General features: G+C 63.6%; 102 protein-coding genes and 1 riboswitch (1 of these 103 only partly in view). Of the genes, 41 read left to right on the top strand and 61 right to left on the bottom strand.

Translation table 11 applies throughout. The features are described 5' to 3' along the window. A protein-coding gene (ligD, locus tag SB764_RS08545) for a DNA ligase D (RefSeq protein ID WP_410863226.1) crosses the window boundary here: on the top strand, positions 1–1,241 show its 3' end. Its footprint begins 1,402 nt before the window's first position; the window shows 1,241 of its 2,643 coding nt (coding positions 1,403–2,643); its start codon lies off the left edge, out of view; its stop codon occupies positions 1,239–1,241. Between the two features lie 31 nt (positions 1,242–1,272). Here the strand turns inward: ligD and SB764_RS08540 are convergent, their stop codons facing one another. Continuing rightward, positions 1,273–1,749 carry a surface-adhesin E family protein gene (locus SB764_RS08540; RefSeq protein ID WP_183716788.1) on the bottom strand — a complete coding sequence of 159 codons (477 nt, stop codon included), beginning with the start codon at positions 1,747–1,749 and terminating at the stop codon, positions 1,273–1,275. A 203-nt stretch (positions 1,750–1,952) separates the two neighbouring features. Here SB764_RS08540 and SB764_RS08535 point away from each other — a divergent pair, with 203 nt between their 5' ends. Then, positions 1,953–3,107, top strand: a complete 1,155-nt coding sequence (locus tag SB764_RS08535; RefSeq protein ID WP_110328647.1) for an aminotransferase class V-fold PLP-dependent enzyme — start codon at positions 1,953–1,955, stop codon at positions 3,105–3,107. A gap of 56 nt (positions 3,108–3,163) precedes the next feature. Here the strand turns inward: SB764_RS08535 and tkt are convergent, their stop codons facing one another. Further along, positions 3,164–5,209 carry a transketolase gene (gene tkt / locus SB764_RS08530; RefSeq protein WP_410863224.1) on the bottom strand — a complete coding sequence of 682 codons (2,046 nt, stop codon included), beginning with the start codon at positions 5,207–5,209 and terminating at the stop codon, positions 3,164–3,166. A gap of 192 nt (positions 5,210–5,401) precedes the next feature. On the opposite strand from tkt, the gene SB764_RS08525 reads away from it, so the two are divergent. After that, positions 5,402–5,704, top strand: a complete 303-nt coding sequence (locus SB764_RS08525; RefSeq protein WP_410863222.1) for a hypothetical protein — start codon at positions 5,402–5,404, stop codon at positions 5,702–5,704. Positions 5,705–5,755: 51 nt separating this feature from the next. Here the strand turns inward: SB764_RS08525 and SB764_RS08520 are convergent, their stop codons facing one another. Next, a complete protein-coding gene (locus SB764_RS08520; RefSeq protein ID WP_321902556.1) occupies positions 5,756–6,652 on the bottom strand; it encodes a LysR family transcriptional regulator in 897 nt (298 codons plus the stop codon). Positions 6,653–6,898: 246 nt separating this feature from the next. Here SB764_RS08520 and SB764_RS08515 point away from each other — a divergent pair, with 246 nt between their 5' ends. The 7 genes from SB764_RS08515 (at position 6,899) to SB764_RS08485 (ending at position 16,250) form a co-directional block, all read left to right on the top strand. Further along, positions 6,899–9,220, top strand: coding sequence for a TonB-dependent siderophore receptor (locus SB764_RS08515; RefSeq protein WP_410863220.1), 2,322 nt, complete (start codon positions 6,899–6,901; stop codon positions 9,218–9,220). 40 nt (positions 9,221–9,260) lie between these two features. Further along, on the top strand, positions 9,261–10,205 hold the full coding sequence (locus tag SB764_RS08510; RefSeq protein ID WP_410863218.1) for an ABC transporter substrate-binding protein: 945 nt from the start codon (positions 9,261–9,263) through the stop codon (positions 10,203–10,205). A gap of 51 nt (positions 10,206–10,256) precedes the next feature. Continuing rightward, entirely contained in the window at positions 10,257–10,883 is a 627-nt protein-coding gene (gene pnuC / locus SB764_RS08505; protein WP_410863216.1) for a nicotinamide riboside transporter PnuC, read from the top strand. 30 nt (positions 10,884–10,913) lie between these two features. Beyond that, positions 10,914–12,137 carry a phosphotransferase enzyme family protein gene (locus SB764_RS08500; protein ID WP_410863214.1) on the top strand — a complete coding sequence of 408 codons (1,224 nt, stop codon included), beginning with the start codon at positions 10,914–10,916 and terminating at the stop codon, positions 12,135–12,137. Next, positions 12,134–13,024 (top strand): sulfurtransferase, encoded by an 891-nt coding sequence (locus tag SB764_RS08495; RefSeq protein ID WP_410863212.1) that lies wholly within the window; start codon positions 12,134–12,136, stop codon positions 13,022–13,024. The genes SB764_RS08500 and SB764_RS08495 overlap by 4 nt, the downstream gene beginning before the upstream one ends. A gap of 335 nt (positions 13,025–13,359) precedes the next feature. Further along, on the top strand, positions 13,360–14,490 hold the full coding sequence (locus SB764_RS08490) for an extracellular solute-binding protein (protein ID WP_410863210.1): 1,131 nt from the start codon (positions 13,360–13,362) through the stop codon (positions 14,488–14,490). Further along, positions 14,487–16,250: a sensor domain-containing diguanylate cyclase gene (locus SB764_RS08485; RefSeq protein WP_183716792.1), complete on the top strand. Its 1,764-nt coding sequence runs from the start codon at positions 14,487–14,489 to the stop codon at positions 16,248–16,250. Before SB764_RS08490 ends, SB764_RS08485 begins: the two co-directional genes overlap by 4 nt. A gap of 306 nt (positions 16,251–16,556) precedes the next feature. On the opposite strand, the gene SB764_RS08480 is transcribed toward SB764_RS08485, so the two are convergent. Further along, entirely contained in the window at positions 16,557–17,501 is a 945-nt protein-coding gene (locus SB764_RS08480; protein ID WP_065060574.1) for a class I SAM-dependent methyltransferase, read from the bottom strand. 162 nt (positions 17,502–17,663) lie between these two features. Further along, positions 17,664–18,317: an ASCH domain-containing protein gene (locus tag SB764_RS08475; RefSeq protein ID WP_410863207.1), complete on the bottom strand. Its 654-nt coding sequence runs from the start codon at positions 18,315–18,317 to the stop codon at positions 17,664–17,666. A gap of 237 nt (positions 18,318–18,554) precedes the next feature. Between SB764_RS08475 and SB764_RS08470 the strand changes: the two genes are divergently transcribed. Next, on the top strand, positions 18,555–19,682 hold the full coding sequence (locus tag SB764_RS08470; protein ID WP_065060576.1) for a branched-chain amino acid aminotransferase: 1,128 nt from the start codon (positions 18,555–18,557) through the stop codon (positions 19,680–19,682). A 91-nt stretch (positions 19,683–19,773) separates the two neighbouring features. Here the strand turns inward: SB764_RS08470 and SB764_RS08465 are convergent, their stop codons facing one another. Then, positions 19,774–20,550, bottom strand: coding sequence for an SDR family NAD(P)-dependent oxidoreductase (locus tag SB764_RS08465; RefSeq protein ID WP_065060577.1), 777 nt, complete (start codon positions 20,548–20,550; stop codon positions 19,774–19,776). Between the two features lie 158 nt (positions 20,551–20,708). Between SB764_RS08465 and SB764_RS08460 the strand changes: the two genes are divergently transcribed. The 5 genes from SB764_RS08460 to SB764_RS08440 all read left to right on the top strand — a co-directional run bounded on the left by SB764_RS08460 (position 20,709) and on the right by SB764_RS08440 (position 24,978). Next, positions 20,709–21,605, top strand: coding sequence for an AraC family transcriptional regulator (locus SB764_RS08460; RefSeq protein ID WP_110328640.1), 897 nt, complete (start codon positions 20,709–20,711; stop codon positions 21,603–21,605). Between the two features lie 73 nt (positions 21,606–21,678). Then, positions 21,679–21,891 carry a ParD-like family protein gene (locus tag SB764_RS08455; RefSeq protein WP_410863204.1) on the top strand — a complete coding sequence of 71 codons (213 nt, stop codon included), beginning with the start codon at positions 21,679–21,681 and terminating at the stop codon, positions 21,889–21,891. After that, positions 21,888–22,655 carry a type I methionyl aminopeptidase gene (gene map / locus SB764_RS08450; protein WP_074986227.1) on the top strand — a complete coding sequence of 256 codons (768 nt, stop codon included), beginning with the start codon at positions 21,888–21,890 and terminating at the stop codon, positions 22,653–22,655. The genes SB764_RS08455 and map overlap by 4 nt, the downstream gene beginning before the upstream one ends. A 330-nt stretch (positions 22,656–22,985) precedes the next feature. Further along, positions 22,986–23,726, top strand: a complete 741-nt coding sequence (locus tag SB764_RS08445) for a DUF2325 domain-containing protein (RefSeq protein WP_237181561.1) — start codon at positions 22,986–22,988, stop codon at positions 23,724–23,726. A gap of 187 nt (positions 23,727–23,913) precedes the next feature. After that, positions 23,914–24,978: a fatty acid desaturase gene (locus SB764_RS08440; protein WP_065060580.1), complete on the top strand. Its 1,065-nt coding sequence runs from the start codon at positions 23,914–23,916 to the stop codon at positions 24,976–24,978. An 84-nt stretch (positions 24,979–25,062) separates the two neighbouring features. Here the strand turns inward: SB764_RS08440 and SB764_RS08435 are convergent, their stop codons facing one another. The 5 genes from SB764_RS08435 to SB764_RS08415 form a co-directional block, all read right to left on the bottom strand. Then, entirely contained in the window at positions 25,063–26,373 is a 1,311-nt protein-coding gene (locus tag SB764_RS08435) for an Nramp family divalent metal transporter (protein WP_183716793.1), read from the bottom strand. A gap of 46 nt (positions 26,374–26,419) precedes the next feature. Continuing rightward, a complete protein-coding gene (locus SB764_RS08430; protein ID WP_183716794.1) occupies positions 26,420–27,043 on the bottom strand; it encodes a superoxide dismutase in 624 nt (207 codons plus the stop codon). Positions 27,044–27,098: 55 nt separating this feature from the next. Further along, on the bottom strand, positions 27,099–27,572 hold the full coding sequence (locus tag SB764_RS08425; protein WP_082991948.1) for a DUF2753 family protein: 474 nt from the start codon (positions 27,570–27,572) through the stop codon (positions 27,099–27,101). A gap of 232 nt (positions 27,573–27,804) precedes the next feature. Beyond that, entirely contained in the window at positions 27,805–28,512 is a 708-nt protein-coding gene (locus tag SB764_RS08420; protein WP_183716795.1) for a cation transporter, read from the bottom strand. A gap of 174 nt (positions 28,513–28,686) precedes the next feature. Then, complete coding sequence (locus SB764_RS08415; protein ID WP_065060584.1) at positions 28,687–29,577, bottom strand: LysR family transcriptional regulator; 891 nt, start codon at positions 29,575–29,577, stop codon at positions 28,687–28,689. 113 nt (positions 29,578–29,690) lie between these two features. On the opposite strand from SB764_RS08415, the gene SB764_RS08410 reads away from it, so the two are divergent. Continuing rightward, positions 29,691–30,686 (top strand): zinc-binding dehydrogenase, encoded by a 996-nt coding sequence (locus SB764_RS08410; protein ID WP_183716796.1) that lies wholly within the window; start codon positions 29,691–29,693, stop codon positions 30,684–30,686. Positions 30,687–31,750: 1,064 nt separating this feature from the next. Then, complete coding sequence (locus SB764_RS08405) at positions 31,751–33,151, top strand: MFS transporter (protein WP_237181565.1); 1,401 nt, start codon at positions 31,751–31,753, stop codon at positions 33,149–33,151. A gap of 52 nt (positions 33,152–33,203) precedes the next feature. Here the strand turns inward: SB764_RS08405 and SB764_RS08400 are convergent, their stop codons facing one another. The 6 genes from SB764_RS08400 to SB764_RS08375 form a co-directional block, all read right to left on the bottom strand. After that, on the bottom strand, positions 33,204–33,425 hold the full coding sequence (locus SB764_RS08400; RefSeq protein WP_065060586.1) for a hypothetical protein: 222 nt from the start codon (positions 33,423–33,425) through the stop codon (positions 33,204–33,206). 188 nt (positions 33,426–33,613) lie between these two features. Then, positions 33,614–34,192, bottom strand: a complete 579-nt coding sequence (locus tag SB764_RS08395; protein ID WP_321857026.1) for a plasmid fertility inhibition factor family protein — start codon at positions 34,190–34,192, stop codon at positions 33,614–33,616. Positions 34,193–34,232: 40 nt separating this feature from the next. After that, positions 34,233–35,477 carry a serine hydroxymethyltransferase gene (glyA, locus tag SB764_RS08390; protein WP_183039614.1) on the bottom strand — a complete coding sequence of 415 codons (1,245 nt, stop codon included), beginning with the start codon at positions 35,475–35,477 and terminating at the stop codon, positions 34,233–34,235. Positions 35,478–35,635: 158 nt separating this feature from the next. After that, positions 35,636–36,670: a GlxA family transcriptional regulator gene (locus tag SB764_RS08385; RefSeq protein ID WP_074987741.1), complete on the bottom strand. Its 1,035-nt coding sequence runs from the start codon at positions 36,668–36,670 to the stop codon at positions 35,636–35,638. 26 nt (positions 36,671–36,696) lie between these two features. After that, the gene (locus SB764_RS08380; RefSeq protein ID WP_410863199.1) at positions 36,697–38,088 is read right to left on the bottom strand and encodes a purine-cytosine permease family protein; all 1,392 of its coding nucleotides are present in this window, start codon (positions 38,086–38,088) and stop codon (positions 36,697–36,699) included. 150 nt (positions 38,089–38,238) lie between these two features. Continuing rightward, positions 38,239–39,018, bottom strand: a complete 780-nt coding sequence (locus SB764_RS08375) for an SDR family NAD(P)-dependent oxidoreductase (protein WP_410863198.1) — start codon at positions 39,016–39,018, stop codon at positions 38,239–38,241. 203 nt (positions 39,019–39,221) lie between these two features. On the opposite strand from SB764_RS08375, the gene SB764_RS08370 reads away from it, so the two are divergent. Beyond that, a complete protein-coding gene (locus tag SB764_RS08370; RefSeq protein WP_234774619.1) occupies positions 39,222–40,247 on the top strand; it encodes a helix-turn-helix domain-containing protein in 1,026 nt (341 codons plus the stop codon). A gap of 54 nt (positions 40,248–40,301) precedes the next feature. Here the strand turns inward: SB764_RS08370 and SB764_RS08365 are convergent, their stop codons facing one another. The 6 genes from SB764_RS08365 to SB764_RS08340 form a co-directional block, all read right to left on the bottom strand. Beyond that, complete coding sequence (locus SB764_RS08365) at positions 40,302–41,027, bottom strand: GntR family transcriptional regulator (RefSeq protein WP_074987744.1); 726 nt, start codon at positions 41,025–41,027, stop codon at positions 40,302–40,304. 101 nt (positions 41,028–41,128) lie between these two features. Continuing rightward, entirely contained in the window at positions 41,129–42,085 is a 957-nt protein-coding gene (gene yddG, locus SB764_RS08360) for an aromatic amino acid DMT transporter YddG (RefSeq protein ID WP_183707197.1), read from the bottom strand. Between the two features lie 123 nt (positions 42,086–42,208). Further along, complete coding sequence (locus tag SB764_RS08355) at positions 42,209–43,702, bottom strand: aldehyde dehydrogenase (RefSeq protein WP_410863196.1); 1,494 nt, start codon at positions 43,700–43,702, stop codon at positions 42,209–42,211. Then, the gene (locus tag SB764_RS08350) at positions 43,702–44,610 is read right to left on the bottom strand and encodes a dihydrodipicolinate synthase family protein (RefSeq protein WP_410863195.1); all 909 of its coding nucleotides are present in this window, start codon (positions 44,608–44,610) and stop codon (positions 43,702–43,704) included. Before SB764_RS08350 ends, SB764_RS08355 begins: the two co-directional genes overlap by 1 nt. A gap of 50 nt (positions 44,611–44,660) precedes the next feature. Further along, the gene (locus SB764_RS08345) at positions 44,661–45,992 is read right to left on the bottom strand and encodes an MFS transporter (RefSeq protein ID WP_074987748.1); all 1,332 of its coding nucleotides are present in this window, start codon (positions 45,990–45,992) and stop codon (positions 44,661–44,663) included. 153 nt (positions 45,993–46,145) lie between these two features. Then, positions 46,146–47,465 (bottom strand): NAD(P)/FAD-dependent oxidoreductase, encoded by a 1,320-nt coding sequence (locus tag SB764_RS08340; RefSeq protein ID WP_074987749.1) that lies wholly within the window; start codon positions 47,463–47,465, stop codon positions 46,146–46,148. Positions 47,466–48,066: 601 nt separating this feature from the next. Here SB764_RS08340 and SB764_RS08335 point away from each other — a divergent pair. Next, a complete protein-coding gene (locus tag SB764_RS08335; protein ID WP_234774658.1) occupies positions 48,067–49,362 on the top strand; it encodes an amino acid permease in 1,296 nt (431 codons plus the stop codon). Positions 49,363–49,438: 76 nt separating this feature from the next. Here the strand turns inward: SB764_RS08335 and SB764_RS08330 are convergent, their stop codons facing one another. Together SB764_RS08330 and SB764_RS08325 are read right to left on the bottom strand one after the other, a co-directional pair. Continuing rightward, positions 49,439–50,497 (bottom strand): HoxN/HupN/NixA family nickel/cobalt transporter, encoded by a 1,059-nt coding sequence (locus tag SB764_RS08330; RefSeq protein WP_410863193.1) that lies wholly within the window; start codon positions 50,495–50,497, stop codon positions 49,439–49,441. 89 nt (positions 50,498–50,586) lie between these two features. Then, positions 50,587–50,784: riboswitch (cobalamin riboswitch) on the bottom strand. A gap of 106 nt (positions 50,785–50,890) precedes the next feature. Beyond that, positions 50,891–51,820: a LysR substrate-binding domain-containing protein gene (locus tag SB764_RS08325; protein WP_110330008.1), complete on the bottom strand. Its 930-nt coding sequence runs from the start codon at positions 51,818–51,820 to the stop codon at positions 50,891–50,893. A 228-nt stretch (positions 51,821–52,048) separates the two neighbouring features. Between SB764_RS08325 and SB764_RS08320 the strand changes: the two genes are divergently transcribed. From SB764_RS08320 to SB764_RS08300, 5 genes are all read left to right on the top strand, one after another. Continuing rightward, positions 52,049–52,777, top strand: coding sequence for a sulfite exporter TauE/SafE family protein (locus SB764_RS08320; protein WP_110330007.1), 729 nt, complete (start codon positions 52,049–52,051; stop codon positions 52,775–52,777). Positions 52,778–52,956: 179 nt separating this feature from the next. Further along, positions 52,957–53,307 carry a VOC family protein gene (locus SB764_RS08315; RefSeq protein WP_183039619.1) on the top strand — a complete coding sequence of 117 codons (351 nt, stop codon included), beginning with the start codon at positions 52,957–52,959 and terminating at the stop codon, positions 53,305–53,307. A 292-nt stretch (positions 53,308–53,599) separates the two neighbouring features. Beyond that, positions 53,600–54,346: an SDR family oxidoreductase gene (locus tag SB764_RS08310; RefSeq protein ID WP_410863483.1), complete on the top strand. Its 747-nt coding sequence runs from the start codon at positions 53,600–53,602 to the stop codon at positions 54,344–54,346. Between the two features lie 141 nt (positions 54,347–54,487). Next, a complete protein-coding gene (locus SB764_RS08305; protein ID WP_321871380.1) occupies positions 54,488–55,342 on the top strand; it encodes a DJ-1/PfpI family protein in 855 nt (284 codons plus the stop codon). Between the two features lie 64 nt (positions 55,343–55,406). Next, positions 55,407–55,889, top strand: a complete 483-nt coding sequence (locus tag SB764_RS08300; protein ID WP_410863191.1) for a YybH family protein — start codon at positions 55,407–55,409, stop codon at positions 55,887–55,889. A gap of 31 nt (positions 55,890–55,920) precedes the next feature. Here the strand turns inward: SB764_RS08300 and SB764_RS08295 are convergent, their stop codons facing one another. The 4 genes from SB764_RS08295 to SB764_RS08280 form a co-directional block, all read right to left on the bottom strand. Beyond that, positions 55,921–56,868, bottom strand: coding sequence for a GlxA family transcriptional regulator (locus tag SB764_RS08295; protein WP_176079920.1), 948 nt, complete (start codon positions 56,866–56,868; stop codon positions 55,921–55,923). A 113-nt stretch (positions 56,869–56,981) separates the two neighbouring features. Next, the gene (locus SB764_RS08290) at positions 56,982–58,340 is read right to left on the bottom strand and encodes a DUF3443 family protein (RefSeq protein ID WP_183717614.1); all 1,359 of its coding nucleotides are present in this window, start codon (positions 58,338–58,340) and stop codon (positions 56,982–56,984) included. A 120-nt stretch (positions 58,341–58,460) separates the two neighbouring features. Further along, entirely contained in the window at positions 58,461–58,946 is a 486-nt protein-coding gene (locus tag SB764_RS08285; RefSeq protein WP_176079922.1) for a DUF2844 domain-containing protein, read from the bottom strand. A gap of 56 nt (positions 58,947–59,002) precedes the next feature. Continuing rightward, on the bottom strand, positions 59,003–59,170 hold the full coding sequence (locus tag SB764_RS08280; RefSeq protein ID WP_161495577.1) for a hypothetical protein: 168 nt from the start codon (positions 59,168–59,170) through the stop codon (positions 59,003–59,005). Positions 59,171–59,370: 200 nt separating this feature from the next. On the opposite strand from SB764_RS08280, the gene SB764_RS08275 reads away from it, so the two are divergent. Further along, on the top strand, positions 59,371–60,375 hold the full coding sequence (locus SB764_RS08275) for a diguanylate cyclase domain-containing protein (RefSeq protein WP_410863189.1): 1,005 nt from the start codon (positions 59,371–59,373) through the stop codon (positions 60,373–60,375). Positions 60,376–60,453: 78 nt separating this feature from the next. Here SB764_RS08275 and SB764_RS08270 read toward each other — a convergent pair whose 3' ends face one another. The 10 genes from SB764_RS08270 to SB764_RS08225 form a co-directional block, all read right to left on the bottom strand. After that, complete coding sequence (locus tag SB764_RS08270) at positions 60,454–61,617, bottom strand: porin (RefSeq protein ID WP_074987759.1); 1,164 nt, start codon at positions 61,615–61,617, stop codon at positions 60,454–60,456. 363 nt (positions 61,618–61,980) lie between these two features. Further along, positions 61,981–62,919, bottom strand: coding sequence for a 2-hydroxyacid dehydrogenase (locus SB764_RS08265; protein WP_410863187.1), 939 nt, complete (start codon positions 62,917–62,919; stop codon positions 61,981–61,983). Positions 62,920–63,005: 86 nt separating this feature from the next. Next, positions 63,006–64,298 (bottom strand): 4-aminobutyrate--2-oxoglutarate transaminase, encoded by a 1,293-nt coding sequence (gabT, locus tag SB764_RS08260; RefSeq protein ID WP_410863185.1) that lies wholly within the window; start codon positions 64,296–64,298, stop codon positions 63,006–63,008. 66 nt (positions 64,299–64,364) lie between these two features. Beyond that, positions 64,365–67,370, bottom strand: a complete 3,006-nt coding sequence (locus tag SB764_RS08255) for an FAD-binding and (Fe-S)-binding domain-containing protein (RefSeq protein ID WP_410863183.1) — start codon at positions 67,368–67,370, stop codon at positions 64,365–64,367. Positions 67,371–67,560: 190 nt separating this feature from the next. Continuing rightward, the gene (locus tag SB764_RS08250; protein ID WP_176079928.1) at positions 67,561–69,042 is read right to left on the bottom strand and encodes an NAD-dependent succinate-semialdehyde dehydrogenase; all 1,482 of its coding nucleotides are present in this window, start codon (positions 69,040–69,042) and stop codon (positions 67,561–67,563) included. 54 nt (positions 69,043–69,096) lie between these two features. After that, complete coding sequence (locus tag SB764_RS08245) at positions 69,097–70,788, bottom strand: ABC transporter ATP-binding protein (RefSeq protein ID WP_410863181.1); 1,692 nt, start codon at positions 70,786–70,788, stop codon at positions 69,097–69,099. After that, a complete protein-coding gene (locus SB764_RS08240) occupies positions 70,789–71,784 on the bottom strand; it encodes an ABC transporter permease (RefSeq protein ID WP_183717545.1) in 996 nt (331 codons plus the stop codon). It lies immediately after the preceding gene. A 36-nt stretch (positions 71,785–71,820) separates the two neighbouring features. Continuing rightward, complete coding sequence (locus SB764_RS08235; RefSeq protein ID WP_074987636.1) at positions 71,821–72,777, bottom strand: ABC transporter permease; 957 nt, start codon at positions 72,775–72,777, stop codon at positions 71,821–71,823. A gap of 73 nt (positions 72,778–72,850) precedes the next feature. Beyond that, entirely contained in the window at positions 72,851–74,470 is a 1,620-nt protein-coding gene (locus SB764_RS08230; RefSeq protein ID WP_110329878.1) for an ABC transporter substrate-binding protein, read from the bottom strand. A 59-nt stretch (positions 74,471–74,529) separates the two neighbouring features. Then, positions 74,530–75,822 (bottom strand): NAD(P)/FAD-dependent oxidoreductase, encoded by a 1,293-nt coding sequence (locus SB764_RS08225; RefSeq protein ID WP_110329879.1) that lies wholly within the window; start codon positions 75,820–75,822, stop codon positions 74,530–74,532. Between the two features lie 404 nt (positions 75,823–76,226). Between SB764_RS08225 and SB764_RS08220 the strand changes: the two genes are divergently transcribed. Continuing rightward, entirely contained in the window at positions 76,227–77,120 is an 894-nt protein-coding gene (locus tag SB764_RS08220) for a hypothetical protein (protein ID WP_074987633.1), read from the top strand. Between the two features lie 33 nt (positions 77,121–77,153). Further along, entirely contained in the window at positions 77,154–77,648 is a 495-nt protein-coding gene (locus SB764_RS08215) for an Lrp/AsnC family transcriptional regulator (RefSeq protein ID WP_065065067.1), read from the top strand. An 85-nt stretch (positions 77,649–77,733) separates the two neighbouring features. Here the strand turns inward: SB764_RS08215 and SB764_RS08210 are convergent, their stop codons facing one another. The 4 genes from SB764_RS08210 to SB764_RS08195 all read right to left on the bottom strand — a co-directional run bounded on the left by SB764_RS08210 (position 77,734) and on the right by SB764_RS08195 (position 80,355). Further along, complete coding sequence (locus tag SB764_RS08210) at positions 77,734–78,090, bottom strand: cupin domain-containing protein (protein ID WP_110329899.1); 357 nt, start codon at positions 78,088–78,090, stop codon at positions 77,734–77,736. Between the two features lie 19 nt (positions 78,091–78,109). Beyond that, complete coding sequence (locus tag SB764_RS08205; protein WP_074987631.1) at positions 78,110–78,808, bottom strand: HAD family hydrolase; 699 nt, start codon at positions 78,806–78,808, stop codon at positions 78,110–78,112. Beyond that, a complete protein-coding gene (locus SB764_RS08200) occupies positions 78,805–79,224 on the bottom strand; it encodes a helix-turn-helix domain-containing protein (protein WP_074987630.1) in 420 nt (139 codons plus the stop codon). The genes SB764_RS08205 and SB764_RS08200 overlap by 4 nt, the downstream gene beginning before the upstream one ends. Before the next feature lie 171 nt (positions 79,225–79,395). Further along, positions 79,396–80,355: a LysR family transcriptional regulator gene (locus tag SB764_RS08195; RefSeq protein WP_074987629.1), complete on the bottom strand. Its 960-nt coding sequence runs from the start codon at positions 80,353–80,355 to the stop codon at positions 79,396–79,398. Between the two features lie 99 nt (positions 80,356–80,454). On the opposite strand from SB764_RS08195, the gene SB764_RS08190 reads away from it, so the two are divergent. The 6 genes from SB764_RS08190 to SB764_RS08165 all read left to right on the top strand — a co-directional run bounded on the left by SB764_RS08190 (position 80,455) and on the right by SB764_RS08165 (position 86,838). After that, entirely contained in the window at positions 80,455–81,531 is a 1,077-nt protein-coding gene (locus tag SB764_RS08190) for an ABC transporter ATP-binding protein (protein WP_065065063.1), read from the top strand. 66 nt (positions 81,532–81,597) lie between these two features. After that, on the top strand, positions 81,598–82,308 hold the full coding sequence (locus SB764_RS08185; RefSeq protein WP_065065062.1) for an HAD-IA family hydrolase: 711 nt from the start codon (positions 81,598–81,600) through the stop codon (positions 82,306–82,308). A gap of 2 nt (positions 82,309–82,310) precedes the next feature. Next, complete coding sequence (locus SB764_RS08180; RefSeq protein ID WP_183717553.1) at positions 82,311–83,645, top strand: NAD(P)/FAD-dependent oxidoreductase; 1,335 nt, start codon at positions 82,311–82,313, stop codon at positions 83,643–83,645. Between the two features lie 44 nt (positions 83,646–83,689). Further along, the gene (locus tag SB764_RS08175) at positions 83,690–84,559 is read left to right on the top strand and encodes an ABC transporter permease (RefSeq protein WP_260414837.1); all 870 of its coding nucleotides are present in this window, start codon (positions 83,690–83,692) and stop codon (positions 84,557–84,559) included. After that, positions 84,556–85,365 (top strand): ABC transporter permease, encoded by an 810-nt coding sequence (locus SB764_RS08170; protein ID WP_065065059.1) that lies wholly within the window; start codon positions 84,556–84,558, stop codon positions 85,363–85,365. The genes SB764_RS08175 and SB764_RS08170 overlap by 4 nt, the downstream gene beginning before the upstream one ends. 42 nt (positions 85,366–85,407) lie before the next feature. Continuing rightward, on the top strand, positions 85,408–86,838 hold the full coding sequence (locus SB764_RS08165) for an aldehyde dehydrogenase family protein (RefSeq protein WP_410863176.1): 1,431 nt from the start codon (positions 85,408–85,410) through the stop codon (positions 86,836–86,838). A gap of 90 nt (positions 86,839–86,928) precedes the next feature. Here the strand turns inward: SB764_RS08165 and SB764_RS08160 are convergent, their stop codons facing one another. The 3 genes from SB764_RS08160 to SB764_RS08150 all read right to left on the bottom strand — a co-directional run bounded on the left by SB764_RS08160 (position 86,929) and on the right by SB764_RS08150 (position 90,676). Then, positions 86,929–88,599 carry a GMC family oxidoreductase gene (locus tag SB764_RS08160; protein ID WP_410863174.1) on the bottom strand — a complete coding sequence of 557 codons (1,671 nt, stop codon included), beginning with the start codon at positions 88,597–88,599 and terminating at the stop codon, positions 86,929–86,931. Positions 88,600–88,690: 91 nt separating this feature from the next. Further along, a complete protein-coding gene (locus SB764_RS08155; protein ID WP_176080093.1) occupies positions 88,691–89,710 on the bottom strand; it encodes an ABC transporter substrate-binding protein in 1,020 nt (339 codons plus the stop codon). Positions 89,711–90,049: 339 nt separating this feature from the next. Further along, complete coding sequence (locus tag SB764_RS08150) at positions 90,050–90,676, bottom strand: TetR/AcrR family transcriptional regulator (RefSeq protein WP_065065055.1); 627 nt, start codon at positions 90,674–90,676, stop codon at positions 90,050–90,052. 201 nt (positions 90,677–90,877) lie between these two features. On the opposite strand from SB764_RS08150, the gene SB764_RS08145 reads away from it, so the two are divergent. Further along, entirely contained in the window at positions 90,878–91,237 is a 360-nt protein-coding gene (locus tag SB764_RS08145; RefSeq protein ID WP_065065054.1) for an H-NS family nucleoid-associated regulatory protein, read from the top strand. A gap of 162 nt (positions 91,238–91,399) precedes the next feature. Here the strand turns inward: SB764_RS08145 and SB764_RS08140 are convergent, their stop codons facing one another. The 10 genes from SB764_RS08140 to SB764_RS08095 all read right to left on the bottom strand — a co-directional run bounded on the left by SB764_RS08140 (position 91,400) and on the right by SB764_RS08095 (position 100,074). Next, a complete protein-coding gene (locus tag SB764_RS08140) occupies positions 91,400–93,064 on the bottom strand; it encodes an ABC-F family ATP-binding cassette domain-containing protein (RefSeq protein WP_065065053.1) in 1,665 nt (554 codons plus the stop codon). Positions 93,065–93,178: 114 nt separating this feature from the next. After that, the gene (locus SB764_RS08135; RefSeq protein ID WP_074987621.1) at positions 93,179–93,511 is read right to left on the bottom strand and encodes a hypothetical protein; all 333 of its coding nucleotides are present in this window, start codon (positions 93,509–93,511) and stop codon (positions 93,179–93,181) included. A 188-nt stretch (positions 93,512–93,699) separates the two neighbouring features. Next, a complete protein-coding gene (locus SB764_RS08130; protein ID WP_065065052.1) occupies positions 93,700–93,924 on the bottom strand; it encodes a hypothetical protein in 225 nt (74 codons plus the stop codon). A 274-nt stretch (positions 93,925–94,198) separates the two neighbouring features. Continuing rightward, the gene (locus SB764_RS08125; protein ID WP_065065051.1) at positions 94,199–94,402 is read right to left on the bottom strand and encodes a cold-shock protein; all 204 of its coding nucleotides are present in this window, start codon (positions 94,400–94,402) and stop codon (positions 94,199–94,201) included. 259 nt (positions 94,403–94,661) lie between these two features. Beyond that, on the bottom strand, positions 94,662–94,874 hold the full coding sequence (gene rpsU, locus SB764_RS08120; protein WP_065065050.1) for a 30S ribosomal protein S21: 213 nt from the start codon (positions 94,872–94,874) through the stop codon (positions 94,662–94,664). A gap of 209 nt (positions 94,875–95,083) precedes the next feature. Continuing rightward, complete coding sequence (locus SB764_RS08115; protein ID WP_183717561.1) at positions 95,084–96,130, bottom strand: AI-2E family transporter; 1,047 nt, start codon at positions 96,128–96,130, stop codon at positions 95,084–95,086. A gap of 60 nt (positions 96,131–96,190) precedes the next feature. Beyond that, positions 96,191–97,381 (bottom strand): arginine deiminase, encoded by a 1,191-nt coding sequence (locus SB764_RS08110; RefSeq protein WP_208490370.1) that lies wholly within the window; start codon positions 97,379–97,381, stop codon positions 96,191–96,193. A 111-nt stretch (positions 97,382–97,492) separates the two neighbouring features. Next, positions 97,493–98,917 carry a basic amino acid/polyamine antiporter gene (locus SB764_RS08105; RefSeq protein ID WP_065065047.1) on the bottom strand — a complete coding sequence of 475 codons (1,425 nt, stop codon included), beginning with the start codon at positions 98,915–98,917 and terminating at the stop codon, positions 97,493–97,495. 126 nt (positions 98,918–99,043) lie between these two features. Beyond that, entirely contained in the window at positions 99,044–99,481 is a 438-nt protein-coding gene (locus SB764_RS08100; protein WP_074987639.1) for a hypothetical protein, read from the bottom strand. A 272-nt stretch (positions 99,482–99,753) separates the two neighbouring features. Further along, complete coding sequence (locus tag SB764_RS08095; RefSeq protein ID WP_321871369.1) at positions 99,754–100,074, bottom strand: hypothetical protein; 321 nt, start codon at positions 100,072–100,074, stop codon at positions 99,754–99,756. Between the two features lie 88 nt (positions 100,075–100,162). Between SB764_RS08095 and SB764_RS08090 the strand changes: the two genes are divergently transcribed. Further along, a complete protein-coding gene (locus SB764_RS08090; protein ID WP_234774623.1) occupies positions 100,163–101,350 on the top strand; it encodes a phospholipase A in 1,188 nt (395 codons plus the stop codon). 82 nt (positions 101,351–101,432) lie between these two features. Next, a complete protein-coding gene (locus SB764_RS08085; protein ID WP_074987616.1) occupies positions 101,433–102,905 on the top strand; it encodes a Na+/H+ antiporter NhaC family protein in 1,473 nt (490 codons plus the stop codon). Positions 102,906–102,926: 21 nt separating this feature from the next. Here SB764_RS08085 and SB764_RS08080 read toward each other — a convergent pair whose 3' ends face one another. Then, positions 102,927–104,117 carry a porin gene (locus tag SB764_RS08080; RefSeq protein ID WP_410863169.1) on the bottom strand — a complete coding sequence of 397 codons (1,191 nt, stop codon included), beginning with the start codon at positions 104,115–104,117 and terminating at the stop codon, positions 102,927–102,929. Positions 104,118–104,369: 252 nt separating this feature from the next. Next, positions 104,370–105,326, bottom strand: coding sequence for a cation diffusion facilitator family transporter (locus tag SB764_RS08075; RefSeq protein ID WP_410863167.1), 957 nt, complete (start codon positions 105,324–105,326; stop codon positions 104,370–104,372). Between the two features lie 544 nt (positions 105,327–105,870). On the opposite strand from SB764_RS08075, the gene SB764_RS08070 reads away from it, so the two are divergent. From SB764_RS08070 to SB764_RS08060, 3 genes are read left to right on the top strand one after another with little or no spacing between them, the layout of a single operon-like run. Further along, positions 105,871–106,836 carry an efflux RND transporter periplasmic adaptor subunit gene (locus SB764_RS08070; RefSeq protein WP_410863165.1) on the top strand — a complete coding sequence of 322 codons (966 nt, stop codon included), beginning with the start codon at positions 105,871–105,873 and terminating at the stop codon, positions 106,834–106,836. Next, positions 106,833–109,904: an efflux RND transporter permease subunit gene (locus tag SB764_RS08065; protein ID WP_410863163.1), complete on the top strand. Its 3,072-nt coding sequence runs from the start codon at positions 106,833–106,835 to the stop codon at positions 109,902–109,904. The genes SB764_RS08070 and SB764_RS08065 overlap by 4 nt, the downstream gene beginning before the upstream one ends. Beyond that, positions 109,828–111,399 (top strand): efflux transporter outer membrane subunit, encoded by a 1,572-nt coding sequence (locus tag SB764_RS08060; RefSeq protein ID WP_410863161.1) that lies wholly within the window; start codon positions 109,828–109,830, stop codon positions 111,397–111,399. The genes SB764_RS08065 and SB764_RS08060 overlap by 77 nt, the downstream gene beginning before the upstream one ends. Before the next feature lie 24 nt (positions 111,400–111,423). Here the strand turns inward: SB764_RS08060 and SB764_RS08055 are convergent, their stop codons facing one another. Both SB764_RS08055 and SB764_RS08050 read right to left on the bottom strand, forming a co-directional pair. Continuing rightward, a complete protein-coding gene (locus tag SB764_RS08055; RefSeq protein WP_065065844.1) occupies positions 111,424–111,807 on the bottom strand; it encodes a cupin domain-containing protein in 384 nt (127 codons plus the stop codon). A gap of 2 nt (positions 111,808–111,809) precedes the next feature. Continuing rightward, entirely contained in the window at positions 111,810–112,400 is a 591-nt protein-coding gene (locus tag SB764_RS08050) for a LysE family translocator (RefSeq protein WP_065065843.1), read from the bottom strand. 101 nt (positions 112,401–112,501) lie between these two features. Here SB764_RS08050 and SB764_RS08045 point away from each other — a divergent pair, with 101 nt between their 5' ends. Then, positions 112,502–113,392, top strand: coding sequence for a LysR substrate-binding domain-containing protein (locus tag SB764_RS08045; protein ID WP_110329895.1), 891 nt, complete (start codon positions 112,502–112,504; stop codon positions 113,390–113,392). A 179-nt stretch (positions 113,393–113,571) separates the two neighbouring features. On the opposite strand, the gene SB764_RS08040 is transcribed toward SB764_RS08045, so the two are convergent. Continuing rightward, complete coding sequence (locus tag SB764_RS08040; protein WP_176079945.1) at positions 113,572–113,886, bottom strand: hypothetical protein; 315 nt, start codon at positions 113,884–113,886, stop codon at positions 113,572–113,574. Between the last annotated feature and the right edge of the window lie 177 nt (positions 113,887–114,063).

Here is a 114,063-nt window from a genome sequence, read left to right as displayed (position 1 = left end):
ACGAAGCGGGCGAGTTGCACTATGCGGGTCGCGTCGGCACCGGTTTCGATACGGCCTTGCTGGAAAAACTCGCGCGCGAGTTGAAAACGCGGACGCGCAAGACCACGCCGTTTGCCGAGGTGCCCGCGGCCGAGCGGCGCACGCATGTGCATTGGGTGAAACCGGAACTCGTGGCCGAAGTGCGTTTCAAGACCTGGACGAGCGCGGGCGTGGTGCGTCAGGCGTCGTTCGTCGGTCTGCGTCGCGACAAGGCGGCGGCATCGATCGTTCGGGAGCCGCAGTCCCAGCCTGTGAAAGTGAAGGCGCGTGCATCGTCGCCTGCACACGCCATCGACAAGGAAGACAACGTGGAAGACGAAGTTTCAGGCGTGCGCATCACGCATCCCGAGCGCGTGATCGACGAACGCAGCGGCACGCGCAAGATCGACCTAGTGCGGTATTTTGCGTGGATCGCGCCGCATTTGCTGCCGGGTTTGCGCAATCGCCCGGTCGCGCTGGTGCGTGCGCCGAAGGGCGTCGACGGCGAACTGTTTTTCCAGAAGCACGCGAACAAGTTGCAGATTCCGCATGCGACGCAGCATGCCGATCTCGATCCCGGACACGCGCCGCTGCTCACGCTCGACAGTCTCGAGGCGCTGATCGGCGCCGCGCAAATGGACACGATCGAGCTGCATACGTGGAACGCGCTCGCGAGCCATATCGAAAAGCCCGACCGTCTGATTTTCGACCTCGATCCCGATCCGTCGCTCGACTGGGCGCGCATGCGCGAAGCGGCGCAACTCACGCGCGAATTGCTCGAGGCGCTCGGTCTGCGTGCGTGGTGCAAGACGAGCGGCGGCAAGGGGCTGCACGTTGTGGTGCCGATCACGCGCCACAGCAGCTGGGACGAAGCGAAGGACTTCGCGCAGGCCGTGGCGAGGCATATGGCCGCGACCTTACCCGATCGCTTCAGCGCGAAGATGGGGCCGCAGAATCGCAAGGGCCGTATTTTCGTGGACTATCTGCGCAACGGGCGCGGCGCGACCGCGATCGAGGCTTACGCGCCGCGCGCGCGTCCCGGCTTGGGCGTCTCGACGCCGATCGCCTGGGACGAGCTGCCGCGCGTGACGAGCGGCGATCAGTGGAACGTTTCGAACCTGCGTGAGCGCCTCGACGCGCTGCGCACCGATCCGTGGCACGAATACGCCGATGCGAAGCAGCGCATCACGGCGGCCATGTGGACGTTGCTCAAGGGCGAATGACGCCCTTGTCGGCGATGCATTTCATGTGCGCTCAATGCGCACACACGGCGGTGAGTGCGTTGTCCCACTCGGTGTCGGGATCGACGTCGAAGAACTTGCCTGCGCCGACCGTGGGCATCATGTCCACGCGATCGATCAACTGGCCTTGCGCGTCGTAGCTCAGGCGCGTCATCAGCGACGCCTGGTGTTTCGTGCAATTGAAGGCCACCCGTTGCTTGAGCAACGAGGCAGGCGCAACGCCATGCGCAACGGCCGTGGGCCGGTCGTAGCGGATCTGCACCCACGCGCGGCGAATCGCGCCTTCGCGCACGATGGACGACGTATCCACCGATTCGGTCCACGTATTGGGCACCGAGCCGACCGGGGTCCAGGTTGCGGCGTGGGCCACGGGCGCGGCCACGGCCAGCATCAGGCCGGTCAAGCAGGTCAGGCAGGTCAGCAATGGTTGCGCGGAGCGGGGCAACAGGGCGCGCGTGGGACGACGTGAGGTGGACGCTTCGGTACTCATAGGGTCTCTGCGGATAAGTCGGCTTGCCGGGCGGCGACGAGCGATCGCCATTGTAAGCGCCTGTGGCAGAGGCAAGCGGTTTCGCTTGCCGCGCGCGGAAATCCGCACGCCGGATCTGCTGCGTCGCACCATCCCCACGCATCGCCGGCTTTCGCTAGAATCGATCTTCGTCACGGCATGATCGAAGCGAGCATGCTGCTCTCATGGTTCATCCTTTAACGGAGGCGAGCGTGCCTGGTTTACTTCCCAATGTCGACCGCGAAGGGCTTCTCGAGTACTCGGTGGTGTACACCGATCGCTCGCTCAATCACATGTCGCAGCGCTTTCAGGGCGTCATGCGCGATCTCTCCGCGAGCCTGAAAAAGGTCTATCACGCGAAGGCCGTCGCGATCGTCCCGGGTAGCGGAACGTTCGGCATGGAAGCCGTTGCGAGGCAGTTCGCCACGGACAAAAAATGTCTGGTGATCCGCAACGGCTGGTTCAGCTATCGCTGGACGCAGATCTTCGACATGGGGCGCATCCCGTCGGAGTCGGTGGTGTTGAAGGCGCGTCCGGTCGAGGCGGGCCACCAGGCCGCGTTTGCGCCGCCGCCCATCGACGAAGTGGTTGCCGCCATCAAGGAACACAAGCCCGATCTCGTTTTCGCGCCGCATGTGGAAACCGCGTCCGGCATGCTGTTGCCCGATGCGTATCTGCGCGCGGTGGCCGACGCCGTGCATGCCGAGGGCGGGATGTTCGTGCTCGACTGCATCGCGTCGGGAACGGTGTGGGTCGATATGGAGGCGAGCGGCGTCGACATCCTGATCAGCGCGCCGCAAAAGGGCTGGAGCGCGCCGCCGTGCTGCGCATTGGTCATGTTGAGCCCGCTCGCGCGCGAACGTATCGACTCGACCACCAGCACGAGTTTCGCGTGCGATCTGCGCAAATGGCTGCAGATCATGGAAGCCTACGAGGGCGGCGCTTTTGCATATCACGCCACGATGCCCACGGACAGCCTCGCGATACTGCGCGACGTGATGAAGGAAACCGAGAGCTACGGCTTTGCGAAAGTGCAGGCCGAGCAACTCGAACTCGGCGCGCGCATTCGCGCATTGCTCGCGGAGCACGGTTTCCGGAGCGTGGCCGCCGAAGGTTTCGAAGCGCCGGGCGTGGTGGTTTGCTATACCGATGACGACGGCATACGCTCAGGCAAGAAGTTCGCCGACGCGGGTTTGCAGATCGCCGCCGGCGTGCCGCTGCAATGCGACGAACCGGCCGATTTCAAAACCTTCCGTATCGGTTTGTTCGGGCTCGACAAGCTGCACGACATCGAAGGCGCGGTCGCGCGTTTCGCGAAGGCGTTGAAGACGATCGACTGAGTTCGTGTTTCACACGATGTTTGAAGGGGCAGGCGTGCGCGCCTGCCCCTTTTACGTTACGACGACGCGAGTGACTCGCGCGCCGCTTTCACGACCGCATCGGTCGTAATGCCGAACTTGGCGTACACGTCCTGAATCTTGCCGGACTCGCCGAAGCTATGCATGCCGACGAAGCGCCCCTCGGGTCCGATATAGCGATCCCAGCCCAGCTCGACGGCGGCTTCCACCGCCACTCGCGCGGGCGATTCGCCCAGCACGGCGCGTCGATATTCGCGATCCTGTTCTTCGAATAGCAGACGGCAAGGCATCGACACCACGGCGGTCGGCACGCCTTCGCTTTGCAGAATCTCGCGCGCCGCCACGGCCAGTTGCAGCTCCGACCCGGTGCCGATCAACGTGAGCTTGCGCGGTCCGCCTTCGGCTTCGTGCAGCACATATGCACCGCGCGCCGAGCGGTTCTTGCCGCTCGCATCCTTGCGCAGCAGCGGCACCGGCTGGCGCGACAGCGCGATCAGCGCGGCGCGGCGCGGAGTGTCCAGAATCAGCTCCCAGCATTCCGCCGTTTCGACCGGATCGGCGGGGCGGTACACGGCCAGTTGCGGGATCGCGCGCAGCGCCGCGAGGTGTTCGACCGGCTGATGCGTCGGGCCGTCTTCGCCGAGACCGATCGAATCGTGCGTCATCACGAAGACCGAGCGGATGCGCATCATCGCGCTCAGGCGGATCGCCGGGCGGCAATAGTCCGAGAAGCACATGAACGTGCCGCCGTAGGGAATCAGGCCGCCATGCAGCGCGATGCCGTTCATGGCCGCGGCCATGCCGTGCTCGCGCACGCCGTAGTGAACGTACGAGCCCGCATATTGCCCGGGCTTGATCTCGACCTGATGCTTCGTTTTCGTGTTGTTCGACGGCGTGAGGTCGGCGGAACCGCCGAGCAGTTCGGGGATGGCGTCGAAGAGCTTGTCGAGCACGTCGCCGCTGGCCTTGCGCGTGGCGATCGCGTCGCCTTTTTCGACGAAGGCCTGGCGGGCCGCGGCGATGGCCGATTTCCAGTCCGGCGGCAAACGGTGTTCGTTGCGGCGCGTGAATTCGTCGCGCAACGCGGGCGGCGCCTGCTTGACGCGTTCATTCCACGCGAGCCGCGCCTCGCTTCCGCGCGCGCCGATTGCGCGCCACTCGCGCAACAGATCGTCGGGGATCTCGAACGGCGGCGACGGCCAGTCGAGAATCTTGCGCGCGCCCGCGATTTCTTCTTCGCCGGGCGCGTCGCTATGCGCTTTCTGCGTGCCCGCCTTGGTCGGAAAGCCGAAGCCGATGATCGTCCGGCACGCGATCAGCGTCGGGCGGTCTTGCGTCGCGCGCGCGGTGGTGATGGCGTCGCGGATCGCGTCGGTGTCATGGCCGTCGATCTCGAGCACCTGCCAGCCGGAGGCGTGGAAGCGCTCGATTTCGTTATCGGAAACCGCGAGACTCGTCGCGCCGTCGATCGAAATCGAGTTGTTGTCCCAGAAGGCGATCAGGCGTCCGAGCTTCAGATGGCCGGCGAGCGAGATCGCTTCCTGGCTCACGCCTTCCATCAGGCAGCCGTCGCCGAGAAAGACGTAGGTGTGGTGATCGACGAGTTCGTCGCCGAAACTGGCGTTCAGGATGCGCTCGGCCAGCGCCATGCCGACCGAATTCGCGATGCCCTGGCCGAGCGGCCCGGTCGTGGTTTCGATCCCGGCGGCGTGCGAATACTCGGGATGCCCGGCGGTCTTGCTGCCGACCTGACGAAAACGCTTCAATTCGTCGATCGTGATGTCCTTGTAGCCGGTCAGATAAAAGAGGCTGTAAAGCAGCATCGACGCGTGGCCGTTCGAGAGGATGAAGCGGTCGCGATCGAGCCAGTGCGGCTCGGCGGCGTCGAAGCGCAGGAAGTCGCGGAACAGCACGGTCGCGACATCGGCCAGACCCATCGGCGCGCCGGGGTGGCCGCTGTTCGCTTTCTGGACTGCATCCATCGACAGAAAGCGGATGCAGTTCGCCATCGCGCGCAGATGCGGGTCCCGGGGCGATGGAATGGCGTGCGCGGGCGCGCTGCCGCTGGCGGTCTGGTCGGTCATGGGAGGTCCTCTTTCGGATGGCGGATTGGCGAATGACGAATAGGCGGTCGCGCAAGTTGCGTGCCGGTGCGGCGGGTGTCGAGGGTGCTGAGCGGGGTAACAAGCACTGACGATACGCCGCTTCGGCGCACGGCGACGGGAACGTGTCATGCGGCGATGAGCTTACGTTTTGCCACAGGAGGGCAACGCATCATGGAACCGGATACCCAGTCGGATACCCCGTCGGCGCCCCACGAGGAAGCGGGCGCGCATTCGACGCGCGCGACGAATGCGCGCGATCAGCAACCCGCGAAACCCGACAATCCCGAGAAGCCCGCGCGCGGCGCGCCGGGCAGCTTCGATCAGCCCGAACCGAATCCCGACGTGATGCCGCGCGAAGGCGGCCCGCACCCCGAGCAGACGGCCGAAGTGCCGCTGGGATCGGGCGACGAAGGGCTGCCGTCCGGCGCGCGCGGCCACAACAGCCCGCCGGTCAGAAGGAACCCTGGCGCGTGAGACGGCACGACAGCGGCGATACCGGCAACCCCGGAAGCTCGGTCCGCCGCCTCAGCTTTCCTGTAAGATCCACGCCTTCGCATCGGCTTCCGGAAGCAGGGCCACGAAGTTCTCGACGATCGAATCGGCACCCGTGTCGCGCCATGTAAGACCGACGTCCCAGCGGGCGTCGGCATCTTCGATCGGCAGGCACACGACCTTGTCGCCGGGCGAATGCAAGGCCGACTCGTGCATGATCGACACGCCGAGCCCCGCGCCGACCAGCGAAAGGATCGTCAGCGACTCGTTCGCGTGCTGCACGGAGTGCGGCTCGAAGCGGCGCGACGCGCAGAATCGGACGATGTGGTCGTGCAGACCCGGCGCACGCGCGCGTTGCAGCATCAGGAACGGCAGCGTGCGCAGCGCCTCGACGTCGAAACCGGCGATGGTGTGCGCGAGCGTGCGCGGCACGACGAGCGCGAGCCGGTCGGAAAGAATGCGCCGGTGCGCGAGACCGGCCTGCACGGGCAGACGCACGAACCCCGCCTGAAGGCTGCCTTCGAGCAGCCGTTCCATCTGTTCCGCCGAAGACAGATCGTGCAGCGTGACGTCGACGTCGGGAAACCGCGCGCGAAAACGCGGCAACACGCGCGACACGGTGTCCACCGTCGAGAAGCTGTAGCCGATCGCGAGGCGGCCGACTTCGCCGCGCGCGGCGCGCTTGCCCTGCGAGAACACGCGTTCGGCCTGCTCGACCAGCGGCCGCGCTTCGCCGAGAAAGTAGCGGCCCAGTTCGGTGAGCGCCGTGCCGTGACGGTCGCGATGGAACAGCGGCGCACCTAGATCGTCTTCGAGCCGCTTGATCTGTTTGGTGAGCGCGGGCTGCGAGAGATTGAGCGTTTGCGAGGCGGTGCCGAAGTGCAGCGAGTTCGCGAGCGTGACGAAGGATTTGAGTAAATGGAAGTTCATATCCGCGAGTTATCACCGCCGGTTATCACCACAACGACAACAAGTCATTGGACCGCGCGGCGCGGCTATGTTCGAATGCCGTTTCGCGCAGTATAGCGGGCACATTTGAGTCGGAGTGCCATGCAATTCATATATTGCAAACGGTGATTTCGTTATTCCGCAAATCCCTATGCGAATACGGCTTTATGCGTGTCAACGCAATCGCGCCGTAATTCGTTCAAGGGCGGAACCATCAGCAGGAAATACATGAAACGATATTCGGGGAGATCACGCGCGGCATCCGTACCGCGCGTCGTGGCGCGGCGATTCGCGGGGCCTGTGCGTCTGGGCGTCGGCGTTGGTGTCGGTCTGAGCGTGAGTCTGATGGCGGCGAATGTGATCGCGGCCACCGCAGCGCTAGCCGATCAGACGGATCAGGCACAAGCGGCAACACCGACAACACCGGCTGATAAGGCCGCGCCGCCCGTGGCCGCATCGGCCAGTAACGCGGTGTTGCCGACCGTCACGGTCAACGGCGCGAGCGGCAACGCATGGCGCGCCCGCACGGCGTCGGTCGCGGGCTACGACAATGCGTCGCTGCAGAATACGCCCGCGTCGATCACGGTCGTCACGCGCGCGCAGCTTGACGATCAGCAGGCCAAACGTCTGAGCGACGTGGTGCGCAACGATGCTTCGGTGAACAAGGATTACGCGCCGGTCGGCTACTACGAGGGCTTTTCGATTCGCGGCTTCGCGCTCGATCCGGCGAGCGCCTATCGGCTCGACGGTCTCACGCTGTCCGGCGAGCAGCAGGTGGCGCTCGAAAACAAGGAGCGCGTCGAGATCCTCAAGGGTCTCGCAGGCATCGACAGCGGCGTGATTTCGCCGGGCGGCGTGGTCAACTACGTGAGCAAGCGCCCCGAGAATGTGGCGAGCGTGACGGCCGGCGTGGACAGCCGCGGCTCGACATCGGCGGCCGTGGATCTCGGGCGGCGCTTCGGTCCCGACGATCAGTTCGGCCTGCGCGTGAATGCCGCGAAAGAGAACATGCATTCGTACATCGACGGCACGAACGGACGGCGCACCTTCGGCTCGATCGCGGCGGACTGGAACATCGATCCGCGCGCGAGCCTGCAATTGAACGCGGAATTCCAGCAGTGGATTCAGCGTTCGGCGTCGGGCTATCAATTGCTGGGCGGCACGGTGGTGCCGTCGGCGGTGTCGTCGTCGAAACTGCTGGGCGCGCAGTCGTGGGCCAAACCCGTGACCACCGACGCGCTCAACATCAACGGCCGCTTCGACTACGCGTTCAACGACAACTGGCGCGCGTATGTGGCAGCCGGCCGCAGCCGCACGATGATCGACGATAACGTTGCGTTCGCGTATGGCTGTTATTACGTGTCGAGTTGCGGCGCGGGCGGCACGTCGCCGTACTTCTTCAGCTCGAACGGCGACTACGATGTCTACGACTATCGCAGCCCCGGCGAATATCGCCGCAACGACGAAATACGCGTGGCCGTCGACGGCAAATTCACGACCGGTCCGCTGCGCCACGACGTGCTGTTCGGCACGAGCGCGCTGCATCGCGTGGTGCATCTGTCCGATGCGGTCTACGACTACGTGGGCAGCGAAAACATCTATGGCGACGATGTCGACTTCGCGCCGTCGCCGAATTCGCCGAGCGTGTCGTATCCGCAACTCGACGCGTGGCAGTATTCGTTGTTCGCCACCGACCGCGTGAGTCTCGGCGAGCATTGGGAAGTACTGGCGGGCGGCCGCGCCGTGTTCCTGCGCCAGAAAGCGTGGACGAGCCAGGACGGCCCGGAGACCGGCACCGACAAATCGGCGTTGCTGCCGCAGATCGCGCTGGTCTACAAGCCGGTTGCGCCGCTCTCGCTCTATGCGTCGTACAGCAAGGATCTGTCGCTCGGCGATCAGGCGCCCGTGCGTGCGAGCAATGCTTATGAGTTCCTGCCGCCCGTCGAGTCGCATCAGTATGAAATCGGCGCAAAGTACGACTGGGCGAATCGCCTGAGTCTCACGGCGGCGGTGTTTTCGATCAGCAAGCCGTTCCAGTATGCCGAGCCCGATGCGTCCGAGGCCGGTTATACCTTCGTGCAGCGCGGCACGGAACGTCACGACGGTATCGAGCTGTCGGCGTCGGGACGCGTGACGGAGCGCGTGTCGGTGACAGCGAGCGTCGCGGCGATTCGCGCGCGCGCCTACGATTCGGGCACGCCCGCGTACGAAGGACATCAGGTCATCAACGTGCCGGCCTTGCGCGCGGCGCTCAACGCGGACTGGTCGGTGCCGGGCCTCGCGGGATTCGATCTGCTCGGCGGCATCGAATACAGTTCGAGCCGCAACGCCAACGAGGAAGGCACGGCGCGCGTGCCGGGCTGGATCGTGTTCAACGCGGGCGCGCGCTACACGACGAAGCTCGCGGGCCATCGCACGGTGGTGCGCCTGTGGGTCGACAATCTCTTCAACCGCTACTACTGGAGCGATGCGGGCGAGCAGCAGGGCGACGCGTATCTGTTCCTCGGCGCGCCGCGCACGGCGCGTCTGTCCGTGACTTACGACTTCTGATGACTTCCGTTCGCGTGGCCGTGGCCGCTGGAGAAATTGCATGACCCGAATGACCCTGATGCTCGAGTACTTCCATCCGTGGACGAATGCGGCGGGCTTCTATGTGGCGCGAGACGAAGGCTGGTTCGCCGAGGCGGGACTCGACGTCGAAATCGTCGTGCCCGACCCGGCGCGCGGCGACGCGCTCGCGCATCTCGCGCGCCACGACGTGGACTTTGGCGTGTTCCCGAGCAATCGCCTGTTCGTGCAGCGCGAGGCGGGCCATCCGCTCGTCGGCATCGCGGCGATCAACCATCGCGCGCTGGAGACGATCCAGACCGTCGCGGCCACCGGCATCGAACGGCCGCGCGATCTGGCGGGACGGCGTCTCGCGCTGAACCCGACGCCGCGCGGCATGGCGATGGTGCGCCATCTCGTGGCGCACGACGGCGGCGATCCGGACGCGATCACCATCGTCGATAGCGGCGTGCGCGAGCTGCCACCCGAAAGCTTTCTCGACGGCGAGGCCGATGCCTCTTTCGGCAGCTACTGGGCATGGGACACGCTGTTCGCCTCGCGCGTGCCGGACGACGAGCGGCGCATCTGGCCGGTCGATGAAATCGGCGCGCCCGCCTATCATAGCTATCTGCTCGGCGCGCACGAGGACACGCTGGAAACGCGCGGCGAACTCGTGCGCGGGTTTCTGGCGGCGGCGCGACGCGGCTATCTGGCGGTCGCGCAGGAGCCCGAGCGGGCGTTGCCGTCGCTGGAGCGCGTGATTCCGTATTTCCCGCGCGCGTTGCTCAAGCGCTCGCTGCCGCTGATCGCGCCCACGTGGACGCACGACGGCACGTGGGGCGTGCAGCGCGAGGCGCTCGTGCATCCTTACGCGCAATGGCTTGGCCGGCATGGCGTGCTGCGCGACGCCTCGCAGAGTCCGCACGCATTTACCAACGCCTTTCTGCCCGACGATACGCGGCAGTCAGGCACGTATAAGTCAGCATAAGCAAGCATCAGCACGTACGACTGCTATCCGGCAAGGAACCTTCTACACATCATGTCCGCACTCGAAATCATCGGCGTTATCGTCAGCGCGCTCGCCATCTGGCTCACGGCGCGCCGCAAGATGCTGTGCTGGCCGATCGGGCTGGCCTCGGTGGCGCTGTATGGCTGGATCTTCTTCGACGCGCGGCTCTATTCCGATGCGCTCCTGCAAGGCGCATTCGCCGTGCTGCAACTCTACGGCTGGCACCGCTGGCTCGCGCAACAGCGCGGCGGCGCGCAGCAGGCGAGCGACGATGCGCAGCCGGTCGTGCCGGTCGGCGGATTGACGCTCGCGCGTCTCGCGCCCGATCTGTTCGCGGCGGTGATCGGCAGCGTGCTGCTCGGCGCGGCGATGGCGCATTTCACCGATGCGGCGCTGCCTTGGGTCGATGCCTCGCTCACGGCGTTCAGTCTGGTCGCGCAATACTGGACCGCGCGGCGCTACATCGCGTCGTGGACCTTGTGGATCGTGGTCGATGTGATCTACGTGGGCGTGTTCATCTATAAGGGCTTGTATCTCACGTCGGGGCTGTACGCGCTGTTTCTGCTGCTGGCGGCGCTCGGCTGGCGCGACTGGTCGCGTGCGTTGCGTGCCGATGCCGAGCAGGCCGCGTATGCGGCGTCGGGCAGCCGGGTTTGATGCGGCCACGCCAACGAGATCATCGACATCATGAAGCACGAACAAGATAACGATAACGACCACGATATCGACCCCGCCGCGAAAGCCGACACGCACGACGCCGCCGCGCGCGCCGCGCCGCAATTCACAGTCGACGGAGAGAAGGCCGAGCGCGACTGGCCGCTCATCACGCGTGACGAAGTCGAGCGCCTGCTCGCCGGTTTTGCCGATCTCGCGCCGCTCGCGAAGATCGCGTGGCACAGCCCGCGGCCGTTTTCATCGGCGGTGCTCGCGCATACGCTCGATGGCCGCGCGTGGTTCGTGAAGCGTCATCACGCGCGTTTGCGCAGCGTTGCGGGCCTCGCGGAAGAACACGGCTTCATCGCGCATCTGCGCAGTCGCGGCGTGCCGGTCGCGGAGGTGCTCGCCGATCGCGCGGGGCGCACGGCCATCGCGCAGGACGGCTGGACCTGGGAGGTGCACGCGGCCGCGCCGGGACTCGACGCGTATCGCGGCGTGATGTCGTGGAAGCCGTTTTTTCACGCGAGCCACGCGTGGTCGGCGGGCCGCACGCTGGCGCGTCTGCATCTGGCCGCCGCCGATTACGACGCGCCTGCGCGCGCGTTTCAGCCGTTGCTGTCGAGCTTTCGCGTGCTGAGTTCGCCGACGCTCGAACCGACGCTCGACGCCTGGGTGCAGGCGCAGCCCGGCCTCGCGCGCTCGCTGGCGAAACACAACTGGCGCGCCGATATCGCCGAGGTCATCGCGCCCGCTCACGCGCGGCTCGTGCCGTGGCTGCCGGCGCTTCGCTCTCAGTGGACGCACGGCGACTGGCACGCGTCGAACCTGTTGTGGACCGATGCCGCGCCGGGCGCGCAGGTGCGCACGGTGCTCGACTTCGGTCTCGCGGATCGCACCTGTGCGGTCTACGATCTCGCGCTTGCCATCGAGCGCAATACGATCGACTGGCTCGCCGCGCCCGCAACGCGCACGGTGCAGTACGAGCAGATCGCCGCGCTGCTCGACGGCTACGCGTCGCTCGCGCCGTTGAGCGAGGCCGAACACGAAGCGCTGCTCGCGCTGCTGCCAATCGTGCACACCGAATTCGCGCTGCTCGAAGTCGAATATTTCGACGATATCCTCGGCGATGAAACGGGCGTGAACGCTGCGTACGATGGCTATCTGATCGGGCACGCGCGCTGGTTCGAGAGCGAGGACGGCATGCGTCTGCTTGCGTGGTTACGAAATCGGTATCGTCAGGATAACCAAGCATGAGTAATGAGCGGACATATGATGCACGACGCGCCGACGTGCTGGTCGAAGCGGCGGCGCTCGCTCGCGAGTTGGGCGAGCCGGATCTCGTGGTGCTCGACGCGCATGTGGAATTGCCGTCGCCGCGTTTCGACGGCGATTACCGCGTGGCGAGCGGTTACGACGGCTGGCTCGCGCAACGTGTGCCGGGCGCGCGTCATGCCGATCTGAGCGCCGTGTTGAGTGCGCCGCATGAAACGCTGTCGTTCATGCGGCCTGCGCCGTCCGCGCTCGCGCACGGCCTTGAAACGCTGGGCGTGAGCAACGGGTCGCGCGTGGTGATCTACGATCGCGCCGATGGATTCTGGGCCGCCAGGCTTTGGTGGATGCTGCGCTGGATCGGCATCGATGCGCGTGTGCTCGATGGCGGCTGGCGCGCCTGGCGGGCGGCGGATCTGCCGGTCGAAAGCGGGCCGGGAAGGGCGGTGGCGCGCGGGCATATCGAGGTGCGCGAGCGCGCAGGGATGTGGGCCGACCGCGCGGATGTCGAAGCGATCGTGGCGGGTGCGGTTCGCAGCACGCTGGTGTGCGCGTTGTCGGCTGAGGTGTTTTCGGGTGTTTCGGCGAGCCGCTATGCGCGGCGCGGGCATATTCCGGGCAGTGTGAATGTGCCCGCACGCGGGCTGTTCGATGAAAGCGGGCGGTACGCGGCGGTTCCCGCTTTGCACGCGGCGATGGGCGCGCTCGATCGCGCACAGCCGGTTTGCGTGTATTGCGGTGGCGGAATTTCAGCCGCCGTGGATGCACTCGCACTGACCTTGACGGGCCGCGACGATGTCTCGATCTACGATGGATCGTTGCAGGAATGGGCAGCGGACCCGGCGCTTGCGATGGTGGCGATAGCGAGGTGAAGTCGAATCGATGAGCGGCGCGCGGTGTAGTCATCGCCAATTCAATGACTTCTTCATTACGCCGCCATTCCATCCACGAAACAGCAATCCGCACTACACGAATCGCCCATTTAAAACGACCGTTTTTCTCCAGTGTGGATAAAAACCCGAAACGCATATTCTCATTTTCTTTCTTCGATAGAATATGCGTCGGGAATCCGGCACGTGTGATATTCGATATCGTCGATATCGGCTTCCCGCTTTGAATCGGGGGCGAGCGAAGCCATGTCTTCGTTCTGTCAAAAAGGGGACCGTGCGACGCGGAACCTTAAAACGGCATCGAATAAGTTGGCGACATGTGGCGACGCTTCACTACCGTCGTTGGCAGGGTCATTCCGGGTGCGGGCAGTCGTTGCCGCAAGAGTGGATGGGTGACGCCCGTCACCGTTGTCATTCTCGGCTTGAGCTTTCTCTGGACCGGCACCCTTGCGGACTCCAACACGCCGCGCCAGTCGGTGTTGCGCGTGCTCGCGTGGCCCGGCTATGCCGACGACGACTGGGTCCAGGCGTTCGAAAAGCGCTTTCACGCCAAGGTCGAAGTCACCATCGTCGATTCCGATGAAGCGCTGTGGGCGCAGATGCATAGCGCCGTGCCGCCGCCCTTCGACGTGCTCGCGGCCAATACCGCCGAGATCGCGCGCTACGCGCAGGCGGGCATGCTGAGCCCGCTCGACCTGACGAAAATTCCCAACCGCCGCTGGCAGCAGCCGTTTTTTCAGCGCCTCTCCGACATTCGCGGACTCGTGAATGCCGGTCACGCATACGCCATTCCGTTCACCTGGTCGTCGATGGGACTCATCTACGACCGCAAGCAGTTTGCGGTCGCGCCGAGTTCGATGCGGGTGATGTGGGATCCGCGCTATCGCGGCAAGGTGCTCGATTTCAATAGCGCGCAGCACAACTTCTCGTTCGCGGCGCTCGCGCTGGGCTATCCCGATCCGTTTCATCTGACGCCCGGGCAGATGCGCGATGTCGCGCGCGAGCTCGTGAATTTGCGGCGCAATCTTCTGACCTATTACACACTGCCCGAAGAGGCCACGGCGCTGTTCGTGCAGCATCACGCGGCGCTGATGTTCGGCAATTACGGTACGCAGCAGGTCGAGCAGTTGCGCAAGGCGGGCGTCGACGTGGGCTACGTGATGCCCGACGAAGGCGCGCTCGCCTGGCTCGATTGCTGGGCGATCACGCGCAACGCCAGCAATCTGGACCTCGCGCACCAATGGCTCGACTATATGCAGGAGCCGGAGATCGGCAAGCAGTTGACGCAGCGCGAAGGGCTTGCGAACACGATGATGCCGGTGCCCGGCGGCGCGTCCGATGCAGGGCCGAAGCTCGTCTGGCTGCAACTCGTCGAGAACATCGGCCAGCGCGAGGCGCTCTGGCAGCGCATCGAATCGGGTGATCGCTTGAGGACCTTCCCGCAATGATCAAGCTCGGGTTGACGGCGAGGCTCTCGATCCTGCTGGTGTGCATCGGCGTGCTGGCGTCGGGCGCGACCGGCTATTCGACGTATCAGGCCAATCGCCGGCTGCTCATGCGCGAAGCGGAGCGCAGCCTGCTGACCTCGACGCAGCTCCTCGGCCAGCGTTTCACCGCCGCGCTCGGCGACGTCGCCGCCGACGCGCTCGTGCTCGCAACGCTGCCGTCGTCGGTGCAGGTTGCGCTCGGCGAAGCGTCCGGGCTCGGCAGCACGCGGCTCAAGCAGGTTTTCGTCGGCTTCATGCTGCAACATCCCGAGTATCGGCAGATCCGTCTGATTTCGCGTTCGAATTTCGGCCTCGAACGCGTGCGCGTTGCGCGCGGCGAGCACGGCATCACGGTCGTGCCCGACGACGAACTGCAGGAGAAAGGCCAGTTTCCCTATGTGTTCGATACGCTGACCGCGAATGCGGGGCACGTCTATCTTTCGCAGATCGGACTCGAGGGCGGCGGGGCGTCCGACCCGGATCAGCCGGTGGTGCGCATCGGCACGCCCGTCGCGGACACGAGCGGCAGCAACATCGGCGTGCTCGTGATCGACGTGGATCTGACGCGCGTGTTCGAGCGGATCGAACGCGATTTGCCGTCCGATTACGCGGTGTACATGGCGAACGAGTGGGGCGATTTTCTCGTGCATCCGGACCCGTCGCAGACCTTCGGTTTCGCGCGCGGGCGCCGTGTGCTGATGCAGAAAACTTTCCCGCTCACCGCGGCGCTCTTCGACGGCAACCAGTCGAACGTGACCTTTAACGGTTTCGCGCACGCGCATGAACCGCCCGCCGAGGTCTTCGCGTTCGCGCGCCTGCCATATGGCGTCGTGGACGACCGGCACTTCGTCACGCTCGGGCTCGCGCGGCCGCTCAGCGACGTGCTCGAACCCGCCAACGCGCTGGGTGCGCAGATCGTGTGGCTCGCGCTGATATCGAGCGTCATCGCGATCGTGCTGGCGATCCTGTTCGCGCGTGCGCTGGTGCGTCCGCTGCGCACGCTGGCCCATGCGGTGACGCACATCTTCGACGACGCGGCGATTCAACGTCTGCCGGTTGCGCGTTCGGATGAAATTGGCGTGCTCGCGCGCTGTTTCGAGCGCATGCGCAGCGAGATCCGCTCGCAGGTGCACGCACTGCACGCGCGTCAGGAAGAGTTGACGCATCTCGCGGGGCACGACGCGCTGACCGGTTTGCCGAACCGCATGCGTTTCATGGATCAGCTCGAATTCGCGATCGGTCGCGCTGCGCTGGGCGGCGAAAAACTGGCGGTGTTGTTCGTCGACCTGAACGGCTTCAAGCAGATCAACGATCACTTCGGTCATTCCGCCGGCGACGCCGCGCTCGTGGTGGTGGCGCAGCGTCTGCGCGCGGCGCTGCGAGAGACGGATATCGTCGCGCGTTTCGGTGGCGACGAGTTCGTGATCCTCGCGGGCGACGTGCATTCGCCCGATGCGATCGACTCGACGGCGGCGCGCATTCAGGCCGCAATGCGCCAGGCCGTGCCCGTTGGCTCGCATTCGGTCGATGTGGGCGTGAGCATTGGCGTGAGCGAGTTTCCCGCCGATGGCGACCATGCCGGAGAATTGCTGGCGAAGGCCGATACCGCGATGTATATCGCCAAGACGTCGCCGGGTGCCGATTACGTTCGCTATCGGGAACGCATGAGTGCGTCCAGCGACACGCCCGATCAACAACGTGTGATTCGCGACGGCGAATAAGACAACCGTTCGTTCGAATTATTCGTATCGATTGAATCGACCGCGCTTCGTCTGATGTTTATTCACGCGAGTTACAAAACAAATTTGGGGAGTCATGGATTTTTTGGAGCGTCGCGATTACACTGCGTGTCTGATTTGTACCGAACAGTTAATTCGGTTCACTGATTTCCCCGCCGTGTTTGCTTCCCCGGCAAGATCGGCTTGTGCCAGCGACTGCTGGCACTTTTTATTTCGTCCGCCCGGCGCTCGCCGTATGGGGACATTGGCATGTCGAATGCGCGGGCGTCTTGCCCGCGCACCTCGCCGTTATTTACCCGCCGAGACTAAATACGTGAGCGTTGCGCCGCTGTCCCAGTAGCATTGGGCATCGATCAACGCGCGCAATTCGCTTTGGCTTTCGGCGCGTTTTGCGTGGATGCCGGCCACGAACGCCTGTGCTTCGACGTCATGCAACGCCGCGACCCAGCCATCGACCTGACTCTCCCACAATGCCGCGCGAGCGTCGTCATGCGCCGCATTCAATTCAGCCAGATTCACGCGCGTTTCGTGATCGTCGTAAGGCGGCAGGATTGGCGCGGCTTTATCCGAGAGCCAGGTTTGAATGCCGGTGAATCCGGCGAGCTGAAACACACGCGGCAAGCGATCGCCGAGCGATAACACGCCTTCTCCGGCCGCGCGCTTGCCGCGCTCGCACAGCAGCGCATAACGAAACGCATCACAAAGCTCGTCGATCGACAGGTCGGTGGTTGTCGCGTTCGCGAGGGCGGCCTGCACCAGATTGCAGGGTTCGGCGCAGATCACGATGCCGCCGGGCCGCACGACGCGGCGCATTTCGCGCAAGGCGGCGAGCGGGTCGGCAAGGTGGATCAGTACGGTCTGGCAGGTCACGACGTCGAAGCTGTCGTCGGCGAACGGTAACGCCTGGGCGTCGCCTTGCCGAAACGCGACGCTCGCGCCGAAAGCCGCGAATGCCGATGCAATCGCAGCGTCGCCCGCAGCCCATTTGACATCGCGATCGAGCGCGCTCACGTGCACGCCTCGCGCCATGCGCGGCGCGAGCAAGCGACTCCAGTGACATTGTCCGCAGCCGATATCGAGCAGACTGTGGCGATCCGCGAGTCGCCAGCGTTGGGCCATCAGGTCGAGAAAATCGGCGTTCCACCAGTAGTCGCGATAAGCGCCGAACCATTCTTCGGAATGGGCGAGTTGCGGCGAGGGCGCGAGCGCGCCCGTGTCCGGATTGAATTCCATGGATCAATTCCCTGTTCGTGCAAAACCGGCCGCACCCGTGAGGGTTGCGGCGACATGAGGTAGTGCGGGACGAGCAGGGATTTACATGGGATCGGGGCGGGTTAGCGATCGTTAGTGGGAATAGGGATTGGTCGAGATTAGCCGAGATTAGCCGCTAACAATTCATTGCGTGGGCGTCAGCGCCCGAAGCACTTCAAAGCGCTCGCATACGACCGGCATGGTCTTTTCCGCCACACGGCCGATTCGCCTGCATTCTTCGCTGAAGAAGCGCCAATGTTCGTTTCGCCAGTACGCGAGCGAAAGATCGCCTTCTCCTTCGCCGGCCGCGAAATCCGCGGCCACGCAATCGAACGGCGTGATGTCGACTTGCGTGGTCCGGCGGATCAAGGCGGGCGCGCCCTGCCAGTCGAGAACGATTTTGACGTCGCCCGTCCTGGGTGGCGTCTCGTTGTCGAAGTGCCACGACCAGAGCAGGCTGGACGTTGCGCGCTTCGCGCCGGCAACGATCAGATCGATCAGCGAATTCGAAAGCGCTGCGGAGTCGCCGAAGCCACCGAGGCGAATATCGCCGTCCGGCAACTGAATGCCGCGTGCATTCAACTCAGCGATGATTTTCCTTACATTTTCCTTCACGCAATGCTCCTGGCGAGAGCGCATCGTATCCCGACAAATTAAGCGTGGGTGATCTGGAAAGGCCCGGGTGTCGACTTCTTGCCGAGGCGATTTTCCTGGTAATCCTGAGTAATGGGCGGATCGGCGGAAATTGTTTGCGGAGCGGATTGCCGTCGCCCAAGGTTCCGCCCGGAAGCGCCGCAAGGCGCGAGCGCAGATCGGTCATTCTTCCGGCACAGATGGCGACTCATGGCGACTCGCAGCCGTCGCCAGCCGTCGCTCCACCGTCCACCCGCGCTTGACGAAAGCAGGCTGCGACGTCGAAACCGCCGTTACTGCACTGCACAAATAAGCGGGTTCGCTGGCGCGTCCGCGACGAAATTGCCATACTGGAGGGCCGCCGACCATTACGGGCGCATTTTTCCAGCTTTTTTACACGCCATGAACAAGACTGCCACTCCCCAGCCCGAGTTTACCCTCGAACGCCACCCGCAGCCGACGCCCGCCGCCGCCATCACCGCGTCGTTAGCTGACCCCGTATTCGGCAAGGTGTTTACGGACCACATGGTCACGATCCGCTGGAAGGAAGGCCTCGGCTGGCATGACGCCAAAGTTGGTCCCCGCCGCGCTTTTGAAATCGATCCGGCCTGCGCGGTGCTGCACTACGCCCAGGAAATCTTCGAAGGCATGAAGGCTTACCGTCGTGAAAACGGCGAGATTTCGCTGTTCCGCCCGCAGGAAAACGCCAAGCGCTTCCGCGCCTCGGCAAGCCGCATGTCGATGCCCGAACTGCCGGAAGCGTTGTTCGTCGGCGCGGTGGAAGCGCTCGTCGACATCGATCGCGCCTGGGTGCCGGGCGGCGAAGGCAGCAGCCTGTATCTGCGTCCGTTCATGTTCGCCATCGAGAACTATCTGGGCGTGCGCGCGGCTTCGGAGTTCCTCTTCTGCGTGATCGCGTGTCCGGTCGGCCCCTATTTCAAGTCGGGCAAGTCGGCCGTCACGGTGTGGGCGTCGGATCACTACACGCGCGCCGCGCCGGGCGGCACGGGCGCGGCCAAGTGCGGTGGCAACTACGCGGCCAGCCTGATCGCGCAAACGGAAGCCTCGTCGCACGGCTGCGACCAGGTGGTGTTCCTGGACGCCGCCTCGCATCGCTGGATCGAGGAACTCGGCGGTATGAACATCTTCTTCGTCATGGACGACAATTCGCTGCGCACGCCGCCGCTGTCGGGCACGATCCTGCCCGGCATCACGCGCGCGTCGATCATCGAACTGGCGCGCGCCGAGGGCTTCACGGTCAATGAAGCGCCGTATGCGTTCGACGAATGGCAAGCCGATGCGGCGTCGGGCCGTGTCAAGGAAACCTTCGCCTGCGGCACCGCGGCGGTCGTCACGGCGATCGGCGCCGTGCGTCACGCCGGCGGCGAGTTCAAGATCGGCGACGGCGGCGAGGGTGCGGTCACGCGCCAGCTGCGCACGCTGCTCACCGACATCCAGCGCGGCAAGGCGCCGGACACGCGCGGCTGGGTGCGCACGGTCGAAGCCCAGCCCGTGACCGCTGCGCAGTAAGAGCGCGCAGTAGGACCGCTGATTCAGGGCGGTCAAATAAAGCGGCGCTCCCGGAGCGCCGCTTTTGCGTTGACGCGCGGCAAACCGCGCGTCAGATATGCATCCCGCCCGCGACTTCGATCCGCTGGGCGTTCACCCAGCCGAAATCGTTCGACAGCAGCCCGGCGATCACCGGTCCGACGTCCTGCGGCAGTCCGGCCCGGCCGAGCGCCGTGTGATCGGCGACCGCCTTGTTGACTTCCGGATTGTCGCGGACCATGCCGCCGCTGAAATCGGTGGCGATCGCGCCGGGCGCGACCACGTTGACCGCGATGCGGCGCGGCCCCAGTTCGAGCGCCATATAGCGCGTGAGCGCTTCCACGGCCGCCTTCATCGGCCCGTAGACGGCGCGATTCGGAAACGCGAAGCGCGCCAGCCCGGACGAGATATTGACGATGCGCCCGCCGTCGTTCATCAGCGGCAGCAGCTTCTGCGTCAGCAGGAACACGCCCTTGAAATGGACGGCGAATTGCGCGTCGAGTTCGGCTTCCGTCGCGGAGGCAAGGCTCGCGGCGGACGACGTGCCCGCGTTGTTGACCAGATAGTCGAAGCGCTGCGCGCCCATCGCGCCGAGCGTGTCGCGCACCTGCGCGGCGAACGCCTCGAACCCGGCGGCAACACCGGTGTCCAGCCGAAGCGCCACGCCGGGCGCGCCGGCTTCCTTCGTCAGCGCGATCACGGCCTGCGCTTCCTGCTCGTTCGAGCGGTAGGTGAAGATCGAGCGAACGCCGCGCGCCGCGAGGCGCAACACGGTATCGCGGCCGATGCCGCGGCTGCCGCCGGTGACGATCGCGATCGGGCCGGAAAGGGGTTGAGTCGTCTGTGACATGGTTTTCCTCTCTCATTCAATCAGTGGGTACCGCGATTTTATGAACGCGAGAGGGGGCGCTTGAATGCCGAAACGCGCCTGATTTCTGCCTGATTGTGCTCGGGCGGAGTATGCTCGGCGCACGTCGTCCGCCCACTTTCTTCGTCATTGTCCCGATCATGTCCGCTCCGCTCGCCGCGGCGATGCTGCGCTACACGCAGCGTCAGACCGCGCAAAGTCCCTACGCCACGGCCATCGACGGCGTGCTCATTCTTCGCTCCGATCACCCGACGCCGCCGTCCTACCGGCTCGCGAGTCCGGCGATGTGCATCGTCGCGCAGGGTGCGAAATGGGCGACGTTCGGCGGCAGCCAGCTCGAATACCGCGCGGGCCAGGCCTTGGTGGTCGGCGTGGAAGCGCCGTCGCTCGGCCGCGTGTTCGAAGCGCGGCCCGACGAGCCTTGCCTCGTGCTGATCGTCGAACTCGATCTGGGCGAACTGCGCAGCGTGGTCGAGCAGATGCCGCGCCCGCCCGTGGCCGCCTCGCAGCGCGCGCGGGGCGTGCTGGTGACCGATTTCGACGGCCCGCTCGCCGACTGCGCGCTGCGCCTCGTGCGCCTGCTCGACACGCCCGAGGCGGTTGCGACCATCGCGCCGCTGATCCGGCGCGAGATGAGCTACTGGCTGCTGGCCGGGCCGCACGGCGGCGAGGTGGCGCGCTTCGCGCTCGCGGACAGCCCCTCGCAACGCGTGATGAACGCGATCCGTTCGCTGCGCCAGCGCTACGCCGCGCCGATTCACGTCGACGAACTCGCCTCGGTCGCGCAACTGAGCCGCTCGGCGTTTCATCGGCAATTCAAGGCGCTGACGTCGCTGACGCCGGTTCAATATCAGAAGCAGTTGCGCTTGCTCGAGGCGCGCCGGCTGATGCTGTCGCAGGCGATCGGCGTCGAGGCGGCGGCGTTCGCGGTCGGCTACGAGAGCGCGTCGCAGTTCAGCCGCGAGTACGCGCGCATGTTCGGCGCGCCGCCCAGCCGCGACACGAAGCAGTTGCGCCCCGCGCTCGAAGCGGGCTGAGCCAGATATCGCTTGCACGACTTGCGGCATCGTATATATGATTCGTATATGGATCATATATACGGAGCAGCAAGTGGGCATTGTTAATATCGACGACGATCTGCACGATCAGATCCGCAAGGCGAGCGGCGTGTCGTGCCGCTCGATCAACGCGCAGGCAGCGTTCTGGATCAAGGTCGGCATGTTGTGCGAAATGAATCCGACGACGCCGTTCAACGAGATCGTCAAGCGCGAACTGCGCGCCGCGGGCGTGGCGGCGGAAGCGCTCAAGGTGGCGTCGGCGTGACGAAGCGGCCAGAGGAAATCGCGCTGATGGCGGAGTCGGGCAAATTGCTCGCGGACGTGTTCGCGCGTCTGGACCGGCTGAGCCTGATCGGCATGTCGACGATGGCGGTGAACGATCTCGTCGACGGTCTCATCGTCAACGAACTCAAGGCGCGGCCGGCCAGCAAGGGGCAGTACGGCTACGCCTATGCGCTCAATGCGTCGCGCAATCATGTGGTGTGCCACGGCGTGCCGTCCGCGAGCGAGATCCTGCAAAGCGGCGACATCGTCAACTTCGACATCACGCTGGAGAAGAACGGCTATATCGCCGATTCCAGCAAGACCTATCTGGTCGGCGAAGTGTCGCCGCTCGCGAAACGCCTCGTGGATGTGACTTACGAGGCGATGTGGAAGGGCATTCGCGCGGTGCGTCCCGGCGCCACGCTCGGCGACGTGGGGCATGCGATCGAGCGGCACGCGCGGCGCAATGGCTATGCGGTCGTGCGGGAGTATTGCGGGCACGGCATCGGCCGCGAAATGCACGAAGATCCGCAGGTGCTGCACTGGGGCCGACCGCGCACGGGGCTGACGCTGCGCGAAGGGATGGTCTTTACCATCGAGCCGATGCTCAATCAGGGCCGCGCCGCCGTCGAGACCGAGGACGACGGCTGGACGGTCGTCACGCGCGACGGAAAACTGTCCGCGCAGTTCGAGCACACGGTCGCGGTGACGCGCAACGGCGTGCGCGTGCTGACGTTGCGGCCGGGCGAGCGCGTGGTCAATTGAGTCGCGACTGAGGAGTCGCGACTGCGCGGGCGTTTCTTCGCGTTCCGCGCCATTTAAATCTTTCGTGCTGTTACCTGCTTCATCCCGCCGCGGCGTCTCGCCGCGCGCCGCACGCTCGACTCCATCCGCCGCAAACGCCGACGCCACTGGCCGAAGGCAAGGCCGCACTCGTCCTCGAAGACCCATCCCCAGCGCATTGTCGCTCGCGCATCGCGCCGCGCATTCCCCCCAGCGTCGGGAGGGAGACTTCTAGTAAATGAGAATCATTGCTATTATGGTGGGGATCAAAACGAGCAATTCGGACGCGAATGCCTGCGAGGGTGAATGAACATGACGGCGACTGATCTGAACTGGGTGCGCCTGTGCGACGAGCACGGCAGGGTGGTTCGGGAGTTGGGGCGGGCGCAACGGCGCGCGTCGGCCGTTATCGACGCGCAGGCGCAGAGAATCGCGGCGCTCGAAGCCCAGGCGATGCGACTGCGGGCCGCCGTGGTGATCCGCGAAACCGCGCTCGCGTGGACGCGCGACGAATTGCACGACGTGAAAACGGCGATTGCGGGGCTGCCGAAGCGCCTCGCGCTCGCCCAGCAGGTGCGCGTGCTCGAAGCAAGAGTGCACGCGCTGATGCGCCGCTCTCCCGAAGCGAAGCGCGCGCCGGTCGCCGCCTCGAACGCTTCAAGCGCTTCGAACGCCTCAAACGCCTCAAACGCCGCGAGCGAGCCGAGAACGGCTGCGCCGCCGACCGAGCGCAGGCGCGTCGTCATGTGGATCGCGCAGGACCGCGAAACCGCCCAGCACGCCGACGAAACCGCGCGCACCGAACGGGCGCTCGCGGAGAGCGGCGTGCGCCTCGTGCGCACGAACGCGGCCAGTGCGGAACAGCTCAAAGCGGGTCTTGCCGACGCTGATCTCGTCATCTGTCAGGCCGGCTGCGTGAGTCACGGCGACTGGTGGCGCGTGAAGGATTACTGCGCCCGAACGGGCAAGCAATGCATTCTGGTCGAGCACCCCGACGCGCTTGAACGCGTGACGGCATCCAGAAATACGGCATCGGTCGATAGCGCCGACTAGCCACTTTCAAAAACTTGATCTCTATCAATACGGCCCTCGGGATACTGATTAAAGGTTCCGGGTGCGCGGCGCGCCGCCCGAAAGGGCCGCGCCGCAAACGCATGATTGCCGCCCGCGCGTTTCGCACGCGCTCACGCGCCTGGCGTTGGCGGCCTGCTTCTTATCAATCATCGAGGTAATTCGAACTATGACTGCACCTGTCCAGCCTATACCGCCAGGTGACCCGCTGCCGCACCGCAAGATCCTGCGCTCGTGGCTGGTTTCGCTCTCGGGACGCACGACGGTCTATCCCATCGTCCTCCTGCTGATCGACTATGCGATCTTTGCCGCGCTGATCGCGCTCGTGGTGTTCGCGCGCAGCCTCTGGCTCAAGTTCGCCGGCGCGCTGCTTTCGGGCTTCGTGATCGGCCGTCTGTTCATCATCGGACACGACGCGTGCCATCAGAGCCTCACGCCGCGCCGCACGCTCAACAAATGGCTCGGCCGCATCGCGTTCCTGCCGTCGCTTACGCCGTACAGCCTCTGGGAAGTCGGGCACAACGTCGTGCATCACGGCTATACGAACCTCAAGGGTTTCGATTTCATCTGGGCGCCGCTGAGCCTCGCGGAATTCCGTGCGCTGTCGGCACCGCGCCGCATGATGGAGCGCATCTATCGTAGCGGCTGGGGGCCCGGGCTCTACTACATGATCGAGATCTGGTGGCGCCGCATGTTCTTCCCGACCAAGGCCGCCATGCCGACGCGCCGTCCGGTGTTCTTCCGCGACTGCTGCCTCGTTGCCGTGTACGCGGTGTTCTGGCTGGGCGGCCTGGTCGCGGCGGCGCTCGCGACGGGGCAATCGGTGTTCGTGCTGCTGGTGTTCGGCTTCGCGGTGCCGTTCCTGTTCTGGTGCTCGATGATCGGCTTCGTCGTCTACGTGCACCACACGCACGCGCGCGTGCGCTGGTACGACGACCGCACGGCGTGGGCGAACGCGCAGCCGTTCATCTCGACCACCGTGCATCTGACGTTCAAATGGCGTTTCGGCGCGCTGATGCATCACATCATGGAGCACACCGCGCACCATCTCGACATGAGCATTCCGCTGTACCGGCTCGAAGAGGCGCAATCGACGCTCGAAACGTTGCTGCCCGAGCGCATCGTGATCCAGCCGTTTTCGTGGCGCTGGTATTTTTCGACGGCGCAGCACTGCAAGCTCTACGATTTCAGCACGCAGCAGTGGACGGATTACCAGGGCCGCGCGTATTCGTGATGTGAGATCCAGGTAGCGCCAAACACAAAGCGGCGCGCGCCATCGAGGCGCGCGCCGCTTTTTTTGCATCGATGCCAACTGCGTTTACGCGCTGCTCAGTCCCGGCAGTGCAATGCCCAGAGTCTGCAGCAGCAACACCGCGTTGAGCACCAGAACGACGCCCGTGGCGGCGATGGCCGCGATATCGGTGAAGCGTCCGTTGGCGAATTCGCCCATGATGTCGCGGCGGCGCGTGAAGCACACCAGCGCGATCATCGGCACCGGCAGCGCGAACGACAGCACGACCTGGCTGACGATCAGCGCCTGCGTCGCGTTCACGCCGAGCGCGACGACCACGAACGCGGGCAACATCGTCACGAGTCGACGCAGCCAGACCGGAATGCGAAAGCCGACGAAGCCCTGCATGATCATCTGCCCGGCCATCGTGCCGACGACCGAACTGGACACGCCCGAGCACAGCAGCGAGACGAGAAACAGCGACGCGGCGCCCGCGCCGAGCAGCGGCGTGAGCGTGCGATAGGCCGTGCCGATTTCCGCAATGTCGCTGTGGCTGCCATGAAACGCGGCGCTCGCCATGACCACCATCGCCATGTTGACGAGTCCGGCCACCGACAGCGCGATGATTACTTCCAGATTCGAAAAGCGCACCAGCAAGCGCCGCTCGCGCGCATCGCCGCCGACGACGCGGTTCTGTGTCAGCCCCGAGTGCAGATAGATCGCGTGCGGCATCACCGTCGCGCCGACGATCCCCGCCGAAAGAATCAGCGCGCCGCCGCCGGGCATCGACGGAATCAGCGCATGGCGCGCGACTTCGCTCCACGCAACGGGCGCGATGAACATCTCGACGAGATAGCACAGGCCGATCACGGCAACGAGCGCGCCGATGGCGATTTCCATCGGACGGAAGCCGTTTTTCTCGAACAGGAGGATGGCGTAAGTGACGACGGCGGTGATCGCCATGCCGGCGATCAGCGGGAGATTGCAGAGCAGGGCGAGCGCGATTGCGCCGCCGAGGAATTCGGCGAGGTCGGTCGCCATGGCGGCCACTTCGCTCACGACCCACATCGCGTAGACGGCCGGACGCGAGAACTGCTCGCGGCACAGCTCCGCGAGATTGCGGCCGGTGACGATGCCGAGTTTCGCGGACAGCCCCTGAAACAGCATCGCCACGAGATTGGCCGCGAGCACGACCCACAGCAGCGAGTAGCCGAAGCCCGCGCCTGCCTGAATGTTCGTCGCGAAGTTGCCCGGGTCCATGTACGCGATCGACGCGATCACGGCCGGGCCTGCGAACAGCAGCATCGAACGCGGTCCGCGTGGGCCGCCCTCAAGCACTTCGCGGATCGCCGTGGTGGCACGCCCGGTGAGCGTGCAGCTGTCTGTCGCCGTGTTCATCGAGCCTCCCGCATGACGCCGGGCGCCATGCGCGTGTTGCGTGTCGTTATGCGCGTGCGGCGGCGTATCGGCGAGCGACTTCCGCCCAGTCGATGACGTTGTAGAAGGCGCCGATATATTCGGGACGCCGGTTCTGGTACTTCAGGTAGTAGGCGTGTTCCCAGACGTCGAGGCCGAGAATCGGCGTGTTGCCCGACATCAGCCCGGCCATCAGCGGACTGTCCTGGTTGCCCGTGCTTTCCACCACGAGCTTGCCTTGCGCGTTCACGCTGAGCCACGCCCAGCCGCTGCCGAAGCGCGTGAGCGCGGCCTTCGTGAAGGCGTCCTTGAACGCCGCGAAGCCGCCCAGATCGGCGTCGATCGCGGCGGCCAGCGCGCCATCGGGCTCGCCGCCGCCGCGCGGCGACATCACGGTCCAGAACAGGCTGTGATTGGCGTGGCCGCCGCCGTTGTTGCGCACCGCCGGACGCAGCGCTTCGGGCAGCGACTCGACGCGCGCGACCAGCGCTTCGACCGGCAGATCCTGAAACTCGGTGCCTTCGAGCGCGGCGTTGAGATTGTTGACGTAGGTTTGATGGTGCTTCGAGTGGTGAATCTCCATCGTGCGGGTATCGATGTGCGGTTCGAGCGCGTCGACCGCATACGGCAGATCCGGCAAAACATAGGACATCGAAAGACTCCTTGCGAGGCTGGCCGCGTGGCGCAGCAAAAAGTTCAGTGGAGGGTCAGTGCTGCGTGGGGCCGTCGACGTTCAATGCGAGGCAGGCGCTACGCAGGACGCGCGTCACGAGCGGATGCGCGCCGTGACTTGCTACGTGAGCGACGAGCGCGAGGTGCGTTTCGCGACTGTGGCGCAACGCGGCCTGGCGCAGCGAGGCGGTTCGGGTGTTGTCGAGGATCAGCGCGATGAGCGCTTCGTGCGCGCGGCAGAGATAGCTGGCGGCCGTGTCGCTGTCGCCTTGATCGATATGCAGATCGGCGAGGTTGTGACATGAGACGACGAAGGCCGCCACGCAATCCTCCGCGTGCGCGGGCGGCGGCGCGGCGAGCAGTTGACGCGCGATCCACAGCGCTTCCTCGTGGCCCGCAAGCGACGAGGCCGCCCCGGTTTCGCGCGCCGCGGCGATTGCCCGGCGCGTGATGGTTTGCCACTGGGTCAGGCTCGAATCGCGTGCGGACGGGTGGCTGGGAGCAGGCATGGCGTGCCGTTGCATGATCGAGGCTCCTGTAGGTGCCCTTTACGCAGACCGGGTGTCTACGTCGTCAGGATTTGTAAATGATAACCATTATCATTTATTGTGGGCGGAATAACCGGAGCGGCAGTTGGGTTATGGCAGCTTTTGGCGGGGACGGAAGGCGATGGACGGAGGGGAGCGGCGCGCTTATGTCGCCGATGTTTTAGTGTGGTGCGGCCAACGCCAGTAGCGGCGCTCAGGCCTCGATGCTGCCGCTTTGCCCGGCGGCGGCGCGTGCGCGGAGGGCGCGCGACGCCAGGTTTCTGAGGCGTCCGAGACCTTGGCGCACCGGGCTGTTGGCTGAAAAGAGCGCAGTGGCGAGCATGATGACGCCGATTAAGCCCGTCGCGATCTGGTCGAGCCCGCCGAAGCCCGCGAGGATGCCGCCCGCGCCCACGGCGGCCGCGCAGGCCGACAAGGCGTCGATGCGCGCGTGCCAGGCGCTCGCGCTCAGGACGCTCGCCGCGTGGGCGTCGGTATCGGAAACCGACTCGGCGGTCGCCCCGAGCCGACGCGCCATGTACTCGCGGATCGCGATGACCGGCAACGCCGCAAGCAGCACCCAGCTTTCCGAGCTTCCACCAGTCGTCGCCGATGTTGCCGCTGCCGCAGCCGGATCGCCGGAGAACGCGCCCATGCCCTGCGCGAGAAGCGTCGCGCCTGCGAACGCGGATAGCGCCGTGCACAGCGTGGCCGGCGTCCACGACAGGGCGCGTGCGGGCATCCCGCGCCATTGCCGCAGGCGCAGAAAGAGCGAAGCGAACAGCACCGCGTCGACGAGCAGATCGACGAGCGTATGCGTGCCGTCGGCGATGATGGCCCGCGAATCCGCGCACCAGCCGATCGTGAGCTGCAGGGCCACCAGCGTGGCGCTCGCGAGGACGCTGAAACGGACGGCGCGCACGGATGCCCGATCGCACACTGGAGTGACGGATTGCATGCGAATCGCAGAGGGGAGTTTTCGTGACCCCCGAGCGTACAAGCCGCTTATGGCATGTTGATGACGGTGGGCGTCGCGGCTGCGGTTTGATGCGTGCGCAACGATCCATGCACTCCGGCCGTCGCCGTCGCCATCGTCTCAGCTCGCGTCCGCGAATGCCGTCAGCAGAAAATCCATCAGCAGTTTGACGCGCATGGGCACGCGCCGGCCGGCGGGATGCACCAGATGCGTGGGCAGCGAGTCGCGCTGAAACTGCGGCAGCAGCACCTGCACGTCGCCGGTGGCGATCTCCGGCGCGACAACCCACGTTGGCACTTGCGCCACGCCGAGCCCGCTGAGAATGGCCGCGCGAATCTGCTCGGCGTCGCCGGTCGTGAACGGGCCGCGCGGCAGGTAGGCCATCGCCTCGTCGCCCGAGCCGAATATCCACGGACGACGCTCCCGGCCATGCGCGAAGACCACGCACGCGTGCGCATCGAGGTCGTCGGGATGCGCGGGCGCGGCATGCGTCGCAAGATAGGCGCGGCTCGCCACGAGCACGAACGGCGAGTCGCACAGTTTGCGGGCGATCATCGCCGAATCCTGCATGCGGCCGTGGCGCACGGCGAGATCGATGCCGTCGCCGATCAGATCGACCTGGCGCTCCGAGACCGACATCTGGATTTCCACATCCGGATAGCGCCGGAAGAACGCGGGCAGCAGCGGCGTGATGCACAGGCGTCCGTGCACGGGCGACGTGCTGAGCCGGATCAGGCCGCGTGGTGACTGCTGCCGCACGCCGACCGCCGATTCCGCGAGATCGAAATCGTCGAGCAGCGCCTTTGCCGAAGCGTAAAACGCCTGCCCGGCGTCCGTGACGCTCACGCGGCGCGAGGTGCGCGCAAGCAGCGGCGCGCCCAGATAGCGCTCCAGCGCGCCGATCTGCTTGCTGACGGCCGGTTGCCCCATGCCTTCGGCGCGCGCCACGGCCGTGAAACTGCCGGTCTCGACCAGCCTGACGAAGAGGCGCATCGCATCGAGTCGATCCACGGGGTTGTTCCTTGTCGTCAATTCCAGAATGGAATGGATGGTATGTCCATTGTGGCCATTTTCGCAATGGATGCGGACCGTTAAGGTGAGGCTTTTTCGGGAGGAACAGAACGATGAAAGCGATTTGCGTGACCGCGACGCGGGACCTGGAAGTGCGTGACGTGCCGGCTCCGGCGCAGGCGGCGGCGGGCCATGTAGTGATCGAGATGACGGCGTCGGCGATCAATCACGGCGACAAGACCTTTCTCAAGCGGCCCGCGTCGGTGGGCGTCGCGCTGCCCGCGATTCAGCATGACGTCTGGGGCGCGTCGGGCGCGGGCAAGGTGATCGCCGTCGGGGAAGGCGTGCCGTCGCGCTACGTCGGCCGTCAGGTGGCGATCTACCGCTCGCTCGGGCGCAGCGCGCAAAGCGTGGGCTTGTGGTCGGAGCGTGCGCAGGTGCCGTACACCAGTTGCCTGATCCTGCCCGACCACGTCGAGTCGTGCGATTACAGCGGCTCGCTCGTCAACGTCATGACGGCCTACGCCTTTATCGAGGAGAGCGTCGCGGCCGGACATCGCGGCATCGTGGTGACGGCGGGGCATTCGGCGACCGGCAATGCGCTGGCGGTACTCGCTCGCCGTCGCGGCCTGCCGGCCATTTTCCTCGTGCGCACCGACGCGGCGCGCGATGCGCTGCGCGCGGCGGGCGTCGAGCACGTGATCGTGACCGGCGCAGGCTTCACGGCTGAACTCGCCGAATGCGCGGCCAAACTCGACGCGACGGCCGTGTTCGATGGCGTCGGCGGCAGTTTGCTCAGCGAAGTCGCCACGGCGTTGCCGGTGAATTCGACCATCTGGTGCTACGGCTTTCTGGACGGGGCGTCACCAGTCTCGTTTCCGAGCGCGCTGGTGATGATGAAGAATCTCGTCATCCGCCGCTTCAGCAATTTCGACAGCGCCACCGTCAAGGATCGTGGGCGGCTGGAGGCCGCGCTGCAGGCGCTGGAAACGGTGATCGACGATCCGCTGTTTCGCACGCGCATCGGCGACACGTTCCGTTATGCGCAGATCGACGCGGCGATGGCGTACGAAGGCGCGGGTGGCGCGAAGGCCGTGCTGGTGCCGTGAGGCAGTTCCGGCGGGCGTCGCTCACGCTTCGGATCGCGCTCGACGCGCCAGGCGTTGCTCGCTCCGGGCGTGGACCGGATATGCATGCTCGGCATGATGGCCGTTCATGTGGGGATTCAACAAAACGACGCAAGCGATGACATAAAAAGCCGTCGCGACCGGGGTGGACGCGACGGAAAGACCTTTTCCGGAGCGGAATCGATCTGGAGGTATCCGCGGCAACCACGCCACGGACACGAAAACGGTAACAGGGCGACGGATGCACGTCCATTTATGTAAATTACGACGGCTTACGTAGCGGATAGATGCGAGGGTGTCCAGCGAATCAATCGTTCTGGCAACTTATCCGGAATATTTGGAAATGAAGTGTTGGCTGTAGCGATTTAGCGTAGTTGATGCAAATCTTACCGTCGATTACCGTCTTGGCACGCCGTCATTCACGAACGGCGATACGCTGGAATCTGAGAGATCTCCATTGACCGACGAGTTCGCATGCCGCACTGGCGGCGGGCGGACTCGTTTGTCGCCTTCCTGAATCGGCGCTTCAAAAGCATTCACCGCGTTAAAGCACGACGAAACCACGCTCGCCTGTCATGTTTATGCAAGCCTGTTTCGCCAGTTGGCGTGATTGCACAAAAATAATCACTGCCTTAACATACGCCGGTCGCCGCAATGGTGATCGTAAGCGTTTACGTCAATCAACGCGTAACTGATCGTCAGCCTGTGGCTTGGGGCGATGATCCACTACGCCCGATTGCCGCCATGAAACCGCTTTTCGACTTTCTCGTTGTCATACCCGCCAGTTTCCTTTCGCACGTTATCGATTTCGGTGATGCCGGTCGATGGGCGAAATCGCGTTCGTCTTCAGCCATTGACGCCGCGTCTTTTCGTCCCAGTGAATCTATTCGGCGTATTTATTCGTAATCCGGATTGAATATTCGAAAGGAATGGGCCATGACGATTACTCGCATCGATAGCACCGATATTCGCGCCGCGCTGGCCGGGATCGCGTTCGAATCGTTTTATTCGCGTCATTAAAAACGACGCACCGCTGGAGTCTGAGATTGCAAACGCACATTGAACAACCGCAACGCCCGGCAGAAGGGCAAGGCTTGCCGGAGCGCCAACGATGGCTCGTCATGGGCTGCATTCTGCTCGGCATTCTGCTGAGCAACCTCGACAGCGCCATCGCCAATATCGCGCTGCCCACGCTCGTCCGCGAACTCGGGACCAGCGATGCGGCGGTCGTGTGGGTCGTGAACGGTTATCAGCTTGCCGTGGCCGTGTGTCTGCTGCCTGCGGCGGCGCTGGGCGAGATTGTCGGGCATAAGCGCATTTACGCCATCGGGCTGGTGCTGTTCCTGATCGGCTCGGTGTGCTGCGCGAGTGCGCCGTCGCTGTCGTTTCTCGTGGCCGCGCGCGTGCTCCAGGGCGTGGGCGGCGCGTGTCTCGCGGCATTGGGTCCGGCGCTCGTCAGGTCGATTTATCCGCGTAGTCTGATCGCGCGTGGCTTTGCGTCGATTGCGCTGGTGGTGGCGATGTCGGGTGCATTGGGCCCGACGGTGGCGGCGCTCATTCTCTCGGTTGCCGCGTGGCCGTGGCTCTTTCTCGTCAACGTGCCGGCCTGCGTCGTGGCGATTCCGCTGTTTCTCGCCGTCGCGCCACGCGGTCAGGGCGTCGCGCGTCCATTCGATCTGTCGGGCGCGTTGCTCAACGCGATTGCCTTGGGCCTGCTCGTACTGGGCGTCGATATTCTCGGCCACGATACGGGCCGGGCAATCGCCATGCTGGCGGTGGGCGCGGTGTTCCTGATGGGCCTCGTCTGGCATCAAAGCCGGCGGGCGGCGCCGCTGCTGCCGCTGGATCTGCTGCGCATTCCGGTGATTGCGCTTTCGGGCGCGACATCGGTCTGTTCGTACGCGGCGCAGATCATCGCGTACATCTCGGTTCCGTTCCTGTTGCAGACCTTGCTGCATCGCTCGGCGGTCGAGACGGGCTTGCTGGTCACGCCCTGGCCGCTGCTCGTCGCCGTGGCGGCGCCCATCGCCGGCCGTCTTTCGGCGCGCTATCCGGCGGCGGTGCTCGGCAGCGTGGGCCTGGCAGTGCTGGCCTGCGGCCTCGTCTCGCTGGCGATGCTGCCGGCGTCGCCCGGCGACCTCGACATCGCGATCCGCATGGCGGTGTGCGGCGCGGGCTTCGGCTTCTTCCAGACGCCGAACAACACCACCATGATGACGTCCGGACCGGTCGCGCGCAGCGGCGCGGCGGGCGGACTCGTGGCGGTGGCGCGAACGGTGGGCTGGTGTCTCGGCTCGTCGCTCGTGACGATGCTGTTCCAGTTGAACGTTGCCGACCGGACGACCAAATGTCTCGCTGTGGCGGCGGCCTTCGCCGCAGCGGGCGCGGTCGTCAGTCTCGCGCGTGGCTTGACGACGAGTGGCGCGAGCGTGCCGACGCGCAGCTAGGCGAATCGCCTCGGTGTTCAGGCGCGCGCGTGCGGCCTGAGCACCGCTAGCCTCAGTCGGTGATGGCGATGTGCGTGCTGTCGTTGGCGTCGAGCCGGATCTCGTTGACGCGGCCGGCGCGCACGTCGAGCAGCAACCGGTCCAGTGCCTCGACCTTGGCGGGATCGCGCCCGACCGGCTTGATGAGGGTCGGCGCGCTGCCGCCGCGCGCCGTCGCGTGGGCCTCCAGCAGCAGGTGGATGACTTCCTCGCGGGTCATGAAGATGCGGTTCATGCGGTTTCCCCTGTGTGACGAAAACGATGGCCGGTTCGCCGGGCGGATTGCCGCGCCGTGGTCCGGTCCGTTATCTGGTCTGGTATTCGTATTCTGTCTGAGGGAATTGTACTCGGGCGCGGTGCAATCGGCTCCGGAACTCGACGACGCCGGACGCGAGGTCGACGCGCGCGTGCAAGCCGCCGCGCTCAATGCGCGCTTTGGATAGCCGATGCGCCGTTGAGCGGCGCATCGCGACGACCGAAACCAGGTGGCGGCAGGATTTCGGAAACGCGCATCCACCGACTGCGGCGCGTACCGGCGAGCCGCGCGAGCAAGGGCGCATCGGACACCGCGCATTCGACGGGAAAACACGGCGAGCCATGCGATGCGAGCCACAGCGCGCGCGCCACGCCGTCGATCACCGAAATGTAGGGACGTGCCGTGGCATGCGCAGCGACAAGGCGGGGCCGCACGCCGCAGCGCACTTCCACGAGCGGCACGGGATCGCTGATGCCGAGCCGGAAACCTTCCTCGGCCAGCTCGATCTTTTCGTTGAACATTGCGTCGTCGCGGCCTCGGGCCGGAAACGCGCGCATCGCGTCGGGCAGGTCGTTGCGCCACAAACCGAATAGCGCGTCGCGCCGAACCTCGACGACCGCGCGTTCGTCGTTGCCGAACTCGGTGCGGCTGACGCTCATGAAGACCTCGCCCTGGCCGGTCGTGACCTTGAACAGGGCGAGTGTCTGGCCGTTGGCCGCGCGATGCGGACCGAGATAGGTTTGCACGACGATGTCCTGATGAGCGAGGCGGCGACGCGTGCGCGACTCAGCTATACACGGGGAAGCGCGTCGTCAGTTCGGCGACCTGCGCTTTGACGCGCTCGATCGTGGCGGCGTCGTTCGGGGCTTCGAGTACGTCGGCGATCAAGTTGCCTACGCGCTCCGCTTCCTTCACGCCGAAGCCGCGCGTGGTCATCGCCGGCGAGCCCAGACGGATACCGCTCGTCACGAACGGCTTTTCCGGATCGTTCGGGATCGCGTTCTTGTTCACGGTGATATGCGCCGCGCCCAGCACCGCTTCCGCAGCCTTGCCGGTGATGTTCTTCGCGCGCAGATCGACCAGCATCACGTGGCTTTCCGTGCGCCCCGAGACGATACGCAGACCGCGCTTGACCAGCGTTTCAGCCAGCACGCGCGCGTTCTCGACCACTTGCTGCTGATAGGTCTTGAACTCCGGCGTCGCGGCTTCCTTGAACGCCACGGCCTTGCCCGCGATCACGTGCATGAGCGGACCGCCCTGAATGCCCGGGAAGATCGCCGAGTTGATGGCCTTTTCGTGCTCGGCCTTCATCAGGATCACGCCGCCGCGCGGGCCGCGCAGGCTCTTGTGCGTGGTCGTGGTGACGAAGTCGGCGAACGGCACCGGGTTCGGGTAGACGCCCGCGGCGATCAGGCCCGCGTAGTGCGCCATGTCGACCATGAAGTACGCGCCGACGGCCTTGGCGACCTTGGCGATGCGCTCGAAGTCGATGCGCAGCGCGAACGCCGACGCGCCCGCGATGATCAGCTTCGGCTTCGTTTCGTGCGCGCGCTTTTCGAGCGCGTCGTAGTCGATGTCTTCGTTGGCGTCGAGGCCGTAGCTCACGACGTTGAACCACTTGCCGCTCATGTTGAGCGCCATGCCGTGCGTGAGGTGGCCGCCTTCGGCGAGGCTCATGCCCATGATGGTGTCGCCCGGCTTCAGGACGGCGAAGAACACGCCCTGGTTGGCCTGCGAGCCGGAGTTCGGCTGGACGTTGGCGGCTTCGGCGCCGAACAGCGCCTTGACGCGGTCGATCGCGAGCTGCTCGACGATATCGACGTTTTCGCAGCCGCCGTAATAACGCTTACCGGGATAGCCTTCGGCGTATTTGTTGGTGAGCTGCGAACCCTGCGCGGCCATGACGGCGGGCGAGGTGTAGTTTTCCGACGCGATGAGCTCGATGTGCTCTTCCTGGCGGCGGTTCTCGAGTTCGATCGCGGCGAAGAGTTCGGGATCGACGTTGGCGATGGAAACGGCGCGTTTGAACATGGTTTTCCAGTTTCGGTTTGACGAGGCAGCCGCGATATCGGGCGGTGTATCGGCTCTCAGGTTCCAGCGTGGTGTTGATTGCCCCAGGCCGTGCAGCTATTTAAGAACATGCGCGCCGGGCGCGATAGAACGATTGCGACAAGCCGCAGGGATGGGTTTCAGGCTTCGCACATTGCGCTATCGAGCGCATGCGGACGCGTGGTGCGATAAGCGCCCGGCGACGCGTCGAATTCCTTGCGAAACTCGCGCCCGAGATGCGAGGCGTCCGAGAATCCGCACGACATGGCGATATCGGCAACCGTGCGGTCGGAGCCGGTCAGCATCCACGCGGCCATGCGCACGCGCATCTGGCGGCCGTAGACATTGGGCGATTTGCCGGTCTCGGCAACGAACAGCCGCTCGAGCTGGCGCACGGAGGTGTCGACGCGCCGCGCCAGTTCGGTCAGCGAGAGCGGATTCGCGATGTGCTGTTCCATGATGAGAATCGCGCGGCGCACCTTCGGATGCGAAGCGGGATCGAGACCCGGCGGATAGGGTTGGGGCGCGTTGCCGCGCTGCGCATCGTCGACGATCAGGATGCGCTGGGCTTTCTGCACGATCGCCGCGTCGAGATGCCGTAAAAGAATCGCGGCGGCCACGTCGATCGACGCGCGACCGCCCGAGCAGGTGATGCGCGCGCGATCGATCACGAACAGACGGTCGGCGATCAGGTTCGATTCGGGAATCGCGGGAAAGCGCTCGACGAAATCCCAATAGTGAAACCAGCTCACGCAGATCCGGTAGCCGTCCATCACGCCCGCGCGGGCGAGCGCGAATGCGCCCGTGCAGATGCCGACCAGCGTGGCGCCGCTCGCGGCGGCGGCGCGAATGAAGCGATGCGTCGCCTCGCTGGCCGAGGGCCCGGAATGCAGCAGACCGCCCACCACCAACAGGTAATCGAACGTGCCGGCTTCGTCGAAGGTCGTCCACGGCGTGACCTGAATGCCGCAACTGGCGCGAATGGGCGCGAGCGATTCGGCGACGATGGTCCACGAGCAGCGCACGGGGCGGCTCATATCGCCGTCGTCGCTCGCGAGGCGCAGCAGATCGACGAATCCCGAGAACGCGGTCAGCGTGAAATTCGGCAGCAGGACAATGCCGAATCGAATCGGCTGACGCGTTTCGGAATGAAGAGGGGCGATCGGGTGAGACATGGAAAACCGGAGTTAAACGCCGCGATTCAGTGCGGCTGCATCGCGTCGTGCTCGACGGCGACGACGTTGCGGGCCGTGCGTGCGCGCAGTCCGAACGTGACGTAATAGAGTACGCCGGGCACGAGCAGGCTCGGAATCCAGCTCACATCCGCGCCGATGAGTTTCGCGAAGTAGCTGTGATAGAACGAGAGGTCCATGAATGGCAGCGTGCTGGCGAATCCGGCGCAGTAGATGGCGATGGTCTTGTAGTTGAAAGTGCCGTATTGGCCGCGCGCGTCGTACATGTCTTTCACGCTGTATGCGCCGCGGCGCACGAGGTAGTAATCGACGAGATTGATCGAACTCCAGGGCACCAGCACGTAAATCTGCGCGTTGAGAATATCGGCGAAATAGTCGGAGAAATGATATTGCGTGGCGATTGCGATCCACGTCGAAACGGCGAAAAGCAGAAACAGCACGCCGAATTTGGTGGAGCGGCGAATGCGCGTCATGCTGCGAAAGCCGCTGAAAATCGTCACCGACGACATATACGCGCTATACAGGCTCAACACGTTGAAAACGAGTACGCCGAGCACGATTACAATGAGCGCCGGGCGCGCCCAGGCGCCGAACAACGCGGCGATGGCCGTGCCGGGATCGTTGACCACGGAAGTCGATACCGTGGCGAGCACCGCGCCCAACACCATCACGGCGAGCGAGCCGAGCAGGCCGCCCAGATAGGTGTACCAGAACGTGTCGCGCGTGCGCACGCTGTCCGGCAGATAGCGCGAATAGTCCGCGACGTAAGGGCCGAAACCGAGCGTCCACGAAGCCGCTTGCGCGACCACGAGATTGAAAGCGCCCACGGAAAAGCCGTGTTTCGCGGTTTGCAGCGTGACGTGCACGTGCGGCGAGAAAACCAGAATCAGCGCGGTGGCCGCGAAGACGAGAATCGACAGCACCGTCATGGTCGCGCCAAAGCGGTGAATCAATTCATAGCCGATATAGCTGATCACGAACGTCAACGCGCCGAATACGATAATCGCGGCATTGTCGGACATCGGGTAAATCGACTTGATCGATTCGCGCATCACTACGCCGTCGGCGGCGACGAACAGCACATAGGCGAGCGTCACGATCACGAGCGGCAATGCCGCGCCATACACGCCGAATTGCGCGCGGCTCTGGATCATCTGCGGAATGCCCAGATGCGGCCCTTGCGCGGAATGCGCCGCCATGAAAATCGTGCCGATCACATTGCCTACGACGAGCGCGACGAGCGTCCACGCGAGACTCATGCCCGCGACGATGCCCAGCGTGCCGACCACCAGTGCGGTCACCTGCATGTTGGCGCTGAACCAGATCGTAAACAGCCGCTTGGGCGTGCCGTAACGCTCGCCATGCGGAATAAATTCGATGCTGCGATTTTCGACATCCATGACGGGGTCTCCCTCCGGGTTGACCGTCACGCGTGCGTGCATGGCGCGCGTGACGGTGTGATGCGCCCACTCTAGGAGAGGCTTTTTTTGGCCACTATCGGATATCGGCAACCCAGGGTCGATACGGAACGCGGGGCGCGGCGCGAAGAATCAGAGCGCGGAAAAACCGTTGTCCACGAAGAGATGTGCGCCATTCACGAAACTCGATTCGTCAGACGCAAGAAAGAGCGCGGCGGCGGCCACTTCGGACGGTTCGCAGAGTCGGCCCTGTTGCTGCGCGATCGAGTTTTCCGACACATCGACGCCCATCGCGCGCAATTGATCGATTTCGCGAATTCCGTGCGGCGTGCGGATGAAGCCCGGCGCGATGGCGTTGCAGCGGATGCCGCGCTCGCGATATTCGATCGCGAGCGCGCGCGCGAACATATGGCAGGCGCCCTTGGTGGTGTCGTACAGCACTTCGCCGGGCGTCGCGCACACGGCGGAAATCGACGACGTGCAAATGATCGTACCCGCCGCTTTTTCCAGCATTTGCGGCAGGACCGCCTGGGTCATCAGATACATGCTTTTGACGTTCACGGCCATGAGCCAGTCCCATTCGTCTTCTTCGATATCGAGGAACGGTTTGACGATCAGCGTGCCCGCGTGATTGAACAGCACGTCGGCGGGGCCGAAGGTTTCGCGCGCGGCGGCAACGGCACGCGCGACGTCCTGTTTGCGCGCGACATCGGCGCCAAAACCGGCGGCGCTCAAACCTTCGTCGCGCAGTATCGAGGCGAGCGTTTCGGCGGCGTCGCCGTCACGGTCGATGATCGCGACGCGCGCACCCTGCCGCGCGAACAGCGTCGAAGCGGCCGCGCCGCATCCTCCCGCACCGCCACTGATGATGGCGACCTTGCCGGCGAGCCGGCCGTCGAGTCGAGCGTTCATGATTCGTTATCCTGTGTTGCATGGCGCATGAGCGCGCCAAGGGCCAGTCGGCGCGACCGCTCGAAAGCGGCGCGGCGTGCGCATCGCAGATTAGATTTCGGCTGAACGCGTGACTATCGGATTTCGGCAATCGCGGGTTTTCCCCGGTTTTTGCAGGGTATTTTGACGCGCGAGGGTTTTCGCTAGAATGGACCGGATAGTGAATGAGTGAATTCCGAGTTCCGAGCCTGATGCGTATGCGCACCGATTCCCGTCTTCTCGCAGATCAGCCCGAGCGCGCCGTCCAGGCGATGCGTTCGGTCGCGTTTTGCGCCTTCACGGACGTGGATGAACAGGCCCGCATTTTCAGTGGCTGGGATCTCGATTACACGCAGATTTCGCGCGGCGCGTTCAGCGGCTCGTCGTCGATTGCGTCGATAGGCGGCGTGCGCGTGCTGGTCGAGCATCTCGACAAGGTCATTCTTCAGCGCGGCTCGGTGCCCGCGGGGAGGATTGCGATTGCGGTGCCGCTCGAACTCGACGGCCATGCGCGCATGTGCGGACACGCAAGCGGTCGCGACAGCCTGCACGTATTTTCGAGCGTTGAGGAATTCGAATTCTTTTCGCCCGATCATCACGTGCTTGCGAACGTCGAAATTCATGTCGATGAAATCGACAGCGACGCGTTGCGTGTATTTGCGGGCTCGCTTGCCAAAACCGATATGGCGCCCGTCGTGCCGATGAGCGAAGCCACGGCGCAGCGTTTTCGCGACGTGCTGCGCCACGCGCTGTCGATCACCGTGACGCAGACCGGGCGCGAGCGTGCGATGGCGTTGCAGGGCGCGGTGTTGTCGCTGTTGTCGGAGGTGCTGGAACACGGCGCACGCGATCAAACGCGCAGCGTTGCGCCGCACGCGAGCCATGCCGCGCTGGTCGCGGCCACGCAGCGGTGTCTCGAAGTGGCCGAAACCTGCCCGCTGTCGATCGCGGAGTTGTGCGGCCAGCTAGGCGTGAGCCGCAGAACGATTCAGTACGCGTTTCAGCATGTGCTCGATCTGAATCCCGTGGCGTATCTGCGCGCGGTTCGGCTCAATCACGTGCGCCGCGCATTGCGCAGCGGCGATTCGGTCACGGCGGCGGCCACGAAATGGGGCTTTCTGCATCTCGGCAGTTTCGCGCAGGACTATCGCACCATGTTCGGCGAACTGCCTTCGGAGACGGTGCGCCGTTGCCGGCGTGCGAGCGTTTGAATGTCGCGAGGTTTGAATCACCCGTGGATCACGCTTGATTCAGGCGCAATTCATTCAGGCAAAACTCAGCGGCACATCCAGCCCTTCCGGAATCGCATAGTCGGTCATATGACGGCGCGACAATTCCCAATGCGCTCTCACGAGTTCGCCCGCGCGTTCGGTATCGCGGCGCTCGATCGCGTCGATGATTTCATCGTGCTGATCCGCTGCCTGATGCATCTCGTGCTGCATGTTTTCAGTGGCGGGATAGCGATAAAAGGTCTTGCCCAGACGCGCGTGATCGATCAGCAGGCGGCGCAGGCTGGGCATCAGATAGTCGTTCTGCGCCATCGTGCCGATTTCGAGGTGGAACTGGTCGTTGTAGAGCACCCGGTTTTCCACGTCGTGCGCGTCGATGGCCTGGCGGAAATGCTTCTGGATGGCGCGCAGTTTCGCGATGTCGGCGGCGGTGGCGTTGGCCGCCGCGAGTTGCGTCGTCGCGACGTAAATGAGCGGTGCGGCCAGAAAGAAACTGCGCAGCGAGTGATAGTTCATCGACGACACTCGCGCCGCGCGATTGGCTTCCAACTCGATATAGCCTTCGGCGGCCATCTGGCGCATCAGTTCGCGCACGGGCGGGCGCGAGAGGCCGAATTCCTCGCACAGCGCCAGTTCGTCCACCACGGCGCCCGGCTTCAGTTCCATGCTGACGATGCGGCGGCGCAGGGTTTCGGCTAAAACCGCCTTGCGGTCGATGGGGGCGTTGCTGTCGATCTGGAACTCGTCGGGGCTCGATTTCATGGGGATTCTCTGTCTACCTTTTGTGTACTATAAAGCGGCGGACAGAAAATCTCCAGATGACGCCCTGGGCGCGGTTTGCGCGAGGCGTGCTCCGCGGCCGGTCAAACGCGCTCACCAATTCGCTTTTCTACGGCTTCGGCTTCGTTCGCGGCCGCCTTGCGCGCGGCCTTTCCCGGTCGGCGAGGGCGCGTGGCGATCCAGCACAGAATCGATCCCGCGCAGACCATCAAGGCGCCGTGCCAGAACGCGTCGGAGAGCGGCGCGTGCAGCAGCGTGGCGGCCAGGGCGGCGGAAATCACCGGAATGAAATACGACGCGCCCGCGAGCACCGTGGCGTTGCCATGCAGAATGCCGATGTTCCAGGCCGCGTAGCCGAAGCCCATCGCCGCCGCGGCCAGGAACAGATAGATCAGCGCGGGCGTGTCGAAGTGCATCGCGCCGCCGCCTTCTAGCGCGAATTTGAGCCACAGCACCGCCGAAACGAGCATGAAGAACGGCGTCACGCCGTTCTTGCCGTTCGCGATGCGCGCCGTCACCGTGCAATACGCGGCCCAGATCAGCGCGCCGCTGAACGCGAGGCCATAGCTCAGCGGATTGTCCTTGACGTTGCCGAGCATGCCCGCGAGGTCGATGCCCCGATCGCCGCCCAGCACCCAGCCGATGCCGAGCATCGAGAGCACGAAACCGGGCACGACGAGCAGATTGGCCTTCTGCTTGTTGAACACGATGGCCGAGACCAGCGTGAAGGTCGGCCACAGATAATTGACCATGCCGACTTCGATCGCCTGCCGGCCGTTATCGGCATAACCGATCGAGAGCGAAAGGCACAGTTCGTAGGCGACGAATAGCAGACTTCCCCAGATCAGATAATTTCGCGGAAATTGCCTGAGATTGGGGAAGCCGACCGTCAACGCGAGAAAGACGGACGCCACCGTGTACATCATGGCGGCGCCGCCGGTCGCGCCCAGACTTTCGCTGACCCCGCGAATCAGGGCGACGATCGACGCCCACAACATGATTGCGACGAGCCCGATCAGCGTGGCCGTATCCTTTTTCATACCTCGAACCTGCCTTGATAATTCATATTCCCCACGCGCGCGCCATGGCCGGCAGCGCAAATCCGGCCACGGCGCGCACGCCGAATGCACCTGACCGGTCAAGCGTCAGGCGGGTGCAGGCATTCACGCGGGCGTATCGATCCAGATCGTCTTGATCTCGGTGTATTGATCGTGCGCCCAGATGGACTTGTCCCGGCCGCCGAAACCCGACTCTTTGTAGCCGCCGAACGGTGTCGTGATGTCGCCTTCGCCGAAGCAGTTGACGGTCACGACGCCCGCGCGGATCTCGCGCGACAGGCGGATCGCGTGGTTCAGGTTGCTGGTGTAGACCGAAGCGGCGAGGCCATAGACCGAGTCGTTCGCGAGCGCGATGGCTTCGTCGAGGTCCGTGAACGTCGTGACGGCGAGCACCGGTCCGAAGATCTCTTCCTGGAACAGACGGCTCGTCGAACTCACGCCGTCGACCACGGTCGGCTCGACGAAGATGCCGCGCTCCGTGTCGCCGCCGAAGGCCACGCGCAGTTGCTCCGTCTGTGCCTGCACGAGATACGAGCGGACCTTCTCGAAGTGCGACTGGCTGACCATCGCGCCGATGCGGTGTTCGGGATCGAGCGGATCGCCCATCTTCCATTCGCGCATCTGCACGCCGATGCGTTCGAGCAGCGTGTCCTTGATGTCGGCATGCACGATCAGGCGCGAGGAGGCCGAGCAGTTTTCGCCCATGTTCCAGAACGCGCCGTTGACGACGTGTTGCGCAACGGTATCGAGATCGTCGGCGTCCTTGAGCACCACGGCCGGATTTTTGCCGCCGCACTCTAACACAATCCGCTTCAGATTGGACTCGGCCGCATAGTGCAGGAAGCGCCGGCCCGTGGCGGTGGAGCCGGTGAAGCTCACCATGTCGACGTCCATGTGCAGGCCCAGCGGCTCGCCCACTTCCTGGCCGCCGCCCGGCAGCACGTTGAAAACGCCCGCCGGCACGCCCGCTTCGTGCGCGAGTTCGGCCACGCGCAGCGCCGTGAGCGTGGTTTCCTTCGCGGGCTTCACGACGATCGAGCAACCGGCGGCCAGCGACGGACCGATCTTCCACGCGAGCATCAGCAGCGGAAAATTCCACGGCAACACGAGACCGACCACGCCGATCGGCTCGCGCACGACCAGCGAGAGCGCGCCCGATCCGACCGGCGCGGTGGAGTCGTAGATCTTGTCGATCAGCTCGGCGTGCCAGCGAATCGTATGAATCGTTTCGGGCACGTCGGTGTTCTGGCACTCGCGAATGGGCTTGCCGCTGTCGAGGCTTTCCATCGTCGCGAGTTCGTGCGCGTTTGCTTCGAGCAGATCGGCGAACTTCAGCAGAATCGACTTGCGTTGCGAGGGCGGCAGCTTGCGCCAGCGGCCGTCGCGATACGCCGCGCGGGCGCTGGCCACGGCGCGATCGACGTCGGCGGCGTTGCAGGCGGCGATGTGCGCGAGCACCTCGTTCGTGGCCGGGTTCGTGGTGGCGAACGTCGCGCCCGACACCGAAGGCTGGAATGTGCCGTCGATGAACGCCTCGGTCGGCAAGGTCAGCCGCGCGGCCAGCGCGGCGTATTCCTGAGCGGAAAGCAGATCGGCCATCAGCCCTGGCCTCCGGTCACGGCCGCCACTTCGCGCTTGAGCGCCGTGACGATGGTGTGCAGGCGCTGCTTCTCGTCGTCGTTGAGGCCCTTGAGCGGCGCGCGCACGCCGCCACTGCGCAAGCCGATGATTTCGCAGCCGTGCTTGATCGACTGCACGAACTTGCCTTCTTCGAGGAAGTCCATCAGCGGCAGCATCGCGGACATGATGCGGCGGCCCTTGTTGAAATCGTTTTCCACGGCGCACGCCTGGTACAGCGCGATGTGCTCGGCGGGCAGGAAGTTCGAACCGGCGCAGACCCAGCTGCGCGCGCCCCATGCGAAGAATTCCAGCGCCTGATCGTCCCAGCCGCACGACACGGACAGAGTCGGAAACTCGCGCGCCAGCATGTGCAGTTGACCCGTCTGGCCCGAGCTTTCCTTGATCGCAACGAAGTTCTTCGAAGCCTTCGTGACGATCTCGAAGAATTCGCGGCCCATCGAAACGCTCATGCGGCCGGGGTAGTTGTACAGCATGATCGGCAGGTCGGCGGCGCGGTCGATCGTGAGCGCGTGCTCGGCGTTTTCCTGCTCGGTCGGCAGCGCATAGGGCGGCGAGCTGACCAGAATCGCATCGGCCTTGATCGCCTTCGCGGCCTTCGCGTATTCGACCGAATCTTCCGTGCGCACGGCGCCCGTGCCGATGATCAGCGCGGTGCGCGAGCCGATCACTTCCTTCGCGAGCTTGCCCAGATCGAAGCGTTCCTGCGCGGTGTGCGCGTAGTACTCGCCCGTCGAGCCGCCGATGATGATGCCGTGCACGCCCGCGGCAATCAGCGATTCGAGCACTTCGGCAAAGGCCTGGTTGTCGATCTGTCCGGCGGCGTCGAGGGGCGTGATGGCCGGGGTGTAGATGCCTTCGAATTTCATGATGACTGTTTCCGTGAAGATTGAAATGAGGGAGCGTCGGATCGACGGGTTCAGTGATTGAGCGAAGCGGCTTCCTGCAGGCTCAGCGAACGCGTTTCAGGCGCGAGCGCAAGCGAGGCAGCAAGACCGACGAAGGACACGGCCGCGGCCGCATACATGGTGTTGCCGATGCCGATGCTGTTGAGCGCGATCGGCACGAGCCAGGTGCCGATCGCCGCGCCGATGCGCGAGAGCGATGCGCCCATGCCTACCGCGAAGGCGCGGATATCGGTCGGGAAAATTTCGTTGGGGTAGACGAGTTGCAGCACCTGAGCGCCGCCGATCAGCACCGCATAGGCGCCGAACAACACGAGAATCAGAATGGCCGAGCCGTTCGAGCACGCGCCGAGCGCGAGCAGCGCGAGCGCCGACCACAGGAAGCTGTGGATCACCATCGCGCGGCGGCCCAGCACGTTGATGACGCGCGTGGCGATGATGCAGCCGACCACGAACAGCAGCGTGATGGCGACCGAGCCGAGCGATTCCCAGCGGCCGGTCAGATTGAGCGCTTCGAGCACGCGCGGCGCGAACGAATAGACCGCGAACACGGGAATCACCGAGCAGCTCCAGAACAGCGTGACGAACAACATGCGCTTGCCGTAGCCGGAATGCAGCAGCGACCACAGCGAGATCTTCTTTTCGGCCTTTTCTTCAGGCAGATTGTTCAGCGAAAAATCGGGACCGTAGACCTTCTTGATGATCGCTTCGGCTTCGGCCTTGCGTCCCTTGCTGAGCAGCCAGCGCGGCGACTCGGGCGTGCCGATGCGCACGACGAACAGCACGATGCCGATCACGGCGGGACTCGCGAGCACCCAGCGCCACGCATCGTGCGCGCCGCTGCTCAGAATCAGATTGCCGACGATATACGCGAGCGCCGCGCCGAGGAACCAGATGATCGTCAGCAAGGCGAGACGCGGGCCGCGATATTTGCGCGGCATGAATTCGACCAGCAGCGAACCGGCCACCGGATATTCGATCCCCACGCCGATGCCGATCAGGAAGCGCAGGAAGAACAGCGCCTCGCCGGATTGCACCCAAAGCTGTGCGAGCGAGCAGACGAAGAAGATAACGGGCCCGAAAAAATAGGGCTTCTGGCGACCCAGGCGGTCGGACAGCCAGCCGCCCGCGAAGCCGCCCACGAAGATGCCAATCAGCGCCGAAGCGGCCACCATGCCTTCCCAGAAACTGGTCAGACCGAGCGCCGAGGAAAACTGCACCATCGCCACGCCGATGATGCTCAGGACATAGCCATCCATGAGCCAGCCGCCGCTCGAACGGATGGTCAGCAACTGATGGAATCCATTGAGCGGAACGTCCTCGATGGATACGTGATTGTTCGACATTGCCAGTCTCCTTCCATGAAAAGGGACGCAATGATTCGTTATACGAATCATCTCTGTCGCGTCCTGTGCTTCGTATAAGGTGCGATCGGTCTATATGCTGATTTGCCGGTTTATCGCGTTGCTTCGCGGTCGATATGCGAATCTGGATGCAAATCAGGCTTCGAGTCCTGCCTTGCGCTGTCCCCACCAGAGTGTTGCGTTCACGCCCACCGAGAGGAACGGCTCGGGCGGCGCCTTGTTGGGGCCGGACGTGTCGAGCAGGAAATTCGTCAGTTCATTGGGCTTGCCCGCGAGCCAGTCGGCGAGCAGCGTGCCCGTGACCGTGCCGCGCGTGATGCCGAGTCCGTTGCAGCACAGCGCGCCGTAGACGTTCGGCGCGAGTTGCCCGAAAAAGCCCTTGTGATTCTGCGAAAGCGCGAGCGAACCACTCCAGGTGTACTCGAAATCGACCTGCGGCAACATCGGGAAACGCCGTTCGAACGACAGGCGATGACGTTGCGCGAAGCGGTCGAGGCATTGCTCTCTGGGGCGGCCGTCGGGATTGAACGAGAAACTGTTGCGCACGAGGATGCGGTTGTCGTGCGTGCGGCGCAGCGTGCTGCCGAACGGGTCGGCGGGAATCACGCCCCAGACCGGCTTGCCGCCGAGTTCGGCCTGCTCCGCGGCGGTCAGCGGCCGAGTGAGGCTCGCGTAGAGAAACACCGGCAACATCGTGCGCGCGAGGAAGCCGAAGCGCATGCCGAACGCGTTGTTGGCGAGCACCAGTTTGTCGGCCACGATGCGGCCGTTGCGATGCGCGAGCACGATCTTCTCGCCGTAATCGACGTCGGTGATCGCGGTGCCTTCGTAGAGCGTGACGTTGGGCGGCAGGCAATCGGCGAGACCCTTGACGAGACCCGACGGCTGCACGAGCACCGTGCCCGGCGTGAACAGCGCCTTGCGATAAAACGACGTGCCGATATGTTCGGGCAGCGCCGCGCCGTCGATCACCTGATACGGCTGACCCAGTTTGTCGAGACCTCGGCGATACGCGTCGAGCACGGCCACGCCGCGTTCTTCCACGGCCGCCTGGTATTTGCCGGACGCGGTCATATGGCAGTCGATGCCGTGCTCGTCGACCAGATCGCGCAGGATGGTCTGGCCGAGCAGGTTGAGCTTGAGCGTGGTGCGGGCGGTGTCGATGTCGCCGATGTAATCGTCCGCGCCGATGTCGTGCGGCAGGTCGATCGCGAAACCGGCATTGCGCCCCGAGGTGCCGAAGCCGACCTCCTGGGCGTCGATCAGCACGATTTCGTCGTCGGGGAAATTCAGGGCGAGCTGCCGGGCGGCGGCGAGGCCGGTGAAACCGGCGCCGATGATCGCCCAGCGAGCCTGCGATTCTCCCGTGTGGCCAGGCCTGGGCGTGCGTGCGCGACTCGTGTGATACCAGCCACACATCTTGTCGTCCGCGGGGAGCGAGGTAACCGTTTGCATTGCTAATTCCAATATCGCTTTTGAAACCCACTGCACCTTCGGGTGATCGCGCACCGGATGCATGCGCTGCCCCCTCGGGGCCGTACAGCGCGACGGCGTCTTCCAGACCATCGGTTGGATTCTGTATTCTGTCGTCCAACATTGCTGTATACAAATTGTAGACGAAGTATAGGTTTGAATAAGACTGAACCAGAATAAGGGTTTACGCGCTGAGATTACGCATCGCCGGCGAGACGGTACGCGCCTGTATCGGGCAAGGGTTTTCCCTTGGACTGAGCGGCGAAAGAGGGTGGCAAGGCAGGCCAGGCGAGGCGGCGAGCGCAAGCCGCGGGTGGGGGCGCACTGTCGCGACCGTTATAGGGACGGTCGGAACGGTTCTATATCCGGCGTTATTGGCTCGGGATCATGAAGGCGATCAAAGGCAATGGCCTGACGATGTCCCCGACAAAAACACGGAGGAGGAAGACAGATGCGACAGATTGATAGGCAAGCCGGTTTGATCGATGGCGCGCCCGCGGGTTACGCGGAACCTGGCCGCAGCGCTGGCGCGAGTTCCGGGTCGCACCGGCTCTCCGATGGGCTCAAGCAGCGGCATGTGGTGATGCTGTCGATCGGCGGCAGCATCGGCGCGGGGCTGTTCGTCGGTTCGGGCCACGCGATTGCGGAAGCGGGGCCCGCCGCCGTGCTGGCCTATGTGTTCGGCAGCCTGCTGGTCGTAACGGTGATGCGCATGCTCGGCGAGATGGCGTGTGCGATGCCCGACTCCGGCTCGTTCTCCACCTATGCCGACAAGGCGATCGGCTCGTGGGCCGGTTTCACGATCGGCTGGATGTACTGGTGGTTCTGGGTGCTCGTCGTGCCGCTCGAAGCGACGGCCGCCGCGCACATTCTGAACGGCTGGGTGCCCGACGTGCCGGTCTGGCAGATCTCGGTGCTCGTGACGGCCGCGCTCACGGTCGCGAACCTCGCGAGCGTCAAGAATTACGGCGAACTGGAGTTCTGGTTCGCGATCATCAAGGTGGCCGGCATTCTGCTGTTTATCGGCTGCGGGATTGCGGCGATCGCGGGGCTGATGCCGTCCGTCCACCTCACGCCGTGGCACACGCTGACCGGTCATGGCGGATTCATGCCGCGCGGCATGGCGCCGATCGTCGGTGCGTTGCTGACGACGATGTTCACGTTCCTCGGCACTGAAGTGGTGACGATCGCTGCGGCGGAATCGGAAAATCCCGCGCGGGAAATCGGCCGCGCGATTACCTCGGTGGTCTGGCGCATTTCGCTGTTCTATATCGGCTCGGTGCTCGTCATCATTTGCACGGTGCCCTGGAACGACGCCGATCTGACGGGTCTGGGCGCGTATCAGGCCGTGCTGCGCAGCTTCCATATTCCGTACGCGCGACTCATTACCGACGGCCTCATTCTGGTCGCGGTCGGCAGCTGCCTGAACTCAGCGCTGTATACGGCATCGCGCATGATGTATTCGCTCGGCCGGCGCGAGCAGGCGCCGCGCTTCGTCACGCGCACGACCGCGAGCGGCGTGCCGGCGCGCGCCGTGATGGCGTCGAGCCTCGTGGCGTTCGTGGCGTGCGGGGCGAATTATCTTGCGCCGAAATATGTCTTCGACGCCTTGCTCTCGACGACCGGCGCGATCGCGCTGCTGGTCTACCTCGTGATTGCCGTGAGCCAGTTGCGTCTGCGCCAGCAACTCGTGTCCGCCGGGCCGTTGAAGGTGCGGATGTGGCTGCACCCCTTCCTGGGCGTGCTGGTCGTTGCGCTGATCTGCGGCGCCTTCGTGGTGATGGTGCTCAGCGAAGATCACCGCGGCGAAGTGATCGCCACGTTGGGGTGTTGCGTGGCGCTCGCGGCGGTGGGTTATCTGCGTCAGCGGCGCGCTTGAACCACGACGTCCTCGCCCGTTTGCGTGCGCGGGCGAGGACGCCGAATGTGTCTTGCGATGTCGCGTGATTGCGCGTTCAACGATCGGATTGCAGCGCCGGCAGTTCGTCGTAGCGTTTCAGGCGGTAAATGAGGAACGAAATCACCCACGCAAAAATAAACACGCCGATGATGACGAAGCCGAGGTTGTTGAAATTGTCGTTGAGGCTGCCGATCACGTTCCAGAAGCCGCCCTTGAGGTCGAAGTGATCGGCGAGCAGACCGAGTGTTTCGATACCGCCGATGAGCACCGCGACCGCGACGGAAACGAGCGTGATCGTGAGGTTGTAATAGAGCTTGCGGATGGGGCGCACGAAGGCCCAGTCGTAGGCGCCGAGCATCAGGATGCCGTCGGTCGTATCGACGAGCGACATGCCCGCCGCGAACAGCACCGGAAACACGAGCACCACGCCCATCGACACGCCTTGCGCCGCCTGGCTCGCGGAAATGCCCAGCAGGCTCACTTCGGTCGCGGTGTCGAAACCGAGCCCGAACAGAAAGCCGAGCGGCAGCATCCACAGCGGTCGAGACACGAGGCGAAACAGCGGGCGGAACAGGCGCGAAAGCAGGCCGCGGCTGTTCAACAGCAGATCGAGGTCGTCGTTGTCGTAGCGCTCGCCGCGCCGGACCTTGCCGAACGCGCGCCACACGCCGCGCAGAATGACGATGTTCATCGCGGCGATCAGAAACAGAAACAGCGCGGAGACGCTCGTCGAAATGACCCCGCCGATATCCTTCCACGCCTCGAAGCGGCTTTCGAGCGCCGCCGCCGTCGCCGCGACGGCAATCGCCACGAGCAGCACCACGGCCGAGTGACCGAGCGCGAAAAAGAAACCTACGGAAACCGGACGCCGGCCGTCCTGCATCAGCTTGCGGGTGACGTTGTCGATGGCGGCGATATGGTCGGCGTCGACGGCATGACGCAAGCCGAAACCATAGGCGAGCAGGCCGGTGCCGAGCAGCAGCGGCTGCGCGTGAAAGGCGATGAACGCCCAGATCCACGCGCCGATATTGAAGACCGCGAGCACGGCGTAAATGCTGGCGACGCGACGGCGAAGGGTTCCCGGCGCAGCGGCCGGTTCGAGAGCGATGGACATGTGACAGATCCTGAGGTCGGGGCTGTCCTGCAACGAAGCACCGCGCGAAGCGGTGGTTTGCGCATTGGGACACCCCGCCCGTTGCGGCTGCATGGACCTCGGTCGATGGCAGGTCTCCTGGCTTGCGGGTCACGGTTCTCATGCCCGCCTTCCCGGTTTCCCAGTGGCGCCGAATGGCACGAACTCGCCGCTTACAGTTGCGGGGGCAGCCGCAGACTCGACGCAATGCGTCGTCACTGCGTTCCCTTTTGATCCCGTCGCCGGGAACCATCAGCCCGCAAGCGTAATGGGCGGACGGCCCAGACGTCAATTGCACACGAGAAAAAAGCCTGGATTCGATGGCGAGGTATTCGATGGCGTGCGCTTGCGCTTGCGGTTGCCATTGCCGGTACGTCAGGCTTCGCGCCCGGCCCTGTCGATCATCCATTGCCCGAAGGCCACGACGGCTTCATCGCGCGCGCGATCGGCGTTCATTACCAGCGTGTAGTCGGGTGCGCGCCATCCCGGCGCGGCAATCGGGCAGACGAGCCGCCCGGCGGCGATGTCCCGAGCAATCAGCGGCAGCGACGCGAGCGCGACGCCCAGGCCTTCTACCGCGCTCGCCAGCTGGAGATAGGTGTGGTCGAGTTCGATTTCACGGTGCGGCTGTAGATCAGCGGCGCCCGCCTCGCGCAGCCAGCTCGCCCATGCGGACCGCGTGGTGCTCGAATGCAGCAACGTGTGGTGGCGCAGGTCCGCCGCTTCCCGAATCGGATGCCGATGCAGAAGCGCCGGGCTGCACGCGGGTAGCCGCACGTCGGCCATCAGCGCACGGGAGATCACACCGTCGCCGGTTTCCGGCCCCGCGCGCACGCCGATATCGAACGCGTGGCCGATGTAGCGCAATTTGCGCGAGGTCGTCGACAGCCGCAGATCGATCTCGGGATAGCGGCTGCGGAAATCTTCCAGACGCGGCAGCAGCCATCCCAGTGCGAAACTGGGCTGCACATTCACGCGCACGATGCCCGACACGCGAACCGGCACATCATGGCGGCGCAAGCGGCTTGCCGCCGTGGCGAGCCGCTCGAATGTGCTGCTCACGTCGCCGAGCAGCGCGGCGCCTTCGTCGGTCAGGACCACGCCGCGCGCACGCCGCTCGAACAGCGGCACGCCGAACCAGTCCTCCAGCAGACGGATCTGCTTGCCGACCGCCCAGTGCGTGACGTGCAGGCTCGCCGCCGCCGCGGTCAGGCTGCCGTGCTGCGCGACCGCCTCGAAATAGCGGAGCGCATTGAGTGGCGGAAGCTTTTCGCCGCTTCCTGACGTGTTTCTGGTTCGCGTCATGATGTGACTTTAATTCTCATCTGCGGCGATATTAACTCATTTGATATAAGCTCCGCCGAACCTACGATTGTCACAATTGTGGCGATCCAGTCCGCGAATTCCCGGTTATTTCTGTCAGCATTCATGCATCGAGGGGCACATGCGCTTCAACTTGTTTTCCGTGTCAGCAGCATTGTCGTCGTCATACCGGACGGATGCCGGCATGCGCTTGCGTGAATGGCGTCAGTCATGACGGGGTATCTGCTGGTTCTGGTCGTCGGCGTGATGGCGGGAACGCTCAGCGGCGTCATCGGCACCGGTTCGTCGATGATGCTGATGCCGCTGCTCGTCTTCTTTTTCGGGCCGCAACAAGCCGTGCCGATCATGGCGATCGGCGCCGTCATGGGCAACCTCGGCAGGGTCTGCGCCTGGCGAAGCGAGATCGACTGGAAGGCGTTCGGCGCGTATTGCTCGACGGCCGTGCCAGGCGCGGCGCTGGGTGTGCATACGCTGCTGGCGCTGCCCGCGCATTTCGTCGACGTCGCGCTCGGCGTGTTCTTTATCGCCATGATCCCCACGCGTCGCTGGCTCGCGCGTCGCGCGGTGAAGATCCAGCTCTGGCAACTGGCGCTGATCGGCGGTCCGGTGGGGTTTCTCACGGGCATCGTCGTCTCGACCGGTCCGATCACCGTGCCGGTGTTCACGTCCTACGGCCTTGAACGCGGAGCGTTTCTTGCCACGGAAGCCGCCGGATCGCTGGCCGTTTACGCGACCAAGATCGTGGCGTTCAAGACGTTCGGCGCGCTGCCGCTGAGCGTGTGGAGCAAAGGGCTGATCGTTGGCGCGGCGTTGATGTCGGGATCGTTCTTCGCGAGAAGCCTGGTCATCCGCATGAAACCGTCGACGTTCAGGTGGCTTGTCGACGGCTTGATGCTGGCGTCCGGCAGTTCGCTGTTGTGGGCGGCGGCGATGCGGTAGCGGGGATAACGTGCGCCGCGGGTTGTGTTATCTGCCCCCGCGTGGCTCGACTCAACGCGATAACTGGACGGGCTTTCACCGCGATCTTCGGCGGCTGCATCGTCTACGCGCGTTCGTCGATCTCGCGGTTCAGCATCTTGTCGATTAAATTCTCGTTTGACGATGGAAGGATAGCGCGCATGAACTCGCCAATCTGTGCGGTGCTTGTGTACGTGCCGGATGTGCCCGCAGCATTGGACTGGTATCAGTCCGCGTTTCGAGGCGCTGTGCGTCGCTCGCTTGAAGCGTTCAATCTGACTTACCTCGAATTCAATGGCGTCAGACTCGAAATCGTTCCTGCCGATGCGAAACTCTCGGCGGGATCGGCGGGTACGGTTGTCTACTGGAGCGTCGATGACTTCGACGAAGCGTTACGGCATTTCCTGCGCGTCGGCGCCACGCTTTATCGAGGGCCCGCACATGTGGAAGACGGCAAGCAGATGTGCATGCTGCGCGACCCCTGGGACAATTGCATCGGCCTATACGGCTAGGTCGAACTCCCCGTTCAACTTGAACCGCTAGCAAAAGCCGTCACCGCCTCGCGGCTTTTCAAACACACCTTGTTTCACGAACGGGAATCCCGCGCAAGCGTCCTGCCCATGACTGCCGAGCCGATATTCAGGTTGACGGCATGCGTGACGTTTTTTGAGGGTTATACGACCTTTGAGTCAATCCGCCTCGGTTCCATAATTTGCGCAGACACCACGCCGGCACACGAGCACCAACGCGGTGACGTTCAGTGCTTTCGGCGTGGTCAAACTCGAGCAAAGAAAGGAACTGAACATGAGGCTCAAAAACAAGTCAGCGTTGATTACGGGCGGCACCAGCGGCATTGGTCTCGCGACCGCGAAGCTTTTTATTGCAGAAGGCGCGCGCGTAGCGGTGACAGGCCGCGACGAGACCATATTCGATCGCGTGAAGGCCGAGCTTGGCGAGCATGCGCTGGTGCTCAAAGGCGATGTGCGGTCGATCGACGACATGCGGGCGATTGCCGCCGAGGTGAAAGCGCAGTTCGGCGGCCTGGATATCGTGTTTGCCAACGCCGGTTGGGCGTTCCCTTCCGCGCTCAACGATATCGACGAAAAGCTTTACAGCGAGATCATGGATATCAACGTGAAGGGCGTGGTGTTCACGCTTCAAGCGGTGCTGCCGGATTTACATGAAGGATCGTCAGTCATCCTGAATACATCGTTCGTCGCGCAGACCGGTAAGCACGGTATTTCGTTGACCGCCGCGGCGAAAGCGGCGGTACGATCGCTCGCCCGTAGCTGGTCTTATGAGTTCCTCGACCGGAAAATCCGTTTCAACGCCATCGCGCCCGGTGCGATCGACACGCCGTTGATCAGCCGATGGGGCATGTCCGAGGAATGGGTTCGCGACCGCAAAGCGGAGTTTGCCGAAGCCATTCCCGCAGGCCACCTGGGTCGCGCGGAGGACATTGCCTACGCTGCGCTCTATCTCGCCAGCGACGAATCGGCCTATGTCATTGGCACCGAACTGATTGTCGACGGCGGCGCTTCGCAGCTTTAAGTCCGCCCCTCGCGATTAAAGCGCTTCCGGCTCGCCCATACCTCGATCCCACGTCCACCACGCTTTCACGGTGTGGTGGCTTTCAATCCGGCCCAACCAGGTTGTGCACACGGAGGGGCCGACGCGCAAGGAGAAATCATCTTGACCGACAGTAGTGAAAACAAGGCCGCGGACAAATCGCTGAGCGGGGCAGGTCGTTCGCGCCGCGACATGCTGAAGTTCGGCAGCATCGCCACGCTGGGCGCCGTGCTCGGTGGAGGCGCGTTGCTCGGCCACGCGACGCCTGTTTCCGCGCAGGCAGCCGGCAAGGCCGAACTCAGGCCCAGTGATCCGCTCAACATTTTGATTGTCAATTACGACGGCGGCACGCTGCTCGATTTTGCGGGGCCTAGCGAGATTTTTCATCGTCTGCCGAATACGAACGTTCGCTACGCGAGTCTGAATGGCGGCAACGTGACGCTCGAATTCGGCGTCGTGTATGGCAACACGGAACGACTGGCCGATATCGAGAAGACCGATCTGATTCTGGTTCCTGGCGGCTCCAATTTAAGCGCGCCGATGCAGCCGGAGTATCAGGCGCAGATCCGGCGTCTGGCGGAAAGCGCCAAACACGTGACGTCGGTGTGCAACGGGTCGCTGGTGCTCGCCGCCACCGGCATTCTCAATGGCAAGCGAAGCGCCTGCCATTGGGCTTTCGTCAACAAGCTCTCCGAGTATGGCGCGATTCCCGTGCCGGATCGTTTCGTGGAAGACGATAACGGCCGCTTCATGAGCGGCGGCGGCGTAACGGCAGGTATCGATTTCGCGCTTCGCGTCGCGGCGAAACTGCGCGGTCAGCAAGCTGCCGAATTCACGCAGCTCGTGATCGAATACGATCCCGCGCCGCCATTCCATTCGGGGCATCCACGAGATGCACGGCCCGAAATTGTCGCGATGGTGGACAAACAACTGCCCGGTGCGTCCCGTGGACTCGCCCGTATTCCGGGCGTTCGCTGAAATGCGCGGCCTCGTTCGCACACACGCAACGCCTTCGATTCCCACTCCGATTGGACATTCTTCAATGCAACAGATTCGTCGATACGCTGCCGCCGTTGCAGCCTGCTTGACCTTGTGCGCGTTTGCCGCGCCGGCAATGGCTGCCGGCACGCAGCCGCAAACCGAAGCCGCCATCAAAGCCGAGAACGCGCGATGGGCCGATGCCTTCGCACGCGGCGATTATGAGGCTATAGGTCGTCTTTATACGCATGAGGGCGCGCTCTTGCCGCCTGGCGGCGACAGAGTGACGGGCGGCGATGCAATTACCGCGTACTTCGTGAAAGCGTATGCTGCGAAAAAACCGGGCACCGTATCGTTCAGCCATTACGAGTTCTACGGCAATGAGCAGGCGGTAACGGAAGTTTCGGATGCGGAAGTCCGCGACCATGACGGCGAGCTTACCTATCGCGGCAAGCAGATTCTCGTTTTCCTGAAGGAAAACGGTGCGTGGAAATTGCAGCGCGACATGTGGAATGATTACGCCGCCCAGTCATCGAATGGAAATTGAGCGTCTGCCGATTTAAAAGCATGACGCCATATCAGCGCGTGCTGTTCATTCGGCTCTCGCGCCGGATCGCCTGCGGCGGGTGGCCATGCAGTTTGATGAAAGCCCTCCGCATCCGCTCCGGATCGGTGAATCCCACGGCCAGCGCAATTTGCTCGATCGGTTCGCTGCCATCCTGAAGGCGCAATCGCGCCGCTTCGACACGCAAACGTTCGACCGCTTTCGCAGGCGTTTCTCCGGTTTCGCGGCGAAATGCGCGTCCAAATTGCCGTGGACTTAAATTGGCGGCATCGGCGAGTCGCTCCACAGGCAGCGCTTCCGCCAGATGTTCGCGTGCGAAGTTCAGCGCAATGCGGATGCGATCCGATTCCGGCTCCATCTGCGACATGGCGGAGAATTGCGATTGGCCGCCCGGTCGACGATACGGCACGACCAGCAGCCTGGACACCGCACGCGCGACGTCCGCGCCCATGTCGCGCTCGATCAGTCCGAGCGCCAGGTCGATTCCGGAGGCAATGCCCGCCGATGTCCAGACGTGGCCGTCCACGATATAGATGCTGTCGCCTTCGACGCGCGTGCGAGGGAAGCGCGATTGCAGCAACGCGGAATATCGCCAGTGCGTCGTGGCTTTTAAACCATCCAGCAAGCCGGTTTCCGCAAGCAGAAAGGCGCCGGTGCAGACGCTCGCGACTCGCGACGCCTTCGCGCCCAGTTTCTTCGCCGCTGCGATATTTTCCGGTGTCTGCATGGGCTCGATATCGCCGCCGACGAAAACGACGGTGTCGAACCTGCGCCTGCCGACAGGGCGCGTCTCGATGGCAAGACCCGTATTGCCGCGAACCGGGCCGCCCGACTGTGAGATGACTTGCAGATCGTACGGCGTATGGCCCGCGGCGGCGGCCACCTGATTGAATGCCGATAGCGGGCCGCCGAGATCGAGCGCGTCGTGGCCGCTGCAAACAAAGAATCCAATGCGATGCATGGTGCAGTCGTCAGCCGGATAGGAGGGGAAGTCTTATTTTACGGAAATCCCTCGAATTGCGCCTGACGGCTGCCGGCCCGGAATAGCGCAACCGGTCCGGCTCAAGCCGAGCGTTACAGGCCGTTCGATGCGAAGGCCGCGTACGCGTCGCCCGCACCGGACGAGCTCTCGTTTTTGATCACCACATAGCGGCCATAGAAGAACGGCATGCCGAAATCCATGCCGCTATCGACCAGTCCGTACACGGCGATATCGTCGAACGCATAGACGCCGCTGGTGCTCAGCAGCGACACGACGTTGCCGACCTTGAACGAGCCGGTATACGAGCCGCTGGAATCGCTTGCGCCGCTGTTCGGCGTGAACGTCACGGACTCGGTCTGGACCGACGAGGGGCAATAGTAGTCGCTATTGGAACCCGTGCAGCGCGTCAGCGTACTGTCCTGGAAGTACAGGAAGTTCGTGCCCGAATCGATGAAGCTGCTCTGGTTGGCGGTGCCGCCATACGTCGCCTTGAATTCGAAGCTCGTGTCGAGCGGAATGCGATCGGCCGAGTCCAGCGTGTTGTTCGTCTGCGTGCCGACGCCGAAGTAAAGCGTACCGGTCGCGAGCGCCTGACCGCTATCCGACACGCTCGGCATCGAGAGGACAATGCCGTTGTTGTCGCTGCTCAGCATGCTGACCGGGTTCGTCACCTGCTGGCTCAGCGGCACGGCGCTCGACGTCGAGCAGCTCGAACCGGTTGCACACGCGTAGTACAGCGGATAGGCACTGGTGGCGCAGGTCGAGCCGCAATCGCGGATCTGCCCCTGCACGCCCAGAATGCCGTTCGCGCCCATCTCGGTGGTCGAGCCCATGTCCGAGCCGGTGCCGGTGCACGCGGACGGCGCCGAACCGGCATCGGAATCGCCGATCACCTCGACCGGCACGCTCGAAGCGGTTTTGCTTCCCATCGTCACATCGGCGAGACGCAGCGAGCCCCACGTATAGCCGCTGACGAACTGGCCGCATTCGTCGATGTAATTACCCGACGACGCCAGTTGCTCGCGCGTCATGCCGGCGAGCGTCGTGGCGCTCAGCGACGAAGCCAGCACGCGCAGACCGGTCGATCCGGTATCCAGCAGGACGTGATCGATCGTGTCGCAAGTGGTGGTGCCGGGCGCGCAAACGGTCACCGTGACGAACGGTTGGTTCGGATAGGAGCCGAGGCTTTTCTGCACGATGACGGTCAGCGTGTTGCTGCTGCTCGACGAACTGGTGTTGTTCGACGAATTCGCAGAACCGGTCGTCGTCGATGTGCTGTCGCTCGACGAACCGCCGCCGCCGCACGCCGCCAGCGCGAGCAGCAGGGCGTACGCAGCGACCTGGGTGACCGGGCGGCGCGGCAACAACCGGAACGTGCGCGATACGTGGCCGGCGGAGAAGCGATGCGCGAGCAGCGCGAGACCGCAGGCGAGCACCGCGAGAGAAGACATTGTCGTCATGACTGGACAGTGGCGAGAAAAACGAGTGCGAAAGAAAGCGTAAGGGAGTGCAAGAGAGCCCATCGGCGCCGCGCGGCTTCGCATGAAGCCCGCGCGGAAGCGAGGCGGGCGTTACTGGATCACCGACGTGCTGACGCCGGTCGGCAGCAGCGACGGCAGCCAGGCCCGGCCGCGGAAGTGTCGTTGATGGCCTTGCACCTGCACGACGAAATCATCGGTGCTGATATTCACGCCACCGCTGCGCGTGCGGTCGGTCTGATTCTGCAGCGCGCTCACGTATTCGGAGAAGATCGTGCTGCCCATGAAGCTGCGCAGATCGGGCATGAAGGGACCGTCCCACGCCAGGGCGAACACGGTGCCGTCGACGTTCAGGTATTCGCGTTCGGTGATGCCGTTTGTGAGCGTCGATTCGCGCACGGTATAGGCGGTCGACGTGCTCGTTGCCGACGTGCTGCTCGTCGCCTTCAACGACACGGCGCTCGACGCCTGGGCGCTGGTCGCGGGCAGTGTCGGCGGCCCGCCGAGTTCGGCATGCGCACCGATACAGCACACGCTGCCCGCGACGAGTACGAGAGCATGGACAGCGGAGCGCGCCATGGCAGAGGCGCGGGCAGGAATGACGGCGGAGACATCCGCCACACGACGCAAGCTATTCACGAAGCAATCTCCTGCGTCTGTGCGAGGCAGCCGGCGGTGCCTGTCTGAAACGGCATTGCTTCGTCATTCGGGTATTGGCCGCGCAGAGAATCCGTGGCGTTTTCCATTCTTCGTTGTTCCTCTTGATCTGCAAGGTCGGTGTCGCGTGCAAGCTGATCCCACACGACGTGTCTGCAATGTTAACGGACATGCTGCAAGGAACTTGAGTCTTCGCGATGGCGTGCCGTGCGGTCGTTCATCGTGATGGGCGGTCTCGCAGATGTCGCTCTCGTGACACCTGGAAAGCCGCGAAAAAAGCTGATACCGTCGAATGCATGCCATCCCGGCAAGCGGGTTATGTCATCTGCATACATGAGTGTCAGCCATGGATGAATTGCTTGAACGTCTTTCGCAAAAGGTGGCCGCCGCACAGAGCCTGGAAGGTTTGGTGCGCCCGCTGCTCGAAATGCTGGGGACAATGACCGGACTCGAATCGACGTATCTGACGTCGATCGATTTCAGCCGCGAAGTGCAGACCGTGCTTTATTCGCGCAATGAAGGACGCACGCAGGTGCTCGAAGGCTTGCAGGTCCAATGGTTCGACACTTTGTGCAAACGCAGTCTGGAAAGCGGGCAGCGTGTTGTCAGCAACGTCAAGGAAATCTGGGGCGATTCGCGCGCGGCCGCCGAGCTGGATATCCGGACTTATGCGAGTGCGCCGGTCTGCGCCGAAAGCGGCGCCGTGATCGGCACGCTATGCGGTATTAGCCGGGAAAGTCTGGAAATCAATTCGCGTGCGCGTAGCGCGTTGAATGTGTTTGCGAAACTGATTTCGGAACATATCGAGCGCGAGCGATTGATCGAACAATTGACGCTTGCTAACGAGCATCTCTCTCAGCGCGCGCTTACCGACGATGCGACGGCGTTGCCGAATCGGCGCGCATTGCAGGAAGCGCTTGGGCGTTTGCTGGCGAATTCGTCGACGGATGGTTCATATGTGGCGCTGTGCATCGTCGACCTGGAGGGCTTTTACGCGCTGAATGACCGGCATGGCTATGCAGTCGGCGAACAGCTTCTGCGCACCAGCGGCGAACGGATGCTGGCGGCGAGTTCAGACGACGGTCAGCTTGCGCATATTGGCGCCGGACGTTTTGCGTTTGCGGGCGCATTGCCGTCCGATTTTGCACAGGCTTCCGCACAAGCCGAGGCGATTGCGCAGCGCTTGTCCGAGGCGGCGGCCGGCGACTATGTTTTGGCGAACGTGAGAATGCATTATCAGAATGCATTGGCGGGCGGCGTCGCGGTTCGCTTCGTGACGGTCGCGCAGGCGCTCGATCAGGCCGATCAGTTGATGCTGCGGCTCAAGCGGAATCGCGGCGGGGAAAGGTAGGGCGCATCGGATGTGCAAGATGCGCCTGCCTTGCCTGCGCGACTTCGACAGGCAAGGCAGGCGTAACGCGACCTTACATCAGAACTTATGGCGAATGCCGACGATCACCATCGACTGACTATCGGTGCCGCTGCGGCCGTATGAACCGATCGACGCCACTGCCGTCTGCAGCGTGCCGTCGGCTTTGCGTTGCGTGCCGCTTGCATGTTGATAGCCGGCAAGCGCATACACGTCGGTGCGCTTCGACAGGTTGTAGTCCGCGCCGAGACTGATTTCGTTGTAGGTCGCAGACGTATCGCCACCCGCCTTCACGAATTCATAGCCAACACCCGCGAGCAGCGCCGGCGTAAAGTGATAAGCGAGAAACGCTTTGCCGATGTTGTAGTGCTGCGTGCCCGAGAAATTGGAAGCCGCGTCGCTCTGATATTGCACGTTGCTGTACGACGCGCCGATCAGCAGCGAACCCAGCGCATATTGGGCCGCCGCCGACGCGACGCCCATTGCCTTCGCCGACTGATATCCCTGATTGATCGGGCTGACGAACAGCGAATCGCCGCTGCTGGTCCAGGACGTGCGCGTGGCACCCGACGACGGTTCGTTGGTCAACCGCATGTACATGGCCGCCAGATTCACCGGGCCATTCGCGTACGACACGCCGCCCGAATAGGTGTAGCCCTGACCCGTCTGGCCCGCGAGGCCGCTGAAACCGTAGACCAGTTCGACCTGCACGCCTCGCCAGTTCGGGCTGAGGTATTTGATCGAATTGTTGACGCGCATGTCGTTGTCGTTGTTGTCGAGATCGCCCGGCGTTGTAAACATCGTGCTGAAGTAATTGTCGCCGGTGATTGCCTGAATCATGTCGACAGACGCTTCGTATTGACGACCCGCCGTGAGCGTGCCCCAGTCCGCGCTGCTCAGGCCCACGTACGCGCGTCGGCCGAACAGACGCGATCCCTGACCGGCCGCGCCGGTATTCATGTTGAATCCGCTCTCGAGCTGGAACACGGTTTTCAGACCGCCGCCGAGATCCTCCGAACCTTTCAGCCCCCAACGGCTGCCGCTCAGATTGCCGCTCGACATCGCCACGGCATTCTTGCTGCCGCTGGCGTGGTTGATGTACGCGATACCCGTATCGGCGACGCCATAGAGCGTCACGCTGTTCTGCGCATGAGCGAAACTTGCGCCAGCGAGAAGCGCGACGGAGAAACCAGCGCCAAACGTATTGCGGGTGGACTTATTCATTTGCGAGCTCCAGGTGGTAGCGTGTGGTTAAAAGTTCGTAGTCCGGATTGATCGGAAATCAGCGAGCGGAAAAGCGTTGCGGACGATCGGCATTTCCGCGCTGGGGCGGTTCAATTCAGGCGTTCAATTGGAGCACGCGAAAACCGGGGCTTTGTTCTGTATAAAATGCGCAGAAACGCGATAAATGTGATTTCGTGCCGCGATACGGCATAGGCTGCCGTTTTCGCCATAAAGGGGCGGCCTGCACAGTCGTGAATGGACTTGCGGACGGCATGCACTTTCCCGGTGATCGCCGCGAACATGACAAAAGAAAAATCCCCAGCAGTTGGCCCGCTGGGGATCGTGATGCGTCGTCCTTGAAACTCAATAGCCGAAGTCGGCGGCGTAGACGTGTTCCAGTGCTTGTCCCGCCCGGTCGGCCAGAATCGCCTTGACGACCTGGCGCGCCTTGCTCTCGCGCGACACGGCCGAAGCGATGTGCGAACTCAGCCACAGTTTCGGGTGTTGCCACAGCGGATCGTTCGGCGTCAGCGGTTCGGGGTCGAACACGTCGAGAAACGCGCTGTGCAGATGTCCGCTATCGAGGCTGGCCACCACGGCCTGAATATCGACCTGAGGCGCACGGCCCACGTTGATCAACGATGCGCCACGCGGCAGCGCGGCCAGAAAGCGGCGGTCGATCAGATTGCGTGTGGCCGCCGTATCGGGCAGCAGATTGACGACGATATCTGCATTCGCGACGCACGCGTGCAGGCCGTCATCGCCGGCAAAGCTTTCGCACTGCGCAATCTGTTTGGGCGTGCGCGACCAGCCTCTGACGCGAAAGCCATTGGCCGCAAGGCGCAGCGCGCACGCGACGCCCAGATTGCCCAGACCGAGAATCGCCACGGTGGTCTCGCTTGCACGCCGACCGACGAGACTTTCGTCCCAGCGGCGCGCCGTTTGTGCGTCGCGCAGCGCGGGAAAGTCGCGCACGATGGCATAGGTGCACGCCGTGACGAAGTCGGCCATGCGCTCGCCGGTTTCGGGCGTCACCATCCGGACGATCGGCAGATGCGCGGGCACCGAAGGATCGCGCGTAATGTGGTCCACGCCCGCTGCGCTGCTCAGGATGACACGCAGCGCGGGAAATTGCGCGAGCCGTCCGGGCGTCGGCTCCCAAACCATCGCGTACTCGACCCTGGCGGGATCGAGCTCGGGATCGTCCCAACCGACGATTTCCAGTTCGGGCAACAGCGACCGGTAGAGCGATCGCCATTCCGGCATTGCTGCCGGGCCGCCCGATTTGACGACCATTAGCATGAGCAGGTCCTTTCGAAATGCGCCTGAGTTCGATCGTGAATCAGGCGTCAGCCTTTAATCACACGTTGCGCGGCGCAAGCGTAGTCTTAGCGGACTTTCGCCGATACCTTCGTCACCGCATTGCGCAGGATCGTCAGCGCTTCATTGACGATCGCATCGCTCACGGTCAGCGGCGCGAGCAGACGCACCGTATTGCGGTGCACGCCGCATTTGATCACCAGCAGGCCGTCTTCACGGCACTGGTCGATGACGGCCTGGGCGAAGTCGGCGTCGGGCTGGAACGGGTCGCTGTTGCGCACGAATTCGAGCGCGGCCATTGGGCCGAGACCCCGCACCGTGCCGATCGCCGCGTGGTCGCGCGCGATCTGTTCAAGACCGGCGTGAAGCTTCGCGCCGAGCGCGCGGCCCTTCGCCAGCAACTGTTCTTCTTCGAACACGTCGAGCACCGCGAGCGCCGCCGCGCAGCCGAGCGGATTGCCGCCATACGTGCCGCCCAGGCCGCCAGGCAGCGGTGCGTCCATGATCTCCGCACGGCCCACAATACCCGAAATCGGCAGACCGCCCGCGAGACTCTTCGCAACCGTGATGACGTCGGGTTGAATGCCGAAGTGCTGGAAGCCGAACATCTCGCCGGTGCGTCCGAAGCCCGCCTGGATTTCATCGCAGATCAGCACGATGCCGTGACGCGTCGTCAGTTCGCGCAGCGCCTGCATGAACTCCTTGCCCGCCGGGAGAAAACCGCCGTCGCCTTGCACCGGCTCCAGAATGATCGCCGCGACGCGGTCGGGCGCGATCTGCGTGGCGAACAGATCTTCGAGCGAGCGGATCGCATCGGCGGCGCTGAAGTTGCGATACGCGTCGGGATAGGGCGTGTGATAGACCTCGCCCGCCATCGGTCCGAAATTCTGCTTGTACGGCGCGCTCATGCCGGTCAGCGTCGAGCCGAGCAGCGTGCGGCCGTGGAAGCCGCCGCGGAATGCGATCACGCCCGGCACCTTGCGCCACGCGCGCGCGACCTTGATCGCGTTTTCGACGGCTTCCGCGCCCGTCGTCGAGAAGAACGACTTGTAGTGTGCGCCGTTGCCCACGAGCGTATTGAGGCGCTCGGCCAGTTGCGTGTAGACCTCGTAGCCGACGACCTGGAAGGCCGCGTGCGTGACCTTCGCGAGTTGCTTCTGCACGGCGTCGATTACGCGTGGATGGCTATGGCCGATGTTCTGCACGCCAATGCCGCCGACGAAGTCGATAAAGTGGCGGCCTTCGACGTCCCACAGTTCTGCGCCTTGCGCCTTCTCGACGAACAGCGGATGCGCGGTGACGACGCCGCGCGGCACGTGATGCTGGCGATGTTCGATCAGGGATTGATTGTCGCGGGTCATGTCAGGTTCTCTCTGGTTTGTTTGATACCGTATTCGGACGGTGTTGAGCAAAGGTGGATCAGGCCGCTACGCGGGTTCGTCGGTGCTGGTACGCACGGGCGGGTTCGCGCTGGCGATGGCTTCTGCAAGATGCTGTGCGAGATGTTGTGCCGTGCGGCCGGTGAGCTTGCCGATCTGCGAGCGGCAGCTGAAACCGTCGGCGACCACGATGGCGTTGTCGGGCAGCGCGGCGAGCTTCGGCACGAGTTCCTTTTCGCCGACCGCTTTCGCCACGGCGGCGGTTTTGTGGTGATAGCCGAATGCGCCTGCCATGCCGCAACAGCCGGTATCGAGCACTTTCGCGCCGAGGTTTTTCTCCGCGCCCGCGCCGCCGCATGCACGCTGATGGCAATGCGTGTGCACATGCACAGATTCTGCGCGAGAACCTTCGCCAGGCAACGTCGATGGAAGATTCAGCCCGTTTTTCTGGGCATATTCTGCAACGGTGATGCACGCCGACGACAATTTGCGCGCGAGTTCGCCGGCCTCGGCATCATGGCCGATCAACGCCAGCATTTCGTCGCGGAACACGGAAAGACAACTCGGTTCGAGAATCAGCACGGGCACGCCGGCGGCAACCGGCGCGCGCATCATCTCGACGATATCGAGCAGGTTCTTCTTCGCCTCGTCGAGCAGGCCGACGTCGTAAAGCGGACGCCCGCAGCAGACATGACGCGGCGTGAGGCGCGGCGTGCCGCCTGCGGCTTCGACCACGCGCAGGGCGGCGTCGAGCACGGCGGGCGAGAAGCCGTTGTTGAACGTGTCGGTCCAGACCACGACGTCCTGTGCGCCAAAGCGCGTGGGCCACGGCGCGATCAGTTTTTTTGCCGCCGGCGTGTCGCGGAAGGCCTGCGAAGCGACGGGCGGAAACGCCGCGCCTTCAGCCAGCCCAATGCGCTGCGATGCCTTTTTTACGAGCCCGTTACGCATCGCGCCGTTGACGAGTCCGCTCACGCGCGTGGCAACCGGCAGCCATGCGCCGATCCTGCCGACCGCCGCATCCATCAGCGGACGGCGGCGCGTCTTGTAGTAGCGATGCAGAAATTCCGCGCGGTACTTGGGAATATCCACGTGCGTCGGGCAATCTTTTTTGCAGCCTTTGCACGAGAGACACAGATCCATCGATTCCTTCACGGCTTCGGCGTTACGCGTTTCGTCGATCACCTCGCCGTTGAGCATTTCGAAGAAGAGGCGGGCGCGTCCGCGCGTGGAATTGCGTTCCTCGCGCGTCGCCTTGAAACTCGGACACATCGTGCCGCCGTCCATCGAGCGACATTTGCCCATGCCGATGCAGCGCTCGGTTTCGCGCCCGTATCCGCGTTCTTCGAGTGTGTCGACGGGCGCGTCGTTGCTGGCGGGATTTGCCGCCATCGGATACGTGAACATGCCCTTCACATTCCCCTGGCGATACTGCGGACCCATGCGCAGATTCTCGTCCACCGGCATCGCGTCGATCAGCTTGCCGGGGTTCATCAGCCCTTGCGGATCCCACAGCGCCTTGAATTCGCGGAACGCCTGCATGAGGCGAGGCGTGTACATCAGATGCAGGAATTCGCCATTGGCCTGGCCGTCGCCGTGTTCGCCGGACAGCGAGCCCTGGTACTTGACCACGAGGCGCGCGGCTTCCTCGAGGAAGGCGCGCCAGTCGTGCACGCCGCGGGCCGAGCGCAGATCGAAGGTGATGCGCGAATGAATGCAGCCATCGCCGAAATGGCCGTACAGATTGGTCTTGTAGCCATAGCGCTCGACGAGCGCCGTGAATTCACGCAGATACGCGCCGAGCAGCGCGGGCTCAACGGCGGCGTCTTCCCAGCCGACCACCGGGTCGGGCGCGGCGGGATCGCGCGACAGAGACGTTGCCGACGCGCCGGTTTCCCGGATCGTCCACAACCGGTTCATCAAGGCCGCGTCTTCGACGAAACGCACGCTCGGCTGTTGCGGGAAACGCTGCGCCGCGTCGGCCATCGCGCGCGCCTGGGCGATCGCGGCGTCGCGCGTGCTCGCGCCGAATTCGACCAGCAGCCACGCGTCGCCGGCGGGCAGTTCGGCGATGTCGTCGAGCTTGAGCCCCAACGCCTTGAGGCCACCGACGATGCCCTGGTCGAGCCCTTCCATCGCAATCGCACCGAGCGGCAGCAGATGCGGCACGCTGTCCGCAGCATCGAAAATGGTATCGAAGCCGAGCACGACGAGCACGCGCTCGGGCCGACCTTCGACGAGCGTGACCTGCGCGCGCAGCGTGGTGGCGAGCGTGCCTTCGCTGCCGACCAGCGCGCGCGCGATATTGAAACCGTTCTCCGGCAGCAACTGATCGAGGTTGTAGCCCGAGACGCGGCGCTTGAGTTTCGGAAAGCCCGCGCGGATATCGTCCGCATAGCGCTCGGCGAGTTCGCGCAGACCCTTGACGATGCGCGCGCGTTCGCCGCCCGCTGCGAGATGCTCGGCGTACGCGGCGTCGTCGGTCGGACCGACCCAGAAGCGCGCGCCGGTCGCGGTCAGCACGTCGAGGCGTTCGATGTTCTCGACGGTCTTGCCCGCCATCACCGAGTGCGCGCCGCACGAGTTATTGCCGATCATGCCGCCGAGCGTGCAGCGGCTATGCGTGGCAGGATCGGGGCCGAAGGTCAGACCGTGCGCGGCCGCGGCTTTTTTCAGCTGATCGCAGATCACGCCCGGCTGCACGATCGCGTGACCCGCTGCGGCGTCGATTGATTCGATCGCATGCAGATACTTCGAATGATCGATACAGATCGCGGCGTTGACGGCCTGGCCGCACATCGACGTGCCCGCGCCGCGCGGCAGGATCGCCACGCCGAGTTTCGCGCACAGTTCGACGGTGGTTTCGAAGTCGTCGATCGTGCGCGGAATCACGACGCCGATCGGCGGCTGGCGATAGTTCGACGCCTCCGACGCATACATCGCGCGCGTGGCCGGATCGAAACGGATCTCTGCCGTGGTCTGCGCGCCGAGTTGCTGACGCAGCATCAGCATCTGGTTGAGATCCGGCGCGCCGGAGGTCTTGGGTCGTGTCATGGAGCGGGTTGCGATAGGTGGCCGGTTCGGCGCTTTCCACTAAGAAAAAGCAGGACGTGAAGCAGTATAAAAATGGCGGCAGTTCACAAAGAACTGAAAACGCGCCTTGCCACAGCACCGCGTATCGAAATGAGCAGTCGAAACAGCAGAATGCACAGCGCCGCCGTTCGACCGCCCATCGCGAGAACGCTCAGTCCAGTTGGCCCTGGCAAACGTACTTGATGTGCATGTATTCCTCGATGCCGTGCGTCGAACCTTCGCGGCCGTAACCGGAGTCCTTTACGCCGCCGAAGGGCGCAGATTCGGCGGCGAGCGCACCTTCGTTCACACCGACGATGCCGCTTTCGAGCGCATCCGCGAGACGCCAGATGCGGCGCACGTCCGTCGAATAGAAGTAGGCGGCGAGGCCGAAGGGCGTTGCGTTCGCCTGTGCGATCACATCGGCTTCGGTGTCGAAGCGCGTGATCGGCACGACCGGGCCGAAGGTTTCTTCGCACGAGCAGTCCATCGACGGCGTCGCGTCGATCAGCACGGTCGGCGCGAAATAGTTCGCCGAGACGCACTGTTCCGACTGCACGCGCGTGCCGCCCACGATCACTTTCGCGCCGTTTTCCACGGCATTGCGCACGTGGCGCTCGATCTTGTCGACCGCGCGCGCGTTGATCATCGGGCCGATCTGCGAGGCGGCGTTGGTGGCCGGACCGACGACGAGCGCGCCCACGCGCGCGGCCAGTTTCGCGACGAAGGCGTCATGCACGCCCGCCTGCACGTAGACGCGGTTCGGGCACACGCAGGTCTGACCACCGTTGCGGAACTTCGAAATCATCAGACCTTCGACGGCGGCGTCGAGATCGGCATCGTCGAACACGATGAATGGTGCGTTGCCGCCGAGTTCGAGCGAGAGCTTCTTGAGCGTGTCGGCGCTGCGGCGCGCGAGATGCTTGCCCACGGGCGTCGATCCGGTGAAGGTGATCTTGCGCACACGCGCGTCGTCGAGCCAGACGTCGACCACGGCGGGCGTGTTTTCGCGCGAAGCTGTGACGATGTTCAGCACGCCTGCGGGCACGCCGGCTTCTTCGGCGAGCTTGACCAGCGCGAGCGACGTGAGCGGCGTGTCTTCGGCGGGTTTGCAGACGACCGTGCAACCGGCGGCGAGCGCGGGCGCGATCTTGCGGGCGATCATCGCGGCCGGGAAATTCCACGGCGTGACGGCGGCGATCACGCCGACCGGTTCGCGCAGCGCATACATGCGGCGGCCCGGCACGGGCGCGGGAATGATGTCGCCGTTCGTGCGCGTGGCTTCTTCGGCGAACCATTCGACGTAGCTCGCGGCGTACAGCACTTCGCCCTTGCCTTCGGCGAGCGGCTTGCCCTGTTCGCGCGAAATCAGCTTGCCGAGGTCTTCGGTGTGCGCGACGATCAGATCGTTCCAGCGCTTGATGATGGCGGCGCGCTGCTTCGCCGGGACCTTGCGCCAGGTGGCGAATGCGCTGTGCGCGGCGTCCACGGCGCGCTTCGCGTCTTGTGCGCCGCTGTTGGGGACTTGCGTGAACACGGCGTCGGTGGCCGGATCGCTGACCGGGAACGTGCTGCCGTCGACGGCTTCCACCCAGGCGCCGTCGATGTAATTGCGGCCCGGGAGCAGGGAATCGTTGCTGATGCTCAGAGACATGTTGCTTTCCTTGATCTCGTGAAGAGTGAGGGTATGAGGTCGCGGCTTGTAGCGTTATGCGACGGTTTCGGTCTTCGGCAACTGGACTTCGTCGATCCAGCCGCGCCGCAGCTCGGGCACTGAGCGCGAAAGTAGTTCGTAGTACGGATGATGCGGACTGCGATCGTAATCTTCGCGCGCGACCTGCGTCACCTTGCGGCCATGCTGCATGACGACGATTTCATCGCAGATCGCACGCACCGTATGCAGATCGTGGCTGATGAAGAGATACGACACGCCGAGGTCCTTGCGCAGATCGGCCATCAGATCGAGCACGGCCGCGCCGACGACGGTATCGAGCGCCGAAGTGACTTCGTCGCACAGCAGCAGATCGGGTTCGGCGGCCAGCGCGCGGGCAAGGTTGACGCGCTGCTTCTGTCCGCCCGAGAGCGCAGCCGGTGGGCGCTCCATCAGCGTGCGGGGCAGGCGCACCATGTCGAGCAGTTGCGCGATGCGCGTGCGCAGCGCCTTGCCCTGAAGGCCATGATAGAACTGCAGCGGCCGCGCCAGAATGCGCTCGATGGTATGCGCGGGATTCAGCGCGGTATCGGCGATCTGGAACACGATCTGGATACGGCGCAGCTCGTCGCGGCTGCGCTGATCGAGCTGCGGCGACATGGTCTTGCCGTCGAACGCAATGCGGCCTTCGAACGGCGCGATCAGACCGGCCACCGCGCGTGCGAGCGTCGTCTTGCCGGAGCCCGACTCGCCGATCACGCCGATCGCCTGCCCGCGATAGAGCTTGAGATCGACCTTGTCGAGAATGCGATTCTGCGGGCGGCCCTGCGCGTCGAGCGGACCGTAGCCCGCGCAAAGCGCGTCGATCTGCAACAGCGGTTGCGGGGCGCGGCGCGTGCCTTCGGGGTCCGTGCGCAGCAGCGGGGCGTCGGCGCGCGCGTGGACCGCATCGTCGGGTGCATCGGCGTGACGCTCCTTCGGGCGCGCGGCGGCGAGCAGGCTGCGCGTGTAGTCGTCGGCGGGCGCATGCAGAATCTGATCCGACTCGCCGTATTCGCGCATCTTGCCGTGGCGCAGCACGAGAATATGATCGGCCACCTGCGCGACCACCGCCAGATCGTGGCTCACATACACAGCGCTGGTCTTGCGCTGCTGCACCACGCGGCGGAACGCGCGCAGCACTTCGACCTGGGTCGTCACGTCGAGCGCCGTCGTGGGTTCGTCGAGAATCACGAGATCGGGGTCGGTGATCAGCGCCATCGCGGCCATCAGCCGTTGCAACTGACCGCCCGACACCTGATGCGGATAACGCGCGCCGATGGTTTCGGGATTCGGCAAGGCGAGTTCGCGGAACAGTTCGACGGCGCGTTTTTCGGCTTCGGCGCGCGGCATCGTCTTGTGGATGCGCGCCGGTTCGACCACCTGATCCATAATCGTGCGCGACGGATTGAACGACGCCGACGCGCTCTGCGCGATATACGTGACCACGCGGCCACGCAGTGCGCGCTGGGCGGCGGCATCGAGCGCGGTAACGTTGCGCTCGCCGACATTGACCACACTGTCCGGCGCGATCGCGCAGCCGTCGCGCGCGTAGCCCATCAAGGCGAGCGCCGTGGTGGTCTTGCCGGAGCCGGATTCGCCGATCAGGGCGAGCACCTGGCCCGGCGCGATATCGAATGCGAGGCGATCCACCAGCACGGATTCGCCTGCCATGATCGTCAGGTCCCTGACATGAATTGCCGCGCCCATTTAGCGTGCCTCCCCATCGGTCGCGGCGGCGATCTGCGCACGACGCGAAGCGTTGAACTGTTCGTTGAGCTTCGCCTGGCGACGTGCATCGCGGCTCGCCTTGCGCGCACCGCCCGGCAGGTTGTCGATCACGAGATTCACGGCGATCGTCAGGCTCGCGATGGCGAGCGCCGGCGCGATCACGGCGAGTGCGCCCTCGGCGAGTCCGTCGAGGTTTTCGCGCACGAGCGAGCCCCAGTCGGCGTCGGGCGGCTGGATGCCGAGGCCGAGAAAGCTCAGGCTGGCGAGCAGCAGCACGACGTAGACGAAACGCAACCCCAGATCCGCGAGCATCGGGCTCAGGATGTTGGGCAGGATCTCTTGCAGCATGATGTAGGCCGTGCCTTCGCCGCGCGTGCGGGCGACCGCCACATAGTCCATCGCGTGAATGTTGACGGCGAGCGAGCGCGCGATGCGGTACGCGCCGGGCAGGTAGATGATCGCGGCGGTCGCGGTCAGCATGACGGTCGAGGAGCCGAACGCCGCCACCATGATGAGCGCGAACATCTTGCTCGGAATCGCCGTGAGCGTATCGAGCGTGCGGCTCATGACGGCGTCGAGCTTCGGGCCGCCGACGATCGCCAGCAACGCCAGCGCGGTGCCCACGCCGCTGGCCAGCAGCGTCGCGATCAGCGCGAGTCCCACGGTATAGCGCGCGCCCATCATCACGCGATCGAGCATGTCGCGGCCCAGATAGTCGGTGCCGAGCAGATGGTTCGCGCTCGCGCCCGCGAAGATCTGCACGTTGTCGGCCGATGCGCTGGCGCCGTCGCCGGCCAGCGGACCCGCGATCGCGGCGGCGATCCATACGAGCACGATCGCGAGGCCGATCCAGCCCGGCACGCCGAGTCCGCTCAGCGTGCGGCGCAGGTGAATGAAACGCGGGTGTGCGCTCAGGTCGGCGGCGGCGTCGGCCGGAGGCGGCGCGAGTTTGCCTTCAGAGGTCGATTGGGTCATCTTGGTGAGCTCCACAAACGAAAGGGTGAGGTCGCGTTAGCGGTGGCGCAGACGCGGATTGCCCAGAATTCCGCAGACGTCGGCGAGCGTGACGAGGACGAGGTAAGCGAAGCAGAAAATCATCGCGCAGGCCTGCACGACCGGCATATCGCGCTGACTGACGCTGTCGACCATCAGCTTGGCAATGCCCGGATAGTTGAAGACGGTCTCGATGATGATCACGCCGCCGAGCAGGTACGAGAGGCTCAACGCAACGGCATTGGCGATCGGTCCGATCGCATTGGGCAGCGCGTGGAACATCACCATGCGGAACGACGTGGCGCCTTTGAGCCGCACCATCTCGATGTAGGGCGCCTTCAACTGATCGATCAGCGCGGCGCGCGTCATGCGCACCATCTGCGCGACGATCACGCAGCACAGGCACATCACCGGCATCGCCAGCGCGCGCAGCACGCGGCCGAACGGCGCGCCATCGTCGAGATAGGCGAGCGCCGGCAGCCATTGCAGCTTGACCGCGAAAAGCAGCACGGCGAGCGACGCAACCAGAAACTCCGGCACCGAGACGACTGCAAGCACGCCGACGCTGACCGTGCGATCGAACGCGCGGCCGCGCAGCACGGCGCACAGAATGCCGAGCGCGAGCGCGATCGGCACGGACACCAGCGTCGTGATGCCGGCGAGGAGCAGCGAATGCGACAGGCGATCGCCGACGAGGCTCGCCACGCTCAGATGCGTGAGCATCGATTCACCAGCATGGCCCGTGAGCATGCCGGTCAGCCAGTGCCAGTAGCGCACGGGCGCGGGCACATCGAGGCCCATTTGCGCGCGCAGCGCCGCGACGGCTTCGGGCGTGGCGTCCTGGCCGAGCTGCGATTGCGCGGCGTCGCCGGGCAACACCGCGGTAATCGCGAACACGATGGCGGAGATCGCGAGTAGCGACAGAACGGCAGCGCTCACGCGGCGCGCCAGCAGGCGAACAATCACAGTGTTCATATCGGACACCCCTCAAATGGACCGCTCGCCGCCCGTCCCTGCGATAGGCGGCGAAGTGTGCTTCGATTGCGGATCAGGCGGACAGCCATACGTGCTCGCCGAACGCGTAACCCATCATGCCGCCGAGCGGAATCGGCGACAGGCCCTGCAGCTTGTTGCTGTGACCGTCGATGGTGGCGAGGAACAGCGGAATGCCGATGCCGGCGTCGCTGCGGATCATCGTCTGCATGTCGGCGTAAATCTGCTTGCGCTTCGCGACGTCCATCTCGGCGCGCGCCGAGAGCAGCAACTGGTCGAACTTCGGATCTTTCCAGCGCGACTCGTTCCACGGCGCATCCGACTTGAAGAACTGCGTGAAGAGCGTGTCGGCGTTCGGGCGCGGATTGACCGTACCGAAACCGACCGGCGCGCTCAGCCAGTAGTTCGACCAGAAGCCGTCGGCGGGCATGCGCTTGACGTCGAGATTCAGGCCGACCTTGCGCGCGGTCTGTTGCAGGATCAGCGCCATGTCGACCGAATACATCGCGGCGGGCGACGCGACCACGGGAATCGGCGTGCTGCCGAGATTGGCCTTGGCGAGGTAGAACTTCGCCTTGTCGAGATCCATCTGCGTTTGCGGCAGGCCCGGCGTGTAGAAACGGTTGGTCGGATCGATCGGCTGATCGTTGCCGGTCACCGCATAGCCGAGCGCGATCGACTGCTTCATCAGGTTGCGGTCGAGCAGCAGTTTCATGGCCTGCACGAAGTTCGGATTGGTGCCGGGGCCGGTATCGCGATGCATGATCAGATCGGTGTACTGACCCGACTGCGTGACGAAGACGCTCGCATTCGACGAGCCTTTGACGCGCGCCACCGAACGCGGATTGATCGACGCGACCAGATCCATGTCGCCCGAGAGCAGTGCGTTGACACGCGCGCTCTCGTCGCCGATGCCGACGAATTCGATTTCGTCGAGATACGGCAGGCCGGGTTTCCAGTAGTTCGGATTCCGGACGACGATCGAGCGCACGCCTGGCTGGAAGGTCTGCAACTTGAACGGGCCGGTGCCGATGCCTTTCGTAAAGTCGGTCGTGCCGTCCTTGACGATATGGAAGTAGAACGTGCCGAGAATCACCGGCAGATCGGCGTTCGGCGCGGAGAGCGTCACCGTGACTTCGTTCGGGCCGGTTGCTTTCACGCTGTCGATCTGGTCGGCGAGCGTCTTGGCCTTCGACGCGACGGCCGGGTCCTTGTGGCGCATGATCGAGTAGACCACGTCGGCGGGCGCGAGCGCCTTGCCGTCGTGGAACGTCACGCCCTTGCGCAACGTGAAGACCCACACGCGCGCGTCGGTCGTCTTGAACGACTCGGCCAGAGCGGGGCGCGGCGCGAGCGTGCCGTCGAGTTCGACGAGGTTGTTGTACAGCATCGTGCCGCGGCAATAGTCGGTTTTGTTCGACTGTTTGGCGGGGTCCAGCGTGTCGTTCGCCGAACCGTTGTCGCCCGCGACGCGAATCTTGCCGCCCTTGCGCGGCGTTTGCGCGTATGCGGCGCCTGCCACGCCGGCGAGCGTGCCGGCCATCGCGAGCTGCATGCCGCCCGCTGCGAGCAGGCGCAGCACGTCGCGGCGGGTTGCGCCGTGCTGGAGCGCGCCGATCAGACGATCCGATTCCGGTGCGCCAACGAGAGTTTCGAGTTTTTTACGTTCAGACATGGCTACACGTTCCTGGAGGCAAAGTCATGGTTGAAAACGGAATTCGCTTGCGCGGGTCGTCAGGCAATGGCGTCTTTCATCTTGTAGTAGAGGCCGATCAACGGCAGGAACCACGGCGGCCCGAAGTGGCCCGGCACCGCCGGCCAGTCGCGCCCGGCCCACGGATTGGCCGCGCGCTCGCCGAGCATCGTGCGGGCGATGCAGCGGCCCGTATGCGTGGACATCTGCGTGCCGTGGCCGCTGAAGCCCAGTGCGTAAAACAGGCCGTCGCGCTCGCCCGCGTGGGGCAGCCGGTCCTGCGTCATATCGACGATGCCACCCCAGCAGTGCGTGAGCGGCACGTCCGCGAGTTGCGGAAAGGTGGCGAGCAGCCCTTCGCGCAGGATCTCGCCGCTGGTGGCATCGGACTGCGGATTGGACACCGCGAAACGCGCGCGGCCGCCGAAGATCAGCCGGTGATCGGGCGACACGCGGAAGTAGTGATGCAGATTCGAGGTCGTGACATAGGTACGGCGCTCGCGCAGCAGTGCGCTGGCGCGCGCTTCGCCGAGCGGCGCGCTCGCCACGATGAAGCTGCCGATCGGCACCACGCGGCGGCGGATCCAGCCGAAGCTGCCGTAGTTGCCGTGGCGCGTCGCGCCTGTCGCGAGCAAGACCTTGTCGGCTTTCACGGTGCCGCGTGCGGTCTGCACGCGATAGCCGTGCGCCGTCTGCGCGATGCGCTCCAGACGCAGCGCCGCCGTGCGCGTATGAATCTGCGCGCCCGCGCGGATCGCGGCATCGGCGAGTCCCTTGCCGAAACGACCCATGTGCATCTGGGCGCTCTTTTTATAGAGCAGACCGCCGTGGTAGCTGTCGCTGTTCACCTCGGCGCGCACGGTATCGCGGTCGAGCAGTTCGATGTCGGTGTCCACGCCATCGGCGATCAGCCGTTCGTAGCTGCGCGCGAGCGTGTCGTAATGCCCCGGACGCGACGCCAGTTTCAGCTTGCCGTGACGCATGAAATCGCAGTCGATCGCTTCTTCGCGCACGATGCTGTCGACGGTATCGACGGCGGCGTCGTAAAGCTGATAGAACGCGCGCGCTTTGTCCGCACCGATCTTCGCGGCCAGCGCCGCGTAATCGACGGCGAGACCGTTGTTCACATGACCGCCGTTGCGGCCGGACGCTTCAGCGACCACGGTGTCGTTGGCTTCGAGCACCACCACGCGCGCGCCGGCGCGGGCCAGCGTCAGCGCGGCGGAGAGTCCGCAGAATCCTGCGCCGATCACGACCACGTCCGCGCTCGACGGCAGCGCCGCGGTGTGCTCCGTCAGTTCGACACCTTCCTTCCAATACGAATCGAGTTTCATCGACTAATGCGATCTCCAGGGTCATCCAGATTCAATCGACGCATCGTTCACGCGGATCGGCTTGCGTTCTCGGCGTGGCGACAGGGTCGGGCGGTCAGTGACCGCGCGGGTGATGAACAGTGCTGAAATTGAATCACGCCAAAACAGAGGCTTCGCGTCGTATTGACCGGTTCGCACAGGCGGAACTGCGGTTTATGGGGGGCTCGACAGCATTGTTTGCCGTGCGGCGAAAATGACGTCGCGCCTGCCCGCCGATTCAGCAGCGAGTCGAAAAAATGCGCGAGTTTGCTATTGAGGTTTGTGCTAATGGACGGCGTTTTCACGCAAAAAAACAGGTGGCGTTTTTCCTATCGCGTGCAAATTCCGGCGAGTGATCATGGGGCAGATACAACCATTCGACCTTCATGAACGATTCGAACCAACATGAGCGGGTAGACGCCGCGCGCTTTTCGTTGCGCGATCTGTGCGAGGCGGATTTGCCCGTCGCGCAGCAATTCTCGGAAGAAGCAGGCTGGCCGCATCGGCTGAGCGACTGGCAGTCGTTGAGCGCGCTCGGAATCGGCCGCGTGGTGATGTGCGACGGGCAGATTGCGTCGCTCGGGCAGATCTTCGTGTGGGACGAGCACGCGGCTTCGATCAGTCTGCTGGTTTCGGACGCGGCGCATCGCGCGGGCGAGGCCGAAGCCGTCTTGCTGCGCGATCTCCTCGAACGCGCGGGCACACGCGGCGTGACGGTGCATGCGTTCGGACACTGGCGCCACGCGGTCGAGCGCCTCGGCTTTCGCGAAAGCGGCGCGGTGCTCCAGTATCAGGGCCGTCCGCGTTCGGCGCCGTTAATCGCCCTTCCTGCGGGCACGCGTCTGCGTCCGGCGAACCACGCGGATGAAGCCGCGCTCTGCGAACTGGACGCCCGCGCCAACGGCATGCGGCGCGAACGGCTGATCGCCGCGTGGCTCGATCAGCATGTCCAGGCCATCGTGCTCGACAGCGAATCGTCGGACGAAGGCATTCGGGGTTTCGCCTTCCTGCGCCGCTTCGGGCGCGGCCTGCTCATCGGTCCGGTCGTCGCGTCGGAGCCGCAACTGGCGCAAGCGCTGATCGCGCATCTCTGCGGCAAGGCCGCCGGCAAATTCGTGCGCCTCGACGCGGTCGAACACTACGCGGTGCCGATCGGCGCGTGGTTCGAAAGCCTTGGGTTGACCTGCGTGAATCGTGTCCCCAAAATGACATTCGGCGACGCCGCGCATGGCGCCGCCGACCTGCACACCTTTGCCGTTGCTGCTCAGGCTCTGGGTTAGACGACCCGTATCGGAACATTAGGGAACCGCGGTATGAGTACAAATATGCAGCTGGACCGACTGGATTTGCGGATCCTGAGCCAGCTTCAGAATAACGGGCGCATGACCAACGTGGATCTGGCCGAAGCGGTCGGGTTGTCGGCGAGTCCGTGCCTCAACCGGGTCAAGCGCCTGGAGCAGGCGGGTTTTATCAGCGGATACAGCGCGCAGATCTGCATGGAGAAGATCGGTGACATCCTGACCGTGTTCACGGAAGTCACCTTGTCCGACCATCATCGCGAGGATTTCATCCGCTTCGAAAAAGCCGTCAAGGAACTCGACGAAGTGATCGAATGTCATCTGGTGAGCGGCGGCTACGATTATCTGCTCAAGGTCGTGGCGCGCGGCGTCAATCACTATCAGGAAGTCATGGAAGGGCTGCTGGAGCGCAACGTCGGCATCGAGAAATACTTCAGCTATATCGTGATCAAATCGCCTTTCATCAAGACGCATTATCCGATCGAGAAAGTCTTCGGCGGCAAAGTCTGAGCATGCCGTAGCATGCAATGCGCTCTCGGGATGAGAGCGCATCGTCATTCAAATGCTACGAAGTCCGAATCAATATTAATTAATATTAGTTATCGGCCATGACGACATAGACCTTGCGCAGCGGGGTCTTGATATCCCAGACGCCGGTGGTGTTCGCCGGGAAAAACAGCGTGTCGCCCGCCTTGATCGCGCGCGCTTCGCCGCCGGTCGGCGTGAATGTGCATTCGCCCGCGAGAATGTGCATGACCTCGGCATTGGCCAGATGACGCGAGAAGCGTCCCACTGACACCTCCCACAGTCCCGAGCGATTGTCGCCCGATCCTTCGAGCGGCACTTCGAGCGTCTGCGTCATGCAGGCCGGTTCGGTGAGCGGCGCGCCCACCGCGCCCGCAGGCGTGAGATCCTGGCATTGCGCGCTTTGCGAAAGAATGGTGATCGGCATGAGGTGATCGCGCGTCCGCTTATTGGCCGGCTTCCACGGCATCGGCGAGTTGCGCGAGCGTGTGGAAGTGGTAGTCGGGGACCGTGTGAGCGGACTCGATCGTGCCGCCCGAGCTGGGCATGCCATGACGGCGCTCGATCCAGCAGCTCGTGATGCCCAGTTCGCGGGCGATGCCGATGTCGTGATACTGGCTCTGCGCCACGTGCAGATTGTCTTCCTGGCGGAAGCCCCAGGCCTGTTCGTAGCGGCCGCGCGCGTACGCGAAATAGCGCGCGTCCGGCTTCTCGCACAGCGCGTCGTCGCAGGCGAGCAGCATCGAGAACGGCTCGCCGAGCGTCTTCGAGAAATGCGCGAGCGCCCACGTTTGCGCGTTCGTCATCGTCACCAGCTTGAAGTGCTGGGCGAGGCGCTTCAGTGCTTCAACGGAGTCCGGAAATGCGGGCCATTCCGAGACCGAATCGCGAAAGCCTTTTGCGACCTCGTCGCTCTCGGGCAGGCCGAGGCGCGGCGCGATCAGCTTCCAGCACAGTTCGAGATCGTCGGGATACCAGATCGTGCCCGCGCGCTTGCGCGCCTGGCGATAGGCGGCGAGGAAATCTTCGTCCGAGACTTTGGCGTCGCCGGCCACCTGATGCAGGTAGTTCAGCATGCCGCGCTCGAAATCGATGAGGGTACCGACGACGTCGAACGTCAAGACTTTGAAGCGTTTCAGACTCATGTATAGCTCGCGGATGAAAGGGAGGAGAAGAGAGCCGACGTGTCGCCGGTGTGATGTTGCTGAAACTGTTTGGGGCTCATCCCGCAGCTCGCTTTCATGCTGCGCGACAGATGACTCTGGTCGTAGAAGCCCGACGCCTGCGCGGCGTCCACGGGCGTGACGCCCTGGCGCAGCAGGTGCTGCGCATGCCCGACCCGAACGCGCGTCACATAGCGATGCGGCGATTCGCCGGTCAGTCCTTTGAAGATGACGGTGAAGCGCCACATGCTGAGACAGGCGCGTGCGGCCAGCGCCGCGACGCTCAGATCGCTGGCGGGGCTGGCGTGAATCTGCGCAATCGCGAGTTCGACGCCCGCACGCGTGCGCAAGCCGTTCAGCGCGCGCGTGCCGCCGGTGCGGACGCAAGATGCGTTCATGGCTGCAGCGTTGGCGGCGCTCGCTGCCTGAGCAAGGTCGGACATGAATTTCATGGTGGAGAGCTTACGATTGCTCGTGCCACCGAAAAAACTCATTTGCCCGCGTCAGGCAGTATCAAATCGCGATGACGGAGGGCGGCTCCGTAGAAAATGCGGGGGGCAGGCGGGGCATCACGTCGTACAAGAAAGCGCCGCGGCGAGCCCGAGCGACGGATACGCGCTGTCGACCGCGGCGAGGTCGGCGCGCATCTCGGCCAGCAGCCAGTCGCGCACTTCCGCGACGATGGGCCGAAGCGGTCGTCCCGGCGCCCACGACAGGCAGCACAGCCGGTTCGTCACCTGCAGTTCGTCCACGGCGGGCACCAGCGCGCGTTGCGCGAGCCAGTGCATCACGACGTTGACCCAGCCGAGCGCGAGGCCCTGACCGAGCAGCGCGGCCTGCACGACGATGGCGTAATCGTTGAAGCTCAATACGCTTGCCGCGCGCCGCGTCTCGTTCGCGAACGCTGCGAAGCGCGCGTGCCAGCCGCGTTCCTCGTCGTCCATGACGATCACGGTGTCGCCGTGCGCCAGCCAGTCGACGCCGCGCGCGAGTTCCTGATAGTGCGGATTGCAGACGGGCAGCAGCACCTCAGGCATAACCCTGATGCTGTTTTCCCCCATTTCCGCTTCGTGCAGAAAACGCATGCCAAGATCGACGTCGCCGAGCGGGCCGCCGATCCGGCCCGAGATCAGCTGAAAGCGCAGATCCACGGAAGGAAACGCCTCGTTCAGGCGGCTCATGCGCGGCATCAGCCAGTGCGTGGTGAAGGCGGTCGACACCGACAGCGTGACCGGCTCGACGCCCGTCGCGCGGGCCTCGATATCGAGAATCGCTTCCTCGATGCCGTTCAGTCCCTCGGAAATCTTGCGGTACAGAATGCGGCCGTTCTCGGTCAGCTCGATGCCGCCATGGACGCGCTCGAACAGCCGCACGCCGATGTGATCCTCCATGCGCGCCAGCATGCGGCTCACGGCGGGCTGGCTGACATAGAGCTCCTGGGCGGCGCGCGTGAAGTTCCCGCAACGCGCCGCCGCCTCGAAGACGAACAGCGCGTTGGCGCTCGGCAGTTTTCGGCGAAGGTTTGGCATGACCTGATGTTATGCCTGATCCAACAATTCGGGAATTGCCGCCAAAAAAATCGCCGCCTATTCTTGGTTGAACACTGACTGAAAGGCGGGAGCACGACGATGGACGCACGAGTAAAGGCAGGCGTATCGATTCGATCGGCGGTCAAACGTTATGGCCATGTCGTCGCGCTCGACGATGTGTCGCTCGACGTCGCTCAGGGGGAATTCGTCTCGCTGCTCGGGCCGTCCGGCTCGGGCAAGACCACCTTGCTCGGGATTCTCGGCGGTTTCGTGCAGCCGTCCAGCGGCAGCGTCTGGGTCGGCGAGCGCGACATTACATTCGCGCCGCCGCACAAGCGCGACATCGGCATCGTGTTCCAGAACTACGCGTTGTTTCCGCACATGACGGTGGGCGAGAACGTCGCCTTTCCGCTGCGCGCGCGCCGCGAGCCGAAAGCGGGCTGGGCCCGCAAGGTCGCCGACGCGCTGGCGATGGTCGAATTGCGCGGCTACGAGGGCCGGCGCATCAGCGAACTCTCGGGCGGCCAGCGCCAGCGCGTCGCGCTGGCGCGCGCGATGGTGTTCGAACCGCAACTGATCCTGATGGACGAACCGCTGTCCGCGCTCGACAAGCAATTGCGCGAGACGATGCAGATCGAGCTGCGCGCGCTGCATCGCCGGCTTGGCGCGACGATCGTCTATGTGACGCACGACCAGCGCGAGGCGCTGACGATGAGCGATCGTGTCGCTGTCCTGAAGAATGGCAAGCTGGTGCAGATCGACACGCCGGAACGTCTCTATGACCGGCCCTGCAATGCGTTCGTGGCGAGCTTTATCGGCGAGGCGACCTTGCTGCCCGTCACGCGCGCGGGCGACGACGCGGTGCGCCTCGGCGACGCGGTGCTGCGCGCCGCCGAACCGCTGCCGGACGCCGACAAACTGCTGCTCGCGGTGCAGACCGAGAAGCTCGTGATCGACAGCGGCGACGCCGCGCCCGACGCCAACCGCCTCTCGGCGCGCGTGACCGAAGTGCTGTATCAGGGCGAGAGTCTGCGCGTGTTCGCGAAGCTCGCGGACGGCACGTCGCTCAGCCTGCGCCAGCCGGGCAATCACGATGCGCGGCATCGGATTCCTGCGCCCGGCTCTCCCGTTTCCGTCGCCCTCAGTCCACGCGACACGATCGTCGTACCGGCGTGACCGTGCGGCGCGATCGCCGCGCATGCCGTCTTTCCAGCCAACCGCAACGCAATCAAGGATCCATTCATGAAGCTCACCGATTTCAAGGTGCTGACGTTCGACGTCGTCGGCACGCTGATCAACTTCGAACAAGGCGTGCTGACTTCGGTTCGCCGCCTAGGCGGTCCGGCCGCGAAGGATCTGACCGATGACCAGATTTTCGCGCCGTATCTGCGCGGCCGGGCGAAGTTCTACGGCCGGTCGAGCCACGAAATGGCCAACGTGTGGCTGTCGCTGGCCGCCGAACTGGATCTGCCGGGCGATGCGACGACGGCCGCCGCGTTCCAGCGCGACGTGCTCGACTGGCCGGCGTTCGAGGATTCGGTCGAGGCGCTGAAGCGGCTGCGCAAACACTTCCGCCTCGTCGCGATGACGAACGCCGACCGCGTCGCGCTCTCCGCGTATGCGCACACGCTCGGCGATCCGTTCGACGACACCGTCTGCTGCGACGAAACCGGCGTGGCCAAACCCGATCCGCAATTTTTTGCCTATAACCGCGGCCGCCAGGCGGCGTTCGGTTACAAGTTCGGCGAAATCCTGCACACGGCGCAGAGCCAGTATCACGACATCGGCATCGCGACCGAACTGGGTTATTCGACCTGCTGGATCGAGCGCCGACGCGGCCAGGCCGGTTTCGGCGGCACGCCGGAGCCGGAAAAAGTGACGACGCCGACGTTCTGCTTCCCGACGCTCGCGGCGCTCGCCGACGCCGTCGAAGCCGAACTCTGCGCGGCCTGACGATGCTCGCGCCGCCCGTTTCGACCTCGCCGCAGCCGGATTCGCTCTGGCGTCATCTGGCCGGCGAGGCCGGTTCGTTCGACGCGCCGGTCGGCGCGGGGCCGCTCACGCGCGATCTGCAGGTCGATGTTGCCGTGATCGGCGCCGGTTATTCCGGCCTGTGCGCCGCCCATGCGCTCCATCAGCGCGGCGTGTCGTGCGCGGTGCTCGACGCGAATCCGGTCGGGTGGGGCGCGAGCGGGCGCAACGGCGGCGTCGTGTCGTCCAAGTTTCGCCCGTCGTTTTCGGCGATCGCCAGTGCACACGGACTCGACGTTGCGAAGCGCATGCATCGTCTCGCGCACGACGGCGTGCGCACCGTCGAGGCGCTGGTCGAGGAATGCGGCATCGGGCGCGCGCGGTTCGAACGCACCGGCAGCCTGCGCTGCGCCCATACCGAGCGCGCGCTCGCGTCGATCGTCGCGGAAGCCGAGTGGGTGCGCGCATCGCTCGGCGACCGCTCGATGACCGTGCTGTCGCGTGAGGCAGTGCGCGCCGAAACCGGCTCGACCGGTTTTGTCGGTGGCGTGCTCAGCGCCGATGCGGGCACGATCCTGCCGCTCGAATACGTGCTGGGCATCGCGCGCTCGCTCGCGGCGCGCGGCGTGCCGATCCACACCTCGACGCCCGTGCTCGCGATCGACCGCGCGCCCGGCGTCACGGGCGTCACGCTGCGCACGGCGGGCGCGACGGTGCGCGCGCGGCAGGTGATCGTCGCGACCAACGCCTATTCGGACCTCACGCCCGCGACCGACGCCATGCGTCGCGAGCTGGTGCCGTTTCGCAGCGCGATGATCGCGACCGAACGTCTGCCCGCCGCGCTCGACGCGAAGCTGATGACGCAGCGGCGCAGCTATACCGAAACGCGCCGCATGATGAAGTGGTTCCGGCGCGCGGACGGTCGCATGCTGTTCGGCGGCCGCGACGCGTTCGGCAAGGAAGGCCAGGACACCGGCTTCGAGGCGCTGCGGCGCGCGATGGTCGGACTGTTTCCGGATCTCGCCGATATTCGCGTGGAGTTCCGCTGGTCCGGTTATGTCGGGATGACCTTCAATGCGCTGCCGCATGTCGGCCGCGCGGACGACGCGACGGTGTTCTGCGTCGGTTATAACGGCGCGGGCGTGGCGATGGCGAGCCTGATCGGCCAGCACGCGGCCGCGCTCGCACTCGGCGACACGCCCGATCTTGCGCTGCTCGCACAGAACGGATTGCGTCCTGTACCGTTTCACGCACTGCGTGCGCCAGGTGTCAGACTCGTGGCCGCGTGGTACCAGTTCCTCGATGCCATGGGGGCATGATGACGACTGCCAGAGCGTTTGTTTCAGACTCCGGATCCGCACCGATGCAACACGACGAGACCGACGCGGCGCGGCACCATCAGCGCCGAGAAAACCGCACGATGCTTCTGCTGATGACGCCGGCGCTGGCCGTCGTCGTGATCCTGCTCGTCGTGCCGCTCGCGTGGCTGTCGTGGCAGTCGGTCCGCCAGGACGGCGGCTTCACGCTCGCGAACTACTATCGCGTGTTCAGCGGCACCTATCTCGACACTTTCCTGCTCACGTTCAAGCTGAGCCTGATCGTGACGGCCGCGACGCTGGTGCTCGGCTATCCGGTCGCTTATCTCGCCGCGTCGGTGCGGCCGCGCTTCGCCGCGCTGATTCTCGGCATGGTGATCCTGCCGTTCTGGACCAGCGTGCTGGTGCGGACTTACGCGTGGCTCGTGCTGTTGCAGCGCACCGGCGTCGTCAACAAGCTGCTGCTGGCCTCCGGCCTCGTCGATCGCCCCGTTCAGCTCGCCTACAACGAGTTCGGGACCATCGTCGCGATGGTTCATATCCTGCTGCCGTTCATGGTGCTGCCGCTGTATTCGGCGATGCAGAAGATCCCGACCAATCTCTCGCAGGCGGCCGCGAGTCTCGGCGCGACGCCGCTGCACGCGTTCCTGCGCGTGTTCCTGCCGCTCTCGCTCGGCGGCGTGGTCGCGGGCGTGACGCTTGTTTTCGTGCTGTGCCTCGGCTTCTACATCACGCCCGAGCTGATGGGCGGCGGCAAATCGATCATGGTGTCGATGGTGGTGAGCCGCAACGTCGAAATCTATAACAGCTGGGGCGCGGCGAGTTCCGTGTGCGTCGTGTTGCTGCTGTGCGTGTTCGCGATCTTCTACCTCGCGAGCCGCGTGATTCCGCTCGACAAGACCCTGGGGGCGAAATGAGACCGAACCCGTTCGTGCGCGGCGCGCTGATCGTGCTGGTGGTGTTGATCCTCGCGTTCCTGATGATTCCGGTGCTGATCGTCGTGCCGATCTCGTTCTCCGACACGCGCTTCATGACGTTCCCGCCGCCCGCGTTGTCGCTGCGCTGGTATGCGTCGTTCTTCGGCAATCCTGAATGGCTGTCGGCCGCCCGCGTGACGCTGATCGCTTCGCTCGCCGCCGCGTGCATCGCGACGCCGGTCGGCGTGGCGGCGGCGTACGCGATCGAGCACGGCGAGCATCCGCTGATCCGCCCGCTGAAGACCGTGCTGATGCTGCCGATGATCGTGCCGATCATCATCGTCGCGGTGGGCGTGTTCTTCGTCTATTCGAAGTTCGGCTACGTGAACACGCTCGGCGGTCTGATCGTCGCCGATTCGATGCTCGGGCTGCCCTACGTGCTGATTTCGGTCGGCGCCGATCTGCGCTCGTTCGATCACGCGCAGGAAATGGCGGCGCGCAGCCTCGGCATGAACCGGCTGCGCAGCTTTCTGACCGTCACGCTGCCGCAGATCCGTTCGAGCGTGATCTCCGGCGCGGTGTTCGTGTTCATTCAGGCGCTCGACGAAACGGTCGTCGCGCTGTTCGTGTCGGGCGGCGACAACCAGACGCTCACGCGCCGGATGTTCGTCACGCTGCGCGACGAAATCGATCCGACCATCGCCGCGATCAGCACAATGCTGACCGCGCTGACGCTCGCGCTCGTGCTGCTCGTGGTCGTCAGCCGGCGCAGCGGTCAGCGCCAACTGCAGCCGGCGCGGGCCTGAAACCGACCGGGTTTGAACCACTTTCCGCGACCGGAAACCGACATGACAGACAATGCCCTGAAGTTCTACATCGACGGCGCGTGGGTTGCGCCTGCCGGCAACGCCCGCCTGCCGGTCGTCGATCCGTGCACCGAACTGCCGTTCGCCGAGATCGCGACGGGCGATACGCGCGACGTCGATCGCGCGGTGGCCGCGGCGAAGCGCGCCTTCGAATCGTTCTCGCAGACCACGCCGGACGAGCGCGTCGCGCTCGTGCGCCGCATTCTTGAGATGTACCTTGCGCGCTACGACGAGATCGCCGCGGCAATCTCGCGCGAGATCGGCGCGCCACGCGCGCTCGCGTACGAATGGCAGGCCGGGATCGGCCGCCGTCATCTGGAAGAACTGCTGAAGACCTGCGCGAGCTTCGTCTGGGAGCGCGACAAAGGCACCACGCGCGTGCGTTACGAACCGGTCGGCGTCGTCGCGCTGATTACGCCCTGGAACTGGCCGATCAACCAGATCGTCTGCAAGGTCGCGCCCGCGCTGGTCGCCGGTTGCACGATGGTGCTGAAGCCAAGCGAGGTCTCGCCGCTGAACGCGGTGCTGTTCGCCGAAGTGCTCGATGCGGCCGGCGTGCCGCCCGGCGTGTTCAATCTCGTGCAGGGCGACGGGCCGTCGGTCGGCGCGCCGCTGGCGGCGCATCCGGATATCGACATGGTCTCGTTCACGGGCTCGACGCGCGCGGGTATCCAGATCGCGCAACTCGCGGCGCCCACGGTCAAGCGCGTGCATCAGGAACTGGGCGGCAAGTCGGCGAACCTGCTGCTCGACGATGTCGATTTCGAGGTCGCGGTGACGAAGGGCGTGAACGCCTGTTTCGGCAACAGCGGCCAGTCGTGCAATGCGCCGACGCGCATGCTGGTGCCCGCCGCGCGTCACGCGCAGGCGGTCGAGATTGCGCGTCGCGCGGCGCTCGCGCACAAGGTCGGTCCGGCGGATGCGCCGGACACGACGCTGGGGCCGGTCGTCAGCGAGGTGCAGTTCGGGCGGGTGCAGGCGCTGATCGACGCGGGCATCGCCGAAGGGGCGACGCTCGTCGCGGGCGGCGTGGGGCGGCCGGACGGGCTTGAGCGCGGCTACTACGTCAAGCCGACCGTGTTCGCCGATGTGACGCCCGACATGCGGATCGCCCGCGAGGAGATCTTCGGCCCGGTGCTGACGATCATTCCTTATCGCGATGACGAAGACGCGATCGCGATTGCGAACGACAGCCCGTACGGGCTGGCCGCGTACGTGCAGTCGGCGGATGTGGAGCGCGGGCGTCGCGTCGCGTTTCGGCTGCGCGCGGGCAGCGTGTATCTGAACTATCCGGATTGGGACGCCGGTGCGCCGTTCGGCGGATACAAGCAGTCGGGCAACGGCCGCGAGTACGGCGAATGGGGCATCGAATCGTTTCTGGAGGTCAAGGGCGTGGTGGGATACGGCGAGTGAAGTTGGCCGCTTGAACTTGTCCTACGAAGTTGATCGAAGGAAGAGAGCAAAACGCGCCTGGCCCAAAAGCCGGCGCGTTTTTATTTCAGCTTACTTCAGCGTATCGGCGATCCGTTCGGCGATCATGATCGTCGGCACGTTCGTGTTGGCGCAGGGAATCGACGGCATCACGGACGCGTCGCAGACCGTCAGGCCTTCGACGCCGTGAACCGCGCCGTCCGGACCGGTGACGGCGAGCGGATCGCTGGGCGCGCCCATCCTGCACGTCCCGGACGGATGCCAGGTGCCGCCCACCGACTGCGTGACGAATTCGGTCAGCGCCGCATCGTCGGCGAGCAGCGTGTCGAGCGTCATGCCCTGCGTGATCACGCGTTCGATCAACGCAGGCCTTAACGGTCCGGCGACATCGAGCAGCCCGCTGAGCAGCCCGCGCTGCAACGCGTTCCAGTTTCCGGGGCGCGCGACCGCGGCAACACGCGGGGAATAGCTCGACGGAAAGCGCGGCCCGAGCGTGGCCGCGAGCGCCGGATCGGCGAGCGTCTGCGCGCCGAAGCGCACCGCGCCTTTCAGGCGTTCGAGATCGCGCGCGTCCGACAGCATCGAAAATTCGACGGTCGGTTCCTGTTGCGCGTGCGGCGAGGCGAGCGTCACGCGCCCGCGCGAATACGACTTGTTGACCCAGAAGAACATCGTGCCGAGCCGGTAGCCGACCGAATGCCAGCCGGAGCGCGACAGGATCGCGCCGTGCATGTCGCCGCGCGGCGTGCCGGGCAGTCCCGACGAATAGCGGACGATGGCCTGCTCGTGATGCTCGTCGGGGAAGGGCGTGCGCGCCACGGGCGGCAGGAACGCGGAAACGGCGATCGACGGATGCTCCATCAGATTGCGGCCAACGCCGTCACGCGCGGCGACGACGGCGATGCCGTGCGCGGCCAGTTCGTCGGCGGGACCGATGCCGCTGCGCATCAGCAACGCCGGGCTGTGGATCGCCCCCGCGCTGACGATCACGCGCGCGGCGCTGATCGAGTCGCGCGTGCCGTCGTGGTGTATGAGTTGCGCGCCGGTTGCGCGCGCGCCGTCGAACAGCACGCGTTCGACCTGGGTGTCGGTGACGATCGTCAGGTTGCGGCGCGCGCGGACGCTGTCGTCGAGATAGCAGACCGAGGTCGGAATCCGCTCGCCCGACGCGCTCACGCCGAGCGTGCCGACGAAGGTGCCGTCTTCCCACGCGCCGTTCTGGTCGGCGCGCAGCGGATAGCCGCGGCGGCCCAGCGCGTCGATCACCCCGCGCACGAACGGCGAAAGCCGCTCGCGCGGCGCGCGTGTGACGCGCAGCGGGCCGTGCTTGCCGTGCAGCGGCCCGTCGAAATCGACATCGTGTTCGAGCTTGCGGAAGAACGGCAGGCAGGTCGCCCAGTTCCAGCCGGCGGCGCCGAGCGTTTCCCACTCGTCGTAATCGGCGGGCGCGCCGCGGTTGGCCATCAGCGCGTTGATCGCGGAGCCGCCGCCGAGCAGCCGCGCCTGTTCATAGCGGCGCGGCGCGGCCGGGGCGCTCATGCGCGCCTGCAGCGCTTGCCAGAGATTGCGCGTGTCGAGATAGGCGCGGCCGGGATAGCGGCTGCGGATTTCAGGCGGCAGCGTCGCCTGGCTCAGATTGCGGCCCGCCTCGACGAGGCAGACCGTGCGGCGGGCGTCCTCGGACAGCCGCGCGGCGAGCACGCAGCCGGCCGAGCCGCCGCCGAGAATCAGGTAGTCGAACACAATAGGGAGGGCCGATTCAGAAGGACGGACGAAACGCGCGAGGCCTGCCGTGGCGTCAGGCCTCGCGCTGCACCAGCCTGGCGGCGATGGCTTATTGCTGCATGAACTTCAGCCAGCGCGCCTTCGCCTGGATGCCGGCGTCGGACGCCCACCACTCTTCGGACATCAGGGCCTGCTTGGCCGCGTTTTCCGGTGCGCTCGGCAACTCGGCCGCGCGCGCGGCGGAAATCTTGCCGGTCTTGTACGCGGCCGGATTGCCTGGACCGTAATCGATATAGGTCGGCAGATTCGCCTGCAGATCCGGCGACACCGCGACATCGACGAAACGCACGGCGGTCTGAAGATTCGGCGCGTTCTTCAGGATGCACAGCTGCGTGTTCTGCAGGATGCCGTCGTTATAGGTGAACGCGATGTCCGGATTGTCCTTGCGCACGGCGCTCGCGCGGCCATTCCAGATCATCTCCATGTCGACTTCGCCGTCGTGCAGCAACTGCGCGGACTGACCGCCCGAGGTCCACCAGACGGCGATATCCGGCTTGATCTGCTCGAGCTTCTTGAAGGCGCGATCGACGTCGAGCGGATAGAGCTTGTCGCGCGGGACACCGTCGGCGAGCAGGGCCGCTTCGAGCACGGTCTGCGGATCGTTACGCAGCGCGCGCGTGCCGGGGAAACCCTTCACGTTCCAGAAATCGGCCCAATTCTGCGGGACTTTCTTGAGCGTCTTCTTGTTGTAGCCGATGACCGTCGAATAGAACTCGTACGCGACGGAATAGGGCGTGCGATATTTTTCCGGAATCGAGGCGGCGTTCGGCATCTTCGAGAAGTCGAGCTTTTCGATCAGCCCTTCGCGGCCGCCGCGCAGACAGTTCGACGTGGGCGTGTCGATGACGTCCCAGATCGGCTTGCCGGTCGCGCCTTGCGCTTTCACCTGCGGCCACGCGTCGGGGATGCTGTCCTGCGCGATCGTGATGCCGAGTTGCTTTGCCGCCGGATCGAGGATGGCTTTCGTCTGCGCTTCCTGGTACGCCCCGCCTTGCGAGACGAAGGTCATTTTCCCGGCGGCCTGGGCGGAGTGGCTCGCCGTGGCCACGAGCGCGGCGATCGACGTCATTGTTATGGCGACCGGGCGCCAGCTCTGCAGTTTGATCACGACTCTTCCTCGACAGGGTTGAAGGGGAAAGCTTGCCCGGTCGGGCGCGTCGGCTTGAGGGCGCGCCTGACTGGGGGATTCGGGCATCGGGTTGATTCGACTATAGTGAGTCAATTTCGGCGCTACAACGCCGAAATTGTTGGAGCCGGCATAACTTGATGTCATGGCCGGTGGGGCCGGGGAGCGGTCGCTTTCAGGGATTCGCGCTGGGCGTTGGCGCGCGCGTTGAAGCGGCGGTCGGTGTCTTTGATGATGGCGCGACGGCGTGATGTGTGTCGGGCGCCGAGGGTTATCCGCGTATCACTTCGCCGGCGGCGCGGCGGCCAGCAAGCTGCGCAAGAACACCATGATCATGTGCCCGATCGGCGCCTCGGAAAGCAGGGGCCGCTGCAATGCGAGCCCTTGTGAGAGCCCCATGAAGGCCGCGGCCAGGACGGCCGGCGATTCCGGTGGCACCTTCTCCAGTCGGGCGAAGATCTGCGTGATGCAATAGGCCAGACCATCGCGGTGCGCGTTCAGCAGTGCCTCGGAAGCCGTGGCAAAGAGGGGATTGCGACGGCCCTGAAGCTTGAATTCCACGCCCAGCACCGACCACTCCGGCTCGGCGTCGAGCGTCTGCGCCCAGATCTCCAGCGCATTCAATATTTGCTCCGCTGAAGCCGACGGGTCGCCCAGCGCCTGCGCAATGTGAGTGACTTGCGCCTTCGAGCGCTCCCGCATCAATTCCACGAACAGCGCTTCCTTGCTGGCGAAATTCGAATAGAAAGCGCCCTGCGTGTAGCCCGCCTCGGCCGCAATATCCCTGAGCGAGGTGGCGCCGAAGCCTTTTTCGACAAACAACCGTTTCGCCGCTGCAAGCAAATGCGCACGAGTCTGCAATCGACTTTCTTCGCGGCTTCGCCGCGGTGAGGAGGGGGCCGCGTTCATGGCCGCAAGGATATCAGTTGATATTTAAATATCAAATGGATATTATTACATTCGCATATCAACTGATATGTGATCGTAATGATGATACCCGTGCATTTCACCAGGACCTAACGAGCGCGCCTGCAAAGGCAGGGCGCGCGCAATGGCAATAAAACTGGACGTGCGTTGCACCAACCAGGCCATGCAATACGGAAAGAGCGCATGAACAACAAGGTCAGAGTGTTGGAAAAGCAACTCGTGCAACTCAATGAACGCATTACGGCCGCGTGGCAACAGGAGCAGAAAGCCGCGATCGAGCACATTCGCCAGGTCATGAATGTTTTCAACCTGGTGCCGAATCAATTGCGTGTCGATCGGCGCGGCATCTATAACACCAGGCCTGTTCAGATGAAGTATCAGGATCCCGTTACGGGCGCGACCTGGAGCGGTCGCGGTCGCGCACCGTCCTGGATTCGTAATCGGAGCTATCACGACTTTCTGGTGCGGCAGCCCGATGACGCAGAAGCCAATAGCAAAGGCAAATCCAGTCAGTCGAATGCCGATCGGAATAACAGGCGTTGAAATGAGGATAATGCGGAACTCAGCGCACCGATTAATGCTTCCGGTATTCGCATTGCGCTGTGAGACTTACGCGCGCGGGAATGGGTATTTGCCGCGGCGCGTGCGGACACGCGCCGGGCAAGTTCTGGTGAAAGCCCGAGCGCAATCTCGGGCAATCGCTTTTTACGCCGCGTCGGCCTGCTCGCGCATGCGGCGGGCTTCGTCGCGCAGGAACTGCTGGTAATCGTCCAGATCGCCGTCGAAGGGTTCGACGCCGCCCTTGGTGACCAGCCAGAATTCGTCACAGACGGCGCGCAGCAGCGCGCGGTCGTGGCTGACCAGCATCACCGTCCCCTCGAATTCGTTCAACGCCATGGCGAGCGCTTCACGCGTGGCGAGGTCGAGGTGGTTGGTCGGCTCGTCGAGCAGCAGCAGGTTGGGGCGCTGCCACACGATCATGCACAACACGAGCCGCGCCTTTTCGCCGCCGCTCATCGTGCTCACGGCCTGGTGAACCGTATCGCCGCTGAAATTGAAGGTGCCGAGGAAGGTGCGAAGCGATTGCTCGGTGCCGCTCTGGCCGGGCGCGCGCATGTGCGGCGGCGTGTCCCGGGCGAGGCGGATCATGTGTTCCATCGGCGTGTCCTGCGGGCGCAGCACGTCCAGCTCTTGCTGCGCGAAATAGCCGATGTTCAGCCCCTTGCCCTCGCTGATTTCGCCGGCAATCGGCGCGAGCGCGTGCGCCACCGTCTTCACGAGCGTGGACTTGCCCTGGCCGTTCGCGCCGAGAATGCCGATGCGCTGCCCGGCCAGCACGGAGCGATTAATCCCGCGCACGATGACCGTGGGCGGTGTGTCCGGCGCGGCATCCTCCGGCGCGGGGTAACCGAAGCTCGCGTCCAGCATCGACAACAGCGGGTTCGGGACGTTGAGCGGTTCCTTGAACTCGAAGTTGAACTCCGCTTCCGCCAGAACCGGTGCGATCTTCTCCATGCGTTCGAGCGCCTTGACCCGGCTCTGCGCCTGTTTCGCCTTCGAAGCCTTGGCCTTGAAACGGTCGATGAACTTCTGCAGATGGGCGATCTTGTCCGCCTGGCGGGCGAGCGCGGCCTGCTGCAACTCGAGCTGTTCGGCGCGCATGTCTTCGAACTTGCTGTAGTTGCCGCCGTAGCGCACGAGCTTCGCGTTATCGACGTGCACCGTCACCTGCGTCACCGCATCGAGGAATTCGCGGTCATGGCTGATCACGACCAACGTGCCCTGATAGCGCTTGAGCCACGCTTCCAGCCAGACCAGTGCGTCGAGGTCCAGGTGGTTCGTCGGTTCGTCGAGCAGCAGCAGATCGGACGGGCACATCAGCGCGCGTGCCAGCTGGAGTCGCATGCGCCAGCCGCCGGAGAAGCTGTTGACCGGCTGATCGAGCTGCGCGGCCGTGAAGCCCAGACCCAGGATCAGCGCCTGTGCGCGTGCGGGCGCATCGTGTGCGCCGGCGTCGTGCAGGGCCATGTAGGCGTGCGCCATGCGCATGCCGTCGTCGCTGGCCTCGGCGGCGGCGACTTCAGCCTGGGCCGCCAGAAGGGCCGTGTCGCCCTCGACCACGAAGTCGGTTGCGCCCTGTTCGGTCTCCGGCATGTCCTGCGCGACCTGACCCATCCGCCATGCAGCGGGAATCGAGAATTCGCCGCTGTCTTCGTGCAGCGAGCCGTTGAGCAGGCCGAAGAACGACGACTTGCCGGCGCCATTGCGGCCGACAAGACCGATCTTTTCGCCAGGGGTGAAAGTGACGGTGGCGCTGTCGAGCACGACCTTGACGCCGCGGCGCAGCGTGACATTACGGACGGAAATCATAAGAAGCTACTTCGGAGAGGAATGGCATGATAGCCGACCGGGCGAACCATGCCGTTTTTTTTGAGCGCCTGGGCTGTCTGCGCTGTGTGCGATCCAGCCGGCTGCGCGCGTTCCTCAGTCCAAAGTCAGATAGCCGGGTATTTCCGGCAGATATGCGGTTTCAGCCCATTCTGTCTCGACGGCCGAGATGAAATCGCCAGTTTGAAGCGCGGCGGTATCGGCGCCCGCAATCGGGCGTTTTCGCATGGCCTGCCGCAAGATCTGAGGCGCGTGCTCGTAAAAGCGTTCGAGTTGCCGCGCATCCGATGCGTGAGGCGCGAGGTCAAACACGTCCTCGAGCGTCCGGCGGGACAGATGAAAACGCTGAAGCCCGCGAATCACGCGAACCTGAAACACGACCCCGTCACTATTGTGAGGGATTGCAGCCCATACCAGCGCACTGCCCATAACATGCCCCCATTTGGCGACAAACCTGAATCAAGGTCTGTTGCCCCATGATGGCTTTAAAAAAATCCATTTCAAAAATGCGAGCGCCCGATTTGGCATTTTCGCCACACGAAAAGGGTGAGCGTTGATTGCTGATCCGGCGCTCGCGCTCGCTCGGGTGCGAGCGAACGCGTCAGGCCGGCGCGGTTTTATCCGCGCGTATCGACCCAGTTGCGCGCCCAGCGCGTTGAAAATTCCAGCGCCTGTTCTTCGCTCTCGAAGTAATCGAGCGAATAGAACCGGTAGGAGGCTTCGGCTTGCGCGCTGTTAGTGCGTTCGAGAAGCAGATTGGATGAAAAACACCCGTCAGGCAAACGATGTGCGGACGGTTGGACGGCATAGCCGTTGTACTGCTGAGTATGTTTGGTATGCATTTTTAATTCTATTAATGTCTGAATGCGCGCGTGACGTGAGGACGTGCACGGGCGAGCCGATTCAAAGCCATTGCGAGCCGAATCTGAGGCAGACGGAAAGCGAAAAGGCGTAGTCGCCGAAGGGGAGAATGAGGTGCAACGAGGCGTGTGGCGTCGGGCAGGTTGCCGGATATAGCGGCAACTCAATGCGATCGCGCCAACTTAGGGAGACATTGCTCCGCGAGGGTGTCGCTGCAACCCGGCGTCCGTTGTCGGAGGCCGGGTCCTTCAAACTTTACAGCGGCTTGATGTTAGCCGCTTGCAGACCCTTCGGGCCTTGCTTGGTTTCGAAGCTCACCTTCTGGTTTTCAGCGAGCGTCTTGAAGCCGTCGGTCTTGATCTCGGAGAAGTGAGCGAACAGGTCGTCGCCACCCTTGTCCGGGGTGATGAAGCCAAAGCCCTTGCTGTCGTTGAACCACTTAACGGTACCGGTTTCCATGAAAAATCCTTGATGAAAAAAAACGAGAATTCACTCTCATAAAGAGAGTACGTGAAGCGACAAGGAGGGAGAGGACCACGAATACCGCTGAGGAGCGAGCAATTGATGAACAGCAATCGAACTTCTTGACCTTCGGCCGACACACTAACCTTGCAGGTGTGTCAACGTCAAGATCTGATTTGTAACTGTTTTGCCATGCGCCTGTCTGGCGGCTGCCGAATATGGCCCTGAATCTCTGCCTCGCCCGTCGTTGCCTGGGTCAGTAGCGCTTTTTCGGCGGCATCGACCGTTTGATCTGCTTGCGCACGCGCGCGACCGCAGCGGCCTTTTTACGCTTGCGGACCGTAGTCGGCTTTTCATAGGCGGTCCGGGCACGCAGCTCCGGAATCAGGCCAGTGCGCTCGATGGCGCGACGGAAGCGGCGCAGGGCAACGTCCACGGGTTCGTCAGGTTTCAGAATTACAGTAGTCAACGCGTTCCTTTGTTGTGATCCGGCACGATTGAAAAAAGCGACTGGGCGCGATTTCCCTCGACTAGGCAGCGTTCGGGCGGATCGTGGTGAGCATCAGCGACGCTTGTGCTTGCACCTCGCTGCAACGCCAGTGTAACAATTGCTGGCGCTTTTCGGGCGCCTTAAAGGGAAAGTGCTGAGATAGCCGGGTGTAAACCGCTATTCTCGTCCTACCGATGCGCGCCAGGATCGTCCTTGGTCAGCAGGAGCGTAATTGGACGCGTTGCCGGAAACGCGGAAAAGATAATCGTCAGCGCGACGGTGCCGGGAATCGCCAGAAACGAACCCGCGGCTCCCCACATCGCGGTCCATACCGCGAGACTCATCAAAATGACCGCCGGGCTCAGATTCATGGAGCCCGCCATCAACCACGGATCGAGCACATTGCCCATCACGAAGTTAATGGAAGCCAGCACGATCAGAATGGCCAGCGGCTCGCTCCATTGTCCGAACTGCAGGGCGGCGAGCAAACCCGGCAGTACGACGGAAATAAGCGAGCCCGCGTACGGAACGAAATTCAACACGACGATGAGCACGGCGATGAGAGAAGCGAATTCAAGTCCGGCTATCCACATGCAGATCCAGCTCAGCACGCCGACCACGACCCCGAGCAAGGCTTTCAGTGCGAGATAGGTTCCAATCTTGGAGTTGATGGCGTAAATGAGTGGTGCGAGATTGGCTTTTCCGCCCATGACCGTGAAGAGTTTATGCTGAAACCTGCCGATCTCCATCATGAAGAACAGCGTGTAGAGCATGACGAGCAGCGTCGTGGCCAATATCGACGAAATAGAGCCGACCAGCAACGAAATCATCGACTTGATATTGAGGGTGTCGAGAAGAATCCGGCGAAATGTCGTCCACGATGCATCGGTTTCGATATGGAGCAGCGCCGCCATTTTGCCGAGCAGTGCAAGCAAGGTGGCTTCGTATTTCGGACCAACGGCTTCGATTCGCGCGCTGTCGATGAGCAATAGCTCGATCGCGCCGTATGCCGCTGCGAAAATGAGCAAGGCCGAACACCAATAGCGAACGCCTGCGCGCAAATGCGCGCCGAGACGCGGCAGGCGATGCAGCATCTCGGCGAGTCCGTAAATGACATAGCAGGTGATGATCGAGAACGCGATCGGTATCAGAACCGGACGCCCAACGTACAGTACCGCACCGGCAATGAACGTAATGATGCTGATACACGTGGCCGTAATGAGTTCTCGACGCATGCCTTGGGGTGTCGGGGAGTGGGCCAGGGCGGTTGAGCGCGAATGGTGTGACGCGCTGAACTAGAATTCCACCGCATCGCGAATGATCGGACACGTCATGCAATGTCCGCCGCCGCGGCCACGGCCCAGTTCCGCACCGACTATCGTCACGACCTCGATCCCGGCCTTGCGCAGCAGCGTATTCGTGTACGTGTTGCGGTCATACGCAAACACGACGCCGGGCGAGGTGCAAACGAGATTCGCGCCGCTGTCCCACTGCGTGCGTTCGCGTTGATAATCGCTGCCTCCAGCTTCCACCACGCGCATTTTCTTCAATCCCAACGCTTCGGTCACGACTTCCACGAAGGACTTCTTTTCCTGGTGCAATTCCACACCGGCCGGATGATCGCTCGGCCGGTAGGAGAATGTGCGCGTACGTGCCATGAAATCCGGTGCAATCAGGACGCAGTCGCGGTCGGCGAACGTGAATACGGTGTCGAGATGCATGGCCGCGCGGATCTTCGGCATGGCCGCCACGATGACCCGCTCGGCGGCGCCGCGTTTGAACAAGGTCGCCGCGAGCTGGCTGATGGCCTGGCGAGACGTGCGTTCGCTCATGCCGATGAGTACCGTCTTGTTGCCGATCGGCATGACATCGCCACCCTCGAGCGTGGCCAATCCGTGATCTTCGGTTGGATCGCCCCACCACACATTGACCTTGCCCGCGAAGTCAGGATGGAATCGATAAATCGCGGCCGCAAGAATCGTTTCCTCATGGCGCGCGGGCCAATAGAGCGGATTGAGCGTCACGCCGCCGTATATCCAGCAGGTGGTATCGCGCGTATAAAGCGTGTTCGGCAGCGGTGCGAGAAGATATTCCGTTGCGCCCGCCGCTTCGCGTACGACCTTGAGCGCCGCGCCGCCGTGAGCTTCGGGGAAGTCGTGAATCGAGAGGCCGCCTAGCAGGGTTTCGGCCAGTGCGCGATCGTTGAGTCCTTCCAGATAGCTGCGCAATTCGTCGAGAAAACCGAGGCCAACCTGATTGGGAACGATCTGGTTATCGAGGATCCATTTTTTCCCCTCGGGCACGGCGACCGTTTCCGCGAGCAGATTATGCATCTCCACGACTTCCACGCCGCGATCGCGCATCTTCGTGACGAAATCGAAATGATCCCGCTTGGCGTTGTCGACCCAGAGCACATCGTCGAACAGCAGTTCGTCGCAATTGCTGGGCGTGAGGCGGGAGTGTGCGATGCCGGGGGCGCACACCATGACTTTCCTGAGTTGCCCGACTTCCGAATAGACCCCCAGCGGGCTATCGGAATGGGTCGATTTTTCATCAGCAGTTTTAGGCTTTGTCACGTCGATCTCCGCTCGTAATGGCTAGAGTTGAATGGAGCCAGTGGCCATCAGAACAATGCCCGCGATGGCGGCCAGCGTTGCCACGATGAAAATGATCCAGTCGCTTCCGCGAACGAAGACTGGGATGTTCCGTTCTCGCCGCGCCCAGACATAAAGCGCAGTACCCGGTGCATAGAGAATTGCGGACAGCAATATGAAAGTCAGTCCACCCGCGATGATCATGAACACGGTATAGATCACGGCGATCGCCGCGAAAGTCAGGTCGCGATTGCGTTCCTCGGGGCGTATTTCGTAGCTCTCCGAGCGTTTGGCGATCATCAGCCCGTAAGCGGCCACAAAGAGATAGGGAATCAGCGACATCGAACTGGTCAGGTTGAGCATCAGTGCGAAGGCGTCGCTGGAAAAATAGGTGCTGGCGACCAGAAGCTGAATGATGATGTTCGTGATCCAGAGTGCGTTGGCCGGGACGCCATTCGCGTTTTCGCGCGAGAAGAGGGCGGGCATGTCTTCGTTACGCGCTGCGGCAAACATGACTTCCGCGCAGATCAGCGACCACGCCAGATAGGCGCCGAGGACCGAGACAACGAGCCCGATACTCACGAAAATTGCGCCCCACGGACCGACCAGACTTTCGAGCACGGCAGCCATCGAAGGTTGGCGCATGCCGGCCACGTCGCCGCGCGGCAAGATCGCGAACGGCAACATCGAAACGAGCACCATGAGTGCCGTCACCGCGCAAAAACCAAATATCGTCGCGCGGCCCACATCGGCGCGTTCTTTCGCGTAGCGCGAGTACACACTCGCGCCCTCGATGCCGATGAAGACAAAGACGGTCACCAGCATCGTTGCCCGAACCTGCTGGACGATGCTGCCTTCCTGAGCGGCAGCGTGAATGTTCAGCGTGAACATGTCGAGCTTGAACGCGAACACCAGAATGACGATGAAGACGACGATGGGCACGACTTTCGCCACGGTCACGACGGTGTTAATGAACGCCGCCTGCTTGACGCCACGCAGGATCAAAAAATGAAAGAGCCAAATGCCGATCGACGCGACGATGATCGCGACTAACGTGTTGCCATTGCCGAAGATGGGAAAAAAGGCGCCCAGCGTCGATTTGATCAGCACCCAGTACGACACGTTACCGATGCAACTGCCGATCCAGTATCCGAATGCGGAGAGAAAGCCGGGGTAATCGCCAAAGCCGACTTTTGCGTAGACGAACACGCCCGCGTCGAGATTGGGCTTGCGTTCCGCGAGCGCCTGAAAGACCCGTGCGAGCGCATACATGCCGGCACCGGCGATTATCCACGCGATGGCGGCGCCCACCGGCCCTGTTGCGTTTGCAAACGTACGTGGCAACGAGAAGATGCCCGCGCCGATCATGCCGCCGACTACCATGGCGGTCAGCTGCAAGCGACTCATTTTCTGCACGGATTCACTCATCGGAGTCCTCATTGTCTCGTGTTGTAATTCGTCTGGCAGTGCGTCAGGCCGATCAAAATATCGTGTATTTATTTACAAATTCGAATCCGGCGGGTTGTTGTTTTCGATGTTTTAAACAAAGGAAAATTATCGAGTCACGCGGACCGTATGAGAGCCAAATAGCACGCGCACGCGATCGCCTGGTGAAAAAGGTTGGTCCGCATCTTGCGTCACCGCGATTAATTGTCCGGAGTCGAGTCGGACGGAAATCTCCAATCCGGCGCGCCGCGTTGCGTTTGATTCGACCGCATTGCCGGCCATGCCGCCGAGCACAGCACCGCCTATGCCTGCTGCCAGCGAGCCGTTGCCGCGCCCGATCGCACTGCCGGCCGCAATGCCGCCGAGTGCGCCGCCTGCGATCGCGCCTACACCGCTTTGCTGCGGCTGGATGGTAACGGGCCGTACCCATTCGACCACGCCAACCTCGATTACCTGAGCTTGTTGAGCTTGAGACGGCGTGAACGTGCTGGCGGATGTTGGATGCTCGCAGGCAGTCAGAGAAAAAATCGAAGCCGCGCAAACCATGCAAGTCAAGGCAGGCGTTCGCATCATGCTTTCCGATGGTGAGTCAATCACGATGTCTCGCCAGACATCACGCAAGAACGTTGCAAAAGATTAGTCGCTTTGGAATGATCGCGCCAGTCAAGTGTATTGAAATGCCGATGCATCGATAACTATGTTCGCAATCTTTATCGAAAATTGACACCTGATGGCGTTGAAAAAAATTTCTGGATTAAGATGATCTAGACATCGTTCCATAACTTCGAATTCGGAGGTGAAATGGGCGAATTGATTCTTTAAGTGATGCTAATTTCGGTGTTGTTTTTGAGTTGTATCCATACCTGAAAAGGCATGCTGACTTCGTGCCTGTTGCTTGCGAAATGCTTGCGGAACGCCTCGTAGTGGCGTTTGTCGCCGTGATGGCGCAGTTGGATCTTGTGCAGATGTTGACTGATCGACTGGATAGATGTGAGTGCGCAGTGTCCATCGCAGTTTCCATGATAAAGAGGAGGTTGCATGGCACGGGAACCCGCATTTCGCAGGCGACACGGGTTGAGAACAGCACCGCGCACGCGAATGCTACGGCGAATGCTGGCGTGTTCTGCACTTTCCATCACGACATATGCCGGCTACGTGCCAACGACTAGTGCGGCGGTGTCCGTCATGCGACCGCCACGAGAGGCCAGGTCCGACGAGCCGCTCGTCGTGACGATTGTCTATTCCGGCGACGCGCAGACCGGTTCCTCGTTCGATGTGCCGCGTACCTTGCTCATCACGCTCACGAACGGCGAGCAACAGCCGCGGGCGGTTCAGATCACGCGCGAGTCGGGTGCGCCGGAACATGTGAAGCTCGCGGCAGGCGAGATGAAGGCCGTGAGCTATAGCGCGCCGTGGCCGGACTGGGCGCGCGGTGCGGTTCGAGTGGATGTGCCAGGCGTGGACGTGTCGCCTTCGCTGGTTCTGCTGACGCGCAAAGCCAGTGTCGCGGCCAATAGCGCCGCGTCCGGAGCGACGGCAGCGTCTGCCGCGCAAACCGCAACGTCGGCTTCGAACGCGCCCGGCAGCGCGGGGGACAACGACGCCATGGCGGGCAACGAAGCCATGGCAACGCAGATGCCGCCGTCGGCGGTCAAGCCATCGAATGCGGTTATTCCCGATCTCGGCACATTCCTGGCGGGCCGTTTCTCGTTCTACGAGCCCACGTACTTCGCCGACGGCTGGTCATCCGATGAAACCAGTCTGGCCAAATTCCAGATCAGTTTCAAATTCCGCTTTGTTTTACCCGACGATCCGCGCTCGCGCGGCTTCGTCGACAATCTCTACTTTGCCTATACGCAGACGTCCTTGTGGGATATCCGCAAGTATTCCGCGCCGTTCCGCGATACGAGCTACAAGCCCGCGCTGTTTTACTATCTTGCGGACACGGGTTGGAAAGCCAACTGGTTTAGCCGAATGGGCATCGAGACGGGCTATGAGCACGAATCGAACGGTCGGGACGGGCCCGAGTCGCGTGGGATCGACATTCTGTATGTCAAACCGATCTGGGACTTTGGCGACATCCATGCGAATCATTTGACGGTCGCGCCCAAGGTCTATTGGTACGAGCATATTGCCGGAGAGAATTCGGATATTGCCGATTACCGCGGCTATGTCGATCTGTTGATCAAATACGGCAGCCCCGACGGCTGGCAACTCGCAACGACCCTGAGAAAAGGCACGAAATCGACCTACGGCAGCGTCAACGCGGAATTCACCTACCCGTTGGCCAAGCTGTTCGGCAACGCGTGGGGCGGATACCTGTGGGTTGGTTACTTTAATGGCTATGGCGAAGATATTCTCGACTACAACCAGCACCGCTGGGCCGCGCGAATTGGCTTCAGCCTCTCGCGCTAGCGCGAACGTGTCGCGAGAAGCGGGACCCCATGCTGTCGTGGCAGCGTAGGCCGACGCTTACGGCGAGAGAAGGGAGGGTGGCATGAAGCGGCCCGCATCACCGCAACCTTTGTCGTTATTCGAAGCGCTGGTGCCTGTCGTGGCGCTTATTCTGCTCGTTGGTCTCTCCTATTATCTGTTCGGTAATGAAGGCGCAAGCGGGCCAAACCAGGTGGCGCTCGTTGTGGCGGGCATGCTCGCGGTTTTGGTCGGGTGGCGGCGCGGTCATTCGCTCGCCTCGCTGGGCGAGGCCGCCAACGCGAGTATCAGTTCCGGCGTTGGCGCGATACTCATTCTGTTCGCTGTGGGAGCACTGATTGGAACATGGGCGCTCTGCGGCACTATTGTCGCGATGGTGTATTACGGACTGAAACTGCTGAGCCCGGATTACTTTTACGTCACGGCAGCGTCGATCTGCGCGCTGATTTCATTTTGCATCGGCACATCGTGGACCGTTGCAGGAACGATAGGGATTGGCTTGATGGGCATCGCGCAGAGTATGGGACTCAGCACGGCCATCACAGCCGGTGCCGTGATTTCGGGTGCGTATTTTGGCGACAAGTCGTCGCCACTCTCCGATTCCGCGAATCTGGCGGCGGCTGCGGCGGGTGTTGGACTTTACGAGCACGTGCGAGAGACGCTGGTGACTTCGCTTGTCGCGCTCGTCATTACGCTATTTGTATTCTATTGGCTGGGTGAACCGAATCACTTCGATGCCAGTTCGGAAGTCGCGGCCATGCAGAATGCGTTTCATCTTTCCCCTGTGCTGTTTGCGCCACTCATTCTGGTTGTGCTGCTGACACTGCTCAGACTGCCGCCCTTTACGACGATTTTCCTTGGCGCACTGGCCGGCGGTGTCGTGGCCGCCGTGGTCGCGCCAGGGCGAGTGATCACATTCGCGGCGGCACGCGAGGGCGTGCCGAACTGGATCGCCGTGATCAAAGGCATCTGGCTTGCCATCGCAAGCGGCTACAAATCGACAACCGGCGAACCGGTGATCGACGCGCTCCTCACGCGCGGTGGCATGGATAGCATGTTGAGTACGATCTGGCTGATCATCGCCGCGCTGGGATTTGGCGGCGTGGTGGAGAAATGCGGCGTCATCGAACGACTCATCGCGCCCGTGGTCAGTTGGGCCAAAGGCCGTGGTGCATTGGTGGCCTCCGTGGTTGCAGCCACGATTGCCACGAACGTGGTGGCGGCAGACCAGTTCATTGCCGTCGTCCTGCCTGCGAGAATGTTCAAGAACGCGTTTGCTGCACGTGGCTATGCGCCTACTGTGCTATCGCGGTCGGTGGGCGACTCGGCCACTACGACGGGGGCATTGATACCCTGGAACAGTTGCGGGGCGTATATGGCCGCGACGCTTGGCGTATCGACGTTCGTCTACGGTCCTTACGCGGTGTTTTGCATGCTCAGTCCGATCATCACCATAGCGTTTGCGTATGCTGGCATCCGCATGCCGCGTACTTCTCACGCGGCCACGGAAGCGTCGGAAAACGAGGCGTCTGAGTGACATGCGCATCGATCATTCAACCTAGAATCGATGTCGAATACCGAAGCTCACCAGTATCTGGTTATCGGTGCTCGCCTGGTTTCCATAGGAACCTATGGATGCGGTTGCCGGGACGAGGCCGCCACCCGTACCGCCTTGCGATGGCACACGCTGATCGCCGGCCGCATGCTGCCAGGCACCCACGAGGTACAGATCGGTTCGTTTCGACAGCGCGTAGTCGCCGCCCAGCGACACCTGGTTATACGTCGCCGATGCATCGCCCGTTGCGCGGACATAGGCATAACCGACGCCGATCAGACTCGCAGGCGTGATCTGATAGCCGAGGAAAGCGCGACCGATGTTGTATCGCTGCGTATTCTGGAAAGCTGAAGCGGCGTCAGGCTTGTATTGCGCGTTGCTGTAGCTGATGTTGCCCGTGAATTGTCCGTCTTCATACTGAAATGCCACGGACGCAATGCCAATCGATTTGGCCGTGACGTAGGCGCTGTTGATGCCCGCAGAGTCTGGAAATCCTGAGTTGAACGTGGCTGCCCCGGTCGTTCCGCCCCATCCGGTGCGCGGTATCGACGAGGACAGGTTGTCGGTGTGAAAGTAGCCCGCCGCCATGCTGAATGGACCGCCCGAGTAACCGGCTGCGGCCGACCACGATTGCCCGGATCCGGTCGATCCCGCCTGGCCGCCCAGCGCATACACGCCCTCGATTTGCACGCCATAGAATTTCGGCGAGACGTACTTGATCGAGTTATCGACACGGAAACTGTTGTCGTTATTATCGACGTCGCCGGGCGTCGCGAAGGGGGCGCCGAAATATCCGTCACCGGTCAGCGGTTGAATCATATCGACGAGCGGATCGTATTGCCGTCCCGCGGTCACGGTCCCCCATGTTTCCGCGCTCAGCCCGACATAAGCTTCGCGACCAAAAAGACGGCCGCCCTGGCCGAGTTTTCCGGTGTTGATGTCAAAGCCGTTTTCCAACTGGAATATGGCCTGAAGACCGCCGCCGAGATCCTCATTGCCTTTCAGACCGAACCGGTTTCCTTGAAGATTTCCGCCGAACATTTGCCAGAGGTGACCGCCGGACGGTGTGGCATTGCTGACATATTGAACCGATTGATCGAGCAAGCCGTAGAGCGTGACGCTGCTTTGAGCGCTGGCACTGCTTGCGGCGCCAAGGAGCGCCAGGGAAACGGTGCAAACGGGCATTGACCTCATCGTGTCTCCTTTGTCACGTCGCTGTGCCACCACGCGATGCCCTGCCATACGGTTGGTTATGCCAGCGAGCGCTTGTCAGGTTGAGTGTCGAAGAACAACATTCGCATACGTGACATCTCAAATCGATGTCGCATTGACAGGTTTCAGCGTATTTCATGTTGATTTGGATGACTAATAAATGTTCAGAATAAAGAGTGAATTCTGAAAATTATGACGCTTTTTCCCAACATGAATTGAATCAGGCGGTCGAGATCAATCCGGCTCCCGACCGTCTTCCCATCGTGGATCGGCGGTGATCTGTATGGTTAGACGGTTTTCTATTGGAATCGACCCCAGCGACTTCCATATCTGCTCCCGCAGGCGGTCCTGCGCGCCAATGTCGCGCAACGTCGACAGGGCATCGACAAGCATATTGATCTCGACGAAATTACGTCTTCCCGCCTGGACGACATGGGTGTAATGGCGAATGATGCCGAAATCGCGACTGATGTCGTCGAGCATGGTTTCAATGCCCAGACGCGGATTGTTCTCATCCGGAGTCATGTGCAGCAATTCAGCAAAGCTGCTGCGAATGATTTTCACAGGAACAAGGAGGAAGAGCAGCGACAAGCCCGTTGTCATGAAGCTGTCGACGTACGGGTACCATTGATCACGCATCCCCGCCGGCAGCACTGAATACACAACGAAGCCGAGCAGCGTGGCCGCACTGAACGCGAACTTCATGATCCATTTGAAACTGTCAGTCTTCAAGAGTTTGGAGTTAATCCGTCTGGCTGTTGCTTTTTTGTAAACGACCATCGCGAAACAGACCACGCAGCTCGCGACGCTAAACCAGATAACGCCACGCGCGTCGATCGCATGACCGCCCGAGCGAATGCCCTCTATGCCGTTCACGAGGCCGTAGACGCAGACAATCAACATCATCAGGCCGTTGATACCGTTCACGAGCGGCTCCAGAAACCAGAATCCATACTGAAACCGGTCCGTCGCGGGACGGTTGACGAGCGATGCCGCCATCCACCCCAAGGCAGAACTCACGAAATTGAGCAGATAAAAAATCGCGGTCAGGATCAGCGTGTCGGACTGCACGAAAAAGCCGTAGCCGACGTTGGAGACGAAGCCCAGGCAAACCACGTACATCGACACCTTCATGGCGCGCTGTTCGGCCGTCGCCAGTTGGGATCGTTTCAGGGCGGAGCGGATGGACATGGAGTTTTTCCATACCAGGAGGCGCATCGAGACGGGAGAGTCATCGTGAGCGATTCGTTAGGATACGTTTGCGGGAAATGGCAATAACACGGCGGACTCGTGAGTTTTGAATTTCCACTTCACCTATTTTTTATCGGTTCAACCGCGTGAGCAATGCCGCGCGAGTTCGACGGTCTGATCATAATCGCTATTTAAACGTGTCGATGCGCAGATTGCCACGCGTCGCGTATGAAACTCGTTTTTAAATATTCAGCTATGCTCGCCTCAAATCGGATCGCGTACTTTTCGCACTCGATTCATTCAGCGACGTTCACGAACGTTTCTGCGTCGCTGATCATGTGTTGAATAGGTATTGGGCAATGTCACTGAGAGGGGACGGATGAGCATCGTGGATGCCTGTTCACACTCGAATTCCGGTGCCAACGCAACGGCCGGTCGTTCTGCGCGTGTGCGCGGTCGCGAGGTCTGCTCTCTCGTGTTGCTCGTTTTCATGTTGGGGGCGTGCGGAAAGCCCACACCCAGTGAACAGGCGAACCAGCCGCGCATGGTGGAAATCGCGCCCGTGGGTGAGAGCGGAGCAAGTGAGTTGCGCGTGTTTTCCGGGCAAGTCGAAGCCACCAACGTTTCCGCGCTCGCCTTTGAAGTATCGGGCCGCGTGGTGCAGATTGCGGTGCTCGACGGCGCGCGCGTCACGCAGGGCCAGTTGCTTGCCCGCATCGACGACGAGCCTTACCGCCTTCAACTGCAACGTGCGGACGCGCAATATCAGCAGCTCGCCGACGACCTCAAGCGCAAGGCAGCGTTGCGTGACGAAAACATTCTCTCCGGCGCGGCGTACGATCAACTCAAAGCCGCCGTGGAAATGGCGCGGGCCCAGCGCGATCTCGCGAGCCGCGACTTACGCAATACCCGACTGCTGGCGCCGTTCGACGGACGGATTGCACGGCGCACGATCGAAGCGCAGCAGATTGCGCAAGCCGGCGCACCGGTGTTTCAACTGGAAGCGCGATCGCGCCTCGAAGTCGGCGTGGCGCTGCCGCAGAATATCGCCGACTCACTGCCGTTCGATCGCACATTGAGCGCCGAGGCATGGCCGCCCGACCGGCCCTCGGCAATCTTTCCGCTCGTCTATCGCGAGCACTCGACGCTCACGACACCCGGCGGCAGCGTGTATCGTCTGTTGTTTTCACTCGCGCGACCGGACAACCTCAATCTTCTGCCGGGCATGGCGCTGCGTGTGCGCGTTCGCGTTCCCGCTTCGGCCACCACGCAATCCGCGCTCGTCGTGCCGGTCAACGCACTGGTCGTTAGCGGCGACGCTAGCCGCGCGGTCTGGAAATACGACACGACGAGTCATCGCGTGACGCGCACTGCCGTGGCGTTGCGCGAGATTCGCGGAGACGATGCCGTCGTGACCGGCGCGTTGCAGGTGGGCGATCAAGTCGTGGCAGGCGGAGCCCAATTCGTTACCGAAGGCGAAGAAGTCCGTCCGATGGAAACGAATCCATGAACCTGGCGCGCACGCTAATCGAGAGGCCGCTAATCGCATGGATTATCGCGTTGGTGTCGTTGATCGGCGGGATCATTGCGTATATCGACATTGGGCGGCTGGAAGATCCGAAATTCACGATCAAGACGGCCGTGGTGGTTACGCTTTATCCGGGCGCGAGCGCCAAACAAGTCGAAAGCGAGGTGACCGATCGCATCGAAAGCGCCGTGCAGCAACTGGAGCAGGTGGATTTTATTCGTTCGCGTTCGATGGCGGGTTATTCCGAAGTGCGTATTCAGATTCGCGATCAGTACATGTCGAATCAATTGCAGCAGATCTGGGAGCAATTGCGGCGGCAGATTGGCGACCTCACGCCACGACTGCCGCCAGGCGCAGGTCCGCCAATCGTGCTGGACCGTTTCGGCGACGTGTACGGTCTTTTCTACGCTATTACCGGCAAAGGTTATTCACAGGCGCAGTTGTTCGATTACGCGCGCGAATTGCGCAAGGACCTGCTCACGTTGCCGGATGTCGCCGATATCGTAATTGCGGGTAATCAGCAGCAACAGGTGACGATCACGGCCGACCAGTCACTGCTTGTCGCCAACAATCTTTCGTCGGACGACATTGCTCAGGCGCTGGGCGTGCAAAACGAGGTTCGCAGCGCGGGGCGCGAGCGTGTCGGCGACCAGTTGATCCGTATTTCGCCGACCGGCACGCTCGACACGCTGGCGTCGGTGCGCGCATTGCCGGTCGGCACGACGCCGGGCGAATTGCTGCTCGGCGACGTGTCCCGCGTGAATTTCGGCTACGCGAGCATACCCACGCAGGCGATTCGCTATAACGGGCAGGATGCGCTGACGATCGGGATCAGCGCGCGCTCGGGCGTCAACGTCGTGAAGGTCGGCGACGAGGTGAAAGAAAAGCTGAAGGAACTCGAACGGGTCCGGCCGTTAGGCATCGAATTGCACGTGCTTTACGACCAGCCCGATTCCGTCGATGCCGCCGTGCGCGGGTTCGTGCTGGATGTGATGCTCTCGGTCGGCATCGTGACGGTCGCGCTCGGTATCGGGCTGGGATGGCGCGCCGGTGTCGTGCTTGGCATCGAATTGTTCTTGTCGATTCTCGGCACGCTCTTTGTCATGTATGCGGCGGGTATTGAATTGCAGCGCATTTCGCTCGGCGCACTGATCATCGTGATGGGCATGCTGACCGACAATTCGATTGTGGTGTGCGAGGGTATGCTCGTCCGCGTTCAAAGAGGACTTTCGCACATCGAGGCCGCAGCGGAAGTGCTCAAACAAGGGCAATGGTTGCTGCTTGCATCCACGGTCGTCGGCATTCTCGCGTTTTCCGGCATTGGCATGTCGCCCGATGCGGTAGGGGAGTTTTGCGCATCGCTTTTCGCGGTCGCGGCCATTTCGCTGCTATTTAGCTGGGTGATTGCCATCGCACTGACGCCGCTGCTCGGTTTTTATTTTTTCAAACGAGGCGAAGGCGAACAGAAGAATCCGTTCGACACGCGGCTGTATCGGCAATACGGGCGGCTATTGGGCTGGGTCGAACGCAGGCGACTCTGGGTCATCGGCTCGATGGTCGTGTTGCTGGTCGTTTGCATCTGGGGTTTTCGGTTCGTCGAGCAGAGTTTCTTTCCGGCGTCGACCAATCCGATTTTCTATGTCGATATGCGTTTGCCGCGCGGCGCCGATATTCGCACCGTGATGGAACGAACACGAGGTCCGGAAAAACTGTTGCTCGCGCAACCCGGTGTGGAGAGTGTCGGAACGTATATTGGCGGCGGCGCGACGCGATTCATTCTGGTCTACGATCCGGAGACGCAGGACCCGTCGTATGCGCAATTCATCGTGACAGTCGATGACGCCGCGCGTATCGACACCCTGATTCCGACGCTCGATCACGACTTGCGCAAACAGTTTCCCGACGTGAACTGGTCCGTCACGCGCCCGAACTTCGGTCCTTCCAGCGGGCTGCCGATTCAGGCGCGCTTTCTCGGTCCCGATCCTGCCGTGCTACGCAAACTGGGCGCGCAGGCGCAGGCCGTATTGCGTAAAGACGGTGGCCTGCAATCGATCAGCAACGATTGGGAAAACCGCGTCAACGTCGTGCGTCCCGTGTTCGACGATACGCGGGCGCGCTCGCTCGGCGTGACGCGGCGGCAACTCAACGACACGTTCGCGTATGCGACGGAAGGCCTGCGCGTGGGCCTGTTTCGCGACGAGGATCTGCTGCTGCCCATCGTGCTCAACGAGCCGCCCGGCATGGGTGGCATCGAGCGTCTGCAGGGGTTGCAGGTGTACAGCCTCGGCCAGCGCCGCTATGTGCCGATGGCGGACGTGCTCGGCGGTGTCACGTATGGCACGGAAGACGGTGTGATCGCCCGGCGCGACCGAATCCGCACGCTCACGGTGTCGGCGGGCACGCGCTATGGCGAGAACAGCGTGGCCGCCTTCGACCGTGTGCGCGCGCCCATCGAGGCGATCGCGCTGCCGCCCGGTTACGAACTTGAATGGGGCGGCGAATACGAGTCGTCGAACAAAGCGAAAGAGAGTTTATTCACGCAATTGCCAATTGGTTTTGCAGGCATGTTGTTACTCGTTCTTTTTATGTTCGGTCGCCTGAAACCCGCGTTGATCGTGCTGCTGGTCGTGCCCATGTCGATCTGCGGCGTGACGATCGGCCTGCTCGCGTTTCGTGGCGCATTCGGTTTCATGTCGCTGCTCGGCTTGCTCAGTCTCATCGGCATGCTGATCAAGAACGGCGTCGTGCTTGTCGATGAAATCGATCTTCAGATCGCGTCCGGTGTGCCGCGCATGCGTGCCGTCATCGACGGTTCGAAGAGTCGGTTGCGACCGGTGGCGCTCGCGGCCGGCACGACGATACTCGGCATGGTGCCACTGCTTTGGGATCCTTTTTTCAAGGACATGGCGATTACGATGATGGCCGGCCTCGCGTTCGCAACGGTGCTGACGATGGCCGCGGTGCCCGCGCTTTATGTCGTGTTCTTCTCGATCCGCAGCGACGAGACGGAGCCGGGCGCGGCCGACGGAGAACGTCATGAGGCCACGTGAATTCGCTGTGCGCCGTAGCTGTAAGGCGTCGATCTGCGCTGTCGCTTTCACGATCGTGTCCGCGCTTTGCGCATGCAATGGACCGTTGAAGCTCGATCACCCGCCCGCGATGCCCGCCGGTTTCGAGCAGCAACAGAACGCTGCGGAAGCGAACGCGCAGCAATCGATCGACGAAACCAGACTCGTGAACTGGTGGACCCAGTTCGATGACCCGGCGCTCAATGCGCTGATCGAACGAGCGCTGAAAAACAATTACGATCTCCGGCTCGCCGCCGCCCGCGTCGACGATGCGCGCTCCAATATTCTGGCCGCGCGCTCGGCGTTGCTGCCGAGCGTGGGCGTCGGGGTCGAGGCGGCGAAATATCACGGTGGCGAAACCCAGCTCGAATTCGCGCAGTTTCTGGGTGTCAACGATCTCGACGCGCAATTCTGGCGCGTCGGATTGCAGACGCAATGGGAGATCGACGTATTCGGGCGTGGCCGCGCGAGGCTGGCCGCCGCGCGTGCGATGACGTTGGCGGCGGCAGGCGACGCACAGGCCGCGCGGCTAGCGGTCGTCGCGACGGTGGCCGACGCGTATATGACTTACCGCGGCCTGATCGTGCAGCGTCGGCTGATCGAGCAGAGCCGCGCAATTGCCGAAGACTTCGTCGTGATCGCGCAGCACAGTTTCGTCGCGGGCGTCGTGCTGAGTACGGATATCGATGCCGCGCGCGCCGCCCTGGCGCAAATTCAGGCGCGCGAACAGGAAGTCGATCGTGCGCTCGTGAGCGCGCGTCTGTCGATCGAGCAGATCTGCGCGGCGCAGCCCGGTGAACTCGCGAGTGTGCTCGACGAAACCACTGAGCTGCCGCAAGCGTTGCCGGCTATCGCGCCGGGACAGCCGGTCGATCTGCTGGAGCGGCGTCCGGATCTGATTGCGGCACGCGATCGTCTGTTTGCCGCCGTGCGTCAGTCGGATGTCGCGCGCCTGAATTACTGGCCGACGTTTTCATTGAGCGCCGTGCTCGCGCGCAACGGATGGGAAATCGCGGGACAGTCGCTCGGGCCGAGCACACTCTGGTTGTTCGGCGCGGCCGCCATGATGCCGCTGATCGATTTCGGCGCGCGCGAGTCGCGCGTTCAGGCCACCGATGCGCAGGCGCGCGCGGCGGAACTGGCCTACGAAAAAGCAGCGCAGGGCGCGCTTTTCGACGTCGAGCAGGCGCTCGCGCGGCTCTCGCGGCAAGCGCAGTTGCGCGACGCGCGCACGAACGAAGTCGCACAACGCCGCACGATTCTGCGCAAGACGCAAACGCAGTTGCGCGTGGGCGAAGTGGGGCGCATGGATCTCGATCGCGCGCAACTCGCGCTCGTGGACAGCGAAGCCGCGCTCGTGCGTGAGCAGGTGGGCGAGTTGAGCGCGCAAATTGCGCTCTTCAGGGCGATGGGCGGAGGCTGGGAACGCACGGGCACACCGTTGGCGCTTTCGCCTTCCGCAGGCGCGATCTGGTAACGCTGGACGCGATGTGCGATGCGGTCAACGCAATTGCGCGTCGATGGTCTTCGTCAGCGGTGAATTCACGTCGCCGGTGTGTTTGGTCTGCACGGGTTCGATCAGCACGATCCAGCATTCCTCGTCGGCGACGGGATTGTGCAAGGTGCCGCGCGGCACGACATGCATCGAACCGGCGGGCAGATCCACTACGCGCCCGCCTTCATATTCGATCTTCAGATGCCCGCGTAAGACGTAAAACAGTTCGTCTTCGTGAGTGTGGTCGTGCCACACGAGTTGACCGCGTACCTTGGCGACTTTCACGTATTGATCGTTGACCTGGGCGACGACTTTCGGCGACCAGTATTCGGATACGCCGGCGAACGCGTGTTCGAGATCGAACGATTCGGCGAAGGGAAGGGAAGTCATCGTTATCTCCATGCGGGAATGATGGATGCGGCCAGCAACGCGCCCATCGCAAGATTCAGAATGCGCCAATGACGCGGCGTGCGAAAGAGCCGCGCGAGCAGCACGCCGAGCGCGCACCACAGCGCGAGCGACAGACAGGCGGCGGTGCCGAACGACGCGCCAAGCAGCATCGCAAGCCGGTTCGGATTGCTGGCGAGCAGCGCGAAAGACGCCGCCGCGCTCACCGTCATCGCCCAGCTTTTCGGGTTCAGAAGCAGCAGGACGAAGCCGCCGGCGAGCGTGATCGGGCGCGCGGGACCGGCGCCGCCGACCGGCGGAGCGCTGCGCGCGATGCGCCACGCGAGCCATAGCAAATACGCGGAGCCGATTGCCTTCACCGCCGCCTGCAGCGATGGCAGCGCGATCAGCAGGCCGCCCAGCCCGAGTCCGGCGACGGCGGCCAATAACGCGAGGCTCATCGCGATGCCGAATATCAGCGGAATCGAGCGCACGAAGCCGAAGCGCGCGCCCGATGCGGTGGCGAGCGTGGTGGCGCCGCCGGGCGTCACGGTCGCGACGGCGACAAACAGGAGAAGCGGCAGGATCGAGGTCATCGGCGCAGGTTCACGTGGTAAAGACCTGCACTGTACGGACCGCCGACACATCAGCAAAGGCAATAATTCTGATGTGATCCATTACGCGGCATAATGCGTGAATGAGCCGAAATCTCGACATCGATCTGATCCGCACCTTTGTGACCGTCGCCGACAGCGGCAGCATGACGGTCGCCGCGAATCTGCTGCATATGACGCAAGGCGCCGTGAGCCAGCAGGTGAAGCGTCTTGAAGACCTGCTCGATTGTCTGCTGTTCGTGCGCAAGGCGCGCAAGCTGGAACTGTCGCGCCATGGCGAGCAGTTTCTGGTGAAGGCGCGTCAGTTGCTCAGGCTGAACGACGAAATCTGGGCGGACATGACCGGCCGTTCGCTCGCCGGAAGCCTGCGTGTGGGCGTGCCTTACGATCTCGTCACGCCGCTCGCGCCCGCGATGAAGGCGTTCGCCGAGGCCTATCCGCAAGTGGAGATCTCGCTGGTGTGCGCGGCGTCGCCGGAGTTGAGCGAGGCGGTGAAGAACGGGCGCGTGGACGTGTCGCTGGTCGAATACGTGGCGAGCGAAGCCGAGGGCGAAGTGGTGCGGATCGAGCCGCTGGTGTGGGTCGCGGGTCAGCGCAGCGACGCCTGGCAGAAGCGTCCGCTGCCGCTCTCGATGGTGGACGAGCGTTGCGCGTTTCGTCCTGTAGTGCTCGGCGCGCTTGCGGATCAAGGCATTGCGTGGCGCACCGTGTTCGAGAGCGGCAACATCGAGGCGACGGCCGCCACGGTGCGCGCGGGACTCGCCATCACGGCGTGGCTCGTCTCCACCGTGCCCGCTGATCTGGAGACGCTTGCGCCTCACGCGGCGGGTTTGCCCGCGCTACCGCCATTCGCGATCTGCCTGCAATTACCCGCGACGGTGAAGCCAACGGCGCAGGAATTCGCGCGCTATGTGCGCGAATCGATGTCGACGGATGCAGTCGGCACACACGGACGTCTGGCGAAAATCGCGTGAAGGGGCGCGTTTGTGCGATCAATATGGCGTGACTCGTCGACGCGTGGTTGAGTGTCGATTGATTCATTGAGCTATTGAATCCACGATCCGTTCGCGACACTTGATCGAATCGACCGAGCGTCGCTTTCTCGCCTGAGTGCAGGCCGCCGCGCGTCATTGATTGATGACGCGCTTCGACGTTAATCCACCTTGTTGGCCTGCTCCTTTGCAAGCAGACGTTGCGCCTGCCTGTCGCCCCGGTTGGCTTCCTGCGCGGTTTGCACCGATGTTTCCGTGGCCTCGGCAAATGCGGCGCGCGCGAGGCTGCTGATATTCACCGTGTAGGAAGCCGATGGCGTCGAACTTTGCGTCGACTTGCCGGACTGCGTTTGCGATTGCGCCTGTGTCGTGGCAGTCGTTTGCGAGGCGCTTGCCGCTTGCTTCTGCGTTCCGGCACTCGTGGTTGCCGCTGCGCTTACGCTTGCGGGTTGGCTGGAAACGGCGGGGATGGTCATAGAAGAATCTCCAGAAAGAAAAGAAAACCGCGTACTGCGCCCGGTTTATCGGAAGATCTTTCAAACTCTTAAGAAGTATTTATTTTCCGGTAATGAGTTTCCTTAGAGCGTGTTAGGCACTTGCGGCCAGACCTGGTATCCTGGCCAGATGGCAAAACGCAGACCCTACCCGACGGA

It is taken from the genome of Paraburkholderia sp. SIMBA_027 (assembly GCF_046535315.1).
Classification (GTDB): Bacteria; Pseudomonadota; Gammaproteobacteria; order Burkholderiales; family Burkholderiaceae; genus Paraburkholderia; species Paraburkholderia tropica.
The sequence above is the reverse complement of the archived record's forward strand: the minus strand, read 5'-3'. Positions and strand labels throughout refer to the sequence as shown.

What these genes read in the sequence shown, in the direction of transcription:
- SB764_RS08185 (WP_065065062.1), top strand. Translation starts at nt 81,598, where the DNA reads ATGAAGCTCACCGATTTCAAGGTGCTGACGTTCGACGTCGTCGGCACG.
- SB764_RS08085 (WP_074987616.1), top strand. Translation starts at nt 101,433, where the DNA reads ATGAAGCGGCCCGCATCACCGCAACCTTTGTCGTTATTCGAAGCGCTG.
- SB764_RS08460 (WP_110328640.1), top strand. Translation starts at nt 20,709, where the DNA reads ATGTCCGCTCCGCTCGCCGCGGCGATGCTGCGCTACACGCAGCGTCAG.
- SB764_RS08155 (WP_176080093.1), bottom strand. Translation starts at nt 89,710, where the DNA reads ATGACGTCGATCGCCGCGCTCGTGGCCACGGCGAGCCACTCCGCCCAG.
- SB764_RS08375 (WP_410863198.1), bottom strand. Translation starts at nt 39,018, where the DNA reads ATGAACGCTCGACTCGACGGCCGGCTCGCCGGCAAGGTCGCCATCATC.
- SB764_RS08130 (WP_065065052.1), bottom strand. Translation starts at nt 93,924, where the DNA reads ATGCATACCAAACATACTCAGCAGTACAACGGCTATGCCGTCCAACCG.
- SB764_RS08270 (WP_074987759.1), bottom strand. Translation starts at nt 61,617, where the DNA reads ATGAATAAGTCCACCCGCAATACGTTTGGCGCTGGTTTCTCCGTCGCG.
- SB764_RS08200 (WP_074987630.1), bottom strand. Translation starts at nt 79,224, where the DNA reads ATGAACGCATCTTGCGTCCGCACCGGCGGCACGCGCGCGCTGAACGGC.
- gabT (WP_410863185.1), bottom strand. Translation starts at nt 64,298, where the DNA reads ATGACCCGCGACAATCAATCCCTGATCGAACATCGCCAGCATCACGTG.
- SB764_RS08340 (WP_074987749.1), bottom strand. Translation starts at nt 47,465, where the DNA reads ATGCAAACGGTTACCTCGCTCCCCGCGGACGACAAGATGTGTGGCTGG.
- SB764_RS08495 (WP_410863212.1), top strand. Translation starts at nt 12,134, where the DNA reads ATGAGTAATGAGCGGACATATGATGCACGACGCGCCGACGTGCTGGTC.
- SB764_RS08170 (WP_065065059.1), top strand. Translation starts at nt 84,556, where the DNA reads ATGAGACCGAACCCGTTCGTGCGCGGCGCGCTGATCGTGCTGGTGGTG.
- SB764_RS08105 (WP_065065047.1), bottom strand. Translation starts at nt 98,917, where the DNA reads ATGAGTGAATCCGTGCAGAAAATGAGTCGCTTGCAGCTGACCGCCATG.
- SB764_RS08500 (WP_410863214.1), top strand. Translation starts at nt 10,914, where the DNA reads ATGAAGCACGAACAAGATAACGATAACGACCACGATATCGACCCCGCC.
- SB764_RS08060 (WP_410863161.1), top strand. Translation starts at nt 109,828, where the DNA reads ATGTCGTGTTCTTCTCGATCCGCAGCGACGAGACGGAGCCGGGCGCGG.
- SB764_RS08515 (WP_410863220.1), top strand. Translation starts at nt 6,899, where the DNA reads ATGAAACGATATTCGGGGAGATCACGCGCGGCATCCGTACCGCGCGTC.
- SB764_RS08215 (WP_065065067.1), top strand. Translation starts at nt 77,154, where the DNA reads ATGAGTACAAATATGCAGCTGGACCGACTGGATTTGCGGATCCTGAGC.
- SB764_RS08330 (WP_410863193.1), bottom strand. Translation starts at nt 50,497, where the DNA reads ATGTCCATCGCTCTCGAACCGGCCGCTGCGCCGGGAACCCTTCGCCGT.
- SB764_RS08345 (WP_074987748.1), bottom strand. Translation starts at nt 45,992, where the DNA reads ATGTCGAACAATCACGTATCCATCGAGGACGTTCCGCTCAATGGATTC.
- SB764_RS08290 (WP_183717614.1), bottom strand. Translation starts at nt 58,340, where the DNA reads ATGTCTTCTCTCGCGGTGCTCGCCTGCGGTCTCGCGCTGCTCGCGCAT.
- SB764_RS08165 (WP_410863176.1), top strand. Translation starts at nt 85,408, where the DNA reads ATGACAGACAATGCCCTGAAGTTCTACATCGACGGCGCGTGGGTTGCG.
- SB764_RS08470 (WP_065060576.1), top strand. Translation starts at nt 18,555, where the DNA reads ATGAACAAGACTGCCACTCCCCAGCCCGAGTTTACCCTCGAACGCCAC.
- SB764_RS08440 (WP_065060580.1), top strand. Translation starts at nt 23,914, where the DNA reads ATGACTGCACCTGTCCAGCCTATACCGCCAGGTGACCCGCTGCCGCAC.
- SB764_RS08225 (WP_110329879.1), bottom strand. Translation starts at nt 75,822, where the DNA reads ATGAAACTCGATTCGTATTGGAAGGAAGGTGTCGAACTGACGGAGCAC.
- SB764_RS08220 (WP_074987633.1), top strand. Translation starts at nt 76,227, where the DNA reads ATGAACGATTCGAACCAACATGAGCGGGTAGACGCCGCGCGCTTTTCG.
- SB764_RS08485 (WP_183716792.1), top strand. Translation starts at nt 14,487, where the DNA reads ATGATCAAGCTCGGGTTGACGGCGAGGCTCTCGATCCTGCTGGTGTGC.
- SB764_RS08410 (WP_183716796.1), top strand. Translation starts at nt 29,691, where the DNA reads ATGAAAGCGATTTGCGTGACCGCGACGCGGGACCTGGAAGTGCGTGAC.
- SB764_RS08355 (WP_410863196.1), bottom strand. Translation starts at nt 43,702, where the DNA reads ATGGCCGATCTGCTTTCCGCTCAGGAATACGCCGCGCTGGCCGCGCGG.
- SB764_RS08325 (WP_110330008.1), bottom strand. Translation starts at nt 51,820, where the DNA reads ATGACGCGAACCAGAAACACGTCAGGAAGCGGCGAAAAGCTTCCGCCA.
- SB764_RS08370 (WP_234774619.1), top strand. Translation starts at nt 39,222, where the DNA reads ATGAGTGAATTCCGAGTTCCGAGCCTGATGCGTATGCGCACCGATTCC.
- yddG (WP_183707197.1), bottom strand. Translation starts at nt 42,085, where the DNA reads ATGAAAAAGGATACGGCCACGCTGATCGGGCTCGTCGCAATCATGTTG.
- SB764_RS08195 (WP_074987629.1), bottom strand. Translation starts at nt 80,355, where the DNA reads ATGCCAAACCTTCGCCGAAAACTGCCGAGCGCCAACGCGCTGTTCGTC.
- SB764_RS08435 (WP_183716793.1), bottom strand. Translation starts at nt 26,373, where the DNA reads ATGAACACGGCGACAGACAGCTGCACGCTCACCGGGCGTGCCACCACG.
- SB764_RS08190 (WP_065065063.1), top strand. Translation starts at nt 80,455, where the DNA reads ATGGACGCACGAGTAAAGGCAGGCGTATCGATTCGATCGGCGGTCAAA.
- SB764_RS08310 (WP_410863483.1), top strand. Translation starts at nt 53,600, where the DNA reads ATGAGGCTCAAAAACAAGTCAGCGTTGATTACGGGCGGCACCAGCGGC.
- SB764_RS08425 (WP_082991948.1), bottom strand. Translation starts at nt 27,572, where the DNA reads ATGCCTGCTCCCAGCCACCCGTCCGCACGCGATTCGAGCCTGACCCAG.
- SB764_RS08050 (WP_065065843.1), bottom strand. Translation starts at nt 112,400, where the DNA reads ATGACCTCGATCCTGCCGCTTCTCCTGTTTGTCGCCGTCGCGACCGTG.
- SB764_RS08040 (WP_176079945.1), bottom strand. Translation starts at nt 113,886, where the DNA reads ATGACCATCCCCGCCGTTTCCAGCCAACCCGCAAGCGTAAGCGCAGCG.
- SB764_RS08180 (WP_183717553.1), top strand. Translation starts at nt 82,311, where the DNA reads ATGCTCGCGCCGCCCGTTTCGACCTCGCCGCAGCCGGATTCGCTCTGG.
- SB764_RS08235 (WP_074987636.1), bottom strand. Translation starts at nt 72,777, where the DNA reads ATGAACACTGTGATTGTTCGCCTGCTGGCGCGCCGCGTGAGCGCTGCC.
- SB764_RS08465 (WP_065060577.1), bottom strand. Translation starts at nt 20,550, where the DNA reads ATGTCACAGACGACTCAACCCCTTTCCGGCCCGATCGCGATCGTCACC.
- SB764_RS08135 (WP_074987621.1), bottom strand. Translation starts at nt 93,511, where the DNA reads ATGGGCAGTGCGCTGGTATGGGCTGCAATCCCTCACAATAGTGACGGG.
- SB764_RS08385 (WP_074987741.1), bottom strand. Translation starts at nt 36,670, where the DNA reads ATGTCTCACCCGATCGCCCCTCTTCATTCCGAAACGCGTCAGCCGATT.
- SB764_RS08510 (WP_410863218.1), top strand. Translation starts at nt 9,261, where the DNA reads ATGACCCGAATGACCCTGATGCTCGAGTACTTCCATCCGTGGACGAAT.
- SB764_RS08335 (WP_234774658.1), top strand. Translation starts at nt 48,067, where the DNA reads ATGCTGTCGATCGGCGGCAGCATCGGCGCGGGGCTGTTCGTCGGTTCG.
- SB764_RS08150 (WP_065065055.1), bottom strand. Translation starts at nt 90,676, where the DNA reads ATGAACGCGGCCCCCTCCTCACCGCGGCGAAGCCGCGAAGAAAGTCGA.
- SB764_RS08125 (WP_065065051.1), bottom strand. Translation starts at nt 94,402, where the DNA reads ATGGAAACCGGTACCGTTAAGTGGTTCAACGACAGCAAGGGCTTTGGC.
- SB764_RS08520 (WP_321902556.1), bottom strand. Translation starts at nt 6,652, where the DNA reads ATGAACTTCCATTTACTCAAATCCTTCGTCACGCTCGCGAACTCGCTG.
- SB764_RS08175 (WP_260414837.1), top strand. Translation starts at nt 83,690, where the DNA reads ATGCAACACGACGAGACCGACGCGGCGCGGCACCATCAGCGCCGAGAA.
- SB764_RS08140 (WP_065065053.1), bottom strand. Translation starts at nt 93,064, where the DNA reads ATGATTTCCGTCCGTAATGTCACGCTGCGCCGCGGCGTCAAGGTCGTG.
- SB764_RS08320 (WP_110330007.1), top strand. Translation starts at nt 52,049, where the DNA reads ATGACGGGGTATCTGCTGGTTCTGGTCGTCGGCGTGATGGCGGGAACG.
- SB764_RS08380 (WP_410863199.1), bottom strand. Translation starts at nt 38,088, where the DNA reads ATGGATGTCGAAAATCGCAGCATCGAATTTATTCCGCATGGCGAGCGT.
- SB764_RS08080 (WP_410863169.1), bottom strand. Translation starts at nt 104,117, where the DNA reads ATGAGGTCAATGCCCGTTTGCACCGTTTCCCTGGCGCTCCTTGGCGCC.
- SB764_RS08430 (WP_183716794.1), bottom strand. Translation starts at nt 27,043, where the DNA reads ATGTCCTATGTTTTGCCGGATCTGCCGTATGCGGTCGACGCGCTCGAA.
- SB764_RS08315 (WP_183039619.1), top strand. Translation starts at nt 52,957, where the DNA reads ATGAACTCGCCAATCTGTGCGGTGCTTGTGTACGTGCCGGATGTGCCC.
- SB764_RS08110 (WP_208490370.1), bottom strand. Translation starts at nt 97,381, where the DNA reads ATGGTGTGCGCCCCCGGCATCGCACACTCCCGCCTCACGCCCAGCAAT.
- SB764_RS08070 (WP_410863165.1), top strand. Translation starts at nt 105,871, where the DNA reads ATGGTGGAAATCGCGCCCGTGGGTGAGAGCGGAGCAAGTGAGTTGCGC.
- SB764_RS08210 (WP_110329899.1), bottom strand. Translation starts at nt 78,090, where the DNA reads ATGCCGATCACCATTCTTTCGCAAAGCGCGCAATGCCAGGATCTCACG.
- SB764_RS08255 (WP_410863183.1), bottom strand. Translation starts at nt 67,370, where the DNA reads ATGACACGACCCAAGACCTCCGGCGCGCCGGATCTCAACCAGATGCTG.
- SB764_RS08525 (WP_410863222.1), top strand. Translation starts at nt 5,402, where the DNA reads ATGGAACCGGATACCCAGTCGGATACCCCGTCGGCGCCCCACGAGGAA.
- SB764_RS08065 (WP_410863163.1), top strand. Translation starts at nt 106,833, where the DNA reads ATGAACCTGGCGCGCACGCTAATCGAGAGGCCGCTAATCGCATGGATT.
- SB764_RS08535 (WP_110328647.1), top strand. Translation starts at nt 1,953, where the DNA reads ATGGTTCATCCTTTAACGGAGGCGAGCGTGCCTGGTTTACTTCCCAAT.
- SB764_RS08145 (WP_065065054.1), top strand. Translation starts at nt 90,878, where the DNA reads ATGAACAACAAGGTCAGAGTGTTGGAAAAGCAACTCGTGCAACTCAAT.
- SB764_RS08445 (WP_237181561.1), top strand. Translation starts at nt 22,986, where the DNA reads ATGACGGCGACTGATCTGAACTGGGTGCGCCTGTGCGACGAGCACGGC.
- SB764_RS08365 (WP_074987744.1), bottom strand. Translation starts at nt 41,027, where the DNA reads ATGAAATCGAGCCCCGACGAGTTCCAGATCGACAGCAACGCCCCCATC.
- SB764_RS08075 (WP_410863167.1), bottom strand. Translation starts at nt 105,326, where the DNA reads ATGTCCATCCGCTCCGCCCTGAAACGATCCCAACTGGCGACGGCCGAA.
- SB764_RS08295 (WP_176079920.1), bottom strand. Translation starts at nt 56,868, where the DNA reads ATGCATCGCATTGGATTCTTTGTTTGCAGCGGCCACGACGCGCTCGAT.
- SB764_RS08400 (WP_065060586.1), bottom strand. Translation starts at nt 33,425, where the DNA reads ATGAACCGCATCTTCATGACCCGCGAGGAAGTCATCCACCTGCTGCTG.
- SB764_RS08205 (WP_074987631.1), bottom strand. Translation starts at nt 78,808, where the DNA reads ATGAGTCTGAAACGCTTCAAAGTCTTGACGTTCGACGTCGTCGGTACC.
- tkt (WP_410863224.1), bottom strand. Translation starts at nt 5,209, where the DNA reads ATGACCGACCAGACCGCCAGCGGCAGCGCGCCCGCGCACGCCATTCCA.
- SB764_RS08230 (WP_110329878.1), bottom strand. Translation starts at nt 74,470, where the DNA reads ATGTCTGAACGTAAAAAACTCGAAACTCTCGTTGGCGCACCGGAATCG.
- glyA (WP_183039614.1), bottom strand. Translation starts at nt 35,477, where the DNA reads ATGTTCAAACGCGCCGTTTCCATCGCCAACGTCGATCCCGAACTCTTC.
- SB764_RS08300 (WP_410863191.1), top strand. Translation starts at nt 55,407, where the DNA reads ATGCAACAGATTCGTCGATACGCTGCCGCCGTTGCAGCCTGCTTGACC.
- pnuC (WP_410863216.1), top strand. Translation starts at nt 10,257, where the DNA reads ATGTCCGCACTCGAAATCATCGGCGTTATCGTCAGCGCGCTCGCCATC.
- SB764_RS08265 (WP_410863187.1), bottom strand. Translation starts at nt 62,919, where the DNA reads ATGCTAATGGTCGTCAAATCGGGCGGCCCGGCAGCAATGCCGGAATGG.
- SB764_RS08350 (WP_410863195.1), bottom strand. Translation starts at nt 44,610, where the DNA reads ATGAAATTCGAAGGCATCTACACCCCGGCCATCACGCCCCTCGACGCC.
- SB764_RS08285 (WP_176079922.1), bottom strand. Translation starts at nt 58,946, where the DNA reads ATGGCGCGCTCCGCTGTCCATGCTCTCGTACTCGTCGCGGGCAGCGTG.
- SB764_RS08250 (WP_176079928.1), bottom strand. Translation starts at nt 69,042, where the DNA reads ATGTCTCTGAGCATCAGCAACGATTCCCTGCTCCCGGGCCGCAATTAC.
- SB764_RS08245 (WP_410863181.1), bottom strand. Translation starts at nt 70,788, where the DNA reads ATGGGCGCGGCAATTCATGTCAGGGACCTGACGATCATGGCAGGCGAA.
- SB764_RS08115 (WP_183717561.1), bottom strand. Translation starts at nt 96,130, where the DNA reads ATGCGTCGAGAACTCATTACGGCCACGTGTATCAGCATCATTACGTTC.
- SB764_RS08490 (WP_410863210.1), top strand. Translation starts at nt 13,360, where the DNA reads ATGTGGCGACGCTTCACTACCGTCGTTGGCAGGGTCATTCCGGGTGCG.
- SB764_RS08100 (WP_074987639.1), bottom strand. Translation starts at nt 99,481, where the DNA reads ATGGTTTGCGCGGCTTCGATTTTTTCTCTGACTGCCTGCGAGCATCCA.
- SB764_RS08480 (WP_065060574.1), bottom strand. Translation starts at nt 17,501, where the DNA reads ATGGAATTCAATCCGGACACGGGCGCGCTCGCGCCCTCGCCGCAACTC.
- SB764_RS08045 (WP_110329895.1), top strand. Translation starts at nt 112,502, where the DNA reads ATGAGCCGAAATCTCGACATCGATCTGATCCGCACCTTTGTGACCGTC.
- SB764_RS08055 (WP_065065844.1), bottom strand. Translation starts at nt 111,807, where the DNA reads ATGACTTCCCTTCCCTTCGCCGAATCGTTCGATCTCGAACACGCGTTC.
- SB764_RS08240 (WP_183717545.1), bottom strand. Translation starts at nt 71,784, where the DNA reads ATGACCCAATCGACCTCTGAAGGCAAACTCGCGCCGCCTCCGGCCGAC.
- SB764_RS08275 (WP_410863189.1), top strand. Translation starts at nt 59,371, where the DNA reads ATGGATGAATTGCTTGAACGTCTTTCGCAAAAGGTGGCCGCCGCACAG.
- SB764_RS08540 (WP_183716788.1), bottom strand. Translation starts at nt 1,749, where the DNA reads ATGAGTACCGAAGCGTCCACCTCACGTCGTCCCACGCGCGCCCTGTTG.